This is a genomic window from Nocardioides marmoraquaticus (assembly GCF_054777915.1).
This window is the reverse complement of the sequence record NZ_BAAHAA010000016.1, coordinates 1-95,750: the sequence shown is the minus strand read 5'-3', so window position 1 is coordinate 95,750 and position 95,750 is coordinate 1. Positions and strand designations below refer to the sequence as shown.

75 protein-coding genes are annotated in these 95,750 nt (G+C 72.3%); 38 read left to right on the top strand and 37 right to left on the bottom strand.

Annotated elements, in window-relative coordinates; genetic code table 11:
- Window positions 1-576: 576 nt before the first annotated feature.
- From ACYU8I_RS13025 to ACYU8I_RS13010, 4 genes are read right to left on the bottom strand one after another with little or no spacing between them, the layout of a single operon-like run.
- The gene (locus tag ACYU8I_RS13025; RefSeq protein ID WP_460841477.1) at window positions 577-2,340 is read right to left on the bottom strand and encodes an ABC transporter ATP-binding protein; all 1,764 of its coding nucleotides are present in this window, start codon (window positions 2,338-2,340) and stop codon (window positions 577-579) included.
- Complete coding sequence (locus ACYU8I_RS13020) at window positions 2,337-4,037, bottom strand: ABC transporter transmembrane domain-containing protein (protein WP_460841475.1); 1,701 nt, start codon at window positions 4,035-4,037, stop codon at window positions 2,337-2,339. The genes ACYU8I_RS13025 and ACYU8I_RS13020 overlap by 4 nt, the downstream gene beginning before the upstream one ends.
- A 17-nt stretch (window positions 4,038-4,054) precedes the next feature.
- Window positions 4,055-4,489, bottom strand: a complete 435-nt coding sequence (locus ACYU8I_RS13015; RefSeq protein ID WP_460841473.1) for a hypothetical protein — start codon at window positions 4,487-4,489, stop codon at window positions 4,055-4,057.
- On the bottom strand, window positions 4,486-5,469 hold the full coding sequence (locus tag ACYU8I_RS13010) for an NAD(P)/FAD-dependent oxidoreductase (RefSeq protein WP_460841472.1): 984 nt from the start codon (window positions 5,467-5,469) through the stop codon (window positions 4,486-4,488). Before ACYU8I_RS13010 ends, ACYU8I_RS13015 begins: the two co-directional genes overlap by 4 nt.
- A gap of 121 nt (window positions 5,470-5,590) precedes the next feature.
- On the opposite strand from ACYU8I_RS13010, the gene ACYU8I_RS13005 reads away from it, so the two are divergent.
- The 3 genes from ACYU8I_RS13005 to ACYU8I_RS12995 are packed head-to-tail and all read left to right on the top strand — an operon-like array spanning window position 5,591 to window position 9,678.
- On the top strand, window positions 5,591-6,946 hold the full coding sequence (locus ACYU8I_RS13005; protein ID WP_460841469.1) for an MFS transporter: 1,356 nt from the start codon (window positions 5,591-5,593) through the stop codon (window positions 6,944-6,946).
- A complete protein-coding gene (locus ACYU8I_RS13000; RefSeq protein ID WP_460841467.1) occupies window positions 6,939-8,555 on the top strand; it encodes an arylsulfatase in 1,617 nt (538 codons plus the stop codon). Before ACYU8I_RS13005 ends, ACYU8I_RS13000 begins: the two co-directional genes overlap by 8 nt.
- A 52-nt stretch (window positions 8,556-8,607) precedes the next feature.
- Complete coding sequence (locus tag ACYU8I_RS12995) at window positions 8,608-9,678, top strand: hypothetical protein (protein ID WP_460841464.1); 1,071 nt, start codon at window positions 8,608-8,610, stop codon at window positions 9,676-9,678.
- A gap of 7 nt (window positions 9,679-9,685) precedes the next feature.
- On the opposite strand, the gene trhA is transcribed toward ACYU8I_RS12995, so the two are convergent.
- The gene (gene trhA / locus ACYU8I_RS12990; RefSeq protein WP_460841462.1) at window positions 9,686-10,432 is read right to left on the bottom strand and encodes a PAQR family membrane homeostasis protein TrhA; all 747 of its coding nucleotides are present in this window, start codon (window positions 10,430-10,432) and stop codon (window positions 9,686-9,688) included.
- Between the two features lie 101 nt (window positions 10,433-10,533).
- Between trhA and ACYU8I_RS12985 the strand changes: the two genes are divergently transcribed.
- The 3 genes from ACYU8I_RS12985 (at window position 10,534) to ACYU8I_RS12975 (ending at window position 13,731) form a co-directional block, all read left to right on the top strand.
- Window positions 10,534-11,310 (top strand): isoprenyl transferase, encoded by a 777-nt coding sequence (locus ACYU8I_RS12985; RefSeq protein ID WP_460841459.1) that lies wholly within the window; start codon window positions 10,534-10,536, stop codon window positions 11,308-11,310.
- Window positions 11,311-11,542: 232 nt separating this feature from the next.
- Window positions 11,543-12,865: a PhoH family protein gene (locus ACYU8I_RS12980; protein WP_460841457.1), complete on the top strand. Its 1,323-nt coding sequence runs from the start codon at window positions 11,543-11,545 to the stop codon at window positions 12,863-12,865.
- Window positions 12,866-13,152: 287 nt separating this feature from the next.
- The gene (locus ACYU8I_RS12975) at window positions 13,153-13,731 is read left to right on the top strand and encodes an aggregation-promoting factor C-terminal-like domain-containing protein (protein ID WP_460841455.1); all 579 of its coding nucleotides are present in this window, start codon (window positions 13,153-13,155) and stop codon (window positions 13,729-13,731) included.
- Window positions 13,732-13,821: 90 nt separating this feature from the next.
- Here the strand turns inward: ACYU8I_RS12975 and ACYU8I_RS12970 are convergent, their stop codons facing one another.
- From ACYU8I_RS12970 to ACYU8I_RS12960, 3 genes are read right to left on the bottom strand one after another with little or no spacing between them, the layout of a single operon-like run.
- Window positions 13,822-15,219 (bottom strand): class II fumarate hydratase, encoded by a 1,398-nt coding sequence (locus tag ACYU8I_RS12970; protein WP_460841452.1) that lies wholly within the window; start codon window positions 15,217-15,219, stop codon window positions 13,822-13,824.
- Between the two features lie 20 nt (window positions 15,220-15,239).
- Window positions 15,240-16,202 (bottom strand): D-2-hydroxyacid dehydrogenase family protein, encoded by a 963-nt coding sequence (locus tag ACYU8I_RS12965; RefSeq protein WP_460841449.1) that lies wholly within the window; start codon window positions 16,200-16,202, stop codon window positions 15,240-15,242.
- A 17-nt stretch (window positions 16,203-16,219) separates the two neighbouring features.
- Complete coding sequence (locus ACYU8I_RS12960) at window positions 16,220-16,867, bottom strand: HNH endonuclease family protein (RefSeq protein ID WP_460841446.1); 648 nt, start codon at window positions 16,865-16,867, stop codon at window positions 16,220-16,222.
- Window positions 16,868-17,034: 167 nt separating this feature from the next.
- On the opposite strand from ACYU8I_RS12960, the gene ACYU8I_RS12955 reads away from it, so the two are divergent.
- Window positions 17,035-17,901, top strand: a complete 867-nt coding sequence (locus tag ACYU8I_RS12955) for an SMP-30/gluconolactonase/LRE family protein (RefSeq protein ID WP_460841443.1) — start codon at window positions 17,035-17,037, stop codon at window positions 17,899-17,901.
- Window positions 17,902-18,172: 271 nt separating this feature from the next.
- On the opposite strand, the gene ACYU8I_RS12950 is transcribed toward ACYU8I_RS12955, so the two are convergent.
- Entirely contained in the window at window positions 18,173-18,841 is a 669-nt protein-coding gene (locus ACYU8I_RS12950; RefSeq protein WP_460841441.1) for a spermine/spermidine synthase domain-containing protein, read from the bottom strand.
- A gap of 18 nt (window positions 18,842-18,859) precedes the next feature.
- Window positions 18,860-19,894 carry a LacI family DNA-binding transcriptional regulator gene (locus ACYU8I_RS12945; RefSeq protein WP_460841439.1) on the bottom strand — a complete coding sequence of 345 codons (1,035 nt, stop codon included), beginning with the start codon at window positions 19,892-19,894 and terminating at the stop codon, window positions 18,860-18,862.
- A 47-nt stretch (window positions 19,895-19,941) separates the two neighbouring features.
- Here ACYU8I_RS12945 and ACYU8I_RS12940 point away from each other — a divergent pair, with 47 nt between their 5' ends.
- A complete protein-coding gene (locus ACYU8I_RS12940; RefSeq protein WP_460841437.1) occupies window positions 19,942-21,336 on the top strand; it encodes a GH1 family beta-glucosidase in 1,395 nt (464 codons plus the stop codon).
- A gap of 1 nt (window position 21,337) precedes the next feature.
- Here ACYU8I_RS12940 and ACYU8I_RS12935 read toward each other — a convergent pair whose 3' ends face one another.
- The 3 genes from ACYU8I_RS12935 to ACYU8I_RS12925 form a co-directional block, all read right to left on the bottom strand.
- On the bottom strand, window positions 21,338-22,276 hold the full coding sequence (locus ACYU8I_RS12935) for a carbohydrate ABC transporter permease (RefSeq protein WP_460841435.1): 939 nt from the start codon (window positions 22,274-22,276) through the stop codon (window positions 21,338-21,340).
- Entirely contained in the window at window positions 22,273-23,235 is a 963-nt protein-coding gene (locus tag ACYU8I_RS12930; RefSeq protein WP_460841433.1) for a carbohydrate ABC transporter permease, read from the bottom strand. The genes ACYU8I_RS12935 and ACYU8I_RS12930 overlap by 4 nt, the downstream gene beginning before the upstream one ends.
- A gap of 92 nt (window positions 23,236-23,327) precedes the next feature.
- Window positions 23,328-24,656, bottom strand: coding sequence for an ABC transporter substrate-binding protein (locus tag ACYU8I_RS12925; protein WP_460841431.1), 1,329 nt, complete (start codon window positions 24,654-24,656; stop codon window positions 23,328-23,330).
- A gap of 372 nt (window positions 24,657-25,028) precedes the next feature.
- Here ACYU8I_RS12925 and ACYU8I_RS12920 point away from each other — a divergent pair, with 372 nt between their 5' ends.
- Complete coding sequence (locus ACYU8I_RS12920) at window positions 25,029-26,111, top strand: ABC transporter ATP-binding protein (RefSeq protein ID WP_460841429.1); 1,083 nt, start codon at window positions 25,029-25,031, stop codon at window positions 26,109-26,111.
- 24 nt (window positions 26,112-26,135) lie between these two features.
- On the opposite strand, the gene ACYU8I_RS12915 is transcribed toward ACYU8I_RS12920, so the two are convergent.
- Entirely contained in the window at window positions 26,136-27,080 is a 945-nt protein-coding gene (locus ACYU8I_RS12915) for an alpha/beta fold hydrolase (RefSeq protein ID WP_460841427.1), read from the bottom strand.
- 100 nt (window positions 27,081-27,180) lie between these two features.
- Between ACYU8I_RS12915 and ACYU8I_RS12910 the strand changes: the two genes are divergently transcribed.
- Window positions 27,181-28,047 carry an alpha/beta hydrolase gene (locus ACYU8I_RS12910; protein ID WP_460841425.1) on the top strand — a complete coding sequence of 289 codons (867 nt, stop codon included), beginning with the start codon at window positions 27,181-27,183 and terminating at the stop codon, window positions 28,045-28,047.
- Here ACYU8I_RS12910 and ACYU8I_RS12905 read toward each other — a convergent pair.
- The gene (locus ACYU8I_RS12905; RefSeq protein ID WP_460841422.1) at window positions 28,010-28,924 is read right to left on the bottom strand and encodes a carbohydrate kinase family protein; all 915 of its coding nucleotides are present in this window, start codon (window positions 28,922-28,924) and stop codon (window positions 28,010-28,012) included. The genes ACYU8I_RS12910 and ACYU8I_RS12905 overlap by 38 nt on opposite strands.
- A gap of 8 nt (window positions 28,925-28,932) precedes the next feature.
- Window positions 28,933-29,964, bottom strand: a complete 1,032-nt coding sequence (gene glpX, locus ACYU8I_RS12900; RefSeq protein ID WP_460841420.1) for a class II fructose-bisphosphatase — start codon at window positions 29,962-29,964, stop codon at window positions 28,933-28,935.
- A gap of 43 nt (window positions 29,965-30,007) precedes the next feature.
- Between glpX and ACYU8I_RS12895 the strand changes: the two genes are divergently transcribed.
- Window positions 30,008-30,604, top strand: coding sequence for a DUF4245 domain-containing protein (locus ACYU8I_RS12895; RefSeq protein ID WP_460841417.1), 597 nt, complete (start codon window positions 30,008-30,010; stop codon window positions 30,602-30,604).
- Window positions 30,605-30,670: 66 nt separating this feature from the next.
- On the opposite strand, the gene ACYU8I_RS12890 is transcribed toward ACYU8I_RS12895, so the two are convergent.
- Together ACYU8I_RS12890 and xseA are read right to left on the bottom strand one after the other, a co-directional pair.
- The gene (locus tag ACYU8I_RS12890) at window positions 30,671-30,898 is read right to left on the bottom strand and encodes an exodeoxyribonuclease VII small subunit (RefSeq protein WP_460841415.1); all 228 of its coding nucleotides are present in this window, start codon (window positions 30,896-30,898) and stop codon (window positions 30,671-30,673) included.
- Entirely contained in the window at window positions 30,891-32,150 is a 1,260-nt protein-coding gene (xseA, locus tag ACYU8I_RS12885; protein WP_460841412.1) for an exodeoxyribonuclease VII large subunit, read from the bottom strand. Before xseA ends, ACYU8I_RS12890 begins: the two co-directional genes overlap by 8 nt.
- Before the next feature lie 86 nt (window positions 32,151-32,236).
- Between xseA and ACYU8I_RS12880 the strand changes: the two genes are divergently transcribed.
- From ACYU8I_RS12880 to ACYU8I_RS12870, 3 genes are read left to right on the top strand one after another with little or no spacing between them, the layout of a single operon-like run.
- The gene (locus ACYU8I_RS12880; RefSeq protein ID WP_460841410.1) at window positions 32,237-33,418 is read left to right on the top strand and encodes an ATP-binding protein; all 1,182 of its coding nucleotides are present in this window, start codon (window positions 32,237-32,239) and stop codon (window positions 33,416-33,418) included.
- Between the two features lie 47 nt (window positions 33,419-33,465).
- The gene (locus ACYU8I_RS12875) at window positions 33,466-34,464 is read left to right on the top strand and encodes a 4-hydroxy-3-methylbut-2-enyl diphosphate reductase (RefSeq protein ID WP_460841408.1); all 999 of its coding nucleotides are present in this window, start codon (window positions 33,466-33,468) and stop codon (window positions 34,462-34,464) included.
- A gap of 7 nt (window positions 34,465-34,471) precedes the next feature.
- Window positions 34,472-35,092: an L-threonylcarbamoyladenylate synthase gene (locus tag ACYU8I_RS12870; protein ID WP_460841406.1), complete on the top strand. Its 621-nt coding sequence runs from the start codon at window positions 34,472-34,474 to the stop codon at window positions 35,090-35,092.
- On the opposite strand, the gene ACYU8I_RS12865 is transcribed toward ACYU8I_RS12870, so the two are convergent.
- From ACYU8I_RS12865 to ACYU8I_RS12855, 3 genes are all read right to left on the bottom strand, one after another.
- Window positions 35,041-35,508, bottom strand: a complete 468-nt coding sequence (locus ACYU8I_RS12865; protein ID WP_460841404.1) for a DUF6542 domain-containing protein — start codon at window positions 35,506-35,508, stop codon at window positions 35,041-35,043. The genes ACYU8I_RS12870 and ACYU8I_RS12865 overlap by 52 nt on opposite strands.
- Window positions 35,509-35,528: 20 nt before the next feature.
- Window positions 35,529-36,644 (bottom strand): DNA recombination protein RmuC, encoded by a 1,116-nt coding sequence (locus ACYU8I_RS12860; RefSeq protein WP_460841402.1) that lies wholly within the window; start codon window positions 36,642-36,644, stop codon window positions 35,529-35,531.
- A gap of 136 nt (window positions 36,645-36,780) precedes the next feature.
- On the bottom strand, window positions 36,781-37,560 hold the full coding sequence (locus ACYU8I_RS12855; protein ID WP_460841400.1) for an exodeoxyribonuclease III: 780 nt from the start codon (window positions 37,558-37,560) through the stop codon (window positions 36,781-36,783).
- A gap of 108 nt (window positions 37,561-37,668) precedes the next feature.
- Between ACYU8I_RS12855 and ACYU8I_RS12850 the strand changes: the two genes are divergently transcribed.
- Window positions 37,669-37,845: a hypothetical protein gene (locus ACYU8I_RS12850; RefSeq protein ID WP_460841398.1), complete on the top strand. Its 177-nt coding sequence runs from the start codon at window positions 37,669-37,671 to the stop codon at window positions 37,843-37,845.
- Between the two features lie 44 nt (window positions 37,846-37,889).
- Window positions 37,890-40,379, top strand: a complete 2,490-nt coding sequence (locus tag ACYU8I_RS12845) for a DEAD/DEAH box helicase (protein WP_460841395.1) — start codon at window positions 37,890-37,892, stop codon at window positions 40,377-40,379.
- A 351-nt stretch (window positions 40,380-40,730) separates the two neighbouring features.
- On the opposite strand, the gene ACYU8I_RS12840 is transcribed toward ACYU8I_RS12845, so the two are convergent.
- Genes ACYU8I_RS12840 through ACYU8I_RS12825 form a run of 4 tightly spaced genes read right to left on the bottom strand, consistent with a single transcriptional unit; the run spans window position 40,731 to window position 46,036 of the window.
- Window positions 40,731-41,963 carry an acyl-CoA dehydrogenase family protein gene (locus ACYU8I_RS12840; RefSeq protein WP_460841393.1) on the bottom strand — a complete coding sequence of 411 codons (1,233 nt, stop codon included), beginning with the start codon at window positions 41,961-41,963 and terminating at the stop codon, window positions 40,731-40,733.
- On the bottom strand, window positions 41,960-42,817 hold the full coding sequence (gene phaZ, locus ACYU8I_RS12835; RefSeq protein ID WP_460841391.1) for a poly(3-hydroxyalkanoate) depolymerase: 858 nt from the start codon (window positions 42,815-42,817) through the stop codon (window positions 41,960-41,962). Before phaZ ends, ACYU8I_RS12840 begins: the two co-directional genes overlap by 4 nt.
- Complete coding sequence (locus ACYU8I_RS12830; RefSeq protein WP_460841389.1) at window positions 42,801-44,540, bottom strand: PHA/PHB synthase family protein; 1,740 nt, start codon at window positions 44,538-44,540, stop codon at window positions 42,801-42,803. Before ACYU8I_RS12830 ends, phaZ begins: the two co-directional genes overlap by 17 nt.
- Window positions 44,537-46,036 carry a long-chain-fatty-acid--CoA ligase gene (locus ACYU8I_RS12825; RefSeq protein ID WP_460841387.1) on the bottom strand — a complete coding sequence of 500 codons (1,500 nt, stop codon included), beginning with the start codon at window positions 46,034-46,036 and terminating at the stop codon, window positions 44,537-44,539. The genes ACYU8I_RS12830 and ACYU8I_RS12825 overlap by 4 nt, the downstream gene beginning before the upstream one ends.
- 86 nt (window positions 46,037-46,122) lie before the next feature.
- Between ACYU8I_RS12825 and ychF the strand changes: the two genes are divergently transcribed.
- Window positions 46,123-47,199: a redox-regulated ATPase YchF gene (gene ychF, locus ACYU8I_RS12820; protein WP_460841384.1), complete on the top strand. Its 1,077-nt coding sequence runs from the start codon at window positions 46,123-46,125 to the stop codon at window positions 47,197-47,199.
- Between the two features lie 17 nt (window positions 47,200-47,216).
- Here the strand turns inward: ychF and ACYU8I_RS12815 are convergent, their stop codons facing one another.
- Window positions 47,217-48,161, bottom strand: coding sequence for a tyrosine-type recombinase/integrase (locus ACYU8I_RS12815; protein WP_460841382.1), 945 nt, complete (start codon window positions 48,159-48,161; stop codon window positions 47,217-47,219).
- 99 nt (window positions 48,162-48,260) lie between these two features.
- Here ACYU8I_RS12815 and ACYU8I_RS12810 point away from each other — a divergent pair, with 99 nt between their 5' ends.
- From ACYU8I_RS12810 to ACYU8I_RS12785, 6 genes are all read left to right on the top strand, one after another.
- On the top strand, window positions 48,261-50,525 hold the full coding sequence (locus ACYU8I_RS12810) for an N-6 DNA methylase (RefSeq protein ID WP_460841379.1): 2,265 nt from the start codon (window positions 48,261-48,263) through the stop codon (window positions 50,523-50,525).
- Between the two features lie 126 nt (window positions 50,526-50,651).
- On the top strand, window positions 50,652-51,980 hold the full coding sequence (locus ACYU8I_RS12805) for a restriction endonuclease subunit S domain-containing protein (protein ID WP_460841376.1): 1,329 nt from the start codon (window positions 50,652-50,654) through the stop codon (window positions 51,978-51,980).
- A gap of 371 nt (window positions 51,981-52,351) precedes the next feature.
- The gene (mobF, locus tag ACYU8I_RS12800) at window positions 52,352-55,195 is read left to right on the top strand and encodes a MobF family relaxase (protein ID WP_460841375.1); all 2,844 of its coding nucleotides are present in this window, start codon (window positions 52,352-52,354) and stop codon (window positions 55,193-55,195) included.
- Window positions 55,196-55,501: 306 nt separating this feature from the next.
- The gene (locus ACYU8I_RS12795; protein ID WP_460841372.1) at window positions 55,502-56,734 is read left to right on the top strand and encodes a hypothetical protein; all 1,233 of its coding nucleotides are present in this window, start codon (window positions 55,502-55,504) and stop codon (window positions 56,732-56,734) included.
- Between the two features lie 3 nt (window positions 56,735-56,737).
- A complete protein-coding gene (locus tag ACYU8I_RS12790) occupies window positions 56,738-57,805 on the top strand; it encodes a DUF262 domain-containing protein (RefSeq protein ID WP_460841369.1) in 1,068 nt (355 codons plus the stop codon).
- A gap of 935 nt (window positions 57,806-58,740) precedes the next feature.
- The gene (locus ACYU8I_RS12785; RefSeq protein WP_460841367.1) at window positions 58,741-59,472 is read left to right on the top strand and encodes a hypothetical protein; all 732 of its coding nucleotides are present in this window, start codon (window positions 58,741-58,743) and stop codon (window positions 59,470-59,472) included.
- 77 nt (window positions 59,473-59,549) lie between these two features.
- Here ACYU8I_RS12785 and wrbA read toward each other — a convergent pair whose 3' ends face one another.
- Window positions 59,550-60,152 (bottom strand): NAD(P)H:quinone oxidoreductase, encoded by a 603-nt coding sequence (gene wrbA / locus ACYU8I_RS12780; RefSeq protein WP_460841365.1) that lies wholly within the window; start codon window positions 60,150-60,152, stop codon window positions 59,550-59,552.
- 116 nt (window positions 60,153-60,268) lie between these two features.
- Window positions 60,269-69,739 (bottom strand): DUF7507 domain-containing protein, encoded by a 9,471-nt coding sequence (locus ACYU8I_RS12775; protein WP_460841362.1) that lies wholly within the window; start codon window positions 69,737-69,739, stop codon window positions 60,269-60,271.
- A 346-nt stretch (window positions 69,740-70,085) separates the two neighbouring features.
- On the opposite strand from ACYU8I_RS12775, the gene ACYU8I_RS12770 reads away from it, so the two are divergent.
- Window positions 70,086-71,381: a lytic transglycosylase domain-containing protein gene (locus tag ACYU8I_RS12770; RefSeq protein ID WP_460841359.1), complete on the top strand. Its 1,296-nt coding sequence runs from the start codon at window positions 70,086-70,088 to the stop codon at window positions 71,379-71,381.
- 18 nt (window positions 71,382-71,399) lie between these two features.
- On the opposite strand, the gene ACYU8I_RS12765 is transcribed toward ACYU8I_RS12770, so the two are convergent.
- On the bottom strand, window positions 71,400-72,350 hold the full coding sequence (locus ACYU8I_RS12765) for a hypothetical protein (protein WP_460841357.1): 951 nt from the start codon (window positions 72,348-72,350) through the stop codon (window positions 71,400-71,402).
- Window positions 72,351-72,406: 56 nt separating this feature from the next.
- On the opposite strand from ACYU8I_RS12765, the gene ACYU8I_RS12760 reads away from it, so the two are divergent.
- From ACYU8I_RS12760 to ACYU8I_RS12750, 3 genes are read left to right on the top strand one after another with little or no spacing between them, the layout of a single operon-like run.
- Window positions 72,407-72,706 carry a hypothetical protein gene (locus tag ACYU8I_RS12760; RefSeq protein ID WP_460841355.1) on the top strand — a complete coding sequence of 100 codons (300 nt, stop codon included), beginning with the start codon at window positions 72,407-72,409 and terminating at the stop codon, window positions 72,704-72,706.
- 10 nt (window positions 72,707-72,716) lie between these two features.
- Window positions 72,717-73,634 (top strand): N-acetyl-1-D-myo-inositol-2-amino-2-deoxy-alpha-D-glucopyranoside deacetylase, encoded by a 918-nt coding sequence (mshB, locus tag ACYU8I_RS12755; protein ID WP_460841352.1) that lies wholly within the window; start codon window positions 72,717-72,719, stop codon window positions 73,632-73,634.
- A gap of 9 nt (window positions 73,635-73,643) precedes the next feature.
- Window positions 73,644-75,497 carry a VanW family protein gene (locus tag ACYU8I_RS12750; protein ID WP_460841481.1) on the top strand — a complete coding sequence of 618 codons (1,854 nt, stop codon included), beginning with the start codon at window positions 73,644-73,646 and terminating at the stop codon, window positions 75,495-75,497.
- Window positions 75,498-75,544: 47 nt separating this feature from the next.
- Here the strand turns inward: ACYU8I_RS12750 and ACYU8I_RS12745 are convergent, their stop codons facing one another.
- On the bottom strand, window positions 75,545-76,546 hold the full coding sequence (locus tag ACYU8I_RS12745) for a GNAT family N-acetyltransferase (protein ID WP_460841349.1): 1,002 nt from the start codon (window positions 76,544-76,546) through the stop codon (window positions 75,545-75,547).
- Between the two features lie 74 nt (window positions 76,547-76,620).
- Between ACYU8I_RS12745 and fdxA the strand changes: the two genes are divergently transcribed.
- From fdxA to ACYU8I_RS12730, 3 genes are read left to right on the top strand one after another with little or no spacing between them, the layout of a single operon-like run.
- A complete protein-coding gene (gene fdxA / locus ACYU8I_RS12740; RefSeq protein ID WP_460841347.1) occupies window positions 76,621-76,944 on the top strand; it encodes a ferredoxin in 324 nt (107 codons plus the stop codon).
- 8 nt (window positions 76,945-76,952) lie between these two features.
- Window positions 76,953-78,053: a succinyldiaminopimelate transaminase gene (gene dapC / locus ACYU8I_RS12735; RefSeq protein WP_460841345.1), complete on the top strand. Its 1,101-nt coding sequence runs from the start codon at window positions 76,953-76,955 to the stop codon at window positions 78,051-78,053.
- A 32-nt stretch (window positions 78,054-78,085) separates the two neighbouring features.
- Complete coding sequence (locus tag ACYU8I_RS12730) at window positions 78,086-78,826, top strand: GNAT family N-acetyltransferase (RefSeq protein WP_460841342.1); 741 nt, start codon at window positions 78,086-78,088, stop codon at window positions 78,824-78,826.
- A 1-nt stretch (window position 78,827) separates the two neighbouring features.
- On the opposite strand, the gene ACYU8I_RS12725 is transcribed toward ACYU8I_RS12730, so the two are convergent.
- A complete protein-coding gene (locus tag ACYU8I_RS12725; protein ID WP_460841340.1) occupies window positions 78,828-79,673 on the bottom strand; it encodes a hypothetical protein in 846 nt (281 codons plus the stop codon).
- A gap of 15 nt (window positions 79,674-79,688) precedes the next feature.
- Window positions 79,689-80,675: a 2,3,4,5-tetrahydropyridine-2,6-dicarboxylate N-succinyltransferase gene (dapD, locus tag ACYU8I_RS12720; protein WP_460841478.1), complete on the bottom strand. Its 987-nt coding sequence runs from the start codon at window positions 80,673-80,675 to the stop codon at window positions 79,689-79,691.
- Between the two features lie 257 nt (window positions 80,676-80,932).
- Here dapD and ACYU8I_RS12715 point away from each other — a divergent pair, with 257 nt between their 5' ends.
- From ACYU8I_RS12715 to ACYU8I_RS12695, 5 genes are all read left to right on the top strand, one after another.
- Window positions 80,933-81,454: a (2Fe-2S)-binding protein gene (locus ACYU8I_RS12715; protein WP_460841337.1), complete on the top strand. Its 522-nt coding sequence runs from the start codon at window positions 80,933-80,935 to the stop codon at window positions 81,452-81,454.
- 1 nt (window position 81,455) lies between these two features.
- On the top strand, window positions 81,456-83,951 hold the full coding sequence (locus ACYU8I_RS12710; protein ID WP_460841335.1) for a xanthine dehydrogenase family protein molybdopterin-binding subunit: 2,496 nt from the start codon (window positions 81,456-81,458) through the stop codon (window positions 83,949-83,951).
- The gene (locus tag ACYU8I_RS12705) at window positions 83,948-84,802 is read left to right on the top strand and encodes an FAD binding domain-containing protein (protein WP_460841333.1); all 855 of its coding nucleotides are present in this window, start codon (window positions 83,948-83,950) and stop codon (window positions 84,800-84,802) included. The genes ACYU8I_RS12710 and ACYU8I_RS12705 overlap by 4 nt, the downstream gene beginning before the upstream one ends.
- Window positions 84,802-85,569 carry an SRPBCC family protein gene (locus ACYU8I_RS12700; protein WP_460841331.1) on the top strand — a complete coding sequence of 256 codons (768 nt, stop codon included), beginning with the start codon at window positions 84,802-84,804 and terminating at the stop codon, window positions 85,567-85,569. Before ACYU8I_RS12705 ends, ACYU8I_RS12700 begins: the two co-directional genes overlap by 1 nt.
- 122 nt (window positions 85,570-85,691) lie before the next feature.
- Complete coding sequence (locus ACYU8I_RS12695; RefSeq protein WP_460841329.1) at window positions 85,692-86,432, top strand: GntR family transcriptional regulator; 741 nt, start codon at window positions 85,692-85,694, stop codon at window positions 86,430-86,432.
- Between the two features lie 4 nt (window positions 86,433-86,436).
- Here the strand turns inward: ACYU8I_RS12695 and ACYU8I_RS12690 are convergent, their stop codons facing one another.
- Complete coding sequence (locus ACYU8I_RS12690) at window positions 86,437-86,805, bottom strand: hypothetical protein (protein ID WP_460841327.1); 369 nt, start codon at window positions 86,803-86,805, stop codon at window positions 86,437-86,439.
- Window position 86,806: 1 nt separating this feature from the next.
- Between ACYU8I_RS12690 and ACYU8I_RS12685 the strand changes: the two genes are divergently transcribed.
- The gene (locus ACYU8I_RS12685) at window positions 86,807-87,520 is read left to right on the top strand and encodes a copper homeostasis protein CutC (protein WP_460841324.1); all 714 of its coding nucleotides are present in this window, start codon (window positions 86,807-86,809) and stop codon (window positions 87,518-87,520) included.
- 39 nt (window positions 87,521-87,559) lie between these two features.
- Here the strand turns inward: ACYU8I_RS12685 and serA are convergent, their stop codons facing one another.
- Window positions 87,560-88,771 carry a phosphoglycerate dehydrogenase gene (gene serA, locus ACYU8I_RS12680; RefSeq protein ID WP_460841322.1) on the bottom strand — a complete coding sequence of 404 codons (1,212 nt, stop codon included), beginning with the start codon at window positions 88,769-88,771 and terminating at the stop codon, window positions 87,560-87,562.
- Between the two features lie 166 nt (window positions 88,772-88,937).
- Between serA and ACYU8I_RS12675 the strand changes: the two genes are divergently transcribed.
- Window positions 88,938-89,426 (top strand): GNAT family N-acetyltransferase, encoded by a 489-nt coding sequence (locus tag ACYU8I_RS12675; protein WP_460841320.1) that lies wholly within the window; start codon window positions 88,938-88,940, stop codon window positions 89,424-89,426.
- An 85-nt stretch (window positions 89,427-89,511) separates the two neighbouring features.
- Here the strand turns inward: ACYU8I_RS12675 and ACYU8I_RS12670 are convergent, their stop codons facing one another.
- From ACYU8I_RS12670 to ACYU8I_RS12660, 3 genes are read right to left on the bottom strand one after another with little or no spacing between them, the layout of a single operon-like run.
- On the bottom strand, window positions 89,512-91,146 hold the full coding sequence (locus ACYU8I_RS12670) for a DNA repair helicase XPB (RefSeq protein ID WP_460841317.1): 1,635 nt from the start codon (window positions 91,144-91,146) through the stop codon (window positions 89,512-89,514).
- 37 nt (window positions 91,147-91,183) lie between these two features.
- A complete protein-coding gene (locus tag ACYU8I_RS12665; RefSeq protein WP_460841315.1) occupies window positions 91,184-92,341 on the bottom strand; it encodes an aminotransferase class I/II-fold pyridoxal phosphate-dependent enzyme in 1,158 nt (385 codons plus the stop codon).
- A 22-nt stretch (window positions 92,342-92,363) separates the two neighbouring features.
- Window positions 92,364-94,523 (bottom strand): helicase-associated domain-containing protein, encoded by a 2,160-nt coding sequence (locus ACYU8I_RS12660; protein WP_460841313.1) that lies wholly within the window; start codon window positions 94,521-94,523, stop codon window positions 92,364-92,366.
- Between the two features lie 46 nt (window positions 94,524-94,569).
- Between ACYU8I_RS12660 and ACYU8I_RS12655 the strand changes: the two genes are divergently transcribed.
- A partial coding sequence (locus tag ACYU8I_RS12655; protein WP_460841311.1) for a GAF domain-containing protein occupies window positions 94,570-95,750 on the top strand: 1,181 nt, incomplete at its 3' end.

Here is a 95,750-nt window from a genome sequence, read left to right as displayed (position 1 = left end):
GGGGTCAGTCTCGAGGTGGGTCACACCACCAGCCGTCGACCCGACCCCACACGATCCCGGGGCCGATGCCAAGACTCACAGTCTCGAGGCTCGTCGCTTGCGCTCCTCGCACCTCGACCACCCAGGTCGGTCGGCGCTCCTCGCACCTCGACCACCCAGGTCGGTCGGCGCTTTTCGCACCTCGACCACCCAGGTCGGTCGGCACTCCTCGCACCTCGACCACCCCAGAGCGGTCGGCGCTCGTCGCACCTCGACCACCGAGGTCGGACGGCGCTCCTCGCACCTCGACCACCCAGGTCGGTCGGCGCTTCTCGCACCTCGACCACCCAGGTCGGACGGCGCTCCTCGCACCTCGACCACCCAGGTCGGTCGGCGCTCCTCGCACCTCGACCACCCAGGGCGGCCGGTGCCCTCGACCACCCAGTCCGGCAGGGGTGGTCGAGGTGCCCGAGCCCCTGGGCGAGGGCCTCGAGACCCCGCAACCGGGGCCAGAGCCTGGCCCTTCGAGACGGTCGCTGCACAACCTTCTCAGGGAGCAAGGGCGGCGTACGACGGCACCGGCGGCGCCGGTGGGCGTCAGCGGGCGGACCAGGCGGCCCAGAGGTCGGCGTAGGGGCCGGGGCGGGTGAGGAGCTCGGCGTGGGTGCCGTGCTCGACGATGCGGCCGTCGGCCATGACGACGACGCGGTCGGCGCGCTCGGACTGGGTGAGGCGGTGGGCGACGACGAGGGCGGTACGGCCCTCGGTGACGGCGTGGGCGGCCGCCTCGAGCTCGCGGGCGCCGGCGGACCCGGCCTCGGCGGTGGCCTCGTCGAGCACGACGACGGCAGGGTCGCGCAGGTCGACGCGCGCCAGCGCGAGCTGCTGGGCCTGCGCGGGGGTGAGGGGGTGGCCGTCGCCGCCGACCACGGTGTCGAGGCCGTCGGGCAGGGCGGCGACCCAGCGCCAGGCGTGCACCCGCTCCAGCGACCGGCGTACGGCGTCGTCGGACGCGTCGGGGCGCGCGAGGGTGACGGCGTCGCGGACGGTGCCGGAGAAGACGTGCACGTCCTGGCTGACGAGCACGACGTGGTCTCGAACGGCGCGCTCGCCGAGGTCGTCGTACGCCGCGCCGCCGAGCGTGGCCGTGCCGGTGGTGGGGGCGAGGACCCCGGCGACGACCTGGCCGAGCGTGGTCTTGCCGGCGCCGGTCGCGCCGACGACGGCGACGCGCTCGCCGGGCGAGAGCTCGAGGTCCACGTCGCGCAGCGCGGGGGTGCCCGCGACGTACTCGTGGCCCAGGCCCCGCAGCACGACGGCCGGCTGCGCGGGAAGCGCGGCGGGAGGGGCAGGCGCCGGTGACGGCATCGTCGCGACGCCGGCGAGCCGGGCGAGCGAGGCTCCGGTCGACTGCACCTCGTCGAAGAGGAACATCAGCGCGCCGATGGGGTTGAAGAGCCGGTGGAAGTACAGCGCCGCGGTCGTGACGGCACCGACCGTGACGGCGTCGGCGCGCACCAGCCAGAAGCCGGTGGCGAGCACCACGGCGAGGCCGATGAGCTCGGAGCGGTTGGTGCGCGAGCCGAAGCGGCACAGCATCCCGAACACCGTGATCGCGATGCCCATGGTGCGCCGCGAGCGGGTGTCGACCTCGGCGAGGTGTGCCTCCTCGCGCGCGAAGGCACGCACCGACGGCGCGCCCTGCAGCCCGCTGACCATCGCCTGGGCGCGCTCGCCCTGCGCGACCCGCTCCTCGCGGTAGAGCGGGCCGGAGCGGGGGAGGTACCACCGCAGTGCCAGCACGTACGACGGCGCGGCCGCGAGGCCGGCGAGCCCGAGGCGCCAGTCGAGCGCGAAGAGCCCCGCAGCGGTGAAGACGACCGCGACGAGCGAGCCGATGACGAGCGGGACGACGTCCTTCATGGCGGTCGCGACGGTGCGCACGTCGTCGCCGACGCGGGAGAGCAGGTCGCCGGCACCGGCCTCCTCGAGACGACCGGTGGGCAGCCGCAGGGTGCGGGCGAGCACGTCCTCGCGCAGCGAGGCGAGCGCCGGCTCGGCGGCGCGGGCGAGGAACGACAGCGACAGGGCCGCGGCGACGGCCCCGACCACGGCGGCGCCGGCGATGACGAGCCCGAGCCGCACCACGTCGACGGTCGAGCCGTCGCCGGCCTCGACCTCGTCGACGACGAGCCCGAGCACCCACGGCGGCACCAGCGCGGTCAGCCCGGCCACGAGGAAGGCGGCCACGGCGGCGCCGAGGGCGCCGCGGTGGGGGCGCAGCAGCGTCCAGACCAGGCGCGTCGTGGCCCGTCCGTCGGCGACCGGGAGGATCGCGCGCGCCGGCGCCTCCGCGCTCATCGCAGCACCGCCTCGCGGTAGTCGTCGCGCGCGACGAGGTCGGCGTGGGTGCCCGCGGCCACCACGCGCCCGTCGACGACGAGCGCGACGCGGTCGGCCTGCGCGAGCAGCGCCGGGCTGCTGGTCAGCACCCACGTGGTCAGGCCGTCCCGCGCGGTGCGCAGCCCCCGCGCCATCCGGTGCTCGGTGACGGCGTCGACCGCGGTGGTGGGGTCGTGCAGCACGAGCACGGGGGCGTCGGTGGCGAGGGCCCGGGCGTAGGCGACGCGCTGGCGCTGGCCCCCCGAGTACGTCGCCCCGTCGGGCGTCACGGCCCGGTGCAGGCCGTCGGGGTGCAGCCGCAGCACGTCCTCGACCGCGGCCGCGCCGACCAGCACCTCGAGACGCGCCTCGTCGTGGCGTCCGTCGGGGTCGATGTTGTCCGCGATCGTGCCCTCGAACAGGTCGACGTGGTGGGGTGCGACCAGCAGCCGCCGACGGCGCGAGCCGACGGTGTGGTCGGCGAGGGGGAGGTCGTCGAGCCGCACCGAGTCCGGGTCGTCGGGGATGACCTCGCCGGCCAGCACGCCGACGAGCGTGGCGGCCTCGGCGGCGTCGATGACGACCACGCCGAGGAGCTCGCCGGGCCGGGCGGCGAGGGTGAGGCCGCGCAGGCCGCCGGCGTGCAGGTCGAGCAGCTCGAGCTCTCGAGCTGGCTCGCCGCCGTCGGCGTCGCCGGCGGGCACGAGGGGCGGCGAGGCGAGGTGGTCGACGATGCGCTGCGCCGACGCGCGCGCGGCGGCGAGCTCGGCCAGCAGGTCGCCCAGGATGCGCATCGGCTCGGCGAGGAACTGGGTCAACCCCACGATCGCGACCAGCTCGCCGACCGAGATCCGGCCCTCGACGGCCAGCACGCCGGCGAGCACGGCGACCACGGCGAGGAACAACGCGGCCGCGCCGGTGGTGAGGCCGGCCATGACGCCGTAGGAGTTCGCAGTGCGCACGCCGGCGTCGCGCGCCCGGGCGCTCTCGCGGCGGTAGCGCTCGGCGGCGACCTGCTCGGCGCCGATGCCCTTGAGGCTGCGGAAGCCGCGCACCAGGTCGGTCGCGACGCCGGTGGCACGCGCGAGCAGCGCCTGCTGCGCCGAGCTGCGCCGGGCGATGACGGGCGTCAGCACCTGCAGCAGCACCAGCACGACCGGCACGCCGAGCAGCACCACCAGGCCGAGCACGAGGTCGATGCGCAGCAGCAGCACGGCGCTGACGACGACCGCGACGGCCGAGGCGACGGCGTACCCCACCACGCGCAGCGTCACGCCGATGAGCTCGACGTCGGAGGTCGCCAGCGACAGCGTCTCGCCCGGCAGCAGGCCGTTGCGGGTGCCGCGGGGGTCGAGCGCCTTGCGGGCGACCCGCATGCGGAGGTCGTGCATCGCCTCCTGCCCGACGCGGAACGCGACCTGGGCGCCGATCCGGTAGGAGTAGCTCAGCACCGCGAAGAGCAGCACCAGCACGACCAGCCACAGCGCCAGCTGCCCCGCGTCGCCGGTGGCGACGGCGCGGTCGATCGTGACGCCGATGAGCACCGGCACGAGCGCCTCGCACACCTGCCAGGTGCTGATCAGGACCAGGAACAGCGCCAGTCGGCGGCCGCGCCCGCGCAGCACCTGCAGCAGGAGCCGACCACCCGTCGACGGGACGGGATCGGGGGACGGCACGTGGAGTGAGGCTACCCTTACCTGCTCAGCAGCAGCGCCCCGGCGGTGCACCCCGCCAGGGCGAGCGACCAGGCGAGCCGCGCCCGGTCGACGAGGAGCAGTCGGCGCAGCAGCACGGGCCGCTCACCGGGCCCGCTCCGACCCAGCCGGCCGTGGGTGGGTGCCGCCAGCAAGGCCGTCGTCGCGAGCAGCCCGAGGCAGCAGGCGCCGGCGAGCGCGACCCACCCGGACGGTGCGCTCAGCCAGGCCCACGGCAGCGCCAGCAGCAGGCCGCCGTACAGCACGACCACCGGCGCGACGATGCGTCGGGAGTGCCGGTCGTGCACGCCCTCCCAGTCGGCGTCGGGCGCCTCGGTGAGCGCGGGGTAGACGAGCAGGGTGACGGTGACCTGGAAGCCCAGCTGCGCCGCTGCGAGCAGCGCGAGGACGGCGAGGCTCGCAGGAAGGCTCACAGGGACTCGGCGAGCGCCTGTCCGAGCCGGTGGCCCGAGACCCAGGCCGTCTCGACCTTCGACGCCGGGCCCCAGCCGTCGCCGCAGACGCCCAGCCCGTCGCGGAGCAGGTACGGCGCCTCGCGCTCGCCCGCGGGCTTGGCGAAGGTCCACCGCTGCACGAGCGAGTCGAGCGGCTCCTCGATCCCGAGCCGCTCGCGCAGCGCCGCGACCATCGCCGGTCCGGCCGCCGCAGGGTCCTCCAGGTGCTGCGCGGCGAAGCCGGGGGTCGAGTGGGCGGTCAGCACCGGGGCGTCGTCGCCACGACGCCGGCCGTCGTCGGCTACCCACGCCACCACGTCGTCGCCGTTGACGAAGGCGCCGTGGAAGGTGCCCGACGGGCTCAGGTCGTCCCAGGTACGCCGCTCCCACCGTGCGGCCAGCGCGAGCACCGGCTCCCACCCGCGCTGCAGGTCGGCGGCGTACGCCTGCGCGCCGGGGCTCAGCAGCCGGAGGGCCTGCGGGTCGGGCATCGCCAGCACCACCGCCCGGGCGGCGACCCCGTCGACGGTCCACCGGTCGTCGGCACGCTCGACCCGCTCGACCGCGGCGTGCTCGACGTCGAGGTCGGCCGCGAGGTCCTCGACGAGCGCCCGCAGCGACGGCGTGGCACCCCAGCGCACGGGCCCGTCCTTGTCCTCGGGGGCCGCGTCGGCCGCGAGCACCGTGAAGGTGTCGGTCCACTCCCGGGCCAGCCCGCGTGCGGCCCAGTCGTCGACGACGGCGCGGAAGTCGTCGTCACCCACCGTGAGGTACGACGCCCCCAGGTCGACCGAGCGCGAGCCGTCGGGCCAGCGCCGCGACGCCATGCGCCCGCCCGGCCGACGACCGCGGTCGAGCACTCGCACCGGCACGTCGGCCTCGCGCAACGCCCTCGCGCAGGCGGCGCCGGCGATGCCGGCTCCGACGACCACCACGGGCAGGTCACTGGTCTCGCTCACGACGGAGAGGTACCCAGCGCCTCCACGGCCCCGTCGCTCGCGATCCGGGCCGGGTCGTGAGAGCCTGCGGCGCGAAGCCCACCAAGTCGACCGACTTGGTGATTGTTGAGAGGTCTCGGACATGACGCAGCAGCAGGAACGACCCTCGGGGGCGCCGGACGCGCCGGCCACGCCCGCCTCGATCCGGCAGGTCGCGGGCGCGAGCCTGCTGGGCTCGGTCGTCGAGTGGTACGACTTCTTCCTCTACGGGACGATGGCCGCGCTGGTCTTCAACTCGCAGTTCTTCCCGACCTACGACCCGCTCACCGGCACCATGGTCGCCTTCGGGACCTTCGCGGCGGGCTTCGTGACCCGGCCGCTCGGCGGTTTCGTCTTCGGGCACTTCGGCGACCGCATCGGCCGCAAGCGGATGCTCGTGCTGACCATGCTGATCATGGGCCTGTCGACCTTCGCGATGGGCCTGCTGCCGACCTACGCGCAGATCGGGGTCGCGGCGCCGCTGCTGCTCCTGCTGCTGCGGATGCTGCAGGGCATCGGCCTCGGCGGCGAGTGGGGTGGTGCGGTGCTGCTGTGCGTCGAGCACGCGCCCGGCCGGCGCCGCGGGTGGTACTCCAGCTGGCCGCAGCTCGGCGTGCCGATCGGCCTGCTGACCAGCACCCTCGCGGTCACCGCGGTCACGCAGCTGCCCGAGGACGACTTCCAGTCGTGGGGCTGGCGCGTGCCCTTCCTCGTCTCGATCGCCCTGGTGCTCGTGGGTCTCGTGATCCGGCTGCGCGTCGAGGAGCCGCCCGCCTTCCGCAAGCTCGAGCAGGCCGACGAGCGCGCCACGCTGCCGCTCCTCGAGGTCTTCCGCCGCCACCCCAGGGTCACCTTCCTGGCGATGGGCGCCCGGGTCAGCGAGAGCGTCACCTTCAACATCTACAACGCCTTCCTGCTGACCTTCGTCGTCACCGTGCTCCAGCTCGACAAGTCGATCGTGCTCGACGCGCTGCTCGTGGCCTCCGTGGTCGGCATCGGCGTCATCCTGGCCGCCGGTCACGTCTCCGACCGGGTCGGACGGCGTCCCGTCTTCGCCGCGGGGGCAGCCCTGGCCTTCGTCTCGGCGTTCCCGATCTTCGCCCTCGTGCAGACCGGCGACCCGCTGCTCGTCACCCTCGCGGTCGTCGTGGGCTGGGGCGTCGCGGCGTGCTGCATGTTCGGCCCCGAGGGCGCGCTGTTCGCCGAGCTGTTCCCGACGCGGGTTCGCTACTCCGGCATGAGCGCGGTCTACCAGATCGGCGTCATCCCGACCGGTGCGGTCGCCCCGCTCATCGGCACCTCGCTGCTGTCGGCGTACTCCGGGTCGGCCTGGCCGGTCGCCGTCTACGTGATGGCGATGGCCGCGATCACGCTGGTCTCGCTGTGGTTCCTGCCGGAGACCCACCGGCGCGACCTCGAGGACGACGCGACGCCGGAGCGGGGGTCGCGCCGTGGTTGACGCTCCTCGACGGCCCGACGTGCTGCTCGTGCTCGCCGACGACATGGGCTTCAGCGACGTCGCGCCGTACGGCGGCGAGATCAGCACCCCGTCGCTCGACCGGCTGGCGGCCGGCGGGGTGCGGATGACGCAGTTCTACAACACCGCGCGGTGCAGCCCGTCGCGCGCGAGCCTGCTCACGGGGCTGCACCCGCACCAGGTCGGGATCGGCATCCTCAACTTCGACGACGCCCCCGACGGCTACCCCGGCGACCTCGCCGACGCGTGCGTGACGATCGCCGAGGTGGTGCGCGAGGCGGGCTACGCGACGTACCTCTCCGGCAAGTGGCACCTCTCGGTCGACATGGAGACGCCCAACCACTCCTGGCCGACCCGCCGCGGCTTCGACCGCTTCTTCGGCACCCTCGAGGGCGCCGGGTCGTTCTACCGGCCCCGCACCCTGGTGCGCGACGAGACGAACGTCGAGCACGAGGCTGAGGAGGCGGGCTGGTTCTACACCGACGCCATCTCCGAGCAGGCCGTGCGCTTCCTCGCCGAGCACGACGAGCAGCGGCCCGACGACCCCTTCTTCTGCTACCTCGCCTACACCGCGCCGCACTGGCCGCTGCACGCGCACGACGACGACGTCGCGCGCTACGAGGGCCGCTTCGACGCCGGCTGGGACCGGCTGCGCGAGGAGCGGCTCGAGCGGCTCGTCGACGAGGGCATCATCGACCGCTCCTGGCGGCTCACCCCGCGCGACGAGCGGGTCCCCGCGTGGGACGACGCCCCCGACCACGCCTGGGAAGCCTCCCGCATGGCGACCTACGCCGCCCAGGTCGACCGCATGGACCAGGGCATCGGGCTGGTGCTCGCCGAGCTGGAGCGCACCGGCCGCCTCGACGACACCCTCGTCGTCTTCCTCTCCGACAACGGTGGCTGCGCCGAGGAGATGCCGCCCGGCCCCGGCGCCCGGGAGTTCGTCACGGCGTTCGTGCCGGTGCAGGACACCACGCGCGAGGGCGAGCCGGTCACGGTCGGCAACGACCCGTCGCTGCGGCCCGGACCCGAGTCGACGTACATGTCCTACGGGCGCAGCTGGGCCAACCTGTCCAACACGCCGTTCCGCGAGTACAAGCACTGGGTGCACGAGGGCGGCATCGCCACGCCGTTCATCGCGCACTGGCCGCGGGGCCTCGAGGGCGGCGGCGGGCTGTGCCGGACCCCCTCGCAGCTCGTCGACGTGCTGCCCACGATCGCCGAGGTCGCCGGGGCGGCGTACCCCTCGCGTCGTGGCGAGCACGACGTGCCGCCCGCCGAGGGCCGCAGCCTGCTGCCCGCCTGGCGCGGGGAGGACGCGCCCGAGCGCGACCTGTTCTGGGAGCACGAGGGCAACAGCGCCGTACGACGCGGCCGCTGGAAGCTGGTGCGCAAGCACCGCGGCGACTGGGAGCTCTACGACCTCGAGGTCGACCGCACCGAGCTCGACGACGTCGCGGGGGAGCACCCCGACCTGGTCGCCACCCTCGTCGCGGCCTACGACGCCTGGGCGGAGCGGTGCGGGGTGATCCCGCGCGAGGAGGTGCTCGCGCTGTACGCCGCCCGCGGCCACGGCCTACCGGAGGAGTAGGCCCCGTCGTAGGCTGTGTGACGCAGGTCACGTGACGACCCTCGGGGGGACCATGATGCTGACCATTGCCTCGCGTCGCGCCGCGGCGCTCGTGCTGGCGCTGCTCGCGCCGCTGCTGCTCGTCGGCGGGCCCGTGCGCGCGGCCGACGTCGACCTCGACCCGGCCCTGCTGCCGCAGGGTGCCGCTCCGGCGCTGCCCCACCTCGACCAGGAGCGCCGCGTCATCGTCGACGGCAGCCGCCGGGTCAGCCTCGCCGGGCTGGTCGGGACCCCGTTGTGGTTCGTCAAGGTCAAGGGCGGCTACCTGCTCGACCGCGGCCGCGACGACGTCGTCCGCGTCACGACGAGCGGCGCCCGGTCGGTGCTCACCTACCGCCGCACCTCGGACTATGACGGGGCGCCCGCGCTGGCCGTCAGCAGCGGCGGCGACAAGGTGGCGCTGTCGATCAGCGACCCCCGTCCCGACGGGTCCGCGACGTACCGCGAGACCCGCGTGCTCGACGCCGTCACGGGCCGCGTGCTGGCGCGACGGTCCTTCAGCCCGTCCGACGGCCAGGTGCCGGTGGCGTTCGGGACGCAGCGGGTGCTGCTCGGGAACGTCTGGTGGAGCTTCGCCGGCAACCGCGTCGAGCGGTTCCGGACGACCGTCGTCGCGGCGCACCTTGCGTCGTGGCGCGGCTTCGGGTTCGACGTCGACCCGGCCCCGGGTGGCGAGCCGCGGTCGGGTGAGCTCTTCACGCTGCCGCCCGACGGCGGCAACCCCACGGCGATCGCGCCGCCCGACACCGGGCGCCGCGTCTTCTCCGTCGCGGGCACCCACCTCGGCGGGCCGGCGACCCTCGACGAGAGCTCGGGCACGACCGACCGCGTCGTCGTGCACGACGCCCGTCACGGCGTGGTGCTGCTCGACGTGACGGGCGTCGACGCGGCACCGGTGGTCACCTGGGAGACCGACGGCACCGTGCTGTTCCTCGCCCGCCGCGCCGGCGGGGGCCCGGACGCCCTCGTGCGCTGCACCGTCGCGGGCGAGTGCGAACGAGCGGGCCCGCTCGAGCAGGGCGACGTCGAGGGGCCGTACCGGTCGAACTACCGGCTGCTGCCCGTCTCGCGACGCGACGGGTGAGCCGGGCTCAGCGCAGCGAGTACGTCGCGATGCTGGCGGCGACGTAGTGGCACACGAACGCCGCGATCGTCAGCAGGTGGAAGACCTCGTGGAAGCCGAACCAGCTGGGAAAGGGGTCGGGCTTCTTGAGCCCGTAGACGAGCCCGCCCAGGGTGTAGAGGCCGCCGCCCACCACGAGCAGCGTGGTGACGGCGGGGCCACCTGAGCCGAGGTCGCCGGCGTAGAAGATCGCGACCCAGCCGAGCGCGACGTAGATCGGGGTGTACAGCAGCCGCGGGGCGTGGCTCCAGAAGACCCGGAACAGGACGCCCAGCGCGGCGCCCGACCACACGATGACGAGCAGCGCGTCGCGCTGCGGTGGCTCGAGCAGGGTGATCGCGAACGGCGTGTAGGAGCCGGCGATCAGCAGGAAGATGTTGGAGTGGTCGAGGCGCCGGAGCACGGCGTTCATCCGCGGGCCCCAGTAGAAGCGGTGGTAGAGCCCGGAGACCGCGAACAGCACCAGGGCGGTGCCCGCGAAGATCGCCGAGCCGACCCGGGTCGCCACGGTCGGCGACAGCACGATCAGCACGATGCCGGCGGCCAGCGTCAGGGGCGTGATGCCGGCGTGCAGCCAGCCGCGCAGCTTGGGCTTGACCTCCTCGGCGACGTCGCGCACCCGCTCGCGCACCTGCTCGGCGGCCTCCTGGCCGCGCTCGGCGACGCGCTCGTGGATGCGCGGGCCACGCTCGGAGGACGGGACGTCGGGAACCATGCACCGAGGGTACGGAGGAAATCGCCCGCCGCCCCAGTCACGACGGTGAGGCCGTGCTCACAGCCTCTGCCCGACGTGTGACCCGAGTAGGGTCGCGACTCGTGGCGGACTGGAAGCGGGGCCTGCGGCGGGTGCTCTACCCGGCCTACGAGGCCCGCGTCGTACGCCGCCTGCCCGCGGAGCGGCTGCCGCGACACGTCGGCGTCATGCTCGACGGCAACCGCCGCTGGGCGAAGGCGGTCGGCGCCGACACCGCCCACGGCCACCGTGCCGGAGCCGCCAACATCGAGCCGATGCTCGGCTGGTGCGAGGAGATCGGCGTGCAGGTGGTCACGTTGTGGCTGCTGTCGACCGACAACCTCAACCGCCCCCGCGCCGAGCTCGAACCGCTGCTCGACATCATCGGCGAGGCCGTCGACACGCTGGCCGAGCAGCGGCGCTGGCGGCTCCACCCGGTGGGCGCGCTCGACCTGCTGCCGGAGCGCACCGCCGAGCGGCTCGGGTCCGCCGCCGAGTCGACCCGGGACGTCGACGGCATGATCGTCAACGTCGCCGTCGGCTACGGCGGTCGCCAGGAGATCGCCGACGCCGTCCGCTCGTTGCTCCAGGAGCACGCCGGGCGCGGCACCACGCTGGAGGAGCTCGCCCAGGTGCTCGACGTCGAGCACATCGCCGAGCACCTCTACACCAAGGGCCAGCCCGACCCCGACCTCGTCATCCGCACCAGCGGCGAGCAGCGGCTCGGCGGCTTCCTGCTGTGGCAGAGCGCGCAGAGCGAGTTCTACTTCTGCGAGGCCTACTGGCCCGACTTCCGTCGCGTCGACTTCCTCCGCGCCGTCCGCGCCTACGCCCAGCGCCAGCGGCGGTTCGGGGCGTAACGCAGCGTTCACGAGACCGCCGGGCGTGTCGCGGTCGGCGTACGCCGGGGTCGGCTTACGTTGCCGGTGTCGGCCCGTGGGGAAGCGGGCCGGTGCCAGGAGGGCGACTCCGTGACCCGTCACGACCGCAGCACCTGCAGGCCCGCACTCGGGGCCTGCCGTCACTCCCGGTCCGAGCACCAGTAACGGACCGGGCGCCGAGTGCGCGTGCGGTCCATCGAAGGGGAACCCCGTGGCACCTGGCACCAGCACTCCTGCCCCTCGCTCGACGTACGTCCTGGACACCTCGGTGCTCCTGGCCGACCCGAAGGCGATCCAGCGCTTCGCCGAGCACGAGGTCGTGCTCCCCGTCGTGGTGATCACCGAGCTCGAGGGCAAGCGGCACCACCCCGAGCTCGGCTACTTCGCCCGCTCGGCGCTGCGCATCCTCGACGAGCTGCGCGTCGAGCACGGCCGGCTCGACCAGCCGGTGCCGGTGGGCCTCGAGGGCGGCTCGCTCCGCGTCGAGCTCAACCACACCGATCCCACCGCGCTGCCCTCGGGCTTCCGCCTCGGCGACAACGACACGCGCATCCTCGCCGTCGCCCGCAACCTCGCCGACGAGGGTCACCGGGTCACGCTGGTCTCGAAGGACCTGCCCCTGCGCATCAAGGCCTCGGCGGTCGGCCTCGACGCCGCCGAGTACCGCGGCGAGCAGGTCCACGAGTCCGACGCGGGCTGGACCGGCATGACCGAGGTCGACGTCACCGGCGCCGACCTCGACGCCCTGTACGACGAGGGCACCGTCGACCTCGACGAGGCCCGTGACCTGCCCTGCCACACCGGTCTGGTGCTGCTCTCCGAGCGCGGCAGCGCGCTCGGTCGGGTGCGCGCCGACAAGCGGGTCCACCTCGTGCGCGGCGACCGCGAAGCCTTCGGGATCCACGGACGCTCCGCCGAGCAGCGGATCGCGCTCGACCTGCTGCTCGACCCCGAGGTCGGGATCGTGTCGCTCGGCGGCCGCGCCGGCACCGGCAAGTCGGCGCTCGCGCTGTGCGCCGGGCTCGAGGCGGTCATGGAGCGCCGCCAGCACAAGAAGGTCGTCGTCTTCCGCCCGCTGTTCGCCGTCGGCGGCCAGGAGCTCGGCTACCTGCCGGGCAGCGAGTCCGAGAAGATGTCGCCCTGGGGCCAGGCGGTCTTCGACACCCTCGGCGCCATCACCACGCCCGACGTCGTCGACGAGATCCTCGACCGCGGCATGCTGGAGGTGCTGCCGCTGACGCACATCCGCGGCCGCTCGCTGCACGACGCCTTCGTCATCGTCGACGAGGCGCAGAGCCTCGAGCGCAACGTGCTGCTGACCGTGCTCTCGCGCATGGGCGCCAACTCCAAGGTCGTGCTCACCCACGACGTCGCGCAGCGCGACAACCTGCGGGTGGGGCGGCACGACGGTGTCGTCGCGGTGGTCGACCGGCTCAAGGGCCACCCGCTCTTCGCGCACGTCACGCTGACGCGGTCCGAGCGGTCGCCGATCGCGGCGCTCGTGACCGAGATGCTGGAGCACGTGACCGTCTGAGGGGCGGTCCGGGACGCGTGTGACGGGCGTGGCGCCTGTGGTGTGAGCCTGGCCACGACCGACGCGCCGGGCGGGTGGTTCGAGTTGCCACCACCCGCCCGGCCGTGCTTCGGTGAAGCCTCTTCCCTGCGCGTTCCCGCGCCCCGGGTCTCGGTTCCCGGTGGTGCACCCCGTTGGTCGGGGCGTCGTCGGAGCGCGGTTGACGTTGTCGCCAACCCCCCGGGACCACCGTGCCTCACCTCGCCAAGCACCGGCTCGCGCCTGCGCGCCGGACCCGTCGCCCCGTCATGGCCACCGCGCTCGCGGCCCTCGTCCTCACGGGCGGCGTCGTCGGCGCCGGCTCGCTGTCGGGCGCCACCCCCCTCGACGCCGAGGCCGCGACGCTGGCCTCCTCCGCCGCCGGTGACGTCACCGGGGTGGGCGCCCTGAGCGAGGAGGAGATCGCCGAGCGCGAGGAGCGCGTCTCGCGCTCCACCGACCGCACCGCCGTCGCCGAGGCCGCGAAGGCCGAGCAGCTCGCCAGCGACGCGGGTCGCGCCGAGGTCTCGCGCCAGGACCTCGCCGACGCCGACCCCAAGACGCTCGCCCGGGCGCTCATGCCCGAGTACGGCCTGTCCGCCGGCGAGTTCTCCTGCCTCGACTCGCTGTGGACCAAGGAGTCCGGCTGGAGCACCACCGCCGACAACCCGACCTCGTCGGCGTACGGCATCCCGCAGGCGCTGCCCGGCTCCAAGATGTCCTCCGCGGGGCCCAACTGGGAGAGCAACCCCGAGACGCAGGTCCGCTGGGGCCTCGGCTACATCCGCGACCGCTACGGCTCCGCCTGCGGCGCCTGGGGCCACTCCCAGGCCAACAACTGGTACTGAGCCCCGACCTGCGAGGTCGCAGACGCATCAGTGCGGTGCTGCGGTGTCACCAGGTGACACCGCAGCACCGCACTGTCGCGAGGCGTCGACTCAGACCCGCGGCGAGGTCATGGCGGCGACGTCGAGGGCGTCGTCGAGCTCGGCCTCGGTGAGGTCACCGCGGTCGACGTAGCCCATGGCGAGCACCTGCTCGCGGATGGTGCGGCCCTCCTTGAGGGCGGCCTTGGCGACCTTGGCCGCCTCCTCGTAGCCGATGTGCTTGTTGAGCGGGGTGACGACCGAGGGCGACGACTCGGCGTAGGCGCGGCAACGCTCGACGTCGGCCTCGATGCCGTCGACGCAGCGCTCCGCGAGCACGGGGGCGACGTTGGCGAGCAGCCGGATCGACTCGAGCAGGTTGCGGGCCATCACGGGCAGCATGACGTTGAGCTCGAAGGAGCCGCTGGCGCCGGCGTGGGCGACGGTGGCGTCGTTGCCGATCACCTGGGCGCACACCATCAGGGTCGCCTCGGGCAGCACCGGGTTGACCTTGCCCGGCATGATGCTCGACCCGGGCTGCAGGTCGGGCAGCCGGATCTCGGCGAGTCCGGTGGTCGGGCCCGAGCTCATCCAGCGCAGGTCGTTGCAGATCTTGGTCAGGCCGACCGCGATGGTCCGCAGCTGGCCGGACAGCTCGACGAGGGCGTCCTGGGAGCCCTGCGCCTCGAAGTGGTTGCGGGCCTCGGTGAAGGGCAGGCCGGTCTCGGCGGCGATGTCAGCGATGACCTTCTCGGCGAAGCCGGGCGGGGTGTTGATGCCGGTGCCGACGGCGGTGCCGCCGAGCGGCAGCTCGGCCACGCGGGGGAGCGAGGCCTCGATGCGCTCGATGCCGTAGCGCACGATCGCGGCGTACCCGCCGAACTCCTGGCCGAGCATGACCGGGGTCGCGTCCATCAGGTGGGTGCGGCCCGACTTCACGACCTCGGCGAACTGCGACGCCTTGGCCTCCAGCGAGGAGGCGAGGCGCTCGAGCGACGGCACCAGGTGGTGGGAGGCGGCCTCGACGGCGGCGATGTGGATCGAGGTCGGGAAGGTGTCGTTGCTCGACTGGCTGGCGTTGACGTGGTCGTTGGGGTGCACCTCGACCCCGGCGCGGCCGGCGAGGGAGGCGAGCACCTCGTTCATGTTCATGTTGGAGCTGGTGCCGGAGCCGGTCTGGAAGACGTCGATCGGGAACTCGCCCACGTGGCCGCCGGCGATGATCTCGTCGGCGCCCGCGGCGATGGCGTCGGCTCTGTCCTGGCTGATGATGCCGAGCTCGGCGTTGATGCGCGCCGCGCCCTTCTTGACCCGGGCGATGGCGACGAGGTGCGATGGCTCGAGGGTGGAGCCGCTGATCGGGAAGTTCTCCACCGCCCGCTGCGTCTGCGCCCGCCACAGCGCCTCGCGAGGCACCTGGACCTCGCCCATGCTGTCGTGCTCGATCCGGAAGTCGCCCTGCTCAGTCATGGCTCGGAGGCTATCGAGCGCTACGTGCGGGCGACCAGCCGGATCGGGGCCCCGGTGGCCCACGCGGCGATGTCGTCGACGGCGTCGCCGTAGAAGAGCCGGTAGCCGCCCTCCGTGACGTAGCCCAGGTGGGGCGCGAGCACGGTGCGCGGGGCGGTGCGCAGCGGGTGGTCGGCGGGCAGCGGCTCCTCGTCGTGGACGTCGAGGCCGGCGCCGGCGATCCGGCCCGCGTGCAGGGCGTCGAGCAGCGCGGCCTCGTCGACGAGGGGTCCGCGCGAGGTGTTGACGAGCACCGCGGTGGGCTTCATCAGCGCCAGCTCGTCGGCGCCGAGGACGCCCCGGGTGCGCTCGGAGAGCCGCAGGTGCAGCGAGACCACGTCGGAGTGCCGCAGCAGGTCCTCCTTGGCCACCGGCAGCACGCCGAGCGACTGCGCGAGCTCGGGGTCGAGGTGCTGCGACCACGCCAGCACCCGCATCTCGAAGGCCAGCGCCACGCGCGCCACCCGCTGCCCCAGCCGACCGAGGCCGACGAGGCCGAGGGTCGCGCCGGCGAGGTCGCCGCCCGGCAGCACGTCGTCCTGCCACCCCCCGGACCGTACGGCGGCGTCGGCCGCCGGCACCTGCCGCACCACGGCCAGCAGCAGCGCCCAGGTCTGCTCGGCCGCCGGGCCGGGCAGGCTGCGGGTGCCGCAGACCGTCACGCCCTGCGCCCGGGCCGCCGTCACGTCGATGGCGGCGTTGGCCATGCCGGTGGTGACCAGCAGCCTCAGCGCGGGGAGCCGCCCCAGCAGGTCGGCGTCGAACGGCGTGCGCTCGCGCATCGCCACCACCACGTCGGCGTCGCCGATGCGCGCCACCAGGTCGTCGCCGAGCAGGTGCTGCTGCACGAAGTCGACGCGCGCGCCGAACCTCGACTCCAGCTCGCCCCAGTCGGCGTACGACGCCGCCACCTGCTGGTGGTCGTCGAGCACCGCGATCCGCACACGGGAGAACCTAGCCGCTACGACACCACGGTGACGGTCACGGTGCGGCTGCACTGCGACGCGAGCGACCGCATCGCGGTGCGCTCGCCGGTGTCCTGCGACAGGCCCCAGCGGATCTTGGTGGCCACCCACTCCTCGGCGTAGCGGCAGCGGCTGTTGACGGGCAGCCACTCGGCGGGGTCCTGGTCGCTCTTGGACTGGTTCTGCGAGCCGGTCACGGCCACCAGCGGACGGCGGTCGCCGAGGTCGTTGGCGAAGGACTGCCGCCGCGTCGAGGTCCAGGAGCGGGCACCGGAGTCCCAGGCCTCGGCCAGCGGCACCATGTGGTCGATCTGCAGGTCGGCGATGTCGTACTGGGACACGGCGTCGTAGTAGGAGTACCAGCGGCCACCGGTCAGCGAGCAGCCCGAGCCGCGCACGGGCGCCTCCTCGGCCTCCTCGAGGAGGACCTCGCGGCGGGTGTCGCAGCCGTCGCCGTCGGCGTCGACCCAGTGCCGGAAGAGGTCGCGGTCGTAGCCGGTGCGCACCTCGGTGGCGACCGGCACCCGCTCGACGGCCTGGGCGAGCGAGCCGCTCCACTGGTAGTCGGCCTGGGCCGGCGCGGCGGCGAGCAGCGGCGCGGCGAGGGCGCTGGCGAGCAGGGTGGTGGCGAGGGCGCGACGCATCGAGGTTTCCTTCCCGAGAGGCCCCGCGGACGATGCCCGCGACGGTGGCCGCGGCCATGGTGCGGCCCGGAGGTGGCCGGACGGCCCGTTGCGCGGCTGCACGTCCGCGCGCTACACGTACCTGCAACCAGGCGTGACGACGGTCACGGCCGCGACGAGGAGGTCCGATGACGACGAGCACGACGCTGCTGGAGGGCATGAGCTTCCTGGAGGCACCGCGGTGGCACGAGGGCCGGGTCTGGCTCTCCGACTTCTACACCCACCAGGTGGTGTCGATGCGCGAGGACGGCTCCGACCTCCGGGTCGAGGCCGAGGTGCCGCAGCAGCCGTCGGGCCTCGGCTGGCTGCCCGACGGCCGGATGCTCGTCGTCTCCCAGCTCGACCGCCGGGTGCTGCGTCGCGAGGCCGACGGGTCGCTGGTCACCCACGCCGAGCTGTCGTCGTACGCCGCCGGTCAGTGCAACGACATGGTGGTCGACGCCGAGGGACGCGCGTACGTCGGCAACTTCGGCTTCGACCTCATGGGCGGCGCACCGGTGGGGCCGACGGCGCTGCACCGGGTCGACCCCGACGGCACCGTCACCGAGGTCGCCGACGGCCTGCACTTCCCCAACGGCATGGTGCTCACCGACGCCGGGGTGCTCGTGGTGGCCGAGACCTTCGGCAACCGGCTCAGCGCCTTCGACGTCGCGCCCGACGGCTCGCTCGGCGAGCGGCGCACGTGGGCCGAGTTCGGCCCGCTGCCGACCGCGACCGACCTCGGGGAGGTGCTCGGCTCGATCGCCGTCGCGCCCGACGGGATCTGCCTCGACGCCGAGGGAGCGGTGTGGGTGGCCGACGCGACCGGGTCCCGGCTGCTGCGGGTCGCCGAGGGCGGCGAGGTGCTCGACACCGTCGAGCCGGGCTCGCCCGTCTACGCCTGCGGGCTGGTCGGTGACGACGGCACCACGCTCGTCGCGTGCGCGGCACCGGACTTCCACGCCGAGGCCCGCAAGGCCGCTCGCGAGGCCCGGCTCCTGGCCATCCCCCTCTGAGACCCCGCGGCCCCCTTCGTGGCTCGCTTCGCTCGCACCTCAGGGAGCGTCCTCCCGCTCGCTGCGCTCGCACCTCAGGGAGCGGGGGCTCGCTCCCTGAGGAGCCCCGCGAGGGACGAGCGGGGCGTCGCGAAGGGCGCTCGCACCTCAGGGAGCGTCCTTCCGCTCCCTGCGTCACGAAGGGTGCTCGCACCTCAAGGAGCGTGCTCCCGCTCCCTGAGGAGGCACGCGAGGGACGAGCGGGGCGTCACGAAGGGCGCAGGCGGCCGGGTCAGGCGCGGGCCAGGTAGAGGTAGTAGGACGTCTCGCGCTGCTGCAGCGTGACGGGGAGCTCCTGCTCCTCGGCCGCGCTGAAGACGTCGCGGAGCGTCGCGAGCAGGTCGGGGGCGGGACCGGCCGACCAGACGACGAGGCAGCCGCCGGGGCGCAGCAGCCGGCGGACGCCGGTGAGGAAGGCGGGGGAGTAGGCGGCGGCGTTGCCGGTGTGCACGAGGTGGCCGGGACCGTTGTCGACGTCGAGCAGCACCAGGTCGTGCTGGTCCTTCGCCTCGGCGACCGCGCGCACGACGTCACCGACGACGACCTCCACCCGCCGGTCGGCCAGGACGCCCGGCCCGTGCGGCACGGTGCCGTCGCGCATCCAGCCGACCAGCGACTCCTCGACCTCCACCACCCGCACCCGCTCGACGCGCGGGTCGGCCAGGACGGCCTGCAGCGTGAAGCCGAGGCCGAGCCCGCCGACGACCACGGCGCGCGGCTCCTCGACGAGGTCGAGCGCGGCCGTGGCCAGGGCGAGCTCGGTCGAGGTCTCCCGGGTGTCCATCACGAAGATGCCGTTGACCCGCAGCTCGAGCACGGGCGCCGCGTGCTCCGACGTACGCCGCCGCAGCACGACCTCGCCGCGCTCGGACTCGGCCCGGGCGACCTCCTGCAGCTCCATGCGCCCAGTCTGGTGGTCTCAGGCGCGGCCGGCTGACGGCGGGGCCGTCGAGCCGCGCACCACGAGCTCGGTGGCCAGCTGCACGTGACGCTCGGGACGGGGGCCGTCGGTCGCCTCGCCGAGCAGGTCGAGGATCTGCAGCGCGGCCAGCCGGCCGAGCTCCTCGACGGGCTGCCGCACGGTGGTGAGGTCGACGTACTCCGCGAGCTCGTGGTCGTCGACGCCGACGACCGAGAGGTCCTCGGGCACCCGCACGCCGCGCTCGCTGGCGGCGCGCAGCATGCCGATGGCCATCTCGTCGGAGGCGCAGAAGACCGCCGTCGGCCGGTCGTCGAGGTCGAGCAGGGCCTGCCCCTCCTGGCGCCCGCTCTCGACGGTGAAGTCGCCGAAGCGGTCGAGGTCGGGGTCGATCCCGATGCCGGCCTTCTCCAGGCAGCCGAGGTAGCCCTGGTGGCGCGCGCCGGGCGTGGAGAAGTCGAGCGCCTGCGCCGTCGAGCCGCCGACGTAGGCGATGCGCTCGTGACCGAGGTCGACGAGGTACTGGGTGGCCAGCGTCGCGACGTGCTCGTCGTCGATCGCGACGCCCGGCCACTCCTCGACGAGGCTGCCCACGAGCACGACCTGGGCGTCGTGGCGGTCGAACCACGCCCGCTCCTCGGCACTGGGCAGCAGCCCGAGGACCAGCACGGCATCGGCCCGGGAGAGCGTCGTGTGCGTGCGCATGACGCGGTGCCGCACCTCGCGGTCGCCGGCGAGGTTGAACAGCATCAGGTCGTAGCCGTGCTCGCGCAGCACCTGCTCGGCGCCGTGCACGACGGTCGCGAAGTACCACCGGGTCACGTGCGGCACCACGACCGCGATGGTGCGGGTGCGACCGGTCGCCAGGCCCACGGCGGTGCTTGAGGCGACGTACCCCAGACGCGCAGCCGCCTCCTGCACCCGGCGGCGGTTGTCGTCGCTGACACCGGGCCGCCCCCGGAGAGCTCGCGAGACCGTCGCCATGGACAGCCCGACCTCGTCCGCGACCTGACGGATGCCGCTGCTCGGCCTCACGACCGGCTCCCGCGCCGACCGGACGGCGAGCCGATAGCGTCGGCGACATGACGCGCAGCTTCCCTGCCCCCGGCGAGTTCGTCCTCGGCGCCGCGACCGCGGCCTTCCAGGTCGAGGGCGCCAGCACCGAGGACGGCCGCGGGCCGTCGATCTGGGACACCTTCTGCACCGTGCCCGGTGCCGTCGTCGACGGCAGCGACGGCAGCGTCGCGTGCGACTCCTACCACCGCCTCGACGACGACCTCGCGCTCGTCGCCGGCCTCGGCGTCGACTACTACCGCTTCTCCCTGGCCTGGCCCCGCATCGTGCCCGACGGCACCGGCCGGGTGGAGCCGCGCGGGCTCGACTACTACGACCGCCTCGTCGACGGCCTGCTCGAGCGCGGGCTCGCCCCCAGCGCGACGCTCTACCACTGGGACCTGCCGCAGCCGCTCGAGGACGCCGGTGGCTGGCTGGTGCGCGAGACCGCCGAGGCCTTCGCCGACTACGCCGCCGTGGTCGCCGAGCGGCTGGCCGACCGGGTGGCGCTGTGGGCGACGCTCAACGAGCCGTGGTGCGCCGCCTACCTGGGGTACGCCGCCGGCGTGCACGCCCCGGGCCGGCGCGAGGGCGGCCGGGCGCACCTCGCCGCCCACCACCTCAACGTCGCGCACGCGCTGGGTGCCCAGCGCCTGCACGAGGCCGGCGCCGAGCGCGTCGGCGTCGTGCTCAACCTGGCGCCCGTGCGCAGCGAGCGGTCCGCGGCCGACGGCCTGCGCGACGGCATCGACGCCGTGCGCAACCGGGTCTGGCTCGACCCCCTGGTCGACGGGGCGTACGGCGACGCCGTCCTCGCGGTGGCGCCCGAGCTCGCGGAGCCCGGCGCCGTGCGCGACGACGACCTGGCGGCGATCCGCGGCTCGGCCGACTGGCTGGGCGTCAACTACTACACGCCGGTGCGGGTCGACCTGCCCGGCGAGGGGGAGGCGGGCCACCCCGAGGGGGGTGCCTACCCGGGCGTCGCGCCCTTCGGCCTCGTGGTCGACGAGCCCCGCACCGACATCGGGTGGGAGGTCGACGCGACCGGCCTGACCGACGTGCTGGTCGACACCCACGCGCGCACCTCCCTGCCGATCGTCGTCACCGAGAACGGTGCGGCATACGCCGACGACGTCCGCACCACGGGCCCCGACGGCGACCTGGTCGACGACCAGGACCGCATCGCCTACGTGCGCGACCACGTCGCCGCGCTGGGGGAGGCGCGGCGCCGCGGCGCCGACGTGCGGGGGTACTTCTACTGGACCCTGCTCGACAACTTCGAGTGGGCCGAGGGCTACACCAAGACCTTCGGGCTGGTGGAGGTCGACCCGACCGACCAGCGGCGCACGCCGAAGGCGTCGTACCGCTGGCTGGCCGGGGACGGCGGCGCGGACCTGCGCCGCGCCGCCACCTCCGAGCAGTGACTCAGCCCTTGACACTTCCGGCCAGCAGACCGCGCACGAAGTAGCGCTGGAGCGACAAGAAGACGACCAGCGGCACGATCAACGACACGAAGGCGCCGGCCGACAGCAGGTGCCAGTCCTCGCCGCGCTGACCGGCGAGCGCCGCGAGGCGCACGGTCAGCGGGGAGATGTCGAGGTTGCCGCCGGCGAACACCAGCGCCACGAGCAGGTCGTTCCACACCCACAGGAACTGGAAGATGCCGAAGGCCGCGATCGCGGGCTTGAGCAGCGGCAGCATGATGCGGGTGAAGATCTGCACGTGGCCGGCACCGTCGACGCGTGCCGACTCGATCAGCTCGCCCGGGACCTCGCGCATGAAGTTGTGCATCAGGTAGATCGCCAGCGGCAGCGCGAAGATCGAGTGCGAGAGCCACAGCGCCCACAGACCACCGCCGACCGCCTGACGACCGCCGAGACCCCAGTCGACGTACAGCGTCAGCAGCGGGATCATCGTGACCTGGATCGGCACGATCTGCAGCGCGAAGATGCCGACGAACAGCGTGTCGCGGCCCTTGAAGCTCATCCACGCGAAGGCGTACGCCGCCATGGTCGCGATCGAGACCGGGATGACCACGGCCGGGATCGTGATGACGAAGCTGTTGACGAAGAACGTCGCCAGGTCGACGTCGGAGCCGGTGATGACCTGCCTGTAGCTGTCGAGGGTGAACGACGGGTCGGTGAAGGCGTTCCACCAGCCGTTGCCCTTGACCTCGGCCTCGGGGCGGAACGAGCTGACGAGCAACCCGAAGGTGGGCGCGGTCCAGAGGATCGCGATCACCAGCGCAGCGGCGGAGCCCCAGCGGCTGGTGAGCCCGTCCTTGGCGGCGGTCGAGGCGGGCTTGCGGTGCTTGGCGGCCTCCTCGGCGATGACGAGGTTCTCGACGCTGGTCTCGGTGGTCATCGGGCCTCCAGCTTGCGCATCTGACGGACGTTGTAGATCACGATCGGCATGACGAGGATGAAGATCAGCGTGCCGAGGGCGGCGCCCAGGCCTCTCTCGAAGGCGCGGAAGCTCTGCGTGTAGAACTCGTTGGCGAGCACGCTGGTGCCGAAGTTGCCGCCGGTGGCGGTACGGACGATGTCGAAGACCTTGAGCGTCGCGATGCTGATGGTCGTGAGCACCACGATGAGCGCCGGACGGATGCTCGGGACCGTGATGTAGCGGAACATCTTGAGCCCGGAGACGCCGTCGAGGCGGGCCGCCTCGGTGATCTCGGTGGGGATCGCCTTGATCGAGGCCGACAGGATCGTCATCGCGAAGCCGGCCTGCACCCACACGAAGATGAAGATGAGGAACAGGGTGTTCCACGGCTCGGTCAGCAGGAAGCGGTAGCTGTCGATCCCGATGCCGGTGAGGATGGCGTTCAGCACGCCGATCTGGGTCTCGTCGCTCGCCTTGTAGTCGTAGACGAACTTCCAGATGATCGAGGCACCGACCAGCGAGATCGCCATCGGGAGGAAGAGCATCGTCTTCGCGAACTTCTCGAAGCGCGACTTGTCGACGAGCACCGCGTAGACGAGGCCGATCAGCGTCGACAGGGTGGGACACAGGATGACCCAGATGGCGGTGTTGCGCAGGACCTTGAGCTGGCCGGGGTCGGTGAAGATGCGGACGTAGTTGTCGAACCCCACGGAGGCGTTGAGGCCGCGGTTGAGGAACGACTGGTAGATCGTCGTGATGGCGGGGTAGAGCAGGCCGACGGCGACCAGGGCGAGCGCCGGGACGACGAAGGCGGCGACCTGGATGCGCTCGCCGGCGCGGGACCGCAGCCGCTGGGTCAGCAGCAGGATGAGGCCGACGACGCCGAAGAACAGCGCGCAGGCGATCACCATCTGGATGAGCTTCTCGGGGGTGGTCATGACCGCTCCTCGTGTCGGACGGGTCGGGATCGCGACGACCGGCCGCGGCGCCTCGCGTGGGCGGGGCGCCACGACCGGTCGTCAGGGGTGGATCAGGAGGGCCAGGCGTTCTCGATGTTGTCGAGGGTGGTCTGGTCGTCCTGGCCGGTGATCCAGGCCGTCATCTGCTTCCAGAAGGCGTCGGCACCCACGGCGCCCGGCATCATGTCGGAGCCATCGAAGCGGAAGGTGGCCTCGGGGTCCTGGAAGATCTCGGCCGAGAGCTGGTCGATGGGGCTGTTCAGCTTCTCGATGTCGAGACCGGTGTTGGCGCTGACCCAGCCGCCGTTGGGCGTGGCGTCGGCCTTCTCGTTGGCCCAGATGTCGGTCGACAGGTAGGTCTGGAAGGCCTGCACCTCGGGCCGGTCGTCGAAGGCCGCGACGAACTCGCCGCCGCCGAGGACCGGAGTGCCGAACTCGTCGGAGATGGTGGGCAGGTAGAAGGCGAAGACGTCGCCGTTCTCCGAGACGTCGGTGCCCTCCGGCCACTGCGCGGCGTAGAAGCTCGCCTGGCGGTGCAGGCCGCACTCGCCGTCGAGGACCGGCAGGCCACCCTCCTGGAAGGCGGTGGTGGCGATGGAGCGGACGTCACCGATGCCGCCGTTGACGTAGTCCTCGTTCTTGAGGATGTCGCCCACCTGACCGATGGACTCGGCGATCACGTCGTCGTTGAACGGGATCTCGTGGCTGACCCACTGGTCGTAGACGTCGGGGCCGCCGACACGCAGGACGAGGTCCTCCAGCCAGTCGGTGGTCACCCAGCCCGTGGCGTCGCCGGACTCGATGCCGGCGCACCACGGCTTGACGCCGTCCTCGTTCATCTGGTCGGACAGGGCGATCATGTCGTCCCAGGTCTCGGGCACCTCGTAGCCGTTCTCCTCGAAGACGCTCGGGGAGTACCAGACCAGCGACTTCACGTTCGCGCCGAGCGGCGCGGCGTAGAAGGTGTCGCCGACGGTGCCGTAGGACTTCCAGTCCTCGCCCCAGAACTCGTCGACGTTGGCCGCGACGGTGTCGGGGGCGCCGACGACCATGCCGCTGTCCTCGACCAGGGTGCGGAGCAGGCCGGGCTGGGGGATGTAGGCGATGTCGGGGGCGTTGCCGCCCTGGACGCGCACCGTGAGCTGGGCCTCGAACTCCGAGGAGCCCTCGTAGGCGACCTCGGCGCCGGTGCACTCGGTGAACAGCTCGTAGCTGGCCTTCTGCGCCGCGTCCTCGGGCTCGATGATCGAGGTGTAGACGCTGACCTCGGTGCCGGAGAGGTCTCCGAACTCGACCAGGCCGGCGTCCTCGCACTGCTGGTTGCCCTCGCCCGGCGAGGTGCCGCCCGCGGTGTTGGTCTCGCCGTCACCGCTGCCGCCGCCGCAGGCGGTCAGGGCCATGGCAGCGCTGGTGAGAACGGCGGCAGCGGCCAGCCTCCGCCGTGAGGTGGGTCGTCGCATCAGATCTCGCTTCTCTCTGGTGGGGGAGCCCGGAGCGGGCAGTCGCGTCATCGGATGAAAACGTTTGCGTGACTGTGACGTCAAGCACATGAGGTCACGACTCGGTAACGCCACCGACATCGTCAGCAAACATCCATGCAAGCGCTTGCGTCACGTCGCATGCGGACTAGTCCGGACGGGGTGGCGGCGACTCGTGCCGACTCGTCGGGGTGTTGGCCGGGGGCCCCGACTGCCCTACCGTGAGCGCCGTCACTTACTCGGATCGTCCGGCACGTTCCTGCCGGTGGGACGACAACACAGGAGAAGAGCCAGATGGCATCGATCACGTTCAAGAAGGCGCAGCGCTGGTACCCCGGCGCCGACAAGCCGGCCGTGCCCGGCATCGACCTCGAGATCAAGGACGGCGAGTTCATGGTCCTCGTCGGTCCCTCGGGCTGCGGCAAGTCCACCACCCTGCGGATGCTCGCCGGCCTCGAGGAGGTCAACGACGGGCAGATCTTCATCGGCGACAAGGACATCACCACGCTGCCGCCGAAGGACCGCGACATCGCGATGGTGTTCCAGAACTACGCGCTGTACCCCCACATGACGGTGGCCGACAACATGGCCTTCGCCCTGAAGATGGCGAAGATGCCGGCCGACGAGCGCAAGAAGCGGGTCGAGGAGGCCGCCCGCATCCTCAACCTCACCGAGTACCTCGAGCGCAAGCCCAAGGCCCTCTCCGGTGGTCAGCGCCAGCGCGTGGCGATGGGCCGCGCGATCGTCCGCAACCCGCAGGTCTTCTGCATGGACGAGCCGCTGTCCAACCTCGACGCCAAGATGCGCGTGCAGACCCGCACCGACATCGCCAAGCTGCAGGCCGACCTCGGCGTCACCACCGTCTACGTCACGCACGACCAGGTCGAGGCCATGACCATGGGCGACCGCGTCGCCGTGATGAAGGACGGCGTGCTGCAGCAGGTCGACACCCCGCTCAACCTCTACGACCGCCCGGTCAACCTCTTCGTCGCGGGCTTCATCGGCTCCCCGCAGATGAACTTGCTCGGCGCCCACGCCAAGGACGGCAAGGCCCAGATCGGCGACTACCTCGTGCCGGTCGACGAGACGGCGTCGAAGCGCATGAAGGGCGACGTCGTCGTCGGCGTGCGGCCCGAGGCGTGGCGTGTGGTCGGTGAGGGCGAGGGTGGCCTCCCCGTCACCGTCACCGTCGTCGAGGAGCTCGGCTCCGACGCGTTCGTCTACGGCACCTCCGGTGTGGAGGGCACCCCCAACAACATCATCGTGCGCATCTCCGCGCGCGACACGGTGCACAAGGGCGACACCATCCACGTCACCACCGACCCGCGCAGCGTGCACGTCTTCGACGCCGACACGGGCGAGCGACTCAGCGACTGAGCTCCTCCGCGCGAGCCGCGTCGGTCAGGCCTCCTGGGCCTGGCCGGCGCGGTCCGCCGTGCGGCGCACCAGGTCGACCAGGGTGGGGTGCAGCGCGCGCGGCAGGTCGTGGCCCATGCCCTCGACCACCAGGAGCTCGGCGCTCGGGATCGCGTGGGCCGTCGCCCGGCCGCCCGAGACGTGCACCATCTTGTCCTTCGATCCGTGCATCACCGCGGCGGGCAGGTCGAGCTGCTTCAGGGCCCGGGTGCGGTCGGGCTGGGTGACGATCGCCAGCATCTGGCGCATCACGCCGCTGGCCGAGACGCCGCGGTCGAAGGTCTCCTCGGCGCGCTCGCGCAGCACCTGCTCGGTCGTCGGGTAGTCGGGGGAGCCGATGAGCTTCCACATCTTCTGCGACGTCGCGACGTAGCCCTCGCGCCCGGCCGTGCGGGTGGCGAGCAGCTGCGGGAGCAGGGCGGGGTTCTGGTAGCCGACCGAGCGCCGCCCCAGCGTCGACATCACCGAGACCATCGAGCGCACCCGCTCGCGGTGCTCGACCGCCAGCGTCTGCACGATCATGCCGCCCATCGAGACCCCGACGGTGTGCGCGGAGTCCCAGCCGAGGTGGTCCATCAGGCCGACCGCGTCGGTGGCGAGGTCGGACATCCGGTACGGCGCCCGGGTCGGCCGCCCGAGGAAGCCGCGGACCAGTGCGGTGCGCCCGACCGCGGCGTCGACCCTGCTCGAGCGGCCCGTGTCGCGGTTGTCGTAGCGCACGACGTGGAAGCCGGCGCGGGCGAAGTCCTCGCAGATCGCGGTGTCCCACCAGTTCATCGGCCCGCCGAGGCCCATCACGAGGAGCAGCGGCTCGCCCGCGGGGTCACCGAAGGTCTGGTAGCACAGCTCGACGCCGGGGGCGACGGGCGCGAAGCCCTCCTCGGACGCCGGCACGGGCTGCGGGGACGGGTCGGGGACGACCTGCGACATCGACGGGCACCTCGTGGTGTTGTGAGACGTGGGGGGCCGTCAGCGGACCGAAAAGCCCGATCTGCGTGACGTCAACCATCAGCAACGCTACCGTCCCGTCATGGGTGGTCGACCGTCACGCGCCGCGACGGCGGGGCTGGCCGGGTTCCTCGCACCCGACGGGTTCGCCGGACCGCGAGGGGTGCTTGCGCTGGCCCGCGAGGCCGCCGCCCTCGGTGAGGCGGCCCAGCTCGTACGACGCTCCCGGGCTCGCCGCCGTGCGCGCGGTTCGGCGCCGTACGTCGTCGCAGGGCGGGTGACGCCGCTCGAGCCGGTGGTGCTGGTGCCGGGGTTCATGGCGGGCGACAGCACCCTGCTCGGCATGGCGGCGCAGCTGCGCCACGAGGGCTTCCGCACCTACCGCTCGTCGCTCCCGGTCAACATCGGCTGCACCCGCGAGGCCGCCGAGCGGCTCGAGCAGCGGCTCGAGTTCGTGACGGAGCGCCGGGGTCGACGCGCGACCGTGGTCGGGCACAGCCTCGGCGGGATGCTGGCGCGCGGCGTGGCCGCCCGCCGCCCCGACCTGGTCGCGGGCGTGGTCTCGCTCGGGTCGCCGGTGCTGGCGCCCGGCGCGGTGCACCGCCTGCTGGCCTGGGACACCCAGCTGCTGGTGCGGCTGCACGAGGCCGGCCTGCGACGCGTCATGGGTCCCGACTGCGTCGGGGGCGACTGCGCCCGGCTGAGCTGGGAGGACAGCCGCCGACCGCTCGACGCCTCCACCTGGTTCACGGCCGTCTACAGCCGGCGCGACGGGGTCGTCGACTGGCGGGCCTGCCTCGACCCGGCCGCCGAGCACGTCGAGGTGCACAGCAGCCACTGCGGCATGGCGGTCGACCCCGAGGCCGTCGACGCCGTCGTCGACGCGCTGCGCAGCCGGGGTGGTGCCGGTCTCAGCCCGGCCAGCCCGTCGGCAGCTCGTCCCGCGTAGGCGGGTTCGCCCCGCGCCGCTCGCAGGTGATCGCGGCGACCTCCACCGCCCCGGCCAGCAGGGTGCGCAGGGCGTCACCGTCGAGGTCGCCGAGCGAGTCGGGGGCGGCGTACGTGCCGCGGTCGTGCAGCTGCGCGAGCGTGGCGGCCATGAAGGAGTCGCCGGCGCCGACGGTGTCGACGACCGTCGTGGGCCGCGGCGCGACGCTGACCTCGCCCCGCGCCGAGAACGCGGTGGCGCCGTCGGCGCCGCGCGTCAGCAGGACCAGCACGGTCTCGTCGGCGGCGAGCAGGGCGCGAGCGGTGTCCTCGACTGTCAGGTCGGGGCGCAGCGCGAGGGCGTCCTCGTCGCTGAGCTTGACGAGCGGGCAGCGCGCCGCGAGCTCGGCCGCCTGCCGCCAGCCCTCCGCGACGTCGGGCAGGAACGCCGGGCGGACGTTGACGTCGAAGCTGACGAGCAGCCCCCGGCCGCGAGCCTGGTCGACGAGGTCGAGCACGGCGTCGCGGCCCGGCTCGAGCACGGTGCCCAGGGAGCCGACGTGGACGCCGTCGCAGGCCGGCAGCTCCTGGCGGGGCAGGCTCCACTCGAGGTCGAAGTCGTAGTGGGCGGCGCCGGTGGCGTCGAGGGTGGCCACCGCCGTCGAGGTGCGGCCGGTGCTGGTGGGGGCGGCGACCAGCTGGGCACCGCTGGCCGCGACGTGGGAGACGAGCACGCCCGCGCGGTCGTCCTCGCCCACCTGGCAGTAGAGGGTCGCGGGCACGTCGAGACGGCCCAGCCCGACCGCGACGTTGAGCGGCGAGCCGCCCGGCGTCTCGGTGGTGGTGCCGTCGGCCTCGGTCACGACGTCGACCAGGGCCTCCCCGGAGACGACGATCATCGCGGGGCTCAGCGCTCGGCGTCGGAGTAGGCGCGGATCTTCTCGAGCTTGTGCTCGGCGTGGATCGAGCGGATGGTGCCGCTGCGCGAGCGCATCACCAGCGAGTGCGTGGTGGCGCCACCGGCGCGGTAGCGCACGCCCTGCATCAGCTCGCCGTCGGTGATGCCGGTCGCGACGAAGAAGCAGTCGTCGCCCTTGACCAGGTCGTCGGTGCTGAGCACGGCGTCGAGGTCGTGGCCCGCGTCGATCGCGCGCTGCCGCTCGTCGTCGTCGGTGGGCCACAACCGGCCCTGGATCACGCCGTCGACGCACTTCATGGCGCAGGCGGTGATGATGCCCTCGGGGGTGCCGCCGATGCCGAGCAGCAGGTCGATGCCGGTGCCCTGGCGCGCGGCGGCGATGGCGCCGGCGACGTCGCCGTCGACGATGAACTTGATGCGCGCACCGGTGGCACGGATCTCGTCGGCGAGCTGCTGGTGCCGCGGCCGGTCGAGCAGCACCACGGTCACGTCCTCCGGCCCGCTGCCCTTGGCCTTGGCGACGCGCTTGATGTTCTCCTTGACCGGCAGCCGGATGTCGACGACCTCCGCCGCCTCGGGCCCGGTGACCAGCTTCTCCATGTAGAACACGGCCGACGGGTCGTACATCGCGTGGCGCGGGGCCACCGCCATCACGGCGATCGCGTTGGTCATGCCCTTGGCGGTCAGCGTGGTGCCGTCGATCGGGTCGACCGCGACGTCGCACACGGGACCGCTGCCGTCGCCGACCTCCTCGCCGTTGAACAGCATCGGGGCGTCGTCTTTCTCGCCCTCGCCGATGACGACCGTGCCGCGCATGCCGACCGTCGAGATCATGGTGCGCATCGCGCTCACGGCCACGCCGTCGGCGCCGTTCTTGTCGCCCCGCCCGACCCAGCGCCCGGCGGCCAGCGCGGCCGACTCGGTCACCCGGACCAGGTCGAGCGCCAGGTTGCGGTCGGGTCGCATGGGGGCGACGCTCAGCGCGTCGGGCAGCGAGGAGGACGAGGCGCTCTCGGGCATGCGGGTGATCGTAGCCCTCCAGCACCTTGGCAGGATGGGACGCATGAGCCAGCCGTCGGGCCCCCCTGAGCGCACCGGCCGTCCCGGTCGCTACGTCCGGTCGTCCGGCGGGCTCCTCGGGGCGCTCATCGTCAGCGTCGTGCTCGTCGGGTCGTTCGTCGGCGTCCGCTCGCTGTTCCTGCCCGACCGGCCCGACGGCCCGCCCGCGGTCGAGTGGCAGCCGCAGGCGCGCGCCGCCCGGGCCGACGGCGTCCTGACGATCCCGGCCCCCGCGCGGCTGCCGTCGGGCTGGACTCCCACCTCCGCGATCTACACCGGCAACCCCGAGCCCGCCTGGCAGCTGGGCCTGCTGACCGGTGACGAGAAGTTCGTCGGCGTCTACGAGCGCGTCGACGACGTCGACGACCTCGTCGAGGAGCACGTCGACGACAACGCCCAGCGCGGCGACGACGTCGAGCTCGGCGGCGCGACCTGGCAGGTCTTCACCGACTCGGGCGGCGACTACGCCCTGGCCCGCGAGCTCGACGAGCCCGTCGGCGAGGAGGGCACCATCCTCGTCGTCGGCAGCGCCCCCGACGACGTCGTCCGCGACTTCGCCGCCTCGCTGGAGTACGCCGACCCCTCGGACGCCGAGCGGTAGTCGCCGCTCCCGGCCGCGGGGGGAGCCGGTGCTTGTCGAACGAGAAGCACCGGCTGGACGGGGGCGTCAGTCGTCGTCGGCGCCGAGGACCTCGTCGAGGCGGGCGCGGGCGCCCTCGAGGGCCTCCTGGCACACCCGGGCGAGGTGCTCGCCGCGCTCCCACAGCTGCAGTGACTCGGCCAAGGACGTGCCGCCGCCCTCGAGGGCACGCACCACCTCGACCAGCTCGTCGCGCGCCTCCTCGTAGGAGAGCGCGGCGTCGGGGTCCTCGATTGTGGTCGCGTCGTCACTCATCGTCGTCCTCCTCGGTCGGGTCGCCCACGAGGGGCACCTGCTCGACGCCGGTCACCTGGGTGGCCACCCTGCCGTCGGCCACGCGCACGTGGAGCGGCACCCCGGGCTCGAGGCCGGTCACGCTGGACAGCGCCTGCCCGTCGGCGTCGGAGATGACGGCGTAGCCGCGTCGCAGGGTCGCCAGCGGCGACAGGGCCCGGACCCGGGCCAGGTGGTGGTGCAGGTCGGTGCCGTCGCGGTCGAGCCGGCGGGCGAGCGCGGCACGGGCGCGCTGGCGCACCGCCTCGACCTCGTGCAGCCGCTGCTCGAGCCCGTCGCGGGGGTCGGCCAGGCTGGGCCGTGAGCGCAGCGACTCCAGGGTGGCCTGCTCGCGGCGCAGCTGCGTGACGACCGCGCGCCGCAGCCGGTCGCGCGCGGCGACGACACGGGTCGACTCTTCGGCGACGTCGGGCACCACCCGCTTGGCGGCGTCGGTGGGCGTGGAGGCGCGGACGTCGGCGACGAGGTCGAGGATGGGGGAGTCGGGCTCGTGGCCGATGGCGGAGACCACCGGGGTGCGCATGGCGTGCACGGCCCGCACCAGGGTCTCGTCGGAGAAGGGAAGCAGCTCCTCGACGGAGCCGCCGCCGCGGGCCACGACGACGACGTCGACGCCGCCGTCGCGCTCGAGGTGCTCGAGCGCCTCGACGACCTCGCGCACGGCGTGGACGCCCTGCATCCGGGCGTAGCGCGGGACGATGCGTACGCCGGGCCACCGCCGGCGCGCGACCTCGACCACGTCGCGCTCGGCCGCAGAGCCCTCGGCGGTCACCAGCCCGACCGCCCGCGGGAGGAAGGGCAGCGGACGCTTGAGCTCGGCGGCGAAGAGCCCCTCGGCGGCGAGCAGCCGGCGGCGGCGCTCGAGGCGGGCCAGCAGCTCTCCCTCGCCGACCAGGCGGACCTCGCGCACCTGAAGCGACAGCGAGCCACGGTTGGCGTAGAAGTCGGGCTTGGCGTGGCACACCACCTGGGCGCCCTCGACGAGCGGCGACGGCAGGGCGTCGAGCACGCCCCGCGGTGCGGTCGCCTGCACCGAGACGTCGGCGAGCTTGTCGCGGAGCGTGAGGAAGACGGTGGGGCTGCCGCCGCGGCGCGAGACCTGGGTGACCTGGCCCTCGACCCAGATCGCCCCGAGCCGGCCCACCCACGAGGCGATGGCCTGGTTGACCTGCCGCACGGGAGCGGGCTGCTCCGGGGATGTGTCCAGCGCCATGCGCGCACCCTAGTCAGCACGCCATTTCTTAGTTTCTCTGTATCCGTATAACAACTTCTCATATACGCCGTGATAGATTGCGATGCGTGGATCCCGTCGACAATCCGTACCGACCCGGCGCGGGCCGACGCCCGGCCGAGCTTGCTGGGCGTTCCGACATCCTCGACGGCTTCTCCGTCATCCGACGGCGCGTGTCCACATACGCAGAGGGCGACCGAAGCTGGATCCTCAACGGACTGCGCGGCGTCGGCAAGACGGTGCTCCTCGGTGAGCTCCAGCGTCTCGCGTCCGACGATCACTGGATCGTGGTGAAAGTCGAGGTCACCGCAGCCACGCCGTTGCCTGTCGCGCTGGCCTCTGGCTTGGTCAAGGCCATGCGGACCGCCACCGGTCGCCATCCCGAGAGGCCGTTGAGGCGACTCCTGGCCGTGTTCAAGGCGTTCTCCGCGACGGTAGACCCCGCCAGTGGTCTGGTCACGCTCGGCGTCGAGGTGGACGCAGCACGCGGCCACGCCGATTCAGGCCGGTTCGGCGACGACCTCGCTGACTTGTTCGAGGTCCTAGGAGAGACGTCGGCCGAACTCGGCATCGGGACCCTCGTGCTCATCGACGAACTGCAGGAGGCCAGCGCGGCCGAGCTCTCGGCTGTCAACACGGCCGTGCACCGGATCGACCAGGGGGCAACTCCGCTTCCGGTCGTCGTGGTGGGCGCGGGGCTTCCGTCACTTCCGGCCCAGCTCGCGGATGCGACGAGCTATGCAGAGCGACTCTACGACTACCGACAGGTCGGTCTCTTGGACGAGGATAGCTCACGTGAGGCGCTGAGTGGGCCGGCGTTGCAGCGCGGCATCGACTGGCGAGACGACGCGCTCGACGCCGCTCTGGAGGTGGCCGGTGGGTATCCCTATTTCCTGCAGTCCGTGGGCAAGCACGTCTGGGACGCGGCCGCGCGTAGCCCCATCTCGATCGATGACGTCCAGACAGGCTCGAGGTACGCGAAGGACGAGGTCGACCAGGGCCTGTACCTCTCGCGGTGGGAACGTGCCACGACCGCTCAGCGCGCACTTCTGCGGGCGATGAGCGAGTGCGGAGGCGACCTGCCGTCCGGGATCAGCGACCTCGTTGACGCGATGGGAAAGCGTCGGCCCAGCGACCTGTCTGTCTCGCGTGACGCCCTCATCAAGAAGGGGTTGGTGTACGCCCCCGAGCGTGGGCTGTTGGCTTTCACTGTGCCCGGGATGGCGGAGTTCGTGCGGCGTCGTCCGTGAGCGTGCACAGGTTCGGACGCCACGGCCCCGCCGCCTACGATGGAGCCATGACCGACCTGGGCACGCCGACCGTCCTCAGCCCCGACGAGGCGGACCGCGCGGTGCGCCTCGCCGCGCCGCGGGGCTACTGCGCGGGTGTCGACCGCGCCGTCATCACCGTCGAGCAGGCGCTCGACCTCTACGGCTCGCCGGTCTACGTCCGCAAGCAGATCGTCCACAACAAGCACGTGGTGGCCGACCTCGAGGAGCGTGGCGCCGTCTTCGTCGAGGAGCTCGACGAGGTGCCCGAGGGCCAGACGGTCGTGTTCTCGGCCCACGGCGTCTCCCCGGCCGTGCACGCCCAGGCCGCCGAGCGCAGCCTGAAGACCATCGACGCCACCTGCCCGCTCGTGACCAAGGTGCACCACGAGGCCCGTCGCTTCGCCTCCGACGACTACGACATCCTGCTCATCGGCCACGCCGGCCACGAGGAGGTCGAGGGCACCGCGGGCGAGGCCCCGTCGCACATCCAGCTGGTCGAGAGCCCCGCCGACGTCGCCGGCATCACCGTGCGCGACCCCGACAAGGTCGCCTGGCTCTCGCAGACCACGCTGTCGGTCGACGAGACCCTGGCCACCGTCGCCGCCATCCGCGAGCGCTTCCCCAACCTGCTTGACCCGCCGAGCGACGACATCTGCTACGCCACCTCGAACCGCCAGGTCGCGATCAAGGAGATCGCCCGCGACGCCGACCTCGTGATCGTGGTCGGCTCGGCCAACTCGTCCAACTCGGTGCGGCTCGCCGAGGTCGCCCTCGAGGCGGGAGCCAGGGCGGCGTACCGCGTCGACGACGCGAGCGAGATCGACGAGGCCTGGCTCGACGGCGTACGGCGCGTCAGCGTCACCTCGGGCGCGTCGGTGCCCGACTCGCTGGTGCAGGGCGTGCTGTCCTACCTCGCCGAGCGGGGCTATCCCGACGCCGAGGCGGTGCACACCGCGGAGGAGTCGCTGATCTTCGCGCTCCCGCCCGAGCTGCGGCGCGACCTGCGGGCCGCCGGCAGGGCCTGAGGTCACGGTGGCGCGCTACGTCGACGTCCACCCGGTCGACCCGCAGCCGCGGGCGGTCGCCCAGGTGGTGCAGCAGCTGCGTGACGACGCGCTGATCGCCTACCCCACCGACTCGGGCTACGCCCTCGGCATCCAGCTCGGCAACCGCGACGGTCTCGAGCGGATCAAGCGGCTGCGCCAGCTCGACGACAAGCACCACTTCACGCTGGTGTGCGCCGACTTCGCGCAGCTGGGTCAGCTGGTGCACCTGTCCAACGCCCACTTCCGGTCGGTGCGCTCGGCGACGCCGGGGCCGTACACCTTCATCCTGCCGGCGACCGGCGAGGTGCCGAAGCGGCTGATGCACCCCAAGAAGCGCACCGTCGGCGTCCGGATCCCCGAGCACCGCGTCGTGCACGCGCTGCTCGCCGAGCTGGGCGAGCCGCTGCTGTCGAGCACGCTGCTCATGCCCGGCGAGGACGAGCCGCTGACGATCGGCTGGGACGTCAAGGAGCGCCTCGACCACCAGGTCGACGTCGTGCTCGACAGCGGCGAGTGCGGCACCGAGCCGACCACCGTGGTCGACCTGTCGGAGGACTACCCCGAGATCGTGCGCGTCGGGGCCGGCGACACCTCGCGCTGGGACTGAGCCGCGCGCTGCTGCTCGGCCCGCGAGACCCGGACGCGGGTGCGGATCACGATGACCGCGAGCACCAGGGCGTAGGCGACCGCCAGGCCGGTCGCGCGGTGGGTGAGCCCGCTGACGACTGCCTGGGCCCAGCCGTCGACGGCCTCCGCGACGTAGGCGGTGTCGACGAGCGCCAGCACCCCGACGAAGCCGAGCAGCGCAAGGGGCGGCAGCAGCGCGATGCTGGTGAAGTCGCGCGGTCGCACCGCCAGCACCGAGGCGAGCGAGACCAGCACGAAGCCGACGTCGAACAGGGCCGTCAGGCGACCGTTGACCAGCACGTCGAGGACGAGCGTCATCACGCCGGCGAGGACCGCGAGCCGTACGACGCGGCTGGCGGAGAGCCGGCCCTCCTCCCACAGGGTGGGTGCGCTCACGGGCACACCGTAGGCACGACTCACGCCGAGGACCGCCGCGACGCGCCGGTCGCCTGCTCGTCGGGCTCCAGGTCGTCGAGCAGCTCGGGCGCCGTGAGCGGCCTCGCCGTGGCCGTCAGCGGGGCGAGCGGGGCGAGCCGGGCGCGGGTCGCCCCGGACTCCTCGAACGTGCGCGCGGTGACCAGCACCCGGCTCTCCAGCGACCCCACGGTGCTGTTGTAGGCGTCGACGGCGTTGCCCAGCGACCGGCCGAGCCGGTCGAGGTGGCCGCCCATCGTGCCGAGGCGGGTGTGCAGCTCGCGGCCGAGCTCGTGGACCTCGCGGGTGCTCTCGGCGAGCGCCTCGGTGGTCCACCCGTGGGCCACGGTGCGCAGCAGCGCGATCAGCGTGGTCGGCGTGGCCAGCACGACGTCGCGCCCGGCGGCGTGCTCGAGCAGTCCGGGGTCGGCCTCGAGCGCGGCCGCCAGCGACGACTCCGCCGGCAGGAAGAGCACCACGAGCTCGGGCGTGCCCGGCAGCGCACGCCAGTAGCTCTTGGACGACAGCTGGTCGACGTGGGTGCGCAGCTGGCGCGCGTGGCGACGCAGGTGGGCCTGCGCCTCCTCGACGTCGGGGGCCGACAGCGCGTCGAGGTGGGCGTCGAGCGGCACCTTGGCGTCGACCACGATGCTGCGCCCGCCCGCGAGGTGCACCAGCAGGTCGGGCCGCACCGCCCGTCCGTCGGCGTCGAGCGGCGCCTGCTCGGTGAAGTCGCAGTGCTCGACCATGCCGGCGAGCTCGACCGTGCGCCGCAGGTGCAGCTCGCCCCAGCGCCCCCGCACGTGGGGCCGGCGCAGCGCGGTGGCCAGCGCCCCGGTCTCCTCGCGCAGCCGCTCGGCGCTCACCCGCACCTGGTCGACCTGCTCGTGCAGCTGGCCCTGCCAGCTCGCACGCTGCCGCTCGACGTCGAGCAGCCGCTCGTGGAGCCGATCGAGCCCGTCGCGCAGCAGCGCGTCGTCCTGCCCACGCGCGCTCAGCGCCCGCTCCAGCCGGTCGTCGCCCGCCGGCGCCGCGCTGCGGCGTACGCCGACGAGGGTCGCCAGGGCGCCGAGCAGCAGGCCGATGACCAGGGTCAGCAGAGGCAGCAGCACGTCCATGGCGGCAGCGTGGCAGGAGGGTCCGACAGGATGCCGCCGACGAGCCGCCCGCCCGTGCCCGGTCCTTGGTCGAGCTCGTCGAGACCATGATCTCGACAGGCTCGATCAGCGAGGGTTCGATCAGCGACGGGCTCTGTCAGCGGGGGTCGAGGTCGACGACCACGGGGGCGTGGTCGGAGGCGCCCTTGCCGGCGCGCTCGTCGACGTCGATGAACGCGCCGGTCACCCGCGCCGAGAGCGAGGGGCTGCCGAGCACGAAGTCGATGCGCAGGCCGCGGTTGCGCTCGAAGCGCTGCCGGAAGTAGTCCCAGTAGGTGTAGACGCCCGGTCCGGGGGTGTGCGGGCGGGCGACGTCGTCCCAGCCGTCGTCGAGGAAGGCCTGGAAGGCGGCGCGCTCGGGCACGGTCACGTGGGTGCTGCTGCGGAACTGCTCGGGGTCGAAGACGTCCTCGTCGGTGGGGCAGACGTTCCAGTCGCCGACGAGCGCGACGTCGCCGGTCATGTCGCGGGCGGCCTCGCGCAGCGCGTGCAGCCAGTCGAGCTTGTAGACGTAGTGGGGGTCGCCGGGCTTGCGGCCGTTGGGCACGTACAGCGACCACACCCGTACGCCGCCGCACGTCGCGCCCAGCGCCCGGGCCTCGACCACCGCCGGGTCGCCGAAGCCGGGCTGCCCGGGGAAGCCGACCGAGACGTCCTCGATGCCGACGCGACTGATGACGGCCACGCCGTTCCACTGGTCGTAGCCGGCGGCGGCGACCTCGTAGCCGAGCGACGACAGGCCCATCAGCGGCAGCTGGTCCTCGCGGGCCTTGGTCTCCTGCACGGCCAGCACGTCGACGTCGTGGCGCTGCAGGAAGGCCTCGACGCGGTCGATCCGGCTGCGCAGGGAGTTGACGTTCCAGGTCGCGATCCGCACCCGGTCGAGCCTAGGGCGTGCGCCGTGGCCGCCCCGCATGCGGCGGTCGTGCCGGGGAACAGGCAGTTCCTCGGGCAACGGTGCCCGGGAGGTCCGGGGAGGTACACCATGGCGCTTCGAGGCATCGTCAACCGTCTGATCGGGGGCGCCGGCGGCCGCCGCAGCGCCCACACCGGGGGAGCGGGTGGGCCCCGCGTCGGCGCCGGCGCACCGGGCGGTCGCCGCTCGCAGGACGAGGCCATCGGGCGCGGCGTGCGCTCCCTGCTCAGCCGCCTGCGCCGCTAGCCCGGGGGCACGCCCACCCGCGCGTGCGGGAGGATGGGCGTCCCATGCCTGCCTTCGACGCGCTCCCCGTCGGCGCCGACCCCGACGAGGTCTACCTCGCGGTGGAGGAGTGGGCGGCCGGGCTCGGGCTCACGCTCTACCCCGCGCAGGAGGAGGCGCTGCTCGAGGTCGTCACCGGCAGCCACGTGATCCTGGCGACGCCGACCGGCACCGGCAAGAGCCTGGTGGCGGTCGGGGCCCACGTGGCGGCGCTCGCCAGGGGTGAGCGCACCTTCTACACCGCCCCCATCAAGGCGCTGGTCAGCGAGAAGTTCTTCGCGCTGGTCGAGGTGTTCGGCGCCGATCGCGTCGGCATGCTCACGGGCGACGCCGCCATCAACCCGGGAGCGCCGATCATCTGCTGCACCGCCGAGGTGCTGGCCAACATGGCGCTGCGCGAGGGCGCCGGCTCGGACGTCGGCCAGGTCGTCATGGACGAGTTCCACTTCTACGCCGACCCGCAGCGCGGCTGGGCGTGGCAGGTGCCGCTGCTCGAGCTCACCGGCGCGCAGATGGTGCTGATGTCGGCGACGCTGGGCGACGTCACGCCGTTCGTCGAGGACCTCGAGCGGCGTACGGACCGCGACGTCGCGGTCGTCACCAGCGTCACCCGGCCCGTGCCGCTGAGCTTCCAGTGGGCGCTGACGCCGCTGCACGAGACGATCGAGGAGGTGCTGACGACGCACCAGGCCCCGGCGTACGTCGTGCACTTCACGCAGGCGGCCGCGCTGGAGCAGGCGCAGGCCCTCACCAGCATCAACGTCGCGACCCGCGAGGAGCGCGACCGCATCGCCGAGCGGATCGCCGACTTCCGCTTCAGCCCGGGCTTCGGACGCACCCTGTCGCGGCTGCTGCGCATGGGCGTGGGGGTGCACCACGCCGGGATGCTGCCGAAGTACCGCCGCCTCGTCGAGCAGCTCGCGCAGGCCGGCCTGCTCAAGGTCATCTGCGGCACCGACACCCTCGGCGTCGGCATCAACGTGCCGATCCGCACGGTCGTCTTCACGGGTCTGACCAAGTACGACGGCCACCGCCAGCGCGTGCTGAAGGCGCGGGAGTTCCACCAGATCGCCGGTCGCGCCGGGCGGGCCGGCTTCGACACCGCCGGCACCGTGATCGTGCAGGCGCCCGAGCACGTCATCGAGAACGCCAAGGCGCTCGCCAAGGCCGGCGACGACCCCAAGAAGCTGCGCAAGGTGCAGCGCAAGAAGCCGCCGGACGGCCAGGTCTCCTACACCGAGGAGACCTTCGACCGGCTCGTCGACGCCGAGCCCGAGGCGCTCGTCAGCCGGATGCGGGTCACCCACGCGATGCTGCTGCACCTCGTCAGCCGGCCCGGCGACCCCGCGGCGGCGGCTCGTCGCCTGCTCCTCGACAACCACGACGACGAGCGCGCCCGCCGGCGGCTGTGGCGGCGCGCGGCGGCGCAGCACCGCTCGCTGCTCGCAGCCGGCGTGGTCGAGCAGGTGCCGCGCGAGGCCGACGGCCGCCGGGTGCGGCTGGCCGAGGGACTGCAGCTCGACTTCGCACTCAACCAGCCGCTGTCGGCCTACGCCCTGGCCGTGCTCGACACCCTCGACCCCGAGGAGCCGGCGTACTCCCTCGACATCGTCTCGGTCGTCGAGGCGACCCTCGACGACCCGCGACCGGTGCTCGGCGCGCAGGAGCACCTCGCGCGGGGCGAGGCCATCGGGGCGATGAAGGCCGAGGGCATCGAGTACGAGGAGCGCATGGAGCTGCTCGAGGAGGTCACCCACCCCAGGCCGCTCGCCGAGCTGCTCGAGCACACCTTCGAGGTCTACCGCCGCAGCCACCCGTGGGTCGACGAGGACGCGCTGTCGCCCAAGTCGGTGGTGCGCGACCTCTACGAGCGGGCGATGACCTTCGGCGAGTACGTCGCCTTCTACGGCCTCACGCGCTCGGAGGGGCTGCTGCTGCGCTACCTGGGCGACGCCTTCCGGGCGCTGCGCCAGACCGTGCCCGAGCGGGTGCGCACCGACGAGCTCGACGACATCGTCGAGTGGCTCGGCGCGGTGGTGCGCCAGACCGACTCCAGCCTGGTCGACGAGTGGGAGCGGCTGGGCGATCCCGACGCCTTCGTCGAGGCCGGGCCCGACGTGCGACCGCCCGAGCCGGCGCGGCTGACCGCCAACGAGCGCGCCTTCACCGTGCTGGTGCGCAACGCGATGTGGCGTCGCCTCGAGCTGGTCGCCCGTCGGCGGCTGGCCGACCTGCAGGAGCTCGACCCGCGGGTCGACTGGGAGACCGGTCTCGTCGACTACTTCGACGAGCACGCGTGGATCGCGACCGACGCCGACGCCCGCAGTCCCCAGCGGCTGCTCGTCGAGAAGACCGCATCGACCTGGGAGGTCCAGCAGGTGGTCTCCGACCCCGAGGGCCACCACGACTGGCGCATCAGCGCCACCGTCGACCTGGCCGCCTCCGACGAGGCCGGCGAGCTCGTGCTCGAGGTCGAGGGGCTGCACCGGCTGTGAGCCTCGTGCTGGTCTCTGGCCGGGCCATCCTCGTCGCCTCGCTGGGGACGCCCGACGTGACGGAGCTGCTCGGGAGGCTGACGACCCTCGGCTGACCGGCCCGCCCCTTCGTGGCTCGCTCCGCTCGCACCTCAGGGAGCGGGATCGCTGCCTCCGCTCGCACCTCAGGGAGCGGGATCGCTGCCTCCGCTCGCGCCTCAGGGAGCGGTGGGCTCGCTCCGCTCAGGGAGCGGGAGGGCTGCTCGGGTCCGACAGGCGTGCGTCAGCTCCCTGAGGAGACCCGCGAGGGACGAGCGGGGCGTCACGAAGGGCGCGGCCCTCGCACCTCGGCCAGCACGGCCGTGACCAGCGTCAGACGAAGGCGCTCTCGCCGGTGATGGCGCGACCGACGATGAGGGTGTTGACCTCGCGGGTGCCCTCGTAGGAGTAGATCGCCTCGGCGTCGGCGACGAAGCGGCCGACGTGGTGCTCGAGCAGGATGCCGTTGCCGCCGAGCACCTCGCGGGCCCAGCCGACCGCCTCGCGCATGCGCGTGGTGGAGAAGGCCTTGCACAGCGAGGCGTGCTCGTCGCGGAGCTTGCCGGCGTCCTGCAGCTGCGAGGCGCGGGCGTTCATGGCCGTCGAGGAGGTGACGTTGCCGAGCATCTTGACCAGGAGGTCCTGCACCAGCTGGAAGCCGGCGATCGGGCGGCCGAACTGCTCGCGGCTCTTGGTGTAGCGCAGCGCGTGCTCGAACGCGCCGCGGGCGCAGCCGGCGGCCATCCACGCGACGCCCATCCGGGTCAGCCGCAGCACGTCGGCGGTGGCGCGGAAGCTCTCGGCGCGCTGCAGCCGGTTGGCCTCGGGCACGCGGCAGTCGACCAGCTCGATCTCGGAGTTCTGCACGGCGCGCAGCGCGATCTTGTCCTGCTGCACGGTGCAGGTCATGCCGGGGTAGCCCTCGGGCCCCTGCTCGACCACAAAGCCCTTGACCTGGTCGTCGGCGGTGTCGCGGGCCCAGATCACGACGAGGTCGGCGAAGTCGGCGTTGCCGATCCACTTCTTGCGGCCGTTGAGCACCCACTCGTCGCCGTCGCGCGTCGCCGTGGTCGTCATGCCCTGCGAGATCGCGGAGCCGACGTCGGGCTCGGTCAGGCCGAAGGCGCCGACGAGCTCGAGCCGCGCCATCGCGGGCAGCCAGCGCTCGCGCTGCTCGTCGGAGCCGCCGACGTGCACCGAGCCCATCGCGAGGCCGCCGTGGACGCCCATGAAGGTCGCGATCGACGGGTCGACGCGCGCCAGCTCCATCTGCACCATGCCCTCGACGAGCGCACCGCGTGCAGGGCAGCCGGGACCGTCGAGCGCGAGGCCGGCGATCCCGAGCTCAGCCATCCCCTTGACCAGGTCCATCGGGAACGTCGCCCGGGTCCAGTGGTCGTTGATGATCGGCTCGACCTCGCGCGTCGCCCAGGCGCGTACGGCGCTGAGCAGCTCGCGGTCCTGGTCCTCGAGGAGCAGCTCGAAGCCGAGGAAGTCGCTGAACGGCGTCTCGTCGACCGCCTCGGCGTCGACGGTGGTGTCGGTCTCGGGCTGCGGGTCCTTCATGAGCTCTCCTCGTCCAGGAACGCCTCGACCACGGGCGCCAGCTCGTCGGCCTCGGTGACCAGCGCGAGGTGGCCGCCGTCGTACAGGTGCAACCGCGCCCGCGGGATCAGCCGGGCCTGCATCCGCGGGTTGGCCACCGGGATGATCGGGTCGTCGGTGCCGCCCATGACCAGCGTCGGCTGCCGGAGCAGGCCGAGGAAGGGCAGGGACGTCCAGCCGGCCATCGCGGCGAGCTGGTAGTAGTAGCCGCGGCGTGGGCCCGACCGGGTCGCCCCGTGGAGCAGCCGGGCGCCGCGCTCGGGGTCGGTGCGCATCGAGCCGCCGTAGATCAGCGGAGCGACGGCGGCGGCGTACGCGGGGTCGCGGTGGCGCCGCGGGGTCGACATGATGCGCAGCACGCTCGGCCTGGCCGGCACCATCAGCGAGCCGGTGCCGGTGGCGACGAGGACGACGCGGCGTACGCGTCGCGGCGACTGCACGGCGAGCTGTTGCGCGAGGCCCCCGCCCCACGACAGCCCGAGCACGTCGAAGCGGTCGTGGCCGAGGCGGCGCATCAGGGCGGTGACCCACGACGACAGCGCGGCGATGGGGTACGGCGTCGGCGGCACCGGCGAGCCGCCGACACCGGGGACGTCGAAGCGCACCACGCCGCGCTCGGGGTCGAGGGCGTCGACGAAGGGCTGCAGCACCTCGAGGCTCACGCCGATGCCGTTGCACAGCAGCAGCGGCGGCTCTGAGGTACGGCGCCCGGTCGCCGGGCGCTCCGAGACCCGCGCGGTCACCCCGCGGACGGTGACCTGGCGGACCCGGTCGGTGGCCGGCCCCTCGGCCGTCGGCTCAGCGGTCGTGGACATAGGTGCCCGGGGCGTCGGCGACCGGCGGGTGGTCGGCGTTGCCGAGCTTGCGGGGCTTGCCGCGCTCGTCGCCGGAGCGGTCGTCGAGCCAGTCGGTCCAGCTCTCCCACCAGCTGCCCTTGACCTTGGTGGCGGCGGCGAGCCAGGCCTCGGGGTCGGCCGGGTTGACCGGGTGGCCGTCCTTCTCGGGGGAGGTCTGGAAGCTCGCCTTGGGGTTGCCGGGCGGGTTGACCATCGCCGCGATGTGGCCGCTGGTCGACAGCACGAACCGGGTGTCGCCGCCGAAGAGCTGCGTGGCCTGGTAGCACGACTGCCACTCGCACAGGTGGTCGGCGATGCCCGCCACCACGAAGGCGTCGGTGGTGATGGTCGACAGGTCGACGGGGGAGCCGAGCATCGTCGACTCGCCCGGGTGCACGAGCGCGTTGCGCAGCGCGAGGTCCATGAAGTCGCGGTGCATGCCGGCGCTCATCCGCACGGGGTCGGCGTTCCAGTAGAGGATGTCGAAGGCCTTCGGGGCGTGGCCCATCAGGTAGTTGTTGACCCAGTAGTTCCAGATCAGGTCGTTGGGGCGCAGCCACGCGAAGATCTCGGCCAGGGTGCGCCCGTCGAGGTAGCCCTTGTCCTTCGACATCTGGGTCGCGGCGGCCGCCGACTTGTGCGACAGCAGCGCGCTGGTGACGCCCGCGCGGGCCTGGTCGAGCACGGTGACCGCGAGGGAGTACGACGCGACCCGGTCGAGCTCGCCGACGTGGGCGAGGTGGGCCAGCACCATCGAGGCGATCATGCCGCCGGAGCAGATCCCGAAGATGCCGACCTTGTCCTGGCGGGCGATCGCCTGGGCGGTGTCCATCGCCTCGATGATGGCGGCGCCGTAGGTGTCGAGGTCCCACTCGGCGTGACGCACGTCGGGGTTGCGCCAGGAGATGCAGTAGACCATCTGGCCCTGCTGCACGAGGTGCTCCACGAGCGAGCGCTGCTCGGCGAGGTCGATGATGTAGTACTTGTTGATCGTCGGCGGGACGATGAGCATCGGCACCTCGCGGACCTTGTCGGTCTGCGGCGCGTACTGGATCAGCTCGAAGACGTCGGTGCGCAGCACCACCGCGCCGGGCGTCACCGCGATGTCGCGGCCCACCTCGAAGGCGTCGCTCTCCACCATCGACGGCACCCGCGGCGGGGTCGCGAAGTCGCGCACGAAGCGGCGTCCGCCCTCGACGAGGTTGCCGCCGCCGGTGTCGAAGGTGCGCTTGACGACCTTGGGGTTGAGCAGCGGGTGGTTGGTCGGGGCGAGGGCGTCGACGAGGTTGTCGAGCAGGAAGCGAACCCGCAGGTCGTCGGCCCAGTCGAGCCCGACGTCGTCGGCCAGTCCGCGCACGGCCGCGCCGGTGGCGAGGTAGCCCTGCATGGTGCGGCGGAAGAGCGGGTTCTTCTCCCAGGCCTCGTCGGCGAAGCGGCGGTCCTTGGCGGCCGGCTCGACCTCGGAGCGCCCGATGGCGACCTTGCCCAGCTCGGCCGCCAGCCCGGCGGTACGCCGCGCGACGCGTCGCGGGTGGCGGGCGAGGCCGAGCCCGAACTTCACGCCTGCGACGCCGGGGACGAAGCGGCGTACGGGACCGCGGCCGGCGTCGGCGAGCAGCAGCTGGAACGGCGTGGACAGCTCGTTGCCGCCGACGGCCTCGGGGCCCTCGTCGTCGGTGTCGGCGACGCGCTCGGCGCTCACTGGTCGCCGTCCGGGGCGCTGACCTCGCGGCGCAGGATCTTGCCGGTGGGGCCCTTGGGCAGCTCCTGCACGATCCACACGGCGCGGGGGTACTTGTAGGAGGCGAGCCGCTCCTTGGCGAAGGCCTGCAGCTCGTCGGGCTCGGCGGAGGCGCCCTCCTTGAGCGCGACGGCGGCGCCGACCTCCTCGCCGAAGTGGTCGTCGGCGATGCCGATGACGGCGACCTCGGCGACCGCCTCGTGCTCGTAGAGCGCCTCCTCGACCTCGCGTGGGTAGACGTTGTAGCCGCCGCGGATGATGAGGTCCTTCTTGCGGTCGACGATGAAGTAGTAGCCGTCCTCGTCGACCTTGGCGAGGTCGCCGGAGTGGAACCAGCCGTCGCGGATCGCCTCGGCGGTGGCCTCCTCGCGGCCCCAGTAGCCCTTCATCACCATCTCGCCCTTGATGGCGATCTCGCCGACCTCGCCCTGGTCGACCTCGTGGTCGTCATCGTCGACGAGCTTGAGCTCGGCGCCGCGGACGGGGGTGCCGATGGAGCCGGGCTTGCGCTCCTGGCCGGGCTGGTTGAAGGAGGCGACGGGGGAGGTCTCGGACAGGCCGTAGCCCTCGAAGACCTGGCAGTCGAACGTGTCCTCGAACTGCTTCATCACCTCGACGGGCATCGCCGAGCCGCCCGAGATGCAGGTGCGCAGCGACGACAGGTCGGCGTCGTCGGCCTTGGACGAGTGCAGCATGGCGGCGTACATCGTCGGCACGCCCTCGAAGACCGTGACCTTGTCGCGGCCGACGACCTCGAGCGCCTTGTCGGGGTCGAACCGGGGGATCAGGGTGAGGCAGGCGCCCTTGAGCACGGCGGCGTTGAGGCCGCAGGTCAGGCCGAAGACGTGGAAGAGCGGCAGGCAGCCCATCACCACGTCGCTCTCGTCGATCTCGATGAGGGTCTCGGCGCTCGTGGCGGCGTTGCTGCCCATGCTGTGGTGGGTCAGCTGGGCGCCCTTGGGCTGGCCGGTGGTGCCGGAGGTGTAGAGCAGCACCACGTCGTCGTCGCCGTCGCGCTCGACGACGTCGGTGTCGGGCTCGTGGCCACCGAGCACCTCGGACCAGTCGGCGGGGTCGACGGCGACGCAGCTGATGCCGACCTGGCCCGCCGCCTTGCCGGCCTCCTCGGCCACGTCCTTCCAGGCGAAGACGATCTTGGCCCCGGAGTCCTCGAGGTAGTACTGCACCTCGCGCGCCTTGAGCAGCGGGTTCATCGGTACGACGACCCCGCCGGCGGCGAGCGCGCCGTAGAAGATCGCCGGGAACATCGGCACGTTGGGCAGCACCATCCCGACCCGGTCGCCGGGCTCGATGCCCTCGGCCTTGAGCAGCGCCGTGACCCGCTGTGCCTGCTGCTGCACGTCGGCCCAGGTGAGCACCAGGTCGTCGAGCTTGAGCGCCGGGCGGTCGGGGTGGGCCTCGGCGGTGGCGGCGAGGTTGTGGGCGAGGTTGGTCACGTGTCCTCCAGGGCTCGGGGGTGTCCCCTCTACCTACCCGTACGTGAGCGGCGCCACACCGGACGACGGACGTAGACTCCGCCCACGTGGCACTCACCATCGGCATCGTCGGCCTCCCCAACGCGGGCAAGTCGACCCTCTTCAACGCCCTGACCAAGAACGACGTGCTCGCGGCGAACTACCCGTTCGCGACGATCGAGCCCAACGTCGGCGTCGTCGGCGTCCCCGACGCCCGTCTGCCGAAGCTCGCGGAGCTGTTCGGCTCGGCCAAGGTGCTGCCCGCCACCGTCGAGTTCGTCGACATCGCGGGCATCGTCGCCGGAGCCAGCCAGGGGGAGGGGCTCGGCAACAAGTTCCTCTCGCACATCCGTGAGTCGGCCGCGATCTGCCAGGTCACCCGCGTCTTTCGCGACGAGGACGTCACCCACGTCGACGGCAAGGTCGACCCTGCCTCCGACATCTCCACCATCCAGACCGAGATGATCCTGGCCGACCTGCAGACGGTCGAGAAGGCCGTGCCGCGACTGGAGAAGGAGGCCCGCGGCGACAAGTCCAGGGCCGCCCACCTCGCCGCCGCCAAGGAGGCGCTCGAGGCGCTGGAGGCAGGCACGCCCATCATCGCGACCACGATCGACCGCGAGCTGGTGCGCGAGCTGTCGCTGCTGACCGCCAAGCCCTACCTCTACGTCTTCAACTGCGACGCCGACGAGCTCGCCGACGAGGACCTCAAGCAGCGGATGCGCTCGCTGGTGGCCCCCGCCGAGGCGATCTTCCTCGACGCCAAGTTCGAGGCCGAGCTGGTCGAGCTCGGCGACGACGAGGAGGCCCGCGAGATGCTCGCCGAGACCGGCGTCGACGAGCCCGGCCTCGACACCCTCGCCCGCGTCGGCTTCGACACCCTCGGCCTGCAGACCTACCTCACCGCCGGCCCCAAGGAGTCGCGCGCCTGGACCGTCAAGAAGGGCGCCACCGCCCCCGAGGCCGCCGGCGTCATCCACACCGACTTCCAGAAGGGGTTCATCAAGGCCGAGATCGTCTCGTACGACGACCTCGTCGCCGCGGGCTCGATGGCCGCCGCCAAGTCGGCGGGCAAGGTCCGCATGGAGGGCAAGGACTACGTCATGGCCGACGGCGACGTCGTGGAGTTCCGCTTCAACGTGTAACGCCGCAGGTCAGGCGCCTATCTCTGCATTTCTGCCCACACCTTGCCCACACCAGCGGAGAGGACCTCGCCGGCGAGGGTAGTCGCGGCGGTTCTGGTGCGGTCCTCCGCGGAGGGCCAGAGGTGGCTATAGGTCTCCAATGTCGTGGTCGCCTTGGCATGGCCGAGCGCTCGCTGGACGGTTACCACGTCGCAGCCCGAGGCGATCAGCCCGGAAGCGTAGAAGTGACGGAGGTCGTGCAGTCGGAAGTGGCCTGTGCCGGCTGCGGCCAATGTCTGCCGCCACTGGTACCCGACTGTGTTCTGGTGCGGCGGGTCAGCGTCGCCACCCCCGAACAGCCATTCGCCGCTCGGGCCAAGCTCGACGTGGCGAGCAAGGATCTCAAGCAGCTGCGGGGGAGCGGGCACCTCACGTTCGCTGCCATACTTGGGCAGGCTCAGTTCGACCCGGCCATGTCCCGCTCGCTGTACCTGTCGCTGCACCTTGATCCGACGCCCTAGGAAGTCGACGTCATCAAGTTGAAGTGCAGCAGCTTCGCCCAGGCGCAAGCCCGCGAGGGCTGCGACTGCCACGAAGGCGACGAAGTGGTTGTTGGCCGCCTCCATAAGTTGACCGACCTCGCCGGGGGTGGGGATCGTCATCGCCGCTGCGCGCTTGCGCTGACGTGGCAGCCGAACTCCGTCGCTTGGGTCCTTGGCGATGAGTTCGTCGCGCACTGCCGCCCGAAGCACAGAGCGGACGTTGACGACCCGGGTCTTGATGGTGCCGGGGGCCAGGGCTCGGCGGCTAGAAGTGCCAACCGACATCGACTTGATCCAGGCCTCGACGTGGGTGTGACGTATCTTCGCCAGCTCAAGATCTGCGAACGGCGCGGACCGCACTGCCAAGGACATCGCCTTCTCAGTGCCGCTAGCCCACACCTGCCGCGCTGACCAACGCTCGTAGTAGTCCGCCAGCGTCACCCGGCCCGCGCGAGGGTCAGTCCACCCGCCCACATCGATCGCCCTGAGCTGCGCGCGTAGCCAGCGCTGTGCGTCAGCCTGTAGGCGGAAGGTCGCCTGATGCTGTCGGCCCGTCTCGGGATGCCGGTAGCGAGCTCGCCACGAACTCCCTCGTCGGTCCACGCTGCCGTGCGCCATCTCGTAGGCCTCCTCCCACCAGTCCCCTCCTTACCAAGCACTCCGCCTGCGCGCCACCCCGAACTCGCTACCAGGGCCGGTGGGCGTACATCCGATGGCGAGTGTCTGAGAGAGCTGGCCGCCGAAGGGTTGCTCATGGCACGGGCTAAGATTCGCCGAATCGAGGTTGCCGTCGACCCCCGGAGTCAGGAGCGTATGTCTGCCCCGCTGAGCCCCACTGTGACGATTGCGACGGGGGCGGTACCTGAGGGCAAAGTTGCCGACTTCCTGACCGGGAAGCATGTGCGCGATACGCCCGAGGAGTACGTGCGTCAAAATCTCGAGAAGGCTCTCGTTCGACAATACAAATACGCTCCGACCGACTGTTTTCCCGAGTTCGCAATAAAGGTTGGTTCGTCGCGGAAACGGGTCGACGTAGTAGTATTTGCTACTGGCGCGACTCATGAGCAAGCGAACGCGCGGATTCTTATCGAAACAAAGCGGGCCGGCACTAGTCCACGCAACAGGAGTGAGGGCGTGGACCAGCTCCGTAGCTACATGGCTGCTTGCCTCAACGCCGAGTATGGAATCTGGACGAACGGCGAGGAGCAGTACTGTCTCGCCAAGCGTCAAGATGGCCGCGGCGGGTTCTCCTTCGAAGAGATAATAGACATACCAGCATTCGGGCAAACCGAAGCTGACGCGCAACGGCCTCAGCGACGAAATCTCAAGCCTGCCACGGCTGACAATTTGTTGTTTGCTTTCCGGCGCTGCCACAACTACATCGCCGGTACGGAGGGAAAGCAAAAAGCCGAAGCATTCTGGGAACTCCTAAAGTTAATCTTTACCAAGATCGAAGATGAGCGCTCGCGCAGTTTGCAGTTCTATGTGACCGCTTCGGAACGTGCTAGCACTACGAGCGCGGCGGCGGCCAAAACGCGGGTCCAGCGAATCTTCGAGGAGAAGGTTCTCACCAAGTACGGCGCAATATTTCCGACGTCAGACCGCGTAATCGACCTGAAGCCGACCGTGCTGGCCTTCGTGGTCAGTCAGCTACAAGGCTACTCGTTGCTCTCTAGCCCGGTAGACGTCAAGGGCGTCGCGTACGAAGAGATCGTAGGGTCCAACCTGCGCGGCGATCGGGGGGAGTTCTTCACACCCCGTAACGCATGCAGGATGGCTGTGACGATGCTCAACCCGCAGCCCACTGAGCGACTTCTGGACCCCTCCTGTGGAACTGGTGGGTTTCTCATCACCGCCATGAACCACGCCCTCACGCATATTGATAACGAGGAACGAGCCGAATGGGTGGAGCCTGCGCGTGGCACCGATCAGGAGCGAGATGAACTGTTCCGTCGACGTGCTGACTACTTCGTTTCGAAGGTGCACGGTCTCGACCTGAATCCTGGCCTCGTTCGTGCCGCGAAAATGAACATGGTGATGAACAACGATGGGTCAGGCGGCCTGTGGCAGGCCAACACTCTGGCAAACCCGCGGACCTGGTCCGGTGACGCTGCGGAACGGGTTGCACTTGGCAGTATCGACTGCGTTGTGGCAAACCCACCCTTCGGCGCCAACATTCTTATCGACGACCAACAGATTCTCGAGCAGTACGACCTCGCAGCGATGTGGGACCGCACGGCCACGGGCTGGCAGAAGAGAACGGACTCCAACGGCAAGGCTGTTTTGCAGAAGAGTCAACCGCCCGAAATCCTGTTCATTGAGCGGATCGTGCAATTCCTTGTCCCGGGGACAGGGCGCTTTGCTGTCGTACTCCCCAATGGGATCTTGAACAACCCCGCTCTCGGCTACGTCCGGACCTGGCTCCTTCAGAACGTGCAACTCCTTGGTGTGGTTGACATGGCTCGTGAGTTGTTCCAGCCAAAGAACGACACGCAGACGTCCATGCTGCTTGGGCGGCGGCTCAGTGCGGCGGAGAAAACCGCTGCCGAGTCGTCCACGCTGGATTACCCGATCTTCATGGCCATTGCTGAACGCATCGGCCACGACAAGCGCGGAAATGTACTTTATCGACGGACGCTCGAAGGTGATGACGTCACCATCACCCGCACGGAAACAATCGCTGCTATCGATACCGAAACTGGGGAAGAGGTCCTTACGCAGGTCGAGGTCTCCGAGCGGCAGATTGACGATGAGCTCGGCGATGTCGCTACCGCATACCTACGGTGGCTTGGTGAAAACCGCTGAGTCGGCCGTCGTCCGAAGGCTCCGATGATCACTTCTGCAACTCGGTCCGGATTCGCCCTCGCGCACGACCGTCTTGATGCGCACTTCTTTACCGCTCCGGGAGTTGCCGCGAGCGAGCATCTCGCGGTGCTCGAGGCTGCCGGGGTCAAGGTTCAAAGCCTGGGTGACCTTGCGTCCGTGTGGGACCCACCCCGCTTTGCTCGCGCGTACGCAGCGCCCGCGGAGGCCGGGATTCCATACCTGCGGCCGTACGATGTCTTCGATTACCTTCCGGATGCGTCCGACAGGTTGGCATTGCTGCGGAACCGTGACATCGCACGTCTGACGATTGCCGACGGCGATCTGTTACAGACCTGCTCGGGACGGAATCTTGGCCCCGTGACCATGGCTGACGAATCGCTGGCTGGGCTAGCGCTGAGCCACGACATGATCCGGATCTCGGTGACCGACCCGGCGATGCGAGTCTTTCTGCTGGCCTACCTCAAGAGCAGTGTCGGCCAAGCATTGCTCCGTAGAGGGCGGAGCGGATCAGTCATCGACCACATCACCGTCTCCGACGTCGCGTCCCTCCCGGTCGCTGTGCCGACTGGCGGTGTGTTCGAGGACATCGTCACTCATGCCGAGATCTCCGCCGAGGAGGCTTCGATTGCTCGCAAGTCGTTGCGGTCGCTCGTTAGCAAGTACGCACGCGATGACCAGGGGGCCTTGCTCGAGGGCGTCTCAGATGTCTCCGGTGGCGCCGTCCTGGGAAGCACGGCGCGGGCCGGGCGGAACGCGCTTGGGACCTACTGGACCATGCACGCGTCAGAGCTTCCGGACCGGCTAGATGCCGGCTACTACGCACCCCAGGTCCGGGCCGCACGGCAGCGTGCAGCGTCGGACGGAGTCCGCCTCGGCGACTTGGCGACCGCGCATCTGCCGGTGCGATACAAGCGCTACTACGTCGAGTCCGGGCACGGCCGACCCATCCTCTCGGGCCGGCAACTGCTGCAATTTGAGCCTGTCAACCTGCGCTACGTCTCCGATCGGTCGTTCAGGGACCCAGCCCAGTACGAGCTCGTGGAGGGAATGACCGTGTTTGGGGCGGTCGGCAGAGCTGAGGGCAAGCAGGGTGCACCCGCCTTAATCACTGCCGAGCGATCGTCTTGGCTGGCGAGTAACGATGTAATGCGGCTCGTTCCACGCGCGGGGGTCGACCCCGCTGCGCTCTGGCTGGCTGTTGCATCGGCGGAGTCGCGGTTGCAGATCAACGCGCTGTCCTTCGGTTCGGTCGTCGACCACATGAATCCGGGCGACGTCGAGAACATTTGGGTGCCGTCAGTAGATCCGAGCGACGCTGCCTCAGCCAACGACGCTTGGCTCAGATTCGGCCACGCCGCAGTTCAGATGGGCGAAGCCGTGCGAATCCTCGAGGGTTTTCTGAGTCAGGGGACGGACCGGTCCATGAGGGCCTAGCAGACGGGGGTGCCAGCCTGCGGTTCACGTGGGCTGAGGCGAGTTCGCGCTCGCGTGCACGGTGGCCACTCATTTCACCGGATCGGCTCGGGGGGACTGATAGGGCACCGCTCCGAGTTCCCTAGATCGCCGCCGACAACTAGTCCAAACCGGACTCCGGTCTCAGAGTCCTCACCCCACCCATTCCTGAACTCCAGTTTCGTGGCCACTCCTGCACCCACCCAGCGGTCGGAACGGCCCGTGACTGAATCTGAGCGGCACGCATGCTACGGCGGTGCGTGGCGCGTCCCCGGTGATCGCTGAGCTGGTCTCGCAACCCTAGGTAGACGGGCCCTCTCCAACGTCTCGGGGGCGCGAGGTGGTGGGGCCGCGTGCAGGGTGGAGTGAAGTTCTATCGAGGTGCCCCGGGAGCGGCTCGCACCTATGTCGAGGCGGACCGCTCTCGGGCCGATGACTACTACCTGGGTGAGGGCACCGGCATTGCTCGACGGTTCGTTGCGGAACGAGCGCAACCAGCAGCGTCAGATCCGACGGACGGGTCGATGCCCACCGCGGCGTTGCTGGTCGTGCGAGAGGCCGACGGTCTGGACGGGGATGCGTACGAGGCGTGGGTCGCTGGGTTCGACCCAGAGACCGGCGAGGCGAAGGGCCGGCTGCGAACTGACCCGCAGGCGCTGCGGTTCGCGGAGGTGGTGGTCAACGGTCCGAAGACGTGGTCGCTGGCCGCGGCGCTGCACTCGGAGATCGCTGATGCCTACGACGCGGCGCAGGACCAGGCGGCGACCGAGATCATCAGTTGGTTGGCCGAGCACGCCACCACTCGTATCGGGCCACGGGGCCGGCAGGTGCAAGTGCCGATCGACGCGCTGGAAGCGGTCACGGTGCGGCACTACACCTCGAGAGCAGGTGACCCGCACCGCCATCTCCACCTGCAGCTCAACGCCCGGGTACACGCGATGGGGCGGTGGCGAGGCCTGCACTCCGTCGGGATCGTTGACAGCATCGACGCCATCAACGGCATCGGTCACGCCGCGATGCAGTGCAACCCACAGTTCCGGCAGGTTCTAGCAGGCCACGGCTACCACCTCGACCACACCACCGGGGAGATCCTCGAACTCGCCCCCCACGCCCGAGCCTTTAGCGCCCGGGCAGCCCAAGTCGCCGCCAACATCGACCGCTACGAAGCCACATGGCGTCGCGAGCACCCCGGCACCGAGCCGGGCCCGGGTCTACGACGGGCGTGGGACCGGCGGGCTTGGGCCGAAGCCCGCCCCGACAAGGTCGTCCCCCTCGACGGAGAGACGCTAGCCCGTCGGTGGTGCGAGGAGTTGACCGAGCAGGGATTCGCTCCACCAGTTCGAAGATGTGAGGTGGAGCCCATGAGGGCGGGGTCGATCGACCGGGACGCCATTGCCGACATGGCCGTAACGCGGCTCGGCGCGAGGCGGTCGGCCTGGAACGCTGCCGACCTCCGTGGAGAGGTCGAGCGGGTCCTCGCCGCCATCAACGTGGTTACCGACCCCGCCGCCCGCCGCGAGCTGGCGGAAGACGCCACCGGCCGGGCCGTGGCCGCCAGTGTGCCACTGCTGCACCGCGGCGACGTCCCGCACCACGTTCGCGCCCTGACGTCCCCCCAAGTGCTCGCCGTCGAGGACCAGCTGATCGACCGGCTCACCGTGCTCGCCCGGGGCAGAACTCGGGACGCCACTGACACCCAGGCCCCAGACGGACTGGGGGGACGCCTTGGGGGACACCACACGGGATCTGCGCCGGCTGGTCTTGACGCACGTCAGGAGCACGCGGTTTGTGTGCTGGCCGGGACCAGCCGCTTAGTGGTCGTCGAGGGCGCCGCAGGAGCAGGCAAGACCACCACCCTGGCCGCACTGAAGCAGCGCCTCGACCACACCCGCGACACCTCGCGCTTGGCCCCGGTGGGGGGCGCTCATGGGGACGGGGGTGCTGTGATGAAGCGGCGAATGGTGGTGGTGGCCCCCACCCTCAAAGCGGCGCAGGTCGCGCAGCAGCAAATCGCTGTGACGGCGTTCTCGGCCGCCTGGCTCATTCACGCCCACGGCCACAGGTGGACCGAGATCGGCACCCGTCACCGCGTCCCGGTCGCTCCGGCCGAGGTCGACCCGCGCGCAAGGCTACGGCCGGGCGACCTGCTGGTTGTTGACGAGGCCGGAATGCTCGACCAAGACACCGCTCTCGCGATCCTCAAGATTGTCGAGGAGGCGGGGGCCAGGGTCGCGCTTATGGGCGACCGTCATCAGCTTCCCGCCGTCGGTCGCGGTGGCGTGCTTGACCAGGCGATCAGGGCGGTTCACCCGGCCGACCATGTCACCAGCGACGTCGTACACCGATTCGCCGATCCTGAGTACGCCCGCCTTACCCTGGCCATGCGCACCGTCGAGAATCCAGTAGACGTGTTCAACCAGCTTCACGCCTGCGGACGCATCGTCATCCACGCCTCCGACGTCGAACGCCTCGCGGCGCTCGCCGATCTCGGTGCCGCCGGCGAGACCGTCATTGCCGACACCCACGCCCAGGTCACCGCCCTGAACCAGCATATTGCTGACCTCCGTCACGGCGACGTGAGCGCCCCATCCGACTTGCCTGCAGCCGTAGCCGGACGCGGCGGACTGCCGCTACGTGTCGGGGACCAGGTCGCCACCCGACGCAACGACGGCAGCCTCGGGGTCGCCAACCGCGACCGCTGGAACATCACCAGCCTCACTTCGACCGACGGTTCCGGCGGTGGCGGCAACCGAGGTGGGGGAGTCGTCATCGCCAGCGACAACAAGGGCACCCGGACCCTGCCCGGCGACTACGTCTCCGCCCACCTCGAACTCGCCTACGCCACCACCGTCCACGGCGCCCAAGGCGACACCGTCGACTCCAGTCACCTACTGCTTGGCGAAACCACCGGTTCGGCCGCGGTCTACGTCGCCATGACGCGCGGGCGCCACCGCAACACCGCCCACCTCGTCGCCGAAAATGTTGACGACGCGCGCAAGCAGTGGGTCGCCGCTGCCACTCGAAACCGTGCAGACCTTGGCCCCGCTCACGCGGCCAAGGTGGCGGCGGCGGACATCGAGAGATACGGCCCTTTGTCACCGCTGCGATCAACGTCGCCCGAACCAAGAGCGCGGCGCGTACCAGAACGGCTTAGCCCGCGACACGCTGAGGGACGGCGACCTCGAGTCGGCCGGTGACGGGTTCGGACCTAGTCGACCGGTCCGCTCGGAACGGGTCTGGGTGGCTCGGCGCTACCCACTCTGAGCAGCCGCTATCGTCGAGCCGACATGCCCGAGGGAGGACCTGATCGTCGAGGGTCGACCTAGCTCACACCGCTGTCGGGTAGACGAGAGTTTCAGCCGTCGGTCACTCGCCGATGCGGTGTCACTCGACTTACGAGGACGGTCCGGAGCATCCAATACACGCGAGCGGGCCGGACAGGCGGCACCCCGCATGCACTATGTTCGCGAGACCCAACTGGGGCGGTAGGAAGGGTGGTCGCTGTGCCTGCTCTTGCAAGCGTCTTCGGGCTGTCGGCGGATCCTGCGTTCACCTACATCGACCGTGGTGATCTCGACCAGCGGTTTCAGTACGCCTGGAGTCTCAACGGGCATGTCGTCATTCATGGCGGATCGAAGCAGGGGAAGACGTGGCTTCGTCAGCGGGCCCTGAGCGAGGACGAGGTGCTTGTAGTTGTATGCCTCCCCACGACTTCGGCGACACAGCTCCTCGAGCAGACTCTGAGCCTTTTGGGGGTGCGTTCGACGCTGCGATCGGCGGAGTCGCACTCGGTCGCGGGTGAGATTGACGTGTCTGCAGCGGGTGAACTAGGAGCGCGGGTAATAGGCAAACTGAAGACTAAGTTGGGCATTAAAGTTCAAGGGTCTAAATCCTCGACCGAGGAATCGGTGCCGATCGGCCGGACCCCTGGTGACTTGTCGTGGGTTGCTCTCGTGATCGAAGAGAGCGGCAGGAGCCCAGTCTTTGAGAACTTCCACTATCTCACATCCGACGTTCAGCGTGAGTTCGCGTACATCCTTCGAGCGTTCCTTGACTACAACGTGCCGTGCGTAATTACTGGCGTCTGGGCGCAGAGCAACTTGTTGGACAGTCACAACGGGGATCTAGAGGGCCGGGTTGAAGAACTAGAACTGCTGTGGAGCGCGGATGACTTGGATCAGGTCGTAGAGCGTGGCTCCGAAGCGTTGAACATCCGGTTTGACCCCGAGGTGCGCGCGTCGCTGGTCGCGGACAGTTACCAAAATGTTGGTCTGCTGCATCGCCTGAGCGCGGAGACGTGCCTCGAGCACGGCATCCGTGAGTCCTCCGATGGTGACGTCAGGGTGCTTGACCGCTTTGAAGCGTTCAATTCGGCTCGCACCCGCGTCGCGCGCGCTCTAGGTAACAGGTACATCACCATAATGCAGAGGCTTTGCGATGAAGACTCGATATACGAGGACGCGCTGCGGGTCATGGCTGCTGCGTCCGATGTCGAGCACAACGCAGGATTCCCGCTAACGCAACTGCCGACTCTGATGAGTGGTGCAGGAGGCAAGCGGCACACTCGTCCGAACATCAAGCGCAAACTCTCTGTCATCGAAGCCGTTCAGTCGAGCTTGGAGATCGAACCGCCGGTCTTCGCGTGGGATGTTGCCAGCAACAGACTGTTTGTGGTGGACCCGTCGTTCCTCTTCTTCAAGCGGTACGGTTCCGTCAGATGGCCCTGGGAGGACTAGTTCATGGAGACGCCTAAGTTCAATCCCACCAAGTTCAAGGTGGCCGACTTCCTGAGTTGGCAGCGGTCTGGCACTCTCGACCTGAGTCCTGAATTCCAGCGTCGGTCTGTCTGGAAGCGAGGCGCCAAGTCGTACCTCGTGGATACCGTTCATCGCGGTCTGCCCGTTCCGCTCGTATTTCTGCGAGATCGTCTTGACCTGGCCACCGGCCTGAACGTTCGAGAGGTGGTAGACGGCCAGCAGCGGCTGCGTACGCTATTGAGTTTCATCGACCCACGCTGCATAGCGGACTTTCGGCCCGACGCAGATCAATTCGTCGTCAGTGCAACTCATGACCGGACCATCGCTGGACGCACGTTCGATGAGTTGCAAGATGAGTCGAAGAAGAAGATTCTCGGCTACGAGTTCAGTGTTCAGGCCCTGCCGGAGAACTTCTCCAATAAGCAAGTTCTCGAGGTCTTCGCGCGCCTAAACTCCACTGGCCAGCGACTCAACGCCCAAGAATTGCGCAATGCGGCCCACTTCGGGGAACTCAAGACTCTGATGTATTCACTCGCGTATAAGTGGATGGATCAGTGGTTGGCGTGGGGCGTATACACGCCTGAACAGATTTCACGCATGAACGAAGTCGAGATGGTCAGCGATCTATCGTACAACGTGATGCACGGGTTGTCGGGCAAAAGTCAACCGAGATTGAACCGTTTCTACGCCAGCAACGACGACGTGTTTGAGCACGCCGGAGAACTGGCGCGTCAGTTCGATGCGGTGATGGAATGTATTGACGAGGTCTATGGCGATCTGATGGCAAAGAGTGTTTTCTCTAGAGAGGTGCACTTCTTCACCCTGTGGATCTACGTCTACGACCAGCTCTTCGACCTCGCGTCCGAAGACTTTGAGGAGGCGTCCGCTCCGCCCGAGTCGCTGCGAAGAGGCCTCACCGAGGCAAGTCGACGCTTCAAGGAACTCGAGGTTCCACCCGAGGTGCTCGATGCTGCCTCGAGAGCGTCTGCCGACTTCGGCAGACGGAGGACACGGTTCAAGTTCCTGTCACGCGTTGTGGGTAACGCTTAGCGGTTTCGCGCCACTTCAGGCGGGCCGCTTACGGCGATCATCGGGTCCTGGCGCGCGCCGGTGACACACGCACGGCTTCGCCCCCCGACAAGTGCGCCGCACTTCGCGCGCCGAGAGCGAGGCGACCGCAGGTGCGAATCCAGAACGGAGGGCCGGCCACGAGCGCCCCTGGTTGGACGCAGGTGCCGATTGCGAGGCTCAGTGTGCCCACACCTTGCCCACACCGCAACGGGCAACAACCAGCAACGCAGGCAAACCTTGAAAGGCGTATCCGCAGGTCACAGCGGGTTAGACCGAGCGATGGCCAACTTAGGGAAACGCAGTATGGGTTCCGCTTCAACGTCTGAGACGGGCGGAGCCCCCTTCGTGACGCCCGCTCGTCCCTCCCGGGCTCCTCAGGGACCGGGAAACCCGCGCTCGTCCTTTGCGGGATCCTCAGGGAGCGGAAACCCGCGCTCGTCCCTCGCGGGCTCCTCAGGGAGCGGACCATGCCCGCTCGTCCCTCGAGATGCTTCCCGAGGAGGTTGCGCCGCAGCCGTCTCGAAGGACCGGGTGAGGCGACGGTGGTGGTCTCGACAGGCTCGACCAGCGAGCGGAGGCGCAGCCGCTCCCTGAGGTGCGAGCGGAGCGAGCCTCGAAGGGCCGGCCCTCACACGGTGGCGGGCTCCCGGGGGCTGCTCATGACCCTGGGACGAGCATGCCGGGTGAGGCGGTGAGCCCTCATCCGCTTCACGGACATGACGAGGTCACGTCGCGACAGCGGGTCCCGCGACTCGCACTTCCGAACCCTGCCTGCACGAGCGGTCGTCTGGGGCCGGTGGACACGTTCCTGTAGACCGGTGTGCCGGATTCGTGCCAAAACCCTGACGGGGGAGGAGGGCGCTGCTTACGGTCGTGAAAATGGCACACAACCCCGCGAAAGGCACGAAACGCCCATGACCACCGTCTCTCGGAAGACGTCTGTCTCCCTCACGTTCGGCCTGCCGGTGCTGGCCGTCATCTTCTCCTCGGCCGGCCTCGTCGCACCAGCTGCAGCGGCGCAGGAGCTGCCGCTCGGCCCCGGCACCACCCGGGTCGCGGACTCGCCGCTGGCCGCGACGCTGTCCGCCGGGTCGACCAAGGTCGTCACCGGCAAGCAGGTCAGCCTCACCGGCACCTCGCCGTCCGTCCTCGGGCTCTCCCTGCCGCTCCCGGTCGCCATCGAGCAGTCCGTCGGCGGCGGTGCCTTCACCAAGGTCGCCGACGTCACGCCCGAGGCGGACGGCAGCTTCAGCTACACCGCGGCGCAGCAGCGCAGCTCGACCTACCGCGCGGTCCCGCTCGCGCCGGTCGGCGAGGTGCTGACCGTCGTGCTGCCCGAGCTCGTCGCCAGCGCACCCGTCGCCGTCGCCACGCAAGGCACGGTCAGCATGACCGCGAAGCGCACCGCCAGGCGCACGTATGTCGTCTCGGGCAGGGCGACCCCCGCGACGGCCGGCCAGGGCGTGAAGCTGCAGGTCAAGCAGGGTCGGACCTACCGCACCATCGGCTCGACGACCACGCGTGCCGACGGCGGCTACGCCTCGCGGGTCAGGCTCGCCAAGGGCAAGCGCACCCTCCGCGTCGTCACCGTCACCACCGCCGACGCCCTGGCTGCGTCCTCGACCCGGGTGGTCCGCATCCGCTGATGCGTCGCTCGCACCTGCGACAGCGCCCCCGGACCGGTCACCGGCCGGGGGCGCCGTCGTACGTCGGCACGGGTGGGTCAGGCGGTCAGCTTCTCCGCGATGCGGAGCACACGCCGCACGAGGTGGTCGAGCGCGGTGGTCTCGACGTCGGTCAGCGGGGCGTCGTTGCTCGCGCCGGTGACGTGCGAGACGCCGTACGGGTTGCCGTCGACGAACTTGGAGCCGTCGGTGTAGCCGGGGGAGACGATGACGCCGCCGAAGTGGTGCACCGAGTTGTAGAGCGCCAGCAGGGTCGTCTCCTGCCCGCCGTGGGCGGTCTGGCTGCTGGTGAAGCCGGCGTACGCCTTGTCGGCGAGCAGGCCCTGGCTCCACGGGCCGGAGAGCGAGTCGATGTACTGCTTGAGCTGGCTGGCGACGTTGCCGTAGCGGGTCGGGGTGCCGAAGAGCACCGCGTCGGCCCAGACGATGTCGTCGACCTCGGCCTTGGGCTCGTCGGCGACGGCCTCCACGTGGGCGCGCCAGGCGTCGTTGGAGTCGATGGCCTCCTGCGGCGCGAGCTCGGCGACGTGGCGCAGCCGCACCTCAGCGCCGGCGGCCTCGGCGGTCTCGGCGACGCGGCGCGCCATCGACTCGACGGTGCCGGTGGCGGAGTAGTAGATGACGGCGAGCTTGACGGTCATGGGACCTCTCTCGGTGGTCGGTGGTGTCGAGGCGGAGGTACCCGTGCAGCCGACGACCTATGTGAACCTTCAAGCAGCTGACCGTCACGCGGTCACCGCACCGGGACGGCGCCCTCCTACGCCTCCCGGCGACGGCGGACGACCAGGAGCACGATCCCCAGCGCGAGGCTGACGAGCCCGGCGCCCAGCATCGGCACCAGTGCGCGTTGCGCCCCGGTGTCGGGCAGGTCGTCGGTCACCGTGCCCGTGCCGGTGGGGCCGCCGTCCCCGCCCGGGCCGGCCCCCGGACCACTCGGGGTGTCTCCGGGACCACTCGGAGTGTCTCCGGGACCACCGGGGGTCGCGGGCGAGACGACCTCGATGGTGGCGCCGTCCTCGTCGTTGGTGCTGACGGGGTCCGCGCTCTCCGTCTCGGCCCGGGCGACGTTGCGCAGCATCCCGGCGCGCACGTCCTGCGTGACCGTGGCCGTGACGACGACGGTCGCCGTCCCGCCCGGGAGCAACCGACCGACGGCGCACCGGACGGAGGCTCCCGTGGTCACGCACGGCTCACCCCCGACCAGGGTCGCCCGCGAGAGCCGCAGCCCGTCCGGCAGGTCGTCGGAGACGACCACCTCGCGCGCCGACGACGGGCCGTTGTTGGTCGTGACGAGGGTGTAGCTGACCTCGTCGCCCGCAGCGGCGCGGTTCGTCGAGGCGGTCTTGGTCAGCTGCAGGTCGGCACAGCCCAGGGCGGGGTCGGTGTCGTCGGGGCAGACCGGTGCGCCGGCGAGGACGGTGTCGGCGTTGTCGGTGCCGTCCGGGTCGGGCGTCGCAGCCTCGGCCTCCGCCGTGTTGCTCAGCCGGCCGGTGAAGTCGGGGTCCAGCGTCGCCCGGATGGTGACGGTGCCCGTGCTGCCGTCGGGCAGCCGCGGGAAGGTGCAGCCGGCAGCCCGCCCGAGGAGCAGGCAGCGACCGTCGCCGTCGGCACTCACCTCGATGTCGTCGAGCTCCTCGCCCAGCAGGTCGGTGACGCGCACGTCGGTCGCGGTCGACGGCCCCTGGTTGGTCACCGTGATGGTGAAGGTGACCGGCCCGCCGGGCTGCGGCGACACCGGTGCCAGGGACTTGGTGACGACGAGGTCCGCGGACGGCGAGACCTCGGCGTCGACCGTGTCCGTGTCGTTGGCAGCGTCGGTGTCGTCCGTGGTGGTCGAGACCGACGCCGTGTTGCTCAGGGTCCCGGTCTCGTCGGCGCCGAGCAGGGCCGTCACGGTGATCTCGACGGGCTCCGAGCCGGGGGCGAGCGCCTCGACGACGCACGACACGATGCCGTCGCCGGAGACCCGGCACTCGGCGTCGGTCCCCGAGTCCGAGGTCACGGCGACGGTGGCGTCGCTCAGGCCGTCGGGCAGCTCGTCGACCACGACGACCTGCCGTGCCGTCGACGGGCCGGCGTTGTCCACCGTCAGCGTGAAGCGCACGCGCTCGCCGGGCACCGGGTCCGCCGTGCCGATCTCCTTCACGACGGACACGTCGGCCTGCGGCGCCGCCGTGCCGGTCGCCGAGTCGGAGTTGTCCGAGCTGTCGGGGTCGGGCGTCGAGGTGGCGACGTACGCCGTGTTGGCGAGGTCGCCGGTGAAGCCGGCGGCCAGGCGACCGGTCACCGTCACCGTGACCGGCTCGGCGTCGGGCGCGACGCTGCCGAGCGCGCAGCGCACGGCCCCACCGGTGGCGACCGTGCAGCGGCTGCCGTCGGAGGCGGTGGCGCGGACGTTGCCGACGACCTCGGGGACGTCGTCGGTCACGACGACCCCGCGGGCCTCGGAAGGACCGTCGTTGCGCACCGTGAGCGTCCAGGAGACGTCCTCGCCCGGCACCGGGGCGACGGGGTCGGCCGACTTGGTGATCGAGACGTCGGCGGCGGCGTTCGGGCTGCCCGCTGCGGTGGCGCTGTCGTTGCGGGGATCGCTGTCGACGGTGTCGGTGGCAGCCGTGGCGGTGTTGCTCAGCGTGCCCTCGAAGTCCGGGTCGAGGGTGCCGGTGATCGTCACCTGCACCGGGTCGGCGTCGGCCGACAGGTCCCCGAGTGCGCACCGCACGACACCGTCGTCGGCGACCTCGCAGTCGGCACCGGTGACGCCGACGTCGCTCAGCGCGGCGGGGAGGGGGTCGGAGAGCACGACGTCACGCGCGGTCGAGGGGCCGTCGTTGGCGACGGTCACGACGTAGGTGACCTCCTCGCCCGGCACCGGGAGCACCGGCGAGAGGGTCTTGGTGACCCTGACGTCGGCCACGGCGCGGGCGGTGCCGACCACGGTGTCGGTGTTGTCGTCGGGCTCCGGGTCGGGGGTCCCCGAGGCCACCTCGGCGGTGTTCGACAGGCGGCCGGAGAAGTCGGCGTCGAGCGTGCCCACGACGGTGACCACCACGGGCGGCCCGTCGGGCGGGACCGTGCCCAGCTCGCACCGCACCGAACGGTCGGTCGACACGACGCACGTGGCCGGGCCGGGGACGTCGGCCGTGACGTCACCCAGCGCGGCGGGCACCGGGTCGGTCAGGACGACGTCGCGAGCCGCCGAGGGGCCGCGGTTGGTGACGGCGAGCGAGTAGGTCAGCTGCTCGCCCGGGACGGGTGCGTCCGTGGACGCCGTCTTGACGACGGCGAGGTCAGCCGACGGTGCGGCCGTGCCGGTCACCTCGTCGGTGTCGTTGGCGGGCTCCGGGTCCGGGGTGGTGGCGGAGACGGTGGCGGAGTTCACGAGGTCACCGGTGAACGTGCTGGGGAGGATGCCGCTGACGCGCACCCGCACCGGCGCGCCGGAGGGCAGGTCGCCGATCGGGCAGCGCAGCAGGTCGTCGTCGTCGACGGCGCAGGGCGTGCCGTCGTCGGAGGTGGCCGTGACGTCGGTCAGGGCGGCGGGCACGGCGTCGTTGAGCAGCACGCCGCGCGCCGTGGACGGTCCGTCGTTGTCGACCGTCAGGGTGAAGCTCACCGCGCGGCCCGGCACCGGGGCGGTCGGCGAGAGCGTCTTGACGACCGAGACGTCGGCGGACGCGACGGCGCGGTCCTCGGTCCGCGAGGTGTTGTTGCTGCTGTCGGGGTCGGCGGTGTCGTCGTCGACAACCGCCGTGTTGGCCAGGACGCCCTCGAAGTCGGGGTCCAGGGTCCCCGAGACGCGGATGGTGCGTGTCGTGCCCGCGGCCGTGTCGCCGAGGTCGCAGGTGACCTCACGGGCCACGACGCCGCAGGCGTCGGTCGGACCGCCGACCAGCTGGGCCGTCACCCCCGAGAGTCCTGCCGGCAGCTGGTCGCGCACCTCGACACCGCGGGACAGCGACGGGCCGGCGTTGTCGACGAGGAGGGTCCAGGTCACGGTCTCACCGGGGACCGGCGTGCCCGAGGTCAGCTCCTTGACCACCGAGGTGTCGGCCGAGCCCGCGGTGTCACCCTCCGCGGTCGCGGTGTCGTTCTCCGCGACGGGGTCGGGCGTGGTCGCGCTGCCGGCCCGCGCGGTGTTGCTGATCCGGCCGGTGAAGTCGGCCGCGAGCGTGCCGCGGATCGTCACGGACACCGGGTCGTCCTCGGCCGCGAGGTCGCCGAGCTCGCACGTCACCTCGGAGGCGACGACGCGGCAGGTGCTGCCGTCGTCAGCCGTCGCCGTGAGGTCGTCGAGGGCCTCGGGCACCGAGTCGACGACCTGCACGTCGCGGGCGACCGACGGGCCGGCGTTGGCGACGGTCACGACGAACTCGACCGGTGCGCCGGCGACGGCGTCACCGACGAGACGCTTGGTGACCCGCACGTCGGCGGAGGGCCGGGCGGTGCGCGTGACCGTGCTGGAGTCGTTGTCGGAGACCGGGTCGTCGGTGGCGGAGTCGATGCTGGCGGTGTTGCTCAGGGCCCCGGTGAAGTCGGCGGGGAGCTCGCCGGTCACGGTGAACCTCGCGGGAGGAGCCGCCGGCGCCACCGAGCCGAGGTCGCAGCTCACGGTGCCGTCGTCGACGCGGCAGCTGCCCGTGTCGCCGTCGACGCGCACGTCGGTCAGCGCGTCCGGGAGCGCGTCGGTGAGCACGACGCCACGGGCCGTCGACGGTCCGGCGTTGTCGACCTCGAGGGTGTACGTCACGGACTCGCCCGGGACGGGCGGCCCGTCGATCGTCTTGACCACGGAGAGGTCGGCCGCCTGACGCACGGCGAGGTCGACCGTGCTCTCGTTGTTGCCGGCGACCGGGTCGATGGTGTCGGTGCTGATCCGCCCGACGTTGCTGAGGACACCGGAGGCGCCGCTCGCGACCGTCGCCTCGACGTAGCCGTCGATCGGCCCGCCGATCTGGGACGTCGGCCGGAACAGGGGACCGGTGCAGAAGACGGTCGGCGCGCTCGGGTTGTCGGCCGTGCCGGGGTCGACCGGCTGACGGAGCTCGCACGTGGCGACCGCGGGGCCGCCGTCGGGCAGGCGGGGCGGTGTGATCCGGACGTTGGTGAGACCGGCCGGCAGCTGGTCGATGAGCTGGGGGGACCGCGCGGTCGAGGGCCCGAGGTTGCGCACCCGCAGGCGGTACTTCACGCGCTCCCCGGCAGCCGGTACGTCGGTCGTCGGCTGGTTGGTGGCGGGGTCGACCAGCGTCTTCTCCACGGACATGTCCGCCTGCGCGACGACCGGCGAGGTGACGGAGCCGACGTTGTCCGAGCCCTCGGGGTCGGGGGTGCTGGAGGTGACCCGGCCGTCGTTGGTGACCGTGAGCCGCTCGAAGCCCGGCGGGAGGGCGCCGTCGATGGTGACGGCGACCTGGCCCACGGGCAGGTCGCCGACGGCGCAGCGCACCGCCTGGCCGGTCACCTCGCACGGCGTCGCGGCCGACCCGAAGGTCGCGCCTGTGATGGCGATGCCGGAGGGCACCTCGTCGCGCACCATGACGTCACGCGCCGTGGAGGGGCCGGCGTTGCGCACGACCAGGCTGTAGGAGAACGAGGTGCCGGGCACCAACGACTCCGGCTGGGCGGTCTTGACGAGCGACAGCCCGGCCGACGCCGTGACCTCGACGGCGACCTCGTCGCGGTTGTTGCTCGGGTCGGGGTCGGACACCTCGCTCACCACGGTCGCGGCGTTGGTGACCTCGCCCGGGGCGGCCCCGGGCCCGACGAGGACCGGGAGGGTGACGGTCGCCGGCGTACCGGGCGTGACGGTGCCCAGGGCGCAGCGCAGCTCGCCCGCGACGACCTCGCACGTGCCCTGGGAGGTGCTGATCGCGCCGCTGGCGTTCAGCCCGTCGGGGAGCCGGTCGGTCAGCACCGTGCCGGACGCGTCCGAGGGGCCGGCGTTGACGACGGTGAGCGTGTAGGTCAGGCCGGTGCCGGCGGCGACCGGGGCCTGGCTGGCGGTCTTGACGACCTGGACGTCGGCGCTCTCGGTCACCGGGGTCGTCAGCGTCGCGGTGTTGTCGCTGTCGTCGTCCTCGGGGGTCGCGCTCGAGACGGTGGCGAGGTTGGTCAGGTCGGCGACGCGCCCGGCGTCGACGACGACCTGCACCAGCACGCGGGCGTCGGCACCCGCGGGGAGCTCGGTCCGGGTGCAGCGGACCTCCTGGCCCGACACCGCGCACGTGCCGCCGTCGAAGGAGGCCGAGGTGATCTCCAGGTCGGGGTCGAGCGTGTCCTGCACCACGACGTCGCGCGCGGAGGACGGTCCGTCGTTCTGCACCCGCAGCGTGTAGGTGCCCGTGGAGCCGGCCACCAGCTCGGACGGAGCCACCGCCTTGGTGAGCGCGAGCTCGGCTCGGGTGTCGACGGTCGTCGACGTGGTGTCGGCATCGTTGTCGGGCTGGGGGTCGGGGACGGTCGAGGTGACGGTGGCGTTGTTCTGGAGCACGGATCCGGCCGCCAGCGTCGACGCGGCCCTGCCGACGATGGTCACGCGGACGGGCGGGTCGCTGGGGGCGAGGGTCGGCAGGGCGCACCGCACCTGGCCGTTAGCGGCCGTGCAGTCCACGCCGTCGCCCGTGCCCGAGACGAAGGAGACACCGCTCGGCAGGGCGTCGGTGACGACGGCCCCGCCCGTGCCCGCGCGCACGGTGGAGGGGCCGAGGTTGTCCACGTCGAGCGTCCAGGTCAGCTGCTGCCCGGCGACGACCCGCGCCGGGCCGGACTTGACGACGGCGAGGTCGGCTGAGGCCACGACCTGGGCGGAGGTCGTCGCCGTGTTGTTGGCGGTGCTCGGGTCGCGCGGCGTGGTCGCCTGGACGGTGCCGGTGTTGGTCAGCGGACCGGGAGCGGTCCCCGGGGCCACGGTGCCGGTGACGACGACGCGCAGCACCTGCCCGTCGGCGAGGGTCGCCAGCCCGCAGTCGACACGGTTGCCCACCGTCGCGGCGCAGCTCGCCCCGGGGGTGGAGGTGGTGGCGGAGACGTCGGTGACCGACGCGGGGACGGTGTCGGTGACCCGGACGCCCGAGGCGTCGGACGGGCCGTTGTTGGTCGCGGTCAGCACGAAGGTGACCTGCTCGCCGGCGACGACCGGGTCGGGCGAGACCTGCTTCGCCAGCGACACGTCGGCCTCGGCGGCCGTGGGCAGCACGTACGTCGCGGTGTCGTTCGCCGGCACCGGGTCGACGGTCGCGGAGGTGGCGCGGGCGGTGTTGCGCACGCCGTCGGCGCCACCCGCGGAGGGCACGCGTGCTCGGACCCGGACCGTCTGGATCTCGCCGACGGCCAGCGTGCCGACCTCGCAGCGGGCGGTCGTGGGGGTCCCCTGGGCGGTGCACGAGCCCTGGGTGGCGGTGGCGTCGACGAAGGTCAGCGGCGGGGGCACCGGGTCGGTCACGACGACCCCGGTCGCCGTCGACGGCCCGTAGTTCGTCACGACCATCGTGTAGGTGACGAGCCCGCCCTCGACGGCGGGCACCGGGTCGGCGGTCTTGGTCAGACCGAGGTCGGTCCGGGGCGCGATGGTGGAGGTGGCGGTGGCCGCGTCGTTGCCGGGGACCGGGTCGGCGGTGGTCGCCGATGCGGTGGCGGTGTTGGTGAGGGTGCCGGTGGCCCCGGCCGCCAGGTCGGCGTCGACGAGGACGCGCACCGAGCCGCCGGCCGGGATGGTCCCGAGCTCGCACCCGAGGCGGCCCGCCGTCGTGGTGCACGATCCGGCCGTGGCCTGTCCGCGCACGTCGGACAGCACGCCGGGCGGGACGTCCTCGAGCGTCACGCCGCGGGCGTCGGAGGGGCCGTTGTTGGTGACGGTCACGGCGTACTGGACGGCTCGGCCCGGCACCACCGGGCTGGTCAGCATGGTCTTCGTCGTGGCCAGGTCGGCCCGGGCGGCGTCACGGGTGACCGTGGACGTGGCGGCGTTGTTGCCAGGCGTCGGGTCGGCGGTCTCGGACGTGGCCCGCGCGGTGTTCACCAGGGGGCCGCCCGTCGACGACGGGTCGAGGCGTCCCGAGACGGTGACGGTGGTGCTCGCCCCCGCGGGCAGGCTCTCGGCGCGGCACGAGACGTCGGAGCCGGTGACCTCACAGCTGCCCCGCGAGCTCGAGGCGGTGACGCCGATGACGCCGGACGGCACGGTGTCGGTCACGACCACCCCGGTGGCCTGCGACGGCCCGGCGTTGGTGGCGGTGATGGTGTAGGTGATCGGCTGGCCCGGGGCGCGCGAGGTGGCGTCGGCGGTCTTGGTGACCACGATGTCGGCCGCCCGGGTGATCGCGGACGTGGCCGCCGCAGCGTTGTTGCCGGGGACCGGGTCGGAGGTGCTGGAGGAGATGGTGGCCACGTTGGTCAGGGCCGTCGCCGCGGAGTCCTGCGGCACCCGCACGACCACGGTGACGGTGGGCTGGGTGTCGGGCGCCACGGTGCCGAGGCCGCAGGTGAGGGTGCGGCCGGAGGGGGAGCAGGTGCCGCCGGTGGAGGTCGTGGCCGAGACGAGGGAGACACCCTCGGGGAGGGTGTCCACGACCTGCACGTCGGTGGCGGCCGTGGGGCCGGCGTTGCCCGCCGTGAGGGTGTAGGTCAGGGTGCCCCCCGCACGCGCCGGGTCGGGGGTGGCCGTCTTGGTCAACGACAGGTCGGCCAGGGTCGCCACGGGCGTGGCGACCGTCTCGGTCGCGTAGGTGTAGGCGTTGCCGATGGTCTGGGCGTTGTAGGCGAGCGAGCCGGTGTTGCGCAGGGTGGTGCCGGCGGCGGCACTCGCCACGGTGACGCGGAACCGCACGGTGGCGGACGCGTTCGTCGCCAGGGTGCCGCCCGCGGTGGCGTTGGCCCCGGTTCCCACCCGGTACCGGACCTGTCTGCTGCCCGGGAGGTACTCGGCGTCGTCGTCCCCCCCGGCGTCGGTCCGGGCGACGTAGGTGTTGCCGCTCAGCACGGCCAGGGACCCGGGCACGAAGGTGGTGCCGGCGGGCAGCGGGTCGGTGACGACCGAGCCGGTGGCGAAGTCGTCGCCGGTGTTGGCGAAGTTCAACGTGTACTCGAGGGTGTCGCCGACGCGGGTCGGGTCGTTGCCCGAGCGGTTCACGACGGTCTTCGAGCCGCGGATCTGCGGGGCGTAGAGGTCGACCTGGGTCGTCAGCGCGGCCGGGTAGTAGAAGTCGCCGCTGGTGTTGAAGCGCAGGTTCGCCGAGGTGGCGCTGTTGGGGATGACGCCGGCCGCGTCGACGACCTTCGCGTCGAGGCCGAGGGTGTTGACGTTGGCCGGGTTCCGGTTCGCCAGGTTGGCCCCCGCGTTGGTGACACGGCTGCCGAAGAAGTTGGCCGACGGGCTCTGGGCGTCGGCCAGGCGGGTGCAGGGGCCGTTGTTGGCGCAGTTGACCGCGAGGAAGTCGCCGGTGAGGCCGGCGTCGCCCTCGTAGGTGACGCTGCCGATCTTGGCGTTCACCGCGCCGGACGGCGGCGTCAGGAAGCCGGAGATCGTGGCGTCGACGGTCTCGTTGCCCGTCACGCTGGCGTAGCCGTTGAAGACGTTGAGGTCGCGCAGGGGGGCGGAGGGGTCCTCGAAGGCGACGACGAGGCTCCACCCGGCGTACCGGTCGACGCCCGTGGCGGCGGACATGTCGGCCGCGAAGTAGGTGCCGGACCCGGCAGCCTGGACCTGCGGGGTCACGTCGAGGTACGACGAGTAGTCGTTGTTGTTGCTGCCGAGGTTGTCGATGCGCGACGCGGTCACGGTCGAGTACGTCGACTGGCCGGGCGTGCGCAGCTTGATCTGGTTGGCGTTGCCGGTGGCGGCGACACCGTTGTTGCCGGCGACACGGGCGGCGCCCCAGAAGAGGCCCGCGTAGATCACCCTGGCCCCGGAGGGCACCACGACGTTGGCCGACGACGACCGGCTCGTGGTGGGGTCGTTGTCGGCGTCGGTGAACGTCATCGCGAAGTCGTTGTTGCTGCCGGCCCGGGTCCCGGCCTGCACCGCGGCGCAGTTGGTGGCCGAGGTCGGGCAGCTCATCATGGTGTTGCCCGTGACGGCGATGGACCCGTTGGTCTGTCGTGAGAACACCGAGCCGAAGGGCCTCACGACAGCGGCCTCGGCGTCGGGCGCTGGGAGGAGCACCGTGATGGCGGCGAGGAGCAGGGCGAACGCGAGCCCTGCGCGCAACGACCGTCGACGACGTGTCACGAGGCGCATGGTGGAGACCTCTCCCGAGGAGTGAACCGCTGGTGGTGGCGGTCACGCTAGTCACTCTTGTCCCGTTACGCCTCCCTTTCCTCGTCTTCGGCGGCCGGTCCGACGCGCTCGACCGCGGCCGTCGGTCGGGCCGCGCAGGGTCGCCACACAGCGGAGGGGGGTGGTGTGACGGATGTGACGCGTGTGAGACGTGTGGCGCGACCTGGTCTAGCCGTTGCCAGATCGTTTCCCGAGAGTTCGACGCGATGGGTTCCGCCGACCGTGAGGAGGCCTCAGGATTGGGGACGGAAAGTCCGAAACCACCGCCGCAAACTTGGACATAGGGGACACTCGGGGTATGAATCGCAAGACCGCCGTCGCGGGAGTGCTGGGCTGCGTGCTGCTGACCGCCCCCGTCTCCGCGACGACCTCCCCGCAGTCTCAGCAGGGCGTCGCCGACCTCCCCGACTCCGCGATCGTCGCGACCGCGGCCGAGGCCGGTCAGGACCCCGTCGTGGTCCCCGCCTCGCGCACGGTGCGCGACTGGGCGGGCCAGGGCGCGGCCGAGACCGACCCCGAGCAGGTGCCGACCGTCGTGCTCGACGCCTACACGACCGCGGTGGCCGTCGCCCCCGAGAGCTGCAACATCACCGTGCCGGTGCTGGCCGCCGTGGGTCAGGTCGAGAGCGGCAACCTCGTCGGCCGCAGCCTCGACACCACCCACGCCGTCACCCCGGCCCTCGTCGGTCCCCGGCTCGACGGCGGCGCGTTCGCCTCGATCGGCGACACCGACAACGGCCGCCTCGACGGTGACACGAAGTTCGACCGCGCCGTCGGCCCGATGCAGTTCCTGCCGTCGACCTGGCGCTCGGTCGGCGTCGACATGGACGGCGACGGCGAGCGTGACCCGCAGAACATCTACGACGCCGCCGGTGCCGCGATGGTCTACCTCTGCGGCACTCGCGACCTCTCCGACCCCGCGCAGCTCCGCCAGGCGATCCTGTCCTACAACCGCTCGACCTCCTACCTGCAGCAGGTGCTGACCTGGAAGGAGACCTTCGAGACCAAGGGTCTCGGCGCGGTCGCCTCGCTGCCGATCTTCTCCGCCACCGGCTCCGGCTCCACCTCGGGCAGCGCCACCGGCGACACCGTCGGCGACACCCCCGGCGACACCCCCGGCGACACCGGCGCTGTCGCGGCCACCCGCCCCGGCAAGGCCTCGAAGCCGAGCCCCACGGGTGCGACCGGGACGCCCGGCACCCCCCAGCCGACCAAGCCCGGCACCTCGCCGACGACGCCCGGCGCGGGATCGCCGGGCGCGGGATCGCCGGGCACCACGCCCACGACCCCGGGCAGCGGCACGCCGTCGCCCAGCGACCCGGGCACGCCCTCGACGACTCCGAGCCCGAGCGACCCGGGCGAGCCGACGGAGCCGAGCGAGCCCGCGGAGCCGACGCCGACGTACGTCGCGTCGACCGACGTGCTCAAGACCGAGTGCGTCGAGGGCGTGGACATGCCGGTCCTCCAGACGTTCTTCGACGGCCTCGTCTGGGTCGACCAGGACGCCCGCACCGCCGAGCACGTCGACGGCGAGCTCTTCCCGGACGAGGAGCCGACGGCCGTCGTGGACACCCTCTGCCTCGCGGCCGAGTGACCCGCTGACCCGCGTGGGTTACGCCCGACGCGGGCGCAGGGCGACGACGTAACGCTGCCCCGGGTGCTCGGTCTGGCACCACAGCAGACCGGTGTCCGGCCACCACGACAGGTCCTCGGGGCCGGGCGGCAGCGCTCCGTGGTGGGCGGTGAATCGTCCCGGCACCCCGACGTGCAGCGTGCCGCGCCGGCGCGTGCCGTTGCTGCTGGTCGCGTGGAGCACCCCGTCGACCGAGACCAGTCCCTGCGTGCGCAGCGGCAGCTCGGCCAGCTCCTCGGCCCGGCTGCGGCCGTCGTCGGACGGCCGGGGCAGGCCGTCCACGTGGAGGGGGAGGGCGACCAACCGCCGCGTCTGGCCGTCCTGGCCGTACTCCGCGACGAGCAGCCGCGGCTGCCCGCCGGCCGCGTCGACGGAGCACGACGAGTAGCGCAGCGGCTCCTCGTCGTCCTGCTCCGCGTGCAGCCAACGACTGACCGGGAGCACCAGGCGTCCGTCGTGCCGGGTCACGTCGTCGAGCCGCGCCACCCCCAGGCCCTGCCGGGTCGCGGCGACCAGCAGGTGCTCGCCCGACCAGGTCAGCCCACCCGCGTGCACGCGCAGCGGCGCCAGGCCGCGACGCGTCGGACGGACCAGCTCGACGTGGGCGTAGCGCAGCGACTGAAGGTCGAGCACGCTGACGCGGCTGCCGAGGTGCGCGCCCTTCCGGTCGGTGCGGTACCACGCGGCGAGGAGCACCCGGCGGTCGCGCCACGCACCGGCGGCGTCGGCGGTCGTGGTGAGGCCCTGGGGCATCCAGGTCGGGTCGAGGGCGTCGTGGTCTTCCCACGTCAGGCCCCACTCGACGGCGTGGCCCGGAGCGGCGACGAGACGGGCCTGGTGGTCGAGGGCCCCGAGGGCGCCGTCCAGCCCGACGCGGTCGAGACGGTCGGGCAGCGGCGACAGGTCGGCACACCGGAGGGAGAGCGGCACCCGACCAGTATCCGACCGCGTGCCCGACAGCGACCCGCTCGGGCAGGATGGGCCGCATGGCGGGCAGCGGCGTGCGGGCGGTCTTCTTCGACGCCGATCACGCCGAGGCAGCGGCCGCACGGCTGCGACGCGACGGCTTCGAGGTGCAGGTGCGTCGCGACCGGTTCGCCGGCGAGGACGACGACGAGGACCAGCCCTGGGTGGTGGCCACCGATGCGCCGGCCGGCCTGCTCGAGCTGGTCGTCGAGGAGCACGACGGCTGGGTCGAGCACGACGCGCCGCCCGCCCCGCCGGTCCCCCTGCGACTGCCCACGGCACCCCGACGCGCCCACCGGGGTGTCGGAGGCGACTCCTAGGATCGTGCCCATGGAACGGCACCTCCTGCTCGTGCACGCCCACCCCGACGACGAGACGATCGGCAACGGCGCGACCATGGCGCGCTACGTGGCCGAGGGTGTCGGGGTCACGCTCGTGACCTGCACCGGGGGCGAGCTGGGCGAGATCCTCGTGCCCGAGCTCGCCCACCTCGCCGCCGACCGCGAGGACGGCCTCGGCGAGCACCGCCGCGGCGAGCTCGCCAACGCGATGAAGGCGCTGGGCGTGACCGACCACCGCTACCTCGGCGGCTTCGGTGCCTACCGCGACTCCGGCATGAAGTGGGCCCCCGAGGGCCACGCCGTGGCCGCCGACGAGACCGACGAGCGGGCCTTCGCCAACGCCGACCTCACGGAGGCCGCCGACCACCTCGTCGCGGTCATCCGCGAGGTGAGGCCCCAGGTGCTGGTGACCTACGACGAGTTCGGGGGCTACGGCCACCCCGACCACGTCCAGGCGCACCGGGTGGCGACGTACGCCGTCGCGCTCGCCGCGGTGCCGTCCTACCGCCGCGACCTCGGCGAGGCCCACGACGTGGCCAAGGTCTACTGGGGCGCGATGTCGGAGCGACGGGTGCGCGAGGGCCTGCGGGCCCTGCGCGACGCCGGCGACACCACGACCTTCGAGGGCATGGAGCCCGACGGCGACCTGCCGCGCATGTTCGTGGCCGACGACGCGCTGACCGCCCGGGTCGAGGCCGAGCAGTACGCCGCCGCCAAGACCGAGGCGCTGAAGGCGCACGCCACCCAGATCGAGGTCGACGGCCCCTTCTTCGCCCTCTCCAACAACCAGGGCAACGCGATCTGGGGCACGGAGTTCTTCCGGATCGCCAAGGGCACACCGGGGCCGGTCGGCGACGACGGCCTCGAGGACGACCTCTTCGCCGGCCTCGACCCCCGAGGGGCCTGAGCCGTGGCGATGTGGCGCGAGAGCGGCGGGAAGGTCGCCGGCCTGACGGTGCTCGGCCTGCTGGTGGTGGTGGCCGCGGCCTACGTCGGCATCGCCCTGTGGGGCGGTGACCGGATGCCCCGCAGCGCGGCGGTGGACGGCGTCGACGTGGCCGGCCTCGACCGGTCGGAGGCCCGTGATGCGCTCGCCGACCTGCCCGTCGACGAGCCCGTCCGGGTCACCTACGGCGACGGCCGCGAGGTCGAGGTCGACGGCGAGGAGGCCGGCCTGCGGGTCGACGCCGACGCCACCCTCGACGAGGCGGCCGGCGGCTCGCGGTGGGCGCCCTCACGGGTGTGGGCGCTGGTCACCGGCGGCGGCGAGGTCGAGGCCGTCGTCGACACCGACGCCGAGCAGATGGGGGAGGCGCTCGACGAGCTCGAGCAGGGCCTCGACCGGCCGGTGCAGGAGGGGGCCCTGGAGTTCCGCGGCGGCGACGTACGCGCCGTCTACGGCTCCGCGGGCCGAGGCGTCGTGCGCGATGCGGCGGCGGCGCAGCTGGCCCGCCAGCTCGTCACCGGCGAGGAGCGGCAGCTGCCCACCGAGCGCATGGAGCCCACGGTCGCCGACGATGCGGTCGACACCGCGCTCGAGGAGATCGGCCGGCCCGCGGTCGACGGCCCGGTGACGCTGGTCATGGCCGGACGCGAGCTGCGCGTGCCGCCGCGCACGCTGGCGCGGGGGCTGTCGACCGAGCCCGTCGACGGGGCGCTCGAGCTGCGCGTCGACGGCGACGACCTGGTCGAGGCGCTCGAGCCGCGTCTGGAGCGCATCGGCACGGCCCCGGTCGACGCCGGCTTCAGGGTGGGCGCCCAGGGGCGCGTCCGCGTCGTGCCGTCCGAGCCCGGTCGCGAGCTCGACCCCGAGCAGCTCGAGCAGGGTCTGCCGGAGGTGCTCCTCGCGACCGGCGACCAGCGGAGGCTCGAGGTGCAGGGTCGAGAGGCCCAGGCCGACCTCACGACCGAGGAGGCACGCCAGCTCGGCGTGAAGCGTCGCGTCAGCACCTTCACGACGTACTTCCCCTACGCCGAGTACCGCAACGTCAACATCGGACGCGCCGCCGAGCTCGTCGACGGCACCCTGCTGATGCCCGGCGACGTCTTCAGCCTCAACGGCATCGTGGGGGAGCGCACCGCCGAGAACGGCTTCACCGAGGGCTACGTCATCTCCGACGGCATCTTCCGGACCGACCTGGGCGGCGGCGTCTCGCAGATGGCCACGACGATCTTCAACGCGGCGTTCTTCGCCGGCCTCGAGGACGTCGAGCACAAGCCTCACTCGGTCTACATCGACCGCTACCCCGAGGGCCGCGAGGCCACCGTGTCGTGGGGCTCGCTCGACCTGCGCTTCCGCAACGACACCGACCACGCCGTGCTGGTCAAGGCAAGCGTCACGCCGTCGACCGTCAGCAGCCAGGGCGAGGCCACGGTGTCGATGTACTCCACCAAGACCTGGCGCATCGAGTCGCGCACCAGCGAGCGCTACGCCTACACCTCGCCGTCCACGCGCTACCTCACCGACGCCGACTGCGAGGCCGCCACCGGCACCTCGGGCTTCAGCGTCGACGTCTACCGCGACTTCTTCCGCCCCGGCGAGCAGCGCAAGATCCGCACCGAGAAGTTCTCCACCGTCTACATCCCGGGCGACGCCGTCGTGTGCGGCCCCCCGCCCGGCTCCGAGCCCCCGCCCCCCTCCGACGGCGGCGGCACCACCGGCGGCGGCGGTGGCGACAACGACGGCCCCCGCAGCGGCGGTGGTGGCGGCGGCGGCGGTGGCGGCGGTGGCGGCGGTCGTCGTGACGCCGGCGGTCGCGACGACGGCTGAGCCGATCCTCGGCAGTCACTGCTATCCCAGGTTCACCTGGGAAACCGTCACCGGTCGGGCGCCCGCAGGTAGTCGTAGCGGTGGTGCTCGGCGAAGCCGAGGCGCTCGTAGAGCGCGCGGGCGGTGGTGTTGGCGGTGACGACCTGGAGGTACGCCGTGGTCACGCCGAGCTCGGCTCCCTCGCGCAGCAGGGCGGCGACGACGGCGCGGCCGAGGCCGGCGCCGCGACGGTCGGGGCGGGTCCAGAGCGAGGCGAGGCCGAGCCAGTCGTCGTGCGCGACGCCGCGGCCCCGGGCCACCACCACCTCGTCGCCCTCGCACACGGTGGCGAACCAGGCGCCCTGCTGGCCCTCCCGCCGCTCCAGCACCTGACGGGCGACGTCGGGCTGGCGGGCGGTGCGCTCGTCGGTGGCCAACCACGCCCCGTCGAGCGCCGTGGCGACGTCGACGAGGGTGTCCGGCGCCTCGAGCCTCCGGCGCACCTTCGACGGCGAGGCGAGCATCAGCAGCGTGTGCTCGTACGCCGCCCACCCGGCGTCGCGCAGCGCCACGTCGGCTTCGCTGCCGGGGAGCACGTGGGCCTGCGCCGGCAGCGAGCGGGCGGCGTACCACTCCTCGGTGCGGCGCGCCGCGTCGTCGGGCGCCGGGCCCAGGGCGAGCACGCTGTTGGCGCGGTTGGTGTAGCCGGAGGAGGCGCGCAGCAGCCAGCCGCCCAGCGGCTGCGACTCGACGGCCGGCCAGCCGGGGGCCGCGCGGCGGTCGGCCTCGGCCGCGTCGAGGCGGTGGTGCACCGAGGGGCGCGGTGGCACCGGCTTGCCGGCGACGACGTCGGCGAGCGGGATGCTGACCCGGTCGCCGCGCTCGCGGCGCAGGACGACGTCGCCGTCGCGCGAGTCGGGCCACGACTCGCAGGTGCCGAGCACGTCGGTCAGCGCCGGGCCGCCGGAGGGGCCGGTCTCGCCGCGCACCACGCGGCGCACGACCACGCGCCGGCCGACGACGTGAGGTCCGAGGTGTCCGTCAGGGGTGGGTCGCTCCGACGTGGGCACCGGGGGAGTCTAGGCTTGACGCGTCCTCCTGCTCGTGCCGGCGGACCCGTCCCGACTCCTCGAAGGAGGACCTGGTGACCTACGTCATCGCCCAGCCCTGCGTCGACCTCAAGGACCGCGCCTGCGTCGACGAGTGCCCCGTCGACTGCATCTACGAGGGCAAGCGGATGCTCTACATCCACCCCGACGAGTGCGTCGACTGCGGTGCGTGCGAGCCGGTGTGCCCCGTGGAGGCCATCTACTACGAGGACGACACCCCGGAGGAGTGGAAGGGCTACTACGACGCCAACGTCCACTTCTTCGACGACCTCGGCTCGCCCGGTGGCGCGGCCAAGATGGGTGAGATCGACAAGGACCACCCGATGATCGCCGAGCTGCCCCCGCAGAACCAGGAGTGACGGACCGGGTGAGCGGCCCGGTCTCGGGCCGGTTGCCCGACTTCCCCTGGGACCAGCTCCGCTCGTACGCCGCCACGGCTCGCGCGCACCCCGACGGCATCGTCGACCTCTCCGTCGGCACGCCGGTCGACCCGACCCCTGCGGTCGTGCAGCAGGCGTTGCGCGACGCCGCGGACGCACCGGGCTACCCGACCACGGTCGGCACGCCGGCGCTGCGCGATGCCGCGGTCGGCTGGCTGGCGCGTCGTCACGGCGTGACGGGCCTCGGTCCCGACGGCGTGCTCCCGGTGATCGGCTCCAAGGAGCTCATCGCCGGGCTGCCGACCTTCCTCGGGATCGGCCCGGGCGACCTCGTGGTGCACCCCGAGGTCGCCTACCCGACGTACGAGGTGGGGGCGGCGCTCGCCGGCGCCGAGTCGCTCGCGACCGACGCCCTGACGGCCGTCGGGCCACGCACGCCGCGGCTGGTCTACCTCAACTCGCCGTCGAACCCCACCGGCCGCGTGCTGCCGCTCGACCACCTGCGCAAGGTCGTCGACTGGTGCCGCGAGCGCGGGGTGCTGCTCGTCAGCGACGAGTGCTACGTCGAGTGCGCCTGGGAGGGCGACGCGCCGATGTCGGTGCTGCACCCCGACGTGTGCGACGGCTCCCACGAGGGCCTGCTGGCGATCCACTCGCTGTCGAAGCGATCCAACCTCGCGGGCTACCGCTGCGCCTTCGTGGCCGGTGACGAGCACGTGGTCGCCGAGCTGCTGGCCGTGCGCAAGAACCTCGGGCTGATGCTGCCGAGCCCCCAGCAGCACGCGATGACGGCCGCGCTCGACGACGACGCCCACGCCGACGAGCAGCACGCGCGTTACGCCGCCCGGCGTGCCCGGCTCCGCACCGCGCTCGAGGGTGCCGGTTTCCACGTCGACCACTCCGAGGCCTCGCTCTACCTCTGGTCGAGCGCGGACGAGGACTGCTGGGCGACTGTCGCCCGGCTCGCCGACCTCGGCATCCTCGTGGCGCCCGGGTCCTTCTACGGCGCCGCGGGCTCGCGGCACGTGCGGGTCGCCTTCACCGCCACCGACGAGCGTGTCGACGCGGCCGTCGCCCGCCTGGGCTGAGGCGCGCCGCCGCCCCCGGCCATGATGGGACGGTGGAAGCGACGGACATCGCCGCGCACGGCGAGCGCTCGGCCATCGGGCGGCTGCTCGCCCTGGCCGACCGGCCCGGCACCGAGGTGCGCAGCGGCGAGGGCTGGGTCGCGGTGCGCACCGGCCTCGCGAGCAACGACCTCAACGGGGTGGTGAGCCTCGGCGCCGACATCGACGCGTCCCTGGTGGCGGAGCTCGACGACTGGTGGGGCGAGCTGCCGGCCTGCTGGCTGGTGCCCGACCCCGACCCGGCCCTGACCGGGACCCTGGAGTCGTCCGGGTGGCACCCGGAGCGCACCGGGCACTGGGCGGGGCGCGTGCTCGACGCCGACCTGCCGTCGGGCGACGGCGCCATCCCGATGGGTGACCCCGCCGACCACCTCGACGTGCTCCAGGCGTGCGGCTGGTTCGAGCCGGGGGAGCGGTCCGGGCGTCGAGAGCTGCTCACCCCGCACCCGCTGTGGCGCCACGTGACGGTACGCCGCGGCACCCGCGCCGTCGGGGCGGCGTCCGGCTTCCTCGGCGCCGGCCTCGAGGTCGTCGACCTCGCGGTGGTGCCCGAGGAGCGGCGCAGCGGGGTCGGTACGGCGCTGCTCGGCGCCCTCGCCGCATGGGGACGCGAGCGCGGTGCCGAGCACGTCGTGGCGGCGCCCAGCCCCGACGGGGCGCGGCTGCTGGCGGCGCACGGCTTCGAGACCGCGCCGGTCACGCCCGACGTCTGCAGCTACCGGCCGGGCCGCTGACTCAGCCGTCGAACCCGATCCGCACGCGGTCGTCGGGGGCGGGGTCGTCGGCGCGGGTCCAGCCGTCGCGGGAGTCGCTGCCGGCCGTCCAGGTGCGGTCGCCCACGGTGACGTCGGCGACGCCGTACCGCTCGGCCTGCGCGACGGCGAACTGCCCGGCCGCCCACCCCAGCCGGTTGCCGGCGTCGCCGCGTCCGACCGTCACCGTCACCGGCCCGCCGCCCTCGGCGTCACGCTCGACGCGCGCTCCGAAGGCGGTGTCGACCAGCGAGGCGAAGCCCTCGCGGTCGGGCGAGCCGGGCTCGCCCACGGTGCAGCTGAACCGGCCGCCGGGGCTGTAGCCGGTGAGCACCGAGGCCAGGGCGCGGGCGTCCTCGGCGTGGTCCTCGTAGGCCTCGGGAAAGCCCGAGCGCTGCACGGTCTGCGCGGCCTCGGTGATGCGCATCTGCTCGTAGCCGTCGACCTGCTCCAGCGCCTCGTAGAAGGCGTTGGTGGCGTAGAACTCGTCCTGCACCTGCTCCTCGGTGCCCCAGCCCTGCGACGGACGCTGCTGGAACAGGCCGAGCGAGTCGCGGTCGCCGTAGTCGATGTTGCGGATCTTGCTCTCCTGGTACGCCGTCGCGAGCGCGATCGACACGGCCCGGGCCGGCAGTCCGCGCTGGATCCCGATGGCGGCGATCAGGCTGGCGTTCTGCGCCTGCTCGACCGAGAGCCGCACGGTGACGCCGTCGAGCTCGGTGGTGCACCCGGCGAGGGCCGGGATCTGCACCTGCCCGCGCCAGGTCGCCACGCCCACACCGGCGGCGACCACCAGCACGACGAGGACGACGAGGGTGCGCAGGCGCATCGGGGAACCGGCGCGTCAGTTGGCGTGCAGCACGGCGTTGAGCGAGATGCCCTCGCCCGTGCGGGGCACCGCCTCGACGGCGCCGCTGACGGAGTTGCGGCGGAACAGCACCCCGGAGGTGCCGGAGAGCTCGGCCGCCTTGACCACCGCGGGCTCCGCACCGGTCTCGTGGACGGCGAGCTTGGTGCCGGCCGTGACGTAGCAGCCCGCCTCGACCACGCAGTCGTCGCCGAGCGAGATGCCGATGCCGGCGTTGGCGCCGAGCAGGCAGCGCTCGCCGAGGCTGATGACCTGGGTGCCGCCGCCCGAGAGCGTGCCCATGATCGAGGCACCGCCACCGACGTCGGTGCCGTCGCCGACCACGACGCCGGCGCTGATCCGGCCCTCGACCATCGAGGCGCCCAGCGTGCCGGCGTTGAAGTTCACGAAGCCCTCGTGCATCACCGTGGTGCCGCTGGCGAGGTGGGCGCCGAGGCGCACGCGGTCGGCGTCGGCGACGCGGACGCCGCTCGGGACGACGTAGTCGGTCATGCGGGGAAACTTGTCGACCCCGAGGACCTGGACCGGCCCGCGGGCGCGCAGCCCGAGGCGTACCTCCTCGAAGTCGGCCACCGCGCACGGCCCGGCGCTGGTCCACACGACGTTGGCGAGCAGGCCGAAGACGCCGTCGAGGTTCTGCCCGTGGGGCTTGACCAGGCGGTGGGAGAGCAGGTGCAGGCGCAGGTAGACGTCGCTGGCGTCGGCCGGCGGCTGCGACAGGTCGGCCTCGACGGTCACGACCTCCGTGCGCACGCGGCGTACGGCGTCGTCGCCGGCGAGGGCGGCGAGACCCTCGGGCACCTCCGCCGACGCGTCGCGCCCGCCGAGCCGGGGGCTCGGGAACCAGGTGTCGAGCACGGTGCCGTCGGCGGCCACCGTGGCCAGGCCGTGGCCCCAGGCGAGGGAGTCGCCAGGGGTGTCGTCGGGCTGGTCGGCGCTGGGCGTGGTCGACATGCGGGTCAGGTTATCGGGCGCCGCCCACCTCCGAGGCCCGCAGGCTGGTCGAGCCGCGGGACCCGGTGGGGCGCCCGCCGTACCGCGGGTGCGGGGGTCTCGCGGTCCTCGCCCGGGGGCCAGGACACCTCGACCGGCCAGGGCGTCGCCCGGTGGTCCGCTGGGACCCCGGGGCTCCCAACCTCGAACCAACCGTGCCGACCTAGCGTGAGCGCCGTCACAGCCCTGACGAGCGCTGGCCCGACCCAACAGGAGTGGTAGCCGACATGACGAAGATCAACCTCACCGTCGACGGGGACAAGGTCTCCGACGACGTCGAGCCCCGCATGCTGCTGGTGCAGTACCTGCGCGAGAAGCTCGGCAAGACCGGCACCGTGATCGGGTGCGACACCAGCAACTGCGGTGCCTGCACCGTCCACCTCGACGGACGCAGCGTGAAGTCGTGCAACGTGCTGGCGGTGCAGGCCGACGGCGCCGAGGTCACCACCATCGAGGGGCTCGCCGAGGGCGGTCAGCTGCACCCGGTGCAGGAGGCCTTCCGCGAGTGCCACGCGCTCCAGTGCGGCTTCTGCACCCCCGGCATGATCATGCAGTCCGTCGACCTGCTGAAGAGCAACCCCGACCCCTCCGAGCAGGAGATTCGCGAGGGCATCGAGGGCAACCTGTGCCGCTGCACGGGCTACCACAACATCGTGCGCGCCGTGCAGACGGCGGCCCAGGGCGGCGTGAGCACCGCCGAGGACGGCGCCCCGGGCGCCAACGCCGAGACCGAGAAGGTGGAGGTCTGACATGACCGCCGTGCAGGAGCCGAGCACCGAGACCGCCCGCGAGATCGGCCGCGACCGCCGCCGCAAGGAGGACCAGCGCCTCATCACCGGGCGCACCCGCTGGACCGACAACATCCAGCTCCACGGGATGCTGCACCTGGCGATGGTGCGCAGCCCGTTCGCCCACGCGAAGATCACCTCGATCGACACCTCGGAGGCCGAGAACGCCCCCAACGTCGTCGCCGTCTACACCGGCGCCGACCTCGACGAGTCGGCCGGTGCGCTCATCAACGCCTGGCCGATCACCCCCGACCAGGTCACCCCGCCGCACCTGCCGCTGCCCGCCGACCGCGTCAGCTTCGCCGGCGAGGCGGTGGCCGTGGTGGTGGCCCGCTCGGCCGCCGAGGCCCGTGACGCCGCCGAGCTCGTCGATGTCGACTACGAGGAGCTGCCCGCCGCGCTCGACCTCAAGGAAGCCGCGGCCGACACGGTGCTCGCGCACCCCGACCTCGGCACCAACAAGAGCGCGCTGTGGGTCTTCGACTCCAAGGAGGCCGGCACCGGCGGCGACGTCGAGGAGGCCATCGCCAAGGCCCGCGAGAGCGGCGTCGTGGTGGAGCGCGAGTTCCGCCAGCAGCGGCTCATCCCCGCGTTCATGGAGCCGCGCTCGGTCGTGGTCGACCCGACCGGCGAGCAGATGACGATGTGGTCGGCGACCCAGATCCCGCACATCCTGCGCTTCGCCCTCGCCGCCACCACCGGCGTCCCGGAGTCCAAGATCCGCGTCATCGCCCCTGACGTGGGCGGCGGCTTCGGCGGCAAGCTCCAGGTCACCCCCGAGGAGTGGTGCGCCTGGTGGATCGCCCGCCAGCTGCACAAGCCGATCAAGTACACCGAGACCCGCTCGGAGTCGCTGATGGCGGCGCACCACGGCCGCGACCAGTGGCAGAAGCTGACGCTGGCCGCCGAGAAGGACGGCACCGTCACCGGCCTCAAGGTCGAGCTGCTGGCCGACCTCGGCTCGCACGTCGCGATCGTCGGCGGCGGCGTACCGGTGCTGGGCGCGTTCATGTTCAACGCGATCTACAAGTTCCCGGCCTACCACTTCGCCTGCCAGACGGTGCTGACCAACAAGACCTGGACCGACGCCTACCGCGGCGCCGGTCGTCCGGAGGCCACGTTCGGGATCGAGCGGATGATGGACGAGCTCGCCCTCGAGCTGGGCCGCGAGCCGCTCGAGCTGCGCGAGCAGAACTGGATCAAGCACGAGGAGTTCCCGTTCACCACGGTGGCGGGGCTCGAGTACGACTCGGGCAACTACGAGGCCGCGACGGCCAAGGCCAAGGAGCTCTTCGGCTACGACGAGCTCCGCGCCGAGCAGCAGCGCCGCCGCGACGCGGGCGACCCGGTCCAGCTCGGCATCGGCATCTCGACCTTCACCGAGATGTGCGGCCTGGCGCCCAGCCGGGTGCTCGGCTCGCTCGACTACGGCGCCGGCGGCTGGGAGCACGCGAGCGTGCGCATGCTGGCCACCGGCAAGGTCGAGATCGTCACCGGTGCCAGCGCCCACGGCCAGGGCCACGAGACGGCGTTCAGCCAGATCGTCGCCGACCGCCTGGGCGTGCCGTTCGAGGACGTCGAGGTGCTGCACGGCGACACCCAGATCGCCTCGAAGGGCCTCGACACCTACGGCTCGCGCTCGCTGGTCGTCGGCGGCGAGGCGCTGGTCAAGGCGACCGACAAGGTGATCGAGAAGGCCAAGCCGATCGCGGCGCACCTGCTCGAGGCCGACGTCGCCGACATCGAGTTCTCCGCCGGTCGCTTCGGCGTGCGGGGCACCGACCAGGGCCTCGGCATCGCCGAGGTCGCGCTGGCGACCTTCGCGGCGCACAACCTGCCCGACGGCGTGGAGCCCTCGCTCGACAGCGACGCGACCTTCGACCCGATCAACTTCAACTACCCGCACGGCACCCACCTGTGCGCGATGGAGGTCGACACCGAGACCGGCCAGGTCAAGATGCGCAAGTACACCTGCGTCGACGACATCGGCAACGTCATCAACCCGCTGATCGTCTCCGGGCAGGTGCACGGTGGTCTCGCACAGGGCATCGCGCAGGCGCTGTTCGAGGAGGCGGTGCACGACGAGTCGGGCACGCTCGTCTCGGCGAGCTTCGTCGACTACCTGGTGCCGACCGCGGCTGACCTGATCAGCTTCGACGTCGACCACACCACGACGCCGTCGCTGACCAACACGCTCGGCACCAAGGGGGTCGGCGAGGCCGGCACCATCGCCTCCACCCCGGCCGTGGTCAACGCGGTGCTCGACGCGATCCGGCAGTTCGGCGTCACGGACATCCAGATGCCGTGCACCCCCGAGCGCGTCTGGAAGGCGATCCAGCAGGGCACCGCGGGTGCCACGGAGGACACCACCGGGGCGGCCGCCGCCCACTTCGACCCCGCCACCGACGGCGCGGGTCAGTCCAACATCGCCGACGGCACCGAAGGAGCAGGGCAGTGATCCCCACCCAGTTCGACTACGTGGCGCCGGGCTCGGTCGACGAGGCCCTCGCGGCCCTGGCCCAGCACGGCGACGACGCCAAGGTGCTGGCCGGCGGCCAGTCGCTGCTGCCGGTGCTGCGGATGCGGCTCAACGCCCCCGAGGTGGTGATCGACCTCAACAAGATCAGCTCGCTGCGCGAGATCCGCGACGAGGGCGACACGATCCTCGTGGGCGCGATGGCGACGTACCAGTCGATCCTCGACGACGCCGGCATCGAGGGCTCGCTGCGGCTGCTGCACCAGGCGATCAGCCAGGTCGCCGACCCGCAGATCCGCCACCGGGGCACCCTCGGCGGGGCCCTGGTGCACGCCGACCCGGCGGGCGACTGCGGGGCACCGACGCTCGCCCTCGAGGCCGACCTGGTGATCCAGGGCCCCTCGGGGGAGCGCACGGTGCCGGCGACGGAGTTCTTCGAGGACCTCTTCACCACCGCGGTGGGCGACGACGAGCTGCTCACCGGCATCCGCTTCCGCAAGCACGAGGGCTGGGGCTCGCACTACGAGAAGTTCGTGCGGGTCGCGCACCAGTGGCCGATCGTGTCGGTCGCCGCGGCGGTCGAGCTCGACGGCGGCACCATCAGCGAGGCGCGCATCGGCCTGGTCAACATGGGGAGCACCCCGCTGCGCGCGTCGGCCACCGAGCAGGCCCTCGTGGGGGCCTCGGCGACGGCTGACGGCGTCGCCGAGGCCTGCGCGCTGGCGGCCGAGGGCACCAACCCGCCCTCCGACCTCAACGGCGACGCCGACTACCGCCGGCACCTGGCCACCGTGCTGACCAAGCGGGCGGTGCTCAAGGCAGCGGGGAGCTGATGGACCTCACCCACGAGTTCACCGTCCCCGCCGGGGTCGAGGAGACCTGGGCGACGCTCAACGACATCGGCGGGGTGGCCGAGTGCTTCCCCGGCGCCCAGGTGACCTCCGTCGAGGGCGACACCTTCAACGGCACCGTCAAGGTCAAGCTGGGCCCGATCGCCCTCGTCTACAACGGCACCGGCACCTTCACCGAGAAGGACGAGTCGGCGCGGCGGATGGTCGTCGACGCCAAGGGCAAGGACAAGCGCGGCAACGGCACCGCCGGCGCCCACGTCACCGTGTCGATGTCCGAGGAGTCCGGCAGCACCCGGGTGACGGTGGTGACCGACCTCAACATCACCGGCAAGCCGGCGCAGTTCGGCCGCGGGGTGATCCAGGACGTCAGCGACAAGCTGCTCGGGCAGTTCACGTCGTGCCTGGAGACCAAGGTCGGCTCGGCCGAGGCCGAGGCCGAGGCCGAGGCGGCTCCGGCCGACGACCCGACGCCGCTGGCGACCGCGGCGGCGGGCGCGGTCGACCCCGGGGCGCCGGAGTCGGCCGCCGACGGGCCGGTTCCGGACCCGAAGGCCCCGGGCGGTCCGGCCGAGTCGCGGCCGCGACCCCACGTCGTACCGCCGCCGGCGTCCTCGACGGGCTCCGACGGCGACGACGCGCTCGACCTGGGGGCCACCGTGCTCCCGATCCTGGCCAAGGCGTACTGGAAGCAGATCGCCGGTGCGGTGCTCGCGCTGCTCGTGCTGCGGCGCCTGCTCGGACGGCGCTGAACCGGTCGACGTACGACGCGGGAGTGTCGGGCTGCGGCCTGACACTCCCGTTCGTGCGTCGATCTGGGTAGGTTGTCGCGAGCGGCAGCACGATCGGGCCCTGACTCGGAAGGAGACGCGGCGTGGCGGATGAGCGGACGTCGCGCGGCGGAGGCCGTCGCGGACGCAAGCACGTCCTCGTGCGCGAGTACGTCAGGTCGGTGATCGTCAACGCCGAGCCCGGCACCCCGGCGCCGTCCGAGCGTGACCTCGCCGAGCAGTTCGGGGTCGCCCGCATGACGGTGCGCCACGCCATCGACGCCCTCGTGGCGCAGGGCCTGCTGGAGCGGGTGGCCGGTCGCGGCACCTTCGTGACCAAGCCGCTCATCGACATGCAGATGCGGCTGTCGGCCTACACCGAGGAGATGGAGCGCCGGGGCAAGCGTCCCGAGTCCAAGACCCTGCTCGCACGGCGCGAGAGCGCCGGCCCCGGCGTCGCCCGCGCGCTGGAGATCGAGGAGGGCTCGCCGATCGTCCACTGGCAGCGGATGCGCCTGGCCGACGGCGTGCCGATGGCGATCCAGCACGTCTACCTCTCGCTCGACCTGTTTCCGACGTTCCTCGACGAGGCGCTCCCCAGCAGCCTCTACATGTGGTTCGCGATGCGCGACCTGATGCCGACCTGGGGCGAGGACAGCGTCAACGCCGGCCTCGCGACCGGCGACGAGGCACAGCACCTCGACCTCGACCCCGGCTCACCGGTGCTGCACATCTCGCGGCGTGCTTTCTGCCGCGAGAACGTCGTCGAGGTCACCCGCTCGGTCTACCGCGCCGACCGCTACACCCTGTGGGTGCCGGTGCTGCGGCCCGAGCACCTGCGCTAGCGCCTCAGCGGTCGGGCCAGGGGCCCGAGGGCAGGTCGCCCACCGGGGCGACCGGCACGCCGGCGACCTCGCACACCCAGGTGGGATCGGGGCCGCCCAGGTCGGGCTGCACGTGCACGGCGTGCGGGTCGTCGTGGTCGCACCACTGGCACAGCGGCCAGCGGCCGCGGGCGTCGAGCAGCGCGTCCTGCACGTCCTGGGCGACCAGGCCGGTCACGAAGTCCTTGCCCTCCGCCCACTGCTCCAGCCACCACCCGCGGTCGGCCACGGCGGCCTCCAGCAGGGAGACGGTCTCGGCGTCGGCGACGCCGGTCGTCTCGAGGTCGCGCAACACCAGCGCGCGTGCACGGTAGACGGGGTCCTCGGATGACACGATGACCATTGTGACCCCCGCGCAGGCAGACCTCACCGTGGTCGTGACGCGCACCCGCGACGTGGCCGCCGCACAGGCGGGTGGAGCCGACCGGTTGCTGCTCACCGCGCGGCCCACCGAGGGCCACGTCGGGCCCGAGCCCGCGCTGGTCTCCGCGGTCACCCGCGAGACCGACCTGCCGGTGCTCGTGGTGCTGCGCAACGACGAGCTGCCCTTCCACCGACTGGCGATCCTGGGCCAGACCTACGTCGAGCTGGGCGCCCGCGGGCTGGTCTTCGGCTACCTCGACCGCGACCTCGAGGTCGACATCGAGCCCACGGCCGAGCTCGCGGCCGACCTCGGCGTGCCGTGGTGGTTCCGGGGGATCGACGACACCCTGGCGCCGGACCGCTCCTGGCGCCGCCTGCGCGCCCTGCCGCACCTCGAGGGCGTGCCCACCGCCGGCTCGACCCGCGGGCTGACCCACGGCGTCGACGAGGTGTGCGCCCGGCTCGAGAGCGACATCGGGTGGAGCGACCTCGTGGTCGCGGCGGGCGGCCTCACGCCCGAGGTGGTGCCGTGGCTGGCGCGCAGCGGCGTACGACGCTTCGCGCTCGGGTCGGCGGCGCGGGCCGGGTCGTCGTGGGCGCGCGGCGACGTCGACGCCGACCGCGTGCGCACCTGGCGGATGCTCGTCGACGACGCGGTCGACCGCGCGATCGGCGTCCCGCTCTGAGTCGTGTGCCTGAGAGGGCGCTCTGGCGCCCTCTCAGCCTCACGACCCGCTGTAGGTGCGCAGCCAGACCGTCGAGTCTGCGTCGCGCAGCTGGTCGAGGGCGGCCTCGGGCAGGGCCTCGGCGGTGTCGGTGACGACGTAGCCGAGCTCGCCGCGGGTGGCGAGGTACTGCGCCGTCACGTTGGAGCGCAGGTCGGCGAGCACCTGGTTGACCTCCGCCAGCACGCCCGGGACGTTGCGGTGCAGCAGCGCGACCCGCGAGCCCTCGGTCAGCGGGGGCGCGGCGACGGTCGGCAGGTTGACCGACAGCTCGGTGCTGGCCTCACCGAGGAACCGGCTGAGCTTGCCGGCCACGAAGAAGCCGATCTCCTCCTGCGCCTCCTGCGTCGAGCCGCCCACGTGCGGGGTGAGGATGACGTTGGGCAGCCCGCGCAGCGCCGACTCGAACGGGTCGCCCTGCGCCTTCGGCTCGACCGGGAACACGTCGAGCGCGGCGCCGGCGATGTGGCCCGAGAGGATGTTGTCGCGCAGCGCGACGTCGTCGACGATCATGCCGCGGGCGGCGTTGATGAACAGCGAGCGCGGCTTCATCTGGGCGAACTGCTCGGCGCCGAAGAAGCCGGCGTTGCCCGGTCGACCGTCGACGTGCAGCGAGACGACGTCGGCCTCGGCCAGCAACGCCTCCAGGCTCGGCATGCGTCGGGCGTTGCCGTGGGCCAGCCGGTCGGCGACGTCGAAGAAGACCACCCGCAGGCCCATCGACTCGGCCAGGTTGGACAGCTGGGTGCCGATGTTGCCGTAGCCGACGATGCCGAGCGTGCGGCCACGGATCTCGTGGCTGCCCGCGGCCGACTTGTCCCAGACGCCGTCGTGCATCTTGCCGGTCTTCTCGGTGAGCCGTCGGGCCAGCGCGATGATCTCGGCGATCACCAGCTCGACCACGCTGCGCGTGTTGGAGTACGGCGCGTTGAACGCCGCGACGCCACGCGCCGTGCAGGCCGCGAGGTCGATCTGGTTGGTGCCGATGCAGAACGCCCCGACCGCCTTGAGGTCGGGCGCGCTGTCGAACACCCGCTCGGTGAGGTTGGTGTTGGAGCGCAGCCCCAGCATCGTCATCCCCCGGACGGCCTCGACCAGGTCGTCCTCCGACAGGCTCGTCGACCGGGTGTGCACGATGACGCCGTGGCGCTCGAACACCTCCGTCGCGGCGGGGTGGATGTTCTCCAGCAGCAGGACCTCGGGCTTGCTCACTCGTCCCAGGGTACGGCTGTTGCGTCCTGCGCCTCGACCGGTCCGGTGGGTGGGCTGCTGATTACCCGCTCAGGCGGACAATCGGTGACTCCGTGGCCGCGGCGACAGTCACGAAGTCACTGAAAAGGTGTCCCAGTCCGGTGCAGCCGTCTGGTTGGGTCGGGGGATGGACGTGACGGTCAGGGCGGCGCGGGTCGAGGACGCGGCGGCGGTCGCGCGGGCGCAGGCGGCGGCGTGGCGCGAGGCGTACGCCGGCCTGATGGACCCGGCGTACCTGGCGGGCATGGACGTCGACCGTGCGACCGAGCGCTGGGCCGAGCTGCTCGGCACACCCGCCGACGGCGTGCGCGCGTACGTCGCGTCGTACGGCGGCGAGGTCGTCGGTTTCGCCTCGGCCGGTCCGTCGCGCGACGACGAGCGGGTGTGCGACCTGGAGCTGTACGCCGTCAACGTGCGGCCGGACGCGTGGGGAGCCGGCGCGGGTACGGCGCTGCTCAGCGCGGTGCTGGAGCCGGGCCCCTGTGGGCTGTGGGTCGTGGTCGGCAACGACCGCGCGATCGGCTTCTACGAGCGCCGCGGTTTCGTCGCCGACGGTGCCACCCAGGACGACGTACGCCTGGGGGTCACCGAGCAGCGGATGGTGCGCGAGGGATGACTGGACGACATTCCTGGTGACTTAGTGGCTGTTGCAACAGTCACCACGTCACCGATTACCCGCCTGAGCGGGTAATCGGGGGGCGTCACAGGTCGTCGGCGTCGACGATCCGGTAGGCGTAGCCCTGCTCGGCGAGGAAGCGCTGGCGGTTCTGGGCGAAGTCGGCGTCGACGGTGTCGCGGGAGACCACGGTGTAGAAATGGGCCGTCGTGCGCTCGGACTTGGGGCGGAGCAGGCGACCGAGGCGCTGGGCCTCCTCCTGCCGGGAGCCGAAGGAGCCGCTGACCTGGATCGCGACGGCGGCCTCGGGCAGGTCGACGGAGAAGTTGGCGACCTTGGACACCACGAGCAGGTCGATCTCGCCGGTGCGGAACGCCTGGAAGAGACGCTCGCGCTCCCTGACCGTGGTCTTGCCCTGGATCACGGGGGCGTCGAGGGCGGCGGCGAGCTCGTCGAGCTGGCCGAGGTACTGCCCGATGACCAGCGTCGGCTCACCAGGATGGCGAGCGACGATCTCCTGGGCCACGCGCGTCTTCTCGTGCGTGCAGGAGGCGAGCCGGTAGCGCTCCTCGGGGTCGGCGGTGGCGTAGGCGATCCGCTCGCCCTCCGGCAGCGTCACCCGCACCTCGACGCAGTCGGCGGGGGCGATGTAGCCCTGCGCCTCGATGTCCTTCCACGGGGCGTCGTAGCGCTTGGGCCCGATCAGGCTGAAGACGTCGCCCTCGCGACCGTCCTCGCGCACGAGCGTCGCGGTCAGCCCGACGCGACGCCGCGCCTGCAGGTCGGCGGTCATGCGGAAGATCGGCGCCGGCAGCAGGTGCACCTCGTCGTAGACGATGAGGCCCCAGTCGCGGGCGTCGAGCAGCTCGAGGTGGGGGTAGACGCCCTTCCGCTTCATCGTCAGCACCTGGTACGTCGCGATGGTGACGGGCCGCACCTCCTTGCGGGCGCCGGAGTACTCGCCGATCTCGTCCTCGGTCAGCGAGGTGCGCTTGATCAGCTCGTGCTTCCACTGCCGGGCCGAGACGGTGTTGGTGACGAGGATCAGCGTGGTCGCCTTGGCGTGCGCCATCGCGGCCGCGCCGACGAGCGTCTTGCCGGCGCCGCAGGGGAGCACCACGACGCCGGAGCCGCCGTGCCAGAAGCTCTCGGCGGCCTCCTTCTGGTAGGGCCGCAGCTCCCAGCCGCTCTCCTCGAGGTCGATGGCGTGGGCCTCGCCGTCGACGTAGCCCGCGTGGTCCTCGGCGGGCCAGCCGAGCTTGAGCAGCGCCTGCTTGAGGTTGCCGCGCTCGCTGGGGTGCACCACGACGGAGTCGCCCTCGAGCCGCTCGCCGAGCATGCCGGCGACCTTCTTGGAGCGCACCACCTCCTCGAAGACCGCGTGGTCGGTGGCGGAGAGCACCAGGCCGTGGGTGGGGTGCTCGTCGAGGGTGAGCCGGCCGTAGCGGTCCATCGTCTCGGCGACGTCGACCAGCAGGGCGTGGGGGACGGCGTAGCGGCTGAAGGTCAGCAGCACGTCGACGACCTGCTCGGCGTCGTGGCCGGCGGCGCGGGCGTTCCACAGCCCGAGCGGCGTGAGCCGGTAGGTGTGGATGTGCTCGGGGGAGCGCTCGAGCTCGGCGAAGGGGGCGATCGCCGCCCGGGCAGCCGCCGCCTGCTCGTGGTCGACCTCGAGCAGCAGGGTCTTGTCGGACTGGACGATGAGCGGGCCGTCGTTCACAACCGGCCAGCCTACGGAGGACCGCCAACAGGGTGGGTCAGACGGTGTCGCGCGGCGCCCAGGCGAGGGCGAGGCGGCGTACGAGCTCACGCAGCCGGTCGGGGCTGGTGGCGAGGTTGAGCCGCACGTGGCCGTCGAGGCCGGGGTGGTAGTCGTGCCCTGGCGCCAGCCGCACGCCGTGCTTTAGCGCGGTCAGCGTCGGGTCGGCCTGGCCGCTGCGTCGTACGTCGAGCCAGGCGAGGTACGTCGCCTCGAGCGGGCGCATCCGCACCTGCGGCAGCTGCTCGACGAGCAGCTCGGCCAGCAGGGTGCGCTGGGCGTCGAGGCGGGCGAGGAGGGCGTCGAGCCAGGCGTCGCCCTCGGAGTACGCCGCCACGGCCGCGACCACGCCCAGCGGCGACCACGAGTCGTTGCGCGGCATCGGGACGCCGGCGACCCGCTCGGCCGTCACCCGGTCGCCGGCGACGATCTGGGCGCACCGCAGCCCCGCGGTGTTGAAGGCCTTGCTGGCCGCCACGACGGCGACGGCGTGGTCGGCGGTGCCGTCGAGCGACAGGTAGGGCACGTGCTCGGCGCCGGGCAGCACGAGCGGGGCGTGGATCTCGTCGCTGACCACCCGGGCGCCGTGGCGCACCACGACGTCGCGCAGGCCCTCGAGCTCGGCGCGGGTGAAGGCCCGGCCCCACGGGTTGTGCGGCTGCGTCAGCAGCACGGTGCGCGCGCCCTGGGCGAGCAGGTCGTCGAGCGCGTCGAGGTCGATCGCCGCGTGCGGGGCGTCGGGGGAGAGCACCAGGTCGACGCGCCGGCGCCCGGTGAGCGGCACGACGTCGAGCTGTGGCGGGTACGCCGGCACCGGCACCACCACCGGGCCGGGGTCGCTCAGCACGTCGAGGGCGACGCGGATGCCGGCCGTCACGTCGCTGACCGGCCGCACCAGACCGGGGTCGACCTCCCAGCCGAACCGCCGCGCGGCGAATCCGGCGTACGCCGCCCCCAGCCCGGGCTCGTCGTCGAGGACGGGGTAGCCGGTGACCCCGTCGGTGACCGCGCGCACGAGCGCCTCGTGCACGACGGGGGCCAGGGCGTAGTCCATCTCGGCCACCCACGCGGGGATCACGCCCTCGGGCGTGGTGCCCCACTTGAGCACCAGGGCGCGCCGGGCCTCGTCGTCGCTCAGGTCCCGGATCGCGGTCATGCCGTCCAGCGTGGCAGGAGCCTCAACGCGTGGCGAGGGTGGCGGCGGTGATGCGGTGCAGCGCGAACGAACGCTCGACCTCGCTGCGCTCGTCGTACGCCGTCAGCCGGCCCCCCTCGACGCGGCGCGGCACCACGACGCGCTCGCCGACGGTGCCGTCGTCGCCGACGTAGCCGATCACGACGCGGCCGGAGCCGTCGGCGCCCTCGAGGTGCTCGCGCAGCAGCGCGATGACCTCGGTGGGTCCGACGGCGGTGCGGGCTCGGTCGCCGCGGCTGCGCGCGGCCCGGTCACCGGCCCTGATCGCGGTCACGACGGCGCTGCTGTGAGCGGCGGCGCGGGCGGAGGCGGGCGCGCGGGTGCCACGGGCGGCCCGGGCCCGGTAGACGTCGGGGCGGGCGACGCGGACGGTGCCGTCGGCCGCCTCGACGACGGGGGCGACGCCGAGGTCGCGCAGGCGCGGCAGCAGCGTGGCGAGGGGTACGTCGCTGACCACCACGGTCGGCGCGATGCGTCGCAGCCGCAGCGACTCTGCGCCGGGGGCGTTGACGAGCTCGGCCAGCGCGGTCTCGTCGTCGCTGCGCAGGAACGACTCGGCGACGCCGGCGCGCACCGTGCCGAAGCGGCGCGAGACGTCGTCGACCAGGTAGGTCAGCGCCTGCGGCAGCGGGGTGCGGGAGACCTCCTGGAGGAAGGCGTGCACCTCGCCGGCCGACCACCCGGCGTCGAAGGCGCGGCGCACCGAGCCGGCCGCGAAGCGGTAGACCGTGGCCCCGCCGCGTGACTCGACGTCGGCCACCATCGCCAGCCTGCGCGCGACCTCGGCCTCGAGCGGGCCCGGGGCGATCGCCGTCAGGTCGGCCTGCACCAGCACGTGGTCGACGGCGCGTGGCAGGAGCGGGCCGAGGGTCTTGGCCGCCGTGCCGCCGGTGGGGTCCTGCAGCAGCGCGCGGGTCGCCCCGGGAGCGCCCTCGAGCGCGAGCACGCCGAGCTGCGCGGCCTGGGCGAGCAGCGGACCCACCTGCTCCCAGCGCGAGGCCGGCCGCCGCGGACGGCGCCAGCGCAGCCGTCGCACGAGGGACGCGGCACCGGTGGTGCTGGCCAGCACCTCGCCCTCGGGCAGCGCCACCACCTCGGCGAGGAGGTCGTGGCGCAGGTCGCGCAGCCACGCCCGCTCGAGGTCGGGCGCGAGCGCGTTGACCGGCTTGTCGGCGACGCGGGTGCCGACGAGCGCGACCAGCCGGGGGCTGTCGAGCCAGGCGCGCACCAGCGTCACCCACTGCTCGGCGACCGGCTTGCCCTGCCAGGCGTCGAAGGCCTCGGTGGGCAGCCAGGCGGCGTCGACGTCGTCGGTCATGCCGGTGGCGAGCAGGCCCGCACCGGCCGCGGTCTCGATGACCAGCGCCGCCTCGGCCGGCTCGAGCTGGAGCAGGTCGGCGGCGGCCTTGAGGTCGCGCACGGACAGGCCGCCGGTGCGGAGCGCGGCGGGCGGGGTGGAGCCCCACAGGTCGAGCAGCAGCTCGGTGCGGCGCACGACCTCGAACGCGGCGCCGGCGGCGGCGCGGTCGACCAGCCCCTGGTCGCGCGCACTGGTCGCCGGAGCGGGCGGGACGTCGAGCGGCGGGCCGCCGGCCCGCACGGCGACCCGCACCGACCAGGGCACGGTCACGTGGCGCTCGTCGGTGCGGACGAGCAGGCCGGTCCGGACGAGGTCGGCGGTGGGGCCGGGCGCGCCGCTCCACCGGCCCTCGGCGCCCTCGGTGACGAGGGTGTCGAGCACCGCCCGGGCGCGGTCGTCGAGCCCGTTCAGGTCAGGCTCGGGCGGGCCGTCGGGCAGCCGCAGCAGCTCGGCCACGGCGGTCACGGGCCGCAGCGGCTCGCCCCAGGCCAGCGCCAGCTCGGCGAGGCGGCGCAGGGCGGCCTCGACGGACTCGGGTCCGGACGGCAGCGCGTGCGGGTCGGTCTGCTGCACCAGCGCCTGCAGCACCGCGAGCTCGAGGGAGTCGAGCCGGTCGAGGGCCCGCAGCACCGACGTGCGGAGGACGACGCGGGCGGCGAGCTGGGCGGAGTCGTGCGGCGCGGGCGTCGCCAGGTCGGGACGGGCCTCGAGCAGCGCCGCCAGCCGGTCGTCGGGCCAGCCGCGCAGCTGGTCGGCGAGCGAGCGGGGGGCGGCGGTGGGCATCCGCACGAGTCTACGGCGGCGGCCCCGGTACGGCAGGATGCGGCGGGTGGGAGACCCGGTCGAGGAGGCGCTGGAGCTGCTGCTCGAGGGCGCCTCGCGGGCCCGCCTCGACGGGCTGCTCGCGGCCCTGCCCGCTCGGCAGCGCGACCTGCTGCTGCGCGTGCAGGACCAGATGCAGCGCCAGGCCGACCGCGAGGCCGAGCTCAGCGCGCTCTACGACACCGCCCGCGACCTCACCGCGATCCGCGACCTCGACGCGATCCTCACCGCCATCGTGCGGCGGGCCCGGCAGCTGCTCGGTGCCGACATGACCTACCTGTCGCTCAACGACGAGGACGAGGGGGCGTCGTACATGAAGGTGACGGACGGCGCGTTGACGGCGGAGTTCCGCCGGCTGCGGCTGCCGCTCGGCACCGGGCTCCTCGGGCTGGTCGCGCAGTCGGGGGCGCCGTACTTCACCGAGGACTACCAGTCCGACGCCCGCTTCCTGCACCGCGGGTACATCGACGACGCCGTCGCCGGAGAGCAGATCCGCGCGATCCTCGGCGTCCCGCTGGTCGTGGAGGGCGTCGTCATCGGGACGCTGCTGGCGGTGCACCGACGGGTGCGGCCGTTCCCGGTCGGCGAGGTCACGCTGCTGACGTCGTTCGCCGCCCACGCCGCGGTGGCGCTGGAGAACGCCCGGCTCTTCGCGCGCGCCCGCGAGGCCGTCGCGTCCGCGGACGCCGCGAGCGCGGCGCTGCGCACCCGCACCGAGGCGACCGAGCGGGCCGCGCAGGCCCACGACCGGCTCACCGACGTGCTGCTGCGGCGCGGCGGGGTCGACGACGTCGCCGAGGTGCTCACCGAGGTGCTCGGCGGCACCGTCTCGGTGCACGACGAGGCGCCCGACGGCCTCGGTGACGCCGCCGACCGGGCCCAGGCCTCGGGCCGGTGCGTGCGGGCCGACGACCGCTGGGTCGCCGTCGCCGCCGCGGGGGAGGACCGGCTCGGCGTGCTGGTGCTGCACCCCACGGGCGCGATGGACCTGCCCGAGCGCCGCACCCTCGAGCGCGGCGCCATGGTCACCGCCATGGTGCGGCTCTTCGACCGCAGCGCCGCCGAGGCCGAGAGCCGGGTGCGCGGCGAGCTGCTGCTCGACCTCGTGGCTGCCGGGCCGGCCGACCTCGCCCGGCTCCGCGAACGCGCCCGGCAGCGCGGTGCCCGGCTCGAGCCGCCGCTCGCGGT

Bases quoted from the DNA above. Each gene is read 5' to 3' on its own strand.
- ACYU8I_RS12940 (WP_460841437.1), top strand. From the start codon at position 19,942: ATGACGCGCAGCTTCCCTGCCCCCGGCGAGTTCGTCCTCGGCGCCGCG.
- ACYU8I_RS12875 (WP_460841408.1), top strand. From the start codon at position 33,466: ATGACCGACCTGGGCACGCCGACCGTCCTCAGCCCCGACGAGGCGGAC.
- ACYU8I_RS12935 (WP_460841435.1), bottom strand. From the start codon at position 22,276: ATGACCACCGAGACCAGCGTCGAGAACCTCGTCATCGCCGAGGAGGCC.
- ACYU8I_RS12785 (WP_460841367.1), top strand. From the start codon at position 58,741: ATGACCACCGTCTCTCGGAAGACGTCTGTCTCCCTCACGTTCGGCCTG.
- ACYU8I_RS12790 (WP_460841369.1), top strand. From the start codon at position 56,738: ATGGAGACGCCTAAGTTCAATCCCACCAAGTTCAAGGTGGCCGACTTC.
- ACYU8I_RS12890 (WP_460841415.1), bottom strand. From the start codon at position 30,898: ATGAGTGACGACGCGACCACAATCGAGGACCCCGACGCCGCGCTCTCC.
- ACYU8I_RS12760 (WP_460841355.1), top strand. From the start codon at position 72,407: ATGGCGGGCAGCGGCGTGCGGGCGGTCTTCTTCGACGCCGATCACGCC.
- ACYU8I_RS12850 (WP_460841398.1), top strand. From the start codon at position 37,669: ATGGCGCTTCGAGGCATCGTCAACCGTCTGATCGGGGGCGCCGGCGGC.
- ACYU8I_RS13005 (WP_460841469.1), top strand. From the start codon at position 5,591: ATGACGCAGCAGCAGGAACGACCCTCGGGGGCGCCGGACGCGCCGGCC.
- ACYU8I_RS12725 (WP_460841340.1), bottom strand. From the start codon at position 79,673: ATGCGCCTGCGCACCCTCGTCGTCCTCGTCGTGCTGGTGGTCGCCGCC.
- ACYU8I_RS12675 (WP_460841320.1), top strand. From the start codon at position 88,938: ATGGACGTGACGGTCAGGGCGGCGCGGGTCGAGGACGCGGCGGCGGTC.
- ACYU8I_RS12960 (WP_460841446.1), bottom strand. From the start codon at position 16,867: ATGCGTCGCGCCCTCGCCACCACCCTGCTCGCCAGCGCCCTCGCCGCG.
- ACYU8I_RS12970 (WP_460841452.1), bottom strand. From the start codon at position 15,219: ATGACTGAGCAGGGCGACTTCCGGATCGAGCACGACAGCATGGGCGAG.
- ACYU8I_RS12810 (WP_460841379.1), top strand. From the start codon at position 48,261: ATGCTGTCGGCCCGTCTCGGGATGCCGGTAGCGAGCTCGCCACGAACT.
- ACYU8I_RS12905 (WP_460841422.1), bottom strand. From the start codon at position 28,924: ATGATCGTCGTCTCCGGGGAGGCCCTGGTCGACGTCGTGACCGAGGCC.
- trhA (WP_460841462.1), bottom strand. From the start codon at position 10,432: ATGGTTCCCGACGTCCCGTCCTCCGAGCGTGGCCCGCGCATCCACGAG.
- glpX (WP_460841420.1), bottom strand. From the start codon at position 29,964: ATGCCCGAGAGCGCCTCGTCCTCCTCGCTGCCCGACGCGCTGAGCGTC.
- ACYU8I_RS12895 (WP_460841417.1), top strand. From the start codon at position 30,008: ATGAGCCAGCCGTCGGGCCCCCCTGAGCGCACCGGCCGTCCCGGTCGC.
- ACYU8I_RS12700 (WP_460841331.1), top strand. From the start codon at position 84,802: ATGGACCTCACCCACGAGTTCACCGTCCCCGCCGGGGTCGAGGAGACC.
- ACYU8I_RS12910 (WP_460841425.1), top strand. From the start codon at position 27,181: ATGGGTGGTCGACCGTCACGCGCCGCGACGGCGGGGCTGGCCGGGTTC.
- mshB (WP_460841352.1), top strand. From the start codon at position 72,717: ATGGAACGGCACCTCCTGCTCGTGCACGCCCACCCCGACGACGAGACG.
- ACYU8I_RS12975 (WP_460841455.1), top strand. From the start codon at position 13,153: ATGGCCACCGCGCTCGCGGCCCTCGTCCTCACGGGCGGCGTCGTCGGC.
- ACYU8I_RS12685 (WP_460841324.1), top strand. From the start codon at position 86,807: ATGACCATTGTGACCCCCGCGCAGGCAGACCTCACCGTGGTCGTGACG.
- ACYU8I_RS12710 (WP_460841335.1), top strand. From the start codon at position 81,456: ATGACCGCCGTGCAGGAGCCGAGCACCGAGACCGCCCGCGAGATCGGC.
- ACYU8I_RS12930 (WP_460841433.1), bottom strand. From the start codon at position 23,235: ATGACCACCCCCGAGAAGCTCATCCAGATGGTGATCGCCTGCGCGCTG.
- ACYU8I_RS12925 (WP_460841431.1), bottom strand. From the start codon at position 24,656: ATGGCCCTGACCGCCTGCGGCGGCGGCAGCGGTGACGGCGAGACCAAC.
- wrbA (WP_460841365.1), bottom strand. From the start codon at position 60,152: ATGACCGTCAAGCTCGCCGTCATCTACTACTCCGCCACCGGCACCGTC.
- ACYU8I_RS12860 (WP_460841402.1), bottom strand. From the start codon at position 36,644: ATGGACGTGCTGCTGCCTCTGCTGACCCTGGTCATCGGCCTGCTGCTC.
- ACYU8I_RS12665 (WP_460841315.1), bottom strand. From the start codon at position 92,341: ATGACCGCGATCCGGGACCTGAGCGACGACGAGGCCCGGCGCGCCCTG.
- xseA (WP_460841412.1), bottom strand. From the start codon at position 32,150: ATGGCGCTGGACACATCCCCGGAGCAGCCCGCTCCCGTGCGGCAGGTC.
- ACYU8I_RS12660 (WP_460841313.1), bottom strand. From the start codon at position 94,523: ATGCCCACCGCCGCCCCCCGCTCGCTCGCCGACCAGCTGCGCGGCTGG.
- ACYU8I_RS12955 (WP_460841443.1), top strand. From the start codon at position 17,035: ATGACGACGAGCACGACGCTGCTGGAGGGCATGAGCTTCCTGGAGGCA.
- ACYU8I_RS12915 (WP_460841427.1), bottom strand. From the start codon at position 27,080: ATGTCGCAGGTCGTCCCCGACCCGTCCCCGCAGCCCGTGCCGGCGTCC.
- ACYU8I_RS12840 (WP_460841393.1), bottom strand. From the start codon at position 41,963: ATGAAGGACCCGCAGCCCGAGACCGACACCACCGTCGACGCCGAGGCG.
- ACYU8I_RS12920 (WP_460841429.1), top strand. From the start codon at position 25,029: ATGGCATCGATCACGTTCAAGAAGGCGCAGCGCTGGTACCCCGGCGCC.
- ACYU8I_RS12845 (WP_460841395.1), top strand. From the start codon at position 37,890: ATGCCTGCCTTCGACGCGCTCCCCGTCGGCGCCGACCCCGACGAGGTC.
- ACYU8I_RS12715 (WP_460841337.1), top strand. From the start codon at position 80,933: ATGACGAAGATCAACCTCACCGTCGACGGGGACAAGGTCTCCGACGAC.
- ACYU8I_RS12770 (WP_460841359.1), top strand. From the start codon at position 70,086: ATGAATCGCAAGACCGCCGTCGCGGGAGTGCTGGGCTGCGTGCTGCTG.
- phaZ (WP_460841391.1), bottom strand. From the start codon at position 42,817: ATGTCCACGACCGCTGAGCCGACGGCCGAGGGGCCGGCCACCGACCGG.
- ACYU8I_RS13025 (WP_460841477.1), bottom strand. From the start codon at position 2,340: ATGAGCGCGGAGGCGCCGGCGCGCGCGATCCTCCCGGTCGCCGACGGA.
- ACYU8I_RS12750 (WP_460841481.1), top strand. From the start codon at position 73,644: ATGTGGCGCGAGAGCGGCGGGAAGGTCGCCGGCCTGACGGTGCTCGGC.
- ACYU8I_RS12995 (WP_460841464.1), top strand. From the start codon at position 8,608: ATGATGCTGACCATTGCCTCGCGTCGCGCCGCGGCGCTCGTGCTGGCG.
- ACYU8I_RS12950 (WP_460841441.1), bottom strand. From the start codon at position 18,841: ATGGAGCTGCAGGAGGTCGCCCGGGCCGAGTCCGAGCGCGGCGAGGTC.